This is a genomic window from Paracidovorax cattleyae (genome assembly GCF_900104515.1).
In the GTDB taxonomy this organism is placed as follows: domain Bacteria; phylum Pseudomonadota; class Gammaproteobacteria; order Burkholderiales; family Burkholderiaceae_C; genus Paracidovorax; species Paracidovorax cattleyae.
Genome location: NZ_FNJL01000006.1, coordinates 113,876 through 196,151, shown reverse-complemented (window position 1 = coordinate 196,151; position 82,276 = coordinate 113,876). Strand labels below are relative to the sequence as shown.

Below are 82,276 nucleotides of genomic sequence, written 5' to 3'. Positions count from 1 at the left end.
CTTATCGGCTGTATATTTTTAAGGAACCAGAAGATCAGATTTTCTCTTTTCTTCTCGACTCGCTGCAATCAGCGGAGCCTTGAATTCTAACAGGTTTTTTAAAGTCCTGTCAAACTCTGTGGTTATTTGCCTTTCAGCTTCCAACCACCCACCAACCTCAACCACCGCAATCTCTTGCAGCACCTCAGATCAGCGAAGCCTCGAATTCTACACCAGCTTTTATCACCAGCGCAACTCTCAGCAAAACTTTTCTCTTCCGCCACCCTCGCTACCTACATCCACCGCAAACCCCTCAGGACTCACAGCAATCTTCAGTAGCGAAGCCCGCTAGTATAGCAACAAAAAAACGCTGTCAGCGCAATTTCAATTCTTTTTCCAGCGCGTCGACAAACAGGGCCGGGACGTCGCATCCCGTCTGGTCGAAGATCTCCTGGAAACAGGTGGGGCTCGTCACGTTGATTTCGGTGACGCAGTCGCCGATGACATCCACACCCGCGAGCAGCATACCGCGCTCCAGCAGAACGGGACCGAGCCGGCGGCCGATCTCGACATCGCGGGGCGTGAGCGGGCGGGCCACGCCTTTGCCGCCAGCCGCGAGATTGCCGCGCACTTCCGATCCCTGGGGAATGCGTGCTAGGCAATAGGGCACGGGCTCGCCACCAATGATGAGGACCCGCTTGTCTCCTTCGGATATCTCGGGAAGGAACTTCTGCACCATGATGGTCTGCGCGCCGTCGTGGTTGAGGGTTTCGATGATGCTGCCCAGGTTGAGTCCGTCGGCCTTGACCCGGAAGATGCCCATGCCACCCATCCCGTCCAGCGGCTTGAGGATGATGTCCCCATGTTCCGCATGGAAGCGCCGGATGTCGCTGGCAGCCCGTGTCACGAGCGTAGGGCCGATCAGCTCGGGAAACTCCATGATGGCCAGCTTCTCGGGATGGTCGCGCAGCGCGCGGGGCTTGTTAAAGACCCTCGCCCCCTCCCGCTCTGCCTGTTCGAGGAGATGGGTGGCATAGAAGTACTCGCTGTCAAACGGAGGATCCTTGCGCATGAGCACGGCGCCGAATCCGGACAGCTCGGCCTCGCGCTCACCTGCCACGGTGAACCAGGCCTGCGCGTCACCCGTCAGGTGGAGGTCGCGTACACGCGCCGTCACCTTGCTGCCCTGCTCCCAGCGGATGTGGCCGGGCTCGCACACGCTCACCACATGCCCCCGGCGCTGGGCCTCCCGCATCATCGAGAACGTGGTGTCCTTGTAGATTTTGAAGTGTTCGACAGGATCGGCAACGAAAAGAGTGTTCATGGTCTCGTCTGGCTCGGTAGGAGTCGTCATGCGCCGCGGGTGCGGCGTCCGTACTGTTGCACAAATAGGGTGAGCACGCCGGCGACCACGCCCCAGAAGGCGGAGCCCACACCAGCGATCACGACACCGCTCAAGGTGACCAGGAAGGTGATGAGCGCAGCTTCCCGGTGCGTATCGTCGCGCAAGGCGGTGGACAGACCGGAACCGATGGTTCCGAGCAGTGCCAGGCCGGCAATGGCGACCACCAGCTCGCGCGGAAATGCGGTCAGCAGCCCGGTCACCACCGCACCAAACAGCCCGATGACAACATACAGTGCACCGCAGGCCACGGCGGCCGTATAGCGACGCGATCGGTCCTCATGCGCCTCCGGCCCCATGCACATGGCGGCAGTGATGGCGCTGAAGTTCAGGGCATAGGCACCGAAAGGCGCCAGCGCCAGGGTGGCCAGCCCGGTCATGGCCAGGAGGCGGGACACCGGCAGCGGGTAGCCGGAAGCCCGGATGACGGCCACTCCCGGAAGATTCTGCGATGCCATGGTGACCACGAAAAGCGGCAGCGCCAGCCCAATGGCTGCGGCCACGGTGAATTCCGGGGCCGTAAAGACCGGGACGGCCCGGGCGAGATGAACGGCCGCCAGGGATATCTGGCCCCGCGCGGCCGTGAACGCGATGGCGGCAGCCAGGGTGAGCACGATGGCATAGCGCGGCACCAGCCGGCGAGCGACGAGGTAGCTCAAGAGCATCAGCAGGACCAGCGGCAGTGCGGTCTGGGCAGCCGCGAAGGCCTGCATGCCGAAACGCACCAGCACGCCGGCCAGGAGTGCGGAGGCGATCTCCGCCGGGATGCGGTGCATGGCGCGCTCGAACCAGCCCGTGGCGCCAGCCAGGGTGATGAGCATGGCGCACAGCATGAAGGAGCCGACCGCCTCTCCCATGGAATAACCGCCTGCCAGCCCCGCCGACGCCAGCACCGCGGCGCCAGGGGTGGACCATGCGACCATCACCGGCTGGCGCAACAGCAGCGAAGGCACCAGGGAGCACAGCCCCATGCCCAGCCCCAGGGCCCACATCCAGGAGGTGATCTGGGCCGGCGTGGCGCCGAAGGCCTGGGCAGCCTGGAAGACGAGGGTGACCGAACTGGTGAATCCCACCAGTACCGCGACGAATCCCGCCACGGCAGCGGAGAGGCTGATATCTCTGAGAAAGGAACGCATGAGGGGCAGGATTCTGTCACTCTGCGTGAACGCGCCCCCCTCTCCACGAGGATGGCCCCGTGACGCCCGGGGCTGCCCCTTCTTTTCAGATCTCGATCTTGGAGCCCAGCTCCACCACGGAATTGCTGGGCAGGTTGAGGAAGCCCGCGGCACCGCTCGCGTTGTGGTGCATCTGCGCGAAGAGTTTCTCCCGCCAGGGCGCCATGCCGCTGCCGATCGTCGGGGTGACCACGTCCCGGGAAAGGAAGTAGCTGGTGGTCATCGATTCCAGTTCGCATCCCCGCCCGCGCATGAGCGCCAGCGCGCCCGGAAGGTCGGGGTCGTTCTTGAAGCCGTAGTGCACCATGACCTGCCAGCAGTCGCCCCCGAGGGCTTCCACCTGCAGGCGCTTGTCGAGGCCGATCCAGGGGACTTCGTGGTTGCGGACGGTGACGAACAGGTTCTGCTGGTGCAGGACCTTGTTGTGCTTGAGATTGTGGAGCAGCGCGTTCGGCACCGCCCCCGGCTCCGCCGTCAGGAAGACGGCCGTGCCGTCAACCCGAGTGGGCGGGCTGACGAATACGGCCGTGAGGAAATCCCTCAGGTCGATGGCGTCGGCACGCAGCTTCTCGTTCAGGAGTTCGCGGCCGCGCTTCCAGGTCATCATGAGCATGAAGACGATGGAGCCGATCATCAGCGGGAACCAGCCGCCCTGCAGCAGCTTGAGCAGGTTGGAGCTGAAGAAGGCGAGATCCACGAGGAAGAAGAAGCCCGTGGCCCCGATGCACAGCGCCAGGGGGTACCTCCAGCCATAGCGGATGACGAAGAAGGTGAGCACGGTGGTGATGAGCATGTCCAGCGTGACGGCGATGCCGTAGGCGGCCGCGAGGTTGCTGCTGGAACGGAACATGACCACGGCCAGCACGATGGCGAGGAACAGTGCCCAGTTGACGAACGGTATATAGATCTGTCCGGTATCGCGCACGCTGGTGTGCAGGATGTTCAGCCGCGGCAGGTAGCCCAGCTGGATCACCTGCTTGGTCACGCTGAACGCTCCGGTGATCAGGGCCTGGGAGGCGATGACGGTGGCCATGGTGGCCATGATCACGAGCGGGATGAGCGCCCAGTCGGGGGCCATCATGTAGAAGGGGTTCTTGACGGCTTCCGGCTCGGCGAGCAGGAGCGCTCCCTGCCCGAAATAGTTGATGGTGAGGGCGGGCATGGCTACGCTGAACCATGCCAGGCGGATCGGTTCCTTTCCGAAGTGCCCGAGATCGGCATAGAGGGCTTCGGCGCCCGTCACGCAGAGGACCACGGCGCCGAGGATGATGAAGCTCGTTCCCGGATTGCGCCAGATGAAGCCGAGCGCGTGGTGCGGGCTCAGTGCCCCCAGGATTTCCGGGTGCCCCATGATGTGCGGCACGCCGAGGGCCGCGATGGAGGTGAACCACACGAGCGTCACCGGCCCGAAATAGCGCCCGATGCCACCGGTGCCGCGCTTTTGCACGGCGAACAGGCAGAACAGCACGACGAGCGTGAGAGGGATGACGGCCCGCCCGAAGTGCGGCGAAACGACCTCCAGCCCTTCCACCGCCGAAAGCACGGATATGGCGGGCGTGATGACTCCGTCGCCATAGAACAGGGAGGTTCCGAAGACGCCGATGCCCAGCAGCGCAGAGCGCAGCTTCGGCTTGTCCTTCACGGCCTGGGAAGCCAGGGCCAGCATGGCGATGAGCCCGCCCTCGCCATGGTTGTCCGCCCGCAGGACAAGCACGACGTACTTCAGCGAGACGATGGTGGTAAGCGTCCAGAAAAGGATGGACAGCACGCCATAGACGTTCTGGGGCGTGAAGGCCACGTGGCCGGAGCCGAAGACTTCCTTGACGGCATACAGCACGCTGGTGCCGATGTCGCCATACACGACGCCGATGGCGCCGATGGTGAGCGCCGCAAGCGAGGATTTGGAGCGTTGCACTGCAGGGCCCCTCCGGCACCGTGCCGGATGGGGTTCCGGTATTTGGGGACCGCTATTGTGACAAGGAGCGGGGAAAGCACCCCGGCGGACCGCTCCATGTTGCAGGGCAGCAACTAAGCGGGCCGGCAGCGGCGCCGCGCAGAGGCTTACTCGTAGATCTCGGCCTCGGGGTTGGTCGCCTCAAGTTCGTAGCTGGCCGCCAGCATGGCCAGCCGGGCGATCACGCCATACATGTAGAACCGGTTGGGCGCACTGGCGCCGGGCCGGGCGCCGGGCTGGGGCAGATGGGTGCTTTGCTCGAAGGCGAGCGGCACGAAGCTCGCCCCGGGCGCGTTGAGGTTCTCGTCCACGCCGCGCTCGGCATGCATGCGGTAGAAGCCTCCGACCACGTAGCGGTCCATCATGTACACGACGGGTTCGGCCACGGCTTCGTGCACGCGCTCGCGGGTCAGCACGCCTTCCTGGATGATGACGTCGGTCACCGGCTGGCCGTCCTTGACGATGGCCATCTTGTTGCGTGTCTTGCGGTTGAGCGCGTCGATGTCCTTGGCGTCGCGCACGGTCATGACGCCCATGCCGTAGGTGCCGTTGTCGGCCTTGACGATGACGAACGGCTTCTCATTGATGCCGTATTCCTTGTACTTGCGCCGGACCTTGATCAGCTGGGCATCCACGGCGGAGCGCAGGGCCTCCACGCCCGCACCTTCGCTGAAATCCAGCCCTTCGCAGTGGCTGAAGAGCGGGTGGATGAGCCAGGGGTCGATGCCCAGGAGCTTGCCGAAGCGCTTGGACACCTCCTCGTAGCTCTGGAAGTGGCGGCTCTTGCGGCGCACGGTCCAGCCGGCATGCAGGGGCGGCAGCAGGTACTGCTCGTGCAGCTCCTCCAGGATGCCGGGAGGGCCGGCGGACAGGTCATTGTTGAGCAGGATGGTGCACGGGTCGAAGTTCTTGAGGCCCAGGCGGCCCTTGTCTCGCACGACCGGCTCCAGCGTGACCGATTCGCCGTTGGGCAGCGTGACGGTGGTCGGCTTCTTGATCTCGGGGCTGATGGAGCCCACGCGCACATTGAGCCCGGCCATGTTGAAGATGCGCTGCAGCTGGATCACGTTCGCGAGGTAGAACGTGTTGCGGCTGTGGTTTTCCGGGACGATGAGGAGGTTGCGCGCCTCGGGGCAGATCTTCTCGATCGCGGCCATGGCCGCCTGCACGGCCAGCGGCAGCATCTCGGCCGTGAGGTTGTTCCATCCTCCAGGGAAGAGGTTGGTGTCCACGGGCGCGAGCTTGAAGCCGGCGTTGCGGATGTCCACCGAGGTATAGAAGGGGGGGGTGTGCTCCATCCACTCGAGCCGGAACCAGCGCTCGATCGCGGGCATGGCGTCGAGGATGCGCTGTTCTAGCTCGTTGATCGGCCCCGTGAGGGCGGTGATGAGATGCGGAACCATGGGTACCCTCGGAAAGCGGCGAAGACGGCATTGCGCCGAAAGTGGAGTCGATTGTAGGGATTTGGGGGCGCGCGCCGGGTTCGCAAGCCTTTTCCGCCGCGGAGTTCCGCCGGGTCAGCGCCGCCAGAAAGCGGGCGTGAGCAGCGCCATGAAACTGAGGATTTCCAGCCGGCCGAGCAGCATGGCGAGCGTGCAGACCCAGAGCTGGAAGTCGGTGAGCACGGCGTAGTTGGCAGCAGGGCCGATGAGTCCCAGGCCCGGGCCGGTACAGTGGACGCTGGCGATCACTGCGCTAACGGCGGTGACCACGTCCAGGTCGGTGAGCAGCAGGACCATGCTGAGCACGGTGATGGTGGCACCGTACATCAGCATGTAGGCCAGCACGGCGAAGATCATCCGGTTCTCGACCACCGCGGACCCCAGGCGCACGGGCTGCACCGCGCGCGGATGCACGAGCCGCGTCATCTCTCGGCGCGCCTGCTGCAGCAGGATGAGCACCCGGACCATCTTGATGCCCCCGCCCGTGGAGCCGGCGCTGGTCGCCACGCCGGACAGCATGAGCAGGAAGACGGGGGCGAACACCGGCCATCCGAGGTAATCCGTGGTGGCGAAGCCGGTGGTGGTGGCCACGGACACGGTGTGGAACACTCCGTGCCGCAGCGCATCGAGGGGCCCGTAGATGCCTTTGAACCAGAGCAGCAGGGCCACGAAAAGGCCGCTGCCGAGCAGGGTGCACACGGTGGCGCGCAATTCGGGATCGCGCCAGCAGGTACGCCAGTGACCTTTGCGCAGGGCGACGAAGTACAGCGCGAAGTTGCAGCTGGCCAGCACCATGAAGACGACGGCGATCGCTTCCAGCAGGGGCGAGTGGAATTGGCCGAAGCTCGCATCGTAGGGCGACAGCCCTCCGAGGCTCACCGTGGCGAACATGTGCATCAGTGCATCCGGAACCGCCATGCCGCCGGCCCAGAACGCAAGCGCGCACGCCAGGGAGAACACGACGTACACGCCCCAGAGGCCCTTGGCCGTCTGGGTCATGCGGGGAGTGAGCTTGGTGTCCTTGACGGGCCCGGCGGCTTCGGCCTTGAAGAGCTGGCTGCCGCCCACGCCGAGCAGCGGCAGTACTGCGACAGCCAGGATCAGGATGCCCATGCCGCCGATCCATTGCATGAAGGTGCGCCAGATGTTGACCGACAGGGGCAGGGAGTCGAGTCCGGACAGCACCGTCGCGCCCGTGGTGGTGAGCCCGGAGACGGCTTCGAAGTAGGCATGCGTGAAGCCGATGGGGCGGCCGATGGCATGCAGCGCCGCCATGAGCGGCAGGGATGCGAACAGGGGAAGGACCAGCCAGACCAGCGACACGAGCATGATCCCGTGGCGGGGCTGCAGTTCACGCGCGTGCCGGCGCAGCCCGAACCACAGCGCAGCGCCGCACGCGAGGGTGAAACCCAGGCCGACGGCATAGACAGGCCACAGGCCCTCACCGGCCCACATCGAGGCGCCCAGTGGTACGGCCATTGCCCAGGAGAACATCGCGAGCAGCGCGCCGAACACGCGCAGGACCGGCAGCAGGTCCGGCAGGGCCTCGGAAAGGGTGAAAGGCACGGACATGCGCGGTCAGAAAAACGTCGCGCTCACGCGGAAGGCCTTCTCCACCTCGCGCACCAGCCGCTTGTTCGGAAGGAAGAAGACGACATGGTCGCCGCTCTCGACCACCGTGTGGCTGTGCGGGATGATGACCTCGGGCTCGCCGGCGGGCACCGACGCGCCCTCGCCCGCGTCGGCCGTGGCGTGCTCGGCGAGCCCGCGCACGATGAGGCCCATGTGCACGTCGTGCGGCAGGTGCAGTTCGCTGACGCGTCGGCCGACCACGCGCGAGCTTTTGCGGTCTCCGCGGGCGACGATCTCCAGCGCCTCGGCAACGCCCCGGCGCAGGCTGTGGACCGCCTGGACGTCGCCACGGCGCACGTAGGCGAGCAGTTCTCCCAGCATGGCCTGTGCCGGAGAGAGCGCGATGTCGATCTGCGTGCCGTGCATCAGGTCGGCGTAGGAGCGGCGGTTGATGAGCGCCAGCACCCGGCTCGCACCCATGCGCTTGGCGAGCAGGCAGGCCATGATGTTGTCCTCGTCGTCGTCGGTGAGGGCGAGGAAAAGGTCCACCTCTTCGATGCACTCGTCGCCGAGCAGGTCTTCGTCGGTGGCATCCCCATGCAGCACGAGCACTTCCGCGGGCAGCACCGAGGCCAGTTCCGTGCAGCGATCGGCATTCGCTTCCAGGATCTTGATGTGGAAGCCGCCTTGCTCCGCCAACTGGCGCGCGAGCCGCAGCCCCACCCGGCCGCCGCCTGCGATCATGACGCGGCGCACCGGCCGCGGCGGCACACCGCCGCGCGGGTGCAGCGCAGCGAGCACCCGCGGGACCTGCTCACGGGCAGCGAGCACGAAGACTTCGTCACCGGCCTCGATGCGGGTGGTGCCGTCGCAGGCCACGAACCGGTCGGGCTCTTCCGAAAAACGGCGGTAAATCGCGACCACGCGCATGGCGACATCGGGAGCACTGGCACGCATGTCGGCGATGCGCATGCCCACGACCGGCGCGCCGGCCCGCGCCCGTACGGAAGTCAGGCACGCCCGCCCGCCCGCGAATTCACGCACCTGCAGGGCCTCGGGGTACTGCACGAGCTTGCCGATGTAGCGCGTCAGGGACTCTTCCGGGCAGATGATGCGGTCCACCGCGAAGCCCTCCTTGCCGAGCAGGGTGCGGCCCCGTTCGTCGCCGGTGCCGAAGCCCGAGGAGCGGACGCGGGCGATGCGCGTGGGCACATTGAAGAGCAGCTGGGCGATCTTGCAGCAGACCAGGTTGGTCTCGTCGAGCGCGGCGCAGGCGATGAGCAGGTCGGTATCCGCGGCTCCGGCCTCGGCCAGCACTTCAGGGTCGATGCCGCTGCCGACGACGCCGCGCAGGTCGAAGCGCGACTCCAGGTCTCGCAGACGCCGGGCATCCGTGTCGATGACGGTGATGTCGTTCCTCTCCGACACCAGGCTGTCGGCCACGCTCTCGCCCACGCGGCCCGCGCCCAGGATGATGATCTTCATGCGGCAGGAACGGCTGAAGGGGATGGAAGTCCGCCGGCGGCGGGCCGCTCATGCGCGGATGTCGCCCTCGCCGAGCACCACCCATTTGAGCGAGGTGAGGCCCTCGATGCCCACCGGGCCGCGCGCATGGAATTTGTCGGTGCTGATGCCGATCTCGGCGCCCAGGCCGTATTCGAAGCCGTCGGCGAAACGGGTGCTGGCATTCACCATCACGCTGGCCGAATCCACTTCGCGCAGGAAGCGCTGGGCATGCGTGTGGTCCCGCGTGAGGATGGCGTCGGTGTGGTGGCTGCCGTAGCGGTTGATGTGGCCGATCGCCTCATCCAGGCCGTCCACCACCTTGATGCTGATGATGGGCGCGAGGTATTCCTCGGACCAGTCCTGCTCGGTGGCGGGCACGAGCGTGGCGCCCGGCACGCCGGCCAGCAAGGCCAGGGCTTCCGGGCAGCCGCGCATTTCCACGCCCTTGGCCGCATAGACGGCGCCGATCCGCGGGAGGAACTCAGCGGCCACGCCACGCGCGACGAGCAGCCCTTCGCTGGCATTGCACGGGCTGTACTTCTGCGTCTTGGCGTTGTCGGCCACCTTCACGGCCATGGCGACATCGCAGGGGTCGTCCACGTAGGTGTGGCAGTTGCCGTCCAGGTGCTTGATGACGGGCACCTTGGCATCGCGGCTGATGCGCTCGATCAGGCCCTTGCCGCCGCGGGGGATGATGACGTCCACGTACTGCGGCATGGCGATGAGGTGCCCCACGGCCTCGCGGTCGGTGGTCTGCACGAGCTGCACGGCATCGCCGGGCAGGCCGGCCTCTTCCAGCGCCTCCTGCACGAGGCGCGCGAGGGCGCGATTGGAATCGATGGCCTCGGAACCTCCCCGCAGGATGCAGGCGTTGCCGCTCTTGATGCTCAGCGAGGCGGCCTCGATGGTCACGTTGGGTCGGCTTTCGTAGATCATGCCGAAGACGCCGATCGGCACGCGCATCTGCCCCACGCGGATGCCGCTGGGCTGCTGGCGCATGCCGGAGATCTCGCCGATCACATCGCCCATCGCCGCGAGCTGTTCGCAACCCAGGGCGCAGGTCTCCAGGACCTTGGGGGTGAGCTTGAGCCGGTCCACCATGGGCTCGGCGAGACCGGCAGCCCGGGCACGCTCGAGATCGCGGGCGTTGTCCGCCTGCAGGGCGGCGGTGTTGTCGCGCAGGCGGCGGGCCAGCGCCAGCAGCGCCCGGTTCTTGACGGCCGATGGCGCCCGGGCCATCAGCGCGGAGGCGGCCTTGGCCTGGGATCCGAGGGCGTGGAGGGTTTCGGCGATGTGCTGCGCGTTCATGGACGTGATTTTGACGCATCGCTGCGCTGCCTGCCCGGCACGGGTCTCCCCGCCGGGCGGTACGTCCCGGGTTTGCTACCCTCGCGCGCCATGACGACCACCCCGACCACACCGTTGCCAGCCACCCAGCTCACCGCCCTCGCCACGGCCCTGGAGGACCTTCGCGCTGCCCGCATGGCGCCGCACGCCTTCAGCGAGGTGGCACGCGCACAGACGGCGCTGCTGGAGGCCCTGCCGTCGCGCTATGCCCAGGTGCTGGCGGACCTGCTGGACCGGCTCGAATCCTCGGCGCTGTTCTCGGAGGAAAGCTGCTCGTTCAGCCAGGGCAGCCTGATCGACAGCCTGCAGGCCTGGGTGGACAAGGCGCGGATCCAGGTCAACGCCCAGTAGGCGACTCAGGGGTGTTCACCTGACAGCCTTGCACAGCTGCAGCGCCAGCCGGTGCAGTGCCTGCCAGCCATCGACAGGCCAGTCGGGCACCTTGAGGCCCTTGACGATGCCATCCACGATGTGGGCAGACTGCAGCAGGCGCGAGGCGGCGGCGTCGGAAAAACGGGGAACGATGCGCTCGAAGAGCCGCTCCTTCGTCCCCCAGACGCGGTTTTCGCGCAGGGCCATGGGCAGTGGCTTGCCGGCATTCACCGCATCCTTCACGCGTTTCAGGGAGCGGATGTCCTCGGCGAGGGTCCAGTGGACCAGTACCTCGGCCTCGCCTTCGGCCTGCAGGCCGTCGAGCATGCGCTGCATGCGCGCCACCTGGCCGGACAGCACGGCCTCGGAAAGCTTGAAGACGTCGTAGCGTGCCACGTTGAGTACGGCGGCCTCTACCTGGCTCCAGGAGAGCTCGCCGGGCGGGTGCAGCAGGGCGAGCTTCTGGATCTCCTGGTGGGCGGCCAGCAGGTTGCCCTCCACCCGGTCGGCGAAGAACTGCAGCGTGCGCTGGCCCTCCTCCCCCGGGGCCACGCGCTGGCCCTGCGCCGCCAGCCGCTGCGCGATCCACTGCGGCAGTGCGCCGCGCTCCACCGGGTCGATCTGCACGCTCACGCCCTCGCGGTCCAGGGCCGAGAACCAGGCGCCGGTGCGCGTGGCCTTGTCCAGCCGCGGCAGCATGACGAGCGTCAACGTGCCCTCGTTGCCTGCGGCAGCCGCGGCGATCTGCTGCAGGGCTGCGCCGCCGTCCTTTCCCGGCTTGCCCGAGGGAATGCGGATTTCCACGATCTGCTTGTCCGCGAAAAGCGACAGCGAGCCGCCCGCAGCCAGCACCGAGCTCCAGTCGAAGTGCGCACCGGCCACCGTGTGGCTGCTGCGCTCGGTATAGCCCTGCCCGCGCGCGACGGCACGGATGGCATCCGCGGCCTCCTGCTGCAGCAGCGGCTCATCGCCGTGGATCACATAGAGCGGGCGCACCCCTTTCTGGAGGTGCGCACCCAGCTGGTTCAGCGCAATCTGCATGGCGATGCACCACCGGGCCCGCCCGGGGCCGGCCAGACCATCCTCATTGCGGGCGCGCGGCGGCCAGGCGCCGCAGCAGTTGCTGCACGAGGTCGGTCTGCATGTTGCGATAGAGCAGCGCCTCTTCGGCTTCCTTGGCCAGGGCGATGCTCTCGTTGTAGCTCACGTCGCGTTGCTGCAAGAGCTCCGTCGGAGCGATCAGCTCCGTGCCCTGCTGGTTGCGCAGCCTGAAGCGGATGCGCAGGCGCAGCTGCAGTTCACGCACCTGGCCGGACGCGTTGTAGCCCACCACCACGCGTTCGCGCTGCTCGGACAGCAGTTCGAACACGGCGTCGGCCCTGGGCAGGTCGGCGGGATCGCGCAGCACCGTGAGGTTGCCGCCCGAGCCCTTGAGGGTGCGCTCGAGTTCACGGCCCAGGGCCGAGCCGGCACCGGCCTGGATGTAGAGGGTGCGGAACTGGAACTCCGGCGCGCGGCGCAGGTGGAAGCCACAGGCCGTGAGGCTGGCCCCCAGGGGGGCTGCGGCCAGCAGGGTCAGGAACGAGCGTTTGCTCTTCAGCATGAAGCGGGCTCTCCGATGCAGTGTTTCAGGGGCGGCGGGCGATCGCTCAGACGACCACGTTGACCAGCCGGCCCGGCACGACCACGACCTTCTTGGGTGCGGCGCCGGCGGCGTGCTTCTGGAAATCCTCGCTCGCCAGGGCGATGCGCTCGATCTCGGCCTTGTCCGCACCGGACGGCACGCGGATCGCGCCACGCAGCTTGCCGTTGATCTGCAGCACCAGTTCGATCTCGTCCTGCACCAGCGCGCCGGCATCCACCTGGGGCCACGGTGCGTCCAGGAGGTCTCCCAGGGTGCTCGCATAGCCCAGTCCGCTCCAGAGGCCGTGGGCGACGTGGGGCGTGGCGGGATAGAGCACGCGCAGCAGGATGCCGAAGCCTTCGATGAGCGCGACCAGGCCGCCGGGCGCGTCCGTGGACTTGAAGTCCTCCAGGGCGTTGAGCATCTTCATCGCGCCGGAGACCACGGTGTTGTACTGCATGCGCTGGTAGTCGTAGTCCACCTGCTTGAGCACGGTATGGATCTCCAGCCGCAGCGCCTTGGCCTCCTTGCCGAACTGCACGTCCTGCAGGCTCTGGGCGCCGTGGATGGCTGCCTCGGTGGCAGCGGCATCGATGCCCGTGAGCTTCACGCCGAAATTCCACACGCGGCGCAGGAAGCGGTAGCTGCCCTCGACGGCGGCGTCGTTCCACTCCAGCGTGGCCTCGGGCGGCGCGGTGAACATGGTGTAGAGGCGCGCCGTGTCGGCGCCGTACTTCTCGATCAGTTCCTGCGGATCGACGCCGTTGTTCTTGGACTTGGACATGGTGCCCACGCCCTCGTAGTCGATCGGCGTGCCGGCGGGCAGGTCGCCCACCGGGTTCTTCAGGCGGGCTCCGGTGATCTTGCCGCCCTCGTCCTGGATGTGCTCCACGTCGTGCGGCCAGAAATACTCCTTGCCGCCCTTGTCGGTGCGGCGCGAGTAGATGTGGTTGAGCACCATGCCCTGCGTGAGCAGCTTGGTGAAGGGTTCGTCCACCTTCACCAGGCCCAGGTCCCGCATGACCTTGGTCCAGAAGCGCGCGTAGAGCAGGTGCAGGATGGCATGCTCGATGCCGCCGATGTACTGGTCCATGGGCATCCAGTAGTCGGCGCCGCCGGCCACCATGGCGTCCGCGTTCTTCGGGTCGCAGTAGCGCATGAAGTACCACGAGGAATCCACGAAGGTGTCCATGGTGTCCGTCTCGCGCCGCGCCGCCTTGCCGCAGACCGGACAGGTCACGCCGGCGTGGAAGCCCTCGTGCCTGTGCAGCGGGTTGCCCGAGCCGTCCGGGATGCAGTCCTGCGGCAGAACCACGGGCAGGTCCTTCTCGGGCACCGGCACCGCGCCGTGCTCGTCGCAGTGGATGATCGGAATCGGCGTGCCCCAGTAGCGCTGGCGGGAGACGCCCCAGTCGCGCAGGCGCCAAGTGGTCTTTTTCTCTCCCAGCCCCTTTTCCTGCAGCGCGTGCGCCACGGCGGAGACGGCCTCCTGATACGACAGGCCGCTGAAGTTGTCGGAATTGATGGTGACGCCGTTCTGCTTGTCGCCGTACCAGTCCTGCCAGCGGTGGTAGTCGAAGGTCTCGCCATCGACGAGCACCACCTGCTTGATCTCGATGCCGTACTTGAGCGCGAAGGCGAAATCGCGCTCGTCGTGGGCGGGCACTCCCATGACGGCGCCGTCGCCGTAGCCCATGAGCACGTAGTTGCCCACCCAGACCTCCACCGGCTCGTCCGTGAGCGGATGGATCACGGTCAGGCCCGTGCGCACGCCCTTCTTCTCCTGCGTGGCCAGTTCGGCCTCGGTGGTGCCGCCGGTCTTGCATTCCTCGATGAACGCGGCGACCTCGGGGTTGGAGCGAGCGGCATGGGCCGCCAGCGGATGCTCGGGCGCCACGGCGCAGAAGGTGACGCCCATGATGGTGTCGGCACGCGTGGTGAACACGTACATGCGGCCACCGCCGACGGGCTGGCCGTCCTCCCCGCGGATGTCGTGCGTGAAGGCGAAACGCACGCCCTCGCTCTTGCCGATCCAGTTCTCCTGCATCAGGCGCACCTTGTCGGGCCAGCCGGTGAGCGTGGCATTCGGGTTGCCCACCTGCACGTGGTCCAGCAGTTCCTGGGCGTAGTCGGTGATCTTCAGGTAGTAGCCCGGGATCTCGCGCTTCTCGACCGGGGCGCCGGTGCGCCAGCCGCGGCCGTCGATGACCTGCTCGTTGGCCAGCACGGTCTGGTCCACAGGGTCCCAGTTGACGACCTGGGTCTTGCGGTAGGCGATGCCCTTCTCCAGCATCTTGAGGAAAAGCCACTGGTTCCACCGGTAGTAGTCCGGGTCGCAGGTGGCGACCTCGCGCGACCAGTCGATGGCCAGACCCATCGCCTGCATCTGCTTCTTCATGTAGGCGATGTTGTCGTAGGTCCACTGCGCGGGCGGCACGCCGTTCTTGAGCGCCGCGTTCTCCGCCGGCAGTCCGAAGGCGTCCCAGCCCATGGGCATCAGCACGTTGTGGCCGTTCATGCGCAGGTAGCGCGTGAGCATGTCGTTGATCGTGTAGTTGCGCACGTGCCCCATGTGCAGCTTGCCGCTGGGATAAGGCAGCATGGAGCAGGCATAGAACTTCTTCTCGCCGGCGTCTTCGGTCACGCGGTAGGCATCTCGGGCGTTCCAGTGGCTGTGCGCTGCGCGCTCGACCTCGGCGGGGGTGTATTTGTCTTGCATGGAAAAAAAGGGGACCGGGCCGCGCTGGCGGCCGCCGGCGTTTTCGCGGGGGAGGGGTTCGCGGGATTTTAGGCGCGATGCGGGCATTGCCCGTCCGAAGGCCGCGGCAGGCAGCCGCGGGAGCCTCAGATGGACTCGCTTTGCTTGAACACCAGCCGGCCGATGGGAATGCAGTCCGGCTCTGCCCAGGCCCTGCGTGGATAGCGGGCCTGGTCGGGGTTGTCGCACGAGAGCCACCAGCGCCCGCCATCGCGCTGGACGCGCCGCAGCAGCACTTCGCCGAAACCGTTGATGGCGAAGACATGCCCGTCGCGCAGCGTGGTGTCGGACGTGTTCACGACCACGATGTCGCCTGCCTGGATGGAAGGCTCCATGCCGCAGCCGCGCACGCGGATGGCCAGCAGGCACTGGGGAATGTAGCCGCGCCGCTCCAGCCAGTGGCGGTGGAAGGTGATGGGGGCATCCTCGTCGGTCTCGTCGGGCCAGATCGCGTAGTCCGCGATGCCGGGCCGCAAATGCAGGGAGACCGGGAAGAGCTCGTACATCTCAGGTCCTGCGTCGAAGTCGTAAGCGACGGAGGATTCCCGGGTGCCGGGCGCTGCCGGCGGCTGCGAGAACCAGGCATGCATGCCCCGCAGGGACTCGATGTGGCGCACCGTCTTGTCCGACACGGCACGGTTGCCGCAGAGCATCTGGCGCACGAAGGCGCCACCACGATAGCCCAGCAGGCGCCCGAAAGCCGCCACGTTGCCTTCCGACAGACGGCGCACGGCATCGGCGAGCCGTGCCCGCCGCTGCTCCTGAATCCGACGCTCGTCCATCAATCCAAGTTAGCATGCCGGATGGAACCATTTGCTATGATGATTTCATACCAATTGCTGACAATAGTAGCCGATCCGCACGCACGACGGCACGACTCTCGTGGGAGGCGAGCGCAGCATGGAAGACATCGCAAAAATGGAATCCGCTGCTGCACCGGCGGCTGGCCCTCCCGGAAGCGAGGCCCGGCCCCTGCCGTGTCCTGACGCCCCCTGGCCGGCGCTGCTGCGCGGCGTGGGCCATGGCGGCGGTGCGGTCTTCGCCCTGGATACGCAGGGCCGGTTCACGTGCGCCAGCGGCGGCACCGGCCTGCTGCTGGGAAGGCCGGCCGAATCCCTGCCCGGGCAACGGATGGCGGACCTGCTGGCCCGGCCCCCTTCCGACGCGCACCTGCACCGGTTGCTGCTCGGGGGCACCCTGCCCGCGGCGGCGTCCGGCTACCGCTGCGAAACGCTGCTGCATCCCGCAGACGGCTCGCCGCTCTGGGTGCAGGCGGTGCTTCAGCCGGCGGCCGGGCTGCTGACCGTCATGCTGACCGACATCACGTCCATGAAGGTGCGCGAACGGCTGCAGCACCGGGTTCTCGACGCGATGGCGCACGATCTGCCGCTGCCTGAAATCGCCGCCGGCCTGTGCGAGGACATCGAGGCCATGCTGCCGGGCGTCGCCGTGTCGGTGCTGGAACTGGACGTCCAGAACCGCCTTAGGTGCCTGGCGGCCCCCCGGCTGGAGGACATGCTGGCCGCGCACATCGATGGCCAGCCCGCCGGACGGGACGGGGACACCTACGGCGCGGCCGCCTGGCGGTCCGCCTCGGCGGCCTGTGCGGACGTCGCCGCGGACCCGCGCTGGGCACCCTGGCGGGAGCCGCTGGCGGCGCGGGGCTTCACGGCCTGCTGGTCGGCCCCGGTCCTGGGGCGTGACGGCCGACTCCTGGGCGCCTTCACGCTGCATGGCCGGAGTGCCCTGGGCTGCGACGGTCTGCCCCTGCACGCACTGGAGGCAGGAGCACAGCTGTGCGCCCTGCTGCTGGAGCGCGAGCGCACGCAGCAGAGCTTCCGCCGGCTGGCCTACCAGGATGCCGTCACCGGGCTGCCCAACCGGGCATTCCTGCTGGAGGCCACGGAGCGCCTGATCCGCGAGGCGCGCCGGGAGGGCCACTCGCTGGCGATCGCCTTCATCGATCTGGACCGGTTCAAGCAGGTGAATGACCAGTTGGGCCATCGGGCCGGTGACGACCTGCTGCGCGAGGTGGCGCAGCGGCTCCAGGGAGCCTCGCGCAGGGCCGACATCGTGGCCCGCATCGGGGGCGACGAATTCGCAGCGGTACTGCCCCATTGCGGCAGCCGCGAAGCAGCCGCGGCCGCCCGCAGGCTGCTGGCGGCCGCGGTGCGTCCGGTGATGCTCCATGGCAGGTGCTGGAACCTGGGCGCCAGCATCGGCATCGCCCAGTACCCCCGCGACGGCACTAACGCCGCCACGCTACTGCACCATGCGGACCTGGCCATGTACGCCGCCAAGCGGGCCGGCGGCCGGCGCCTGAGCGTCTTCAGGGGCAAGGCACCGGGCGCTGCCGTGGTGCGCGAGACCCTGGAAGGGTAAGAGCGGTGGCCACCGCCGGCGAGGAGCGCCCGGCAGGCGGCTCAGGGGCGCGCAGCGGCGGCAGCGGCCGGCGGGGAGGCCCCGGGCTCGGCCACGAATCCGATGCGGTGCAGGCCCGCGGCGTGGGCGGCGCCCATCACCTCGACCACCCGGCCATACGGCACGCCGGCATCGGCGCGCAACTGCACCTCGGCCTGCGGATGCGCCTGCGCCACGCCGCGCAGCCGTTCGGCCAGCGCGGCACCATCCACGGGTGCGCCGCCGACGAAAACCTGGCCCCTGGCATCGATCGCGACCTCGACCGAGTCGCCGGCGGCTCCCTGCGTGGCGCCCTCCGCGCGGGGCAGGTCGAGCCGGATGGCGTTGGCCAGCAGCGGCGCGGCCAGGATGAAGATGACCACGAGCACGAGCATGACATCCACCAGCGGCGTCATGTTGATGTCGCTCATCGGCTTCGGGGCGGATGTGCGTTCGAGGCGGCCGAATGCCATGGGTCGCGGGCGGGTGGAGGCGGCGGGCTCAGCCGCCGCGGGACGGCGGTTCGTCCAGGAGCAGTTCGCGCAGGTCGAGGGCGAAGCCTTCGAGGTCGGCTTCCACGCGGCCGATCCAGCGGCCGAACAGGTTGTAGGCCAGCACGGCGGGAATGGCCACGGCCAGGCCGGCCGCCGTCATCACCAGCGCCTCGCCGACCGGACCGGCGACGCGGTCGATCGATACCGCACCGCCACCGGCCAGCGCCGTGAGCGCATGGTAGATGCCCCAGACCGTACCGAGCAGGCCGACGAACGGCGCCGTGGAGCCCACGGTGGCCAGCAGCACCTGTCCGAACTGCAGGCGTGCCAGCACTCGGTGCAATGCATCACGCAGGACGCGCGTGAGCTGCTGGGCGCGCTGTCCGCTCGCGGCGAGCGAGCCGGCCTGGGCGTGGTCCGCCAGGCCGGCGGCAGCGTCCACCAGGGGCCGTACCAGGCCGTCCGGATCGGAGGGCACCAGGCGCTGGCGCGCCGATTCCAGCGTGGGCGAACGCCAGAACTCCGCGGTGCTCCGTTCCACCCCGGCCACGGCGCGCCGCAGCAGGCGCGCCTTCCATAGGATGACCACCCAGCTGGCGATGGACATGGCCAGCAGCAGCAGTGCCGAGATGCGGGTGACCATGTCCCCCTGATGCCACCAGTGCCACGCGTTCATGGATACGCCACCCAGAGGAGCCGATGCCGGGCCGGTGCCGGAAAGGAGACGCTCAGCCGTGCAGGCCGAGCACGTCGAACATGTCGAACAGGCCCGTGCGGTGCGCCGCCAGGAAGCGGGCCGCGCGCAGGCTGCCCTGGGCATACCCGGAGCGGCTGGAGGACTTGTGGGAGATTTCGATGCGCTCGCCCGTGCCCGCGAACAGCACCGTATGGTCGCCCACGATGTCGCCGCCGCGCACCGCGGCGAAGCCGATGGTGGACGGATCGCGCTCGCCGGTCAGGCCTTCGCGGCCGTACACGGCGCAGTCCTTGAGGTCGCGGCCCAGGGCATGGGCGATGACCTCGCCCATCTTGAGCGCCGTGCCGGAGGGGGCATCCACCTTGTGCCGGTGATGTGCCTCGATGATCTCGATGTCGTAGCCCGTGGACAGGGCCCGGGCCGCCATCTCCAGCAGCTTGAAGGTGACGTTCACGCCCACGCTCATGTTGGGCGCCATGACGATGGCGGTGCGCTGCGCGAAGGCGTCGATCTCGGCCTTCTGGGCGTCGGTGAAGCCGGTGGTCCCGATCACCGCCTTGACGCCGCGATCCGCGCATGCGGCCAGATGGGCCAGCGTGCCTTCTGGCCGGGTGAAGTCGATCAGCACGTCGCAGCCGGCCAGGCCTTCGTGCAGGTCGGCCGTGATGGCCACGCCGCTGGCATGGCCCAGGAAGGCCGAGGCGTCAGTCCCCAGGGACGGACTGCCCGGCACGTCCAGAGCACCCGCGAGGACCAGGTCGTTGCCGCTGCCGCGCAGCGCCTCGATCAGCATGCGGCCCATGCGGCCGGACGCGCCCGCGATCGCGACACGGATCGGCGCCGGAGTACCGGAAGAAGACGGGGTCGAAGCAGCGGATACGGTCATTGCGCGCAAGGAAAAGGTTCGAAGGGGCGGCTTCCGCCGGCTGCTCAGCGGGTGGTGGATTCGAGCGGGGGGTAGCTCGACGGCGGAGGCGGCACCGCGGAGTCGGCCGGCTCCGGCAGCGTGGCGGTGGCGGCCTTGGGGTACTTGGCGAGCTGCTCGGGCGTGGCCTCGAGCTGCGGCACCTTGGGCTTGGTCTTGCGCGACGTGCCGAGCGTGGCGACGAATTCGGCCTCGGTGGGCATTTCGTCGCCCTCGACGCGCTCGAAGGCGTCGTTCTTGAAGAACACCGTCAGCTTGCGGGACTGGGCCTCGACCCCGGGGCGCTTGAGGGTGAAGACGTAGTCCCAGCGGTCGGCATGGAACAGGCTGGTCACCAGAGGCGTGCCCAGGATCTCCTTCACCTGCTGGCGCGACATGCCGGGCTGGAGCGCCTCGACCTGCTCGCGGGAGACGAAATTGCCCTGCACCACCTCGACCTTGTAGGGCGTGACCATGCTCGCGATGCGGTTGCTGGCGCTGTCGAAGCTGCCGCAGGCCGAAAGGCCCGTGCCGAGCAACAGGATCAGGCCCATGCGGGCGCTGCGATGGGCGTGGACGGACATGGAAATAGGCATAGACGATATGATCGGACCATTGTAGCGGCTGGTCTTCCAGGCCTTGGCGCGCGCCCCTGGCACCCCGAAGGACCCTGTCATGACGAACATCGACGAACTCAAGAGCACCGGGCTCAAGGCCACGCTGCCCCGCCTGAAGATCCTGGAGATCTTCCAGAAGGGTGCCCAGCGCCACATGACGGCCGAAGACGTGTTCCGCGTGCTGCTGGACGAGCGCTCCGACATCGGCCTGGCCACCGTCTATCGCGTGCTCACCCAGTTCGAGCAGGCGGGCATCCTGATCCGCAGCAATTTCGAGAGCGGCAAGGCGGTGTACGAGCTCAACGAGGGCCAGCACCACGACCACTTCATCTGCATGGTCTGCGGCAAGGTAGAGGAATTCTTCGATCCCGAGATCGAGAAGCGCCAGCAGCTCGTGGCCAAGGCCAAGGGCTGGGTGGTGCAGGACCACTCCATGGCGCTCTACGGCCAGTGCGCCACCTGCGCGGCGAAGACCTCCTCCGGCAACGGCCGCTGACCGATTCAGCCGCCTCCCGCCGCTTCGCGCCGGGACAGGCAGCGTCTCAGGCGCCGTCCCGCTGCTCCATGGCGCGGCGGTGGCGCTCGACGAATTCCTGGTAGGTATCGATGCCGCGCAGGTTGAGGATGGTGTTGCGCACCGCCGCTTCCACCAGCACGGCGATGTTGCGCCCCGCCACGACCTGGATCACCACCTTGAGCACGGGCACGCCCAGCACGTCCTGGGTCAGGGGCTCGTAGGGCAGGCGTTCGTATTCGCGCTCCAGCGTTTCCTTGCGCACGAGGTGCACGATGAGGCGCAGGCGCATCTTCCGGCGCACCGCCGTCTCGCCGAAGATGGCCCGGATGTCGAGCAGGCCGATGCCGCGCACTTCCAGCAGGTTCTGCAGCAGGTCGGGGCATTTGCCCTCGATGGTGGTTTGGTTGATGCGGAAGAAATCCACCGCGTCGTCCGCGACCAGCCCGTTGCCGCGCGAGATGAGCTCCAGCCCGAGTTCGCTCTTGCCCAGGCCCGACTCGCCCGTGATGAGCACGCCCAGCCCCAGGATGTCCATGAACACGCCGTGCATGGTGATCCGGTCGGCGAAGTGCTTGGACAGGTAGGCCCGGAGCACGTCGATGACGAAGGCCGACGATTCGTGCGTGGCGAACATCGGGATCTGCGCGCGCTCGCACATGGACAGCAGCGCATCGGGCGCCATCTGGCTGTCGGCCAGCACGAGCACCGGCGGCTCCAGCGTGACGATGCGCGCGATGCGGCGCTTGCAATCCTCGGGCGTGGCGTTGACGAGGTAGGCGATCTCGCGCTCGCCCAGGATCTGCACCCGGTAGGGATGGATGTAGTTCAGGTAGCCGACCAGATCGGCACCGGAGCGGGCGGACCGCACGGCGACCTCGTCGAACCGGCGCTCGGAGGCCCCCAGGCCGGCCACCCATTCCCACTTCAATGCAGAGCGGAAGGCCTCGAAGAGGACATCGGCACTGACGACGTTGGGTTTCACGTGTTGCGCGCCGTTGCAGCGGTGAGGGATGGGATCACGCGGTGGCCTGTGCGGATTGCCAGCCGGCGATGAGACCGTGGAGCTCGGCCGCGTCGGTGGAGGCCTTGATGCGCTCCCGCAGCGGGCCGTCGCTCAGCAGCTCCGCGATTTCCGAAAGGATTTCCAGATGCTTCTGCGTGGCGGCCTCCGGCACGAGCAGGAAGATGAGCAGGCCCACGGGCTGCTCGTCGGGCGCGTCGAAGCCGATGGGATGCGCCAGCTGAAAAACGGCCGCCATGGGTGCCTTCAGCCCCTTGATGCGTCCGTGGGGAATCGCAACACCGTGGCCCAGCCCGGTCGAACCCAGGCGCTCCCGGGCGAAGAGACTGTCGGTGATGAGTGCGCGAGAGAGACCGTGCTGGCTCTCGAACAACAGCCCCGCCTCCTCGAAAGCACGCTTTTTGCTGGTGGCATCGACGCTCACGAGCACTTGAGCGGCCGGCAATATGGAAGCTAGACGGTTCATGGTGAAGGGTTGCGATTGCGATTATGCACCCCTTAGCATAAACCCTGAGGCCCCGGAAAGGGGCATGAAAAAGCCGCCTTTGTGGCGGCTTTGCGGGTGATACCGGGGGCGAAGGCCGGTCAATCCCGCTGAATGGAATCCTTGACGCTCACTTCGTGTTCGCGGTCACGCCGGCTGGGCCCGCTTGATGGCGCAGTGGTGGTCCTGGAGGCGATCCTTGTGGCGCACGACCTGCCGGTCGAGCTTGTCCACCAGTTCGTCCACCGCCGCATAGAGGTCGGAATGCGAACTCTCAGCAAACAGGTCGTTGCCCTTGACATGCACATTGCATTCAGCGCGCTGGCGCTTCTCCTTCTCCTTCTGCTTTTCGACGGTGAGAAGCACCTTCACGTCAACCACCTGGTCGAAGTGCCGGCTGATCCGGTCCAGCTTGCCCGTCACATAGCTGCGCAGAGCAGGGGTGACCTCGAGATGGTGGCCGCTGATCGTCAGATTCATAAACAAGTCTCCTTGGGACGTTGAAGTAAACGCCGTCGCCTCGGCGACCGAGGTGGCGGCCCGACGGAAGGGAGCTCATGCATGCGCTGTCGAATCCACTATGCGCGCCACTGCCGGGAAATGCAATCCTGACCGCGGCACGGCCGGGGATACTGCTGTTACAGGTGACCGGGCTGCGGTACGGGCGCACAATGCACAGGCTGTACTGCCGGGCGCGCCCTAGAATCCGGGCAGCCCCGGCGCGCTTCTCGGCGCGGGGCCGGATTACCGCTTGCAACCCTTTCACACCATGACCCTGCCCAGCCCTTCCGCCCTGCACACCTCGTCCCTGGCTTCGCTGCCGCTGCTCGCACGCGGCAAGGTCCGCGACAACTACGCCGTGGGCGACGACCGCATCCTGATGGTGGCAAGCGACCGGATCTCGGCCTTCGACGTCATCATGGGCGAGCCGATCCCGGGCAAGGGCGAACTGCTGACGAAGATGGCTCTGTTCTGGTTCGACAAGCTCGGCTGCCTCTGCCCCAACCACCTGACCGGCGAAACGCCGGAAAGCGTGGTGTCGCCCGAGGATGTCCCGCAGGTGCGAGGCCGCTCCATGCTCGTGCAGCGGCTGCGCCCGATTCCCGTGGAGGCCGTGGTGCGCGGCTATCTCGCGGGCAGCGGCTGGAAGGAGTACCAGGCCAGCCGCTCGGTCTGCGGCGTGCAGCTGCCCGACGGACTGACGAACGCTTCGCGACTGCCGCAGCCCATCTACACGCCGGCCGCCAAGGCCGCCGTAGGCGAGCACGACGAGAACATCACTTTCGAACGCACCGTGGAGATGGTCGGCATCGACCTCGCCACGAAAATCCGCGACACGAGCATCGCGCTGTACGAGGCCGCGGCCGCGATCGCCCTGGAAAAGGGCATGATCATTGCCGACACCAAGTTCGAATTCGGCCTCGCCCCCGACGGCACGCTGGTGCTGATGGACGAGGTGCTCACCCCCGACAGCTCCCGCTACTGGCCCGTGGAAGGCTACGAGGCGGCCCTGGCGGCCGGGGAGAACCCGCCGAGCTACGACAAGCAGTTCGTGCGCGACTGGCTGGAGCAGGCCCAGGTGAACGGCGCCCCCTGGAACAAGTCCGCGCCTGCGCCACGCCTGCCCCGCGAGGTGATCGAGAAGACGGCCGCGAAGTACCGCGAGGCCCTGGAACGCCTTACCGGCGGCCAGTGACCCGAGGGTCCGCCTTCGCGCGCCTGCGGCCTCACTTCAAGCGCAGTTCCGGGGCCTCGAAGCGCAGCAGGACTTTCTCCTTGCCCGGCCCGTCGGCCCGGGCGAGCACGAGCTGCCGCCCCTCGATGCGGTAGTGTTCGGCGGTGCGCAGCGCCTCGAGGTACAGCCCTTCGGCCAGCCCGGTATCGAAGCACAGCTGCAGCCCGGCATCGATGGAGCCGATGCGCAGCTCGCCCCCGGACATCTCGTAGGTGCCGATGAAGGGATTGCAGCCGCCGGATCCAGCGATCCGCCCTTCCTGGGGCTGCACGACCAGATGCGCCTGCGGCCGGCCGGCCGGGGCGGGCGGGACCACCATTCCGTCCACTTCCGTGAGCTTCCAGTAGGTCTGCGCGAGCGGTACCGCGGCCTGTTCGGTGGCGGCACTGCGCGGCAGCGGCTGCAGCAACACGTCCACGTGGCGGTAGGCGGGGTCGCGCTGCAGTGGATTCATCCCTTCGCTCGCCATCCAGGCGATGCCGTTCACCGACACCGTGGCCCGGACGACGTACCGCCGTTCGGGCACCACCTGCGCGGAGCGGTAGGGAATGCGGAGCGCCACCGGAAGCCGCTCGAACTCTTCCAGGGTCTGGCGTCCGATGATGACAGGCGGCGCATCCGCATCGGTCACGTCCAGGATGGCCACCTCGAACGCACCGCCCGACGGGATGAAGAAACGCTGCCGGGCATAGGCCATGCCCGTCACCACGGCGTCGGGCGGCGGGGGCAGGATGCCGCAGCCCGTGGCGCATATCGCCAGCATGGCCACCGCAAGCCATGCCAGACAGCGGGGTGCCCGCGGCGTGCCGGCACGGAGATTCCGCGGTGCGCGCATGGTGCGCGCCATGCCCGTCACATCAGCTCAGCACCACGCTCGAGAGGCGGCGCCGGTAAGTGGCCACGACCGGGTCCTCCGGGGGGATCTGCCCTTCGGCGACCTTCATGCGGGGAGGCTCGATGATCTCGAGGACGGCGACGTAGGTCTTGCGCGCGGCCTCGTCGTTCCAGGCCTTGTCGCGCATGAGGATTTCGAGCAGCTCGTCCATGGCGTCCGTCCACCGCTGCCTGGCGATGAGCCGGCGGGCGCGCTCGAAGCGCGCGTCGAAGTCCCGCTTGTCGGTGCCGATCTTCTGCGCGAACGCGGCTTCCGCGGCGGTGTCGTCCCCGGCGCCTCCGGTGGCGTCGATAGCGTCCATCCACACCTTCAGCGCGCCGAGCCGGCGCGAGCCGGGGGCCTTGGCGATGACGGGCGCGAAGGCGACCTTCGCATCGTCCACGTGCCCGAGCTGCAGCAGCAGCTTCACGTAATCGAAGCGCGCCTCGTCGTTCGCAGGGTCGGTGGCGATGGCGTGCTGGAGCTTTTCGAGGGCGGTGTCGGTGTCGCCGTCTTCCAGCGCCTCCTGGGCCGCTTCTTCCTCGGCCTCGGCCAGCAGTTCATCGGCGCTGGGCACATGCTTGTCCAGAAAAGCGCGGACCTGCCCCTCGGGCTGCGCCCCCATGAAGCCGTCCACGGGCTGGCCGTTCATCATCAGCACGCAGGTGGGAATGCTGCGGATGCCGAACATGCCGGCGATCTGCTGCTCCTGATCGGAGTCGATCTTCACGAGCTTGAAGCGGCCCGCATACTCGGTTTCCAGCTTCTCGAGGATGGGGCCGAGCGATTTGCAGGGCCCGCACCAGGGGGCCCAGAAGTCCACCAGGACGGGCACTTCCATCGAGGCGGCGATGACCTCGGCTTCGAAATTCTCTACGGTGACGTCGATCATTGTGTGCAGCAGGCGGAGGCTTGCCCCGCGGGCGGGGCGCACCAAAAGTAAAATCCCGGGTTCCACTCAGGCGGATGCGCGCATCGCGCAGCCCCACTCCACATGAAACCCATCCAGATCGGCGTGGTCATGGGCTCCAGCAGCGACTGGGAGACCATGCAGCACGCAGTGCAGATTCTCCAGCAATTCGATATCGCCCACGAAGCACGCGTGGTCTCGGCGCACCGGATGCCTGACGACATGTTCGCCTATGCCGAGTCGGCGGCGCAGCGTGGCCTGAAGGCGATCATCGCCGGCGCGGGGGGCGCGGCCCATCTGCCGGGCATGCTGGCGGCCAAGACCCCGGTGCCCGTGCTGGGCGTGCCGGTGGCCAGCCGGCACCTGCAGGGCGTCGATTCGCTGCACAGCATCGTGCAGATGCCCAAGGGCATTCCCGTGGCCACGTTCGCGATCGGCACGGCCGGTGCGGCCAACGCGGCGCTTTTCGCCGTCGCCCTGCTGGCCAACGAGAATCCGGCCCTGCGCGAGCGGCTGGAGGCCTTCCGCCAGGAGCAGACCGCGGCGGCCCGCGCGATGGCGCTTCCCACCGAAGCGGCATGACGATGCCCGCCTCCACGCAGCACCCCATCCTTCCCGGCGCCACCCTCGGCGTGCTGGGCGGTGGCCAGCTGGGCCGCATGTTCGCGCATGCTGCCCAGGCCATGGGCTATTTCACGGCGGTCCTCGACCCCGACGCCGAAAGCCCCGCCGGCCGCATCAGCCACCACCACATCCGGACGGCGTATGAGGACCCGGACGGACTGGCGCGCCTGGCCGCCCTGTCGGACGCCGTCACCACGGAGTTCGAGAACGTGCCTGCGCAGGCGCTGCGCATGCTCGGTGCCGAGCGCCCCGTAGCGCCCGCGGCCGACGCGGTGGCGATCGCCCAGGACCGCGCGCGGGAGAAGGCGCACTTCGTGCAGTGCGGCGTGCCGTGCGCGCCCTACGCCGTGATCGAGACACCGGAGCAACTGGAAGATGTGCCGGCAGGGCTGTTGCCGGGCATCCTCAAGACCGCCCGCCTCGGCTATGACGGCAAGGGCCAGGCCCGGGTGGCCACCGCCGGGGAGCTCGCAGTCGCGTGGGAGGCGATGGGCCGCGTGCCCTGCGTGCTGGAACAACGCCTGCCGCTGGCTTTCGAGTGCTCGGTGATCGTGGCGCGCGGCCATGACGGTGCGTGTGTCCACCTGCCGGTGCAGCGCAACCTGCACCGCGACGGCATCCTGGCGGTGACCGAAGTGCATGCGGGCAACGTGCCGGAGCCGGTCGCGCGGCAGGCCGTCGCGGCAGCCCGGTCCGTCGCGGAGGGGCTGGGCTATACCGGTGTGCTGTGCGTGGAGTTCTTCGTCCTCGAAGACGGCTCGCTGGTGGTCAACGAGATCGCCCCGCGGCCCCACAACAGCGGTCACTATAGCCAGAATGCCTGCGACGTGTCGCAGTTCGAACTGCAGGTGCGCGCCATGGCCGGGCTGCCGCTGGTGCCGCCGCGCCAGCACAGCGCCGCCGTGATGCTGAACCTGCTGGGCGATCTCTGGTTCACCCGCGGGGCGTCCGCCACCACGCCCGACTGGGCCGCCGTGCTGGCCCTTCCGGGCACCCACCTGCACCTGTACGGCAAGACCGATGCCAAGCCGGGCCGCAAGATGGGCCACCTGAACGTCACCGCGCCCACCGCGGACGCCGCACGTGCCACGGCACTGCAGGCAGCCGCGCTGCTGGGCATCGCTGCCTTCTGAGGCCCGCCGACATGATCCTCGACGGCCGGCTCCCCTCCTCCATCGACGCGGCGGCCCGGGCACTGCGGACCGGCAGGCTGCTGGGCCTGCCCACGGAAACCGTGTACGGACTGGCGGCGGATGCCGCCAGCGATGCCGCCGTGGCGCAGATTTTCGAGGCCAAGGGCCGCCCTAGCGACCATCCCCTGATCGTGCACGTGGCGGGCCCGGAAGGCATCCCGCACTTCGCCGCATCCGTTCCGCCCTTCGCCGAGGCCCTGGTGCGGGCCTTCTGGCCCGGACCGCTGACATTGATCCTCCCGCGCAGGCCGGACAGGGCCGCCGCGGCTGCCGGCGGCCAGGACAGCGTGGGCCTGCGCAGCCCGGCGCACCCGGTGGCGCAGGCCGTGCTCAAGGCCTGCGCATCGGACGATCCGGCCCTGGGCGGCCAGCCGGTACATGGCGTGGCGGCGCCCAGCGCCAACCGCTTCGGCCGGGTCAGCCCCACCACCGCGCAGCATGTGCAGGGCGAGTTCGGGGACGACCTGCTGGTCCTCGACGGAGGGCCGTGCGAGGTGGGCATCGAATCGACCATCATCGACTGCACGCGCGGCGTGCCGGTGCTGCTGCGCCCGGGCGCCATCACCCGGGCCGAGATCGCCGCGGCCTGCGGTCTCACTCCGCTGTCGAAGGACGAACTGCCGTCGCACACGCCGCGGGCGTCCGGCACACTGGAAGCGCACTATGCACCCAGTGCCAAGGTACGGCTGATGGACGCCAAGGCCCTGCGGGCCGGGCTGGAGCTGCTGGGCGCGGAGGCACGCCACCTGGCGGTGTACGCCCGCGCCCGTCTGCGTTCGCCATCGCCTAGCGTGGTGCTGCGCCGCATGCCGGAAGACGCCGCGGCTGCCGCCCAGGAACTTTTCGCCGCCCTGCGCGACTTCGATGACGCGGGTGTGAAACTCATCTGGGTGGAAACTCCACCGGAGACACCGGACTGGGAAGGCGTGAGAGACCGCCTGCAGCGGGCAGCCGCCGCCTGAACCGCATTCACTGCGACGCCTCGGCGACACGCCCGGTTGCAAAGCCTTACAGCGCCAGTCGTTACACTCTTGCTCAATTTTTCTGGAGAACAACATATGGCAGCAAATTGGATGCGCCGCTCATTCCTGATCGCCGCCTGTGCATCGGCGGCGCTCGTGGCAGCCTGCGGTTCCAGCACCACGGAGTCGGCGCTCTCGCCCGACCGCATCGTCACCTTCGGCGATGCCTTCACCGACGTAGGCCAGAACGGTGCCCTCTACACCGTGAATGACAGCTCCACCAACAACTGGACGCTGCAGATCGCCAACAATTACGGGGGCACGCTCAGGCCCTCCTCGGCGGGCGGCACGGCCTACGCCCAGGGCAACGCCCGGGTGACGGCCTCCACCGATGCCGCAGGCGGCTCTGCGCCTTCCATCACCCAGCAGATCACCACGTTCCTGGCGTCCAACACGCTGGGCGACAGCAACCTCGTGCTCATGAACGGCGGTATCAGCGACCTCATCGCCGGCATGTCGGCCGTCAATGCCGGCACGATGACGAACGACCAGTTCCTCGCGGCGGCGGCCACCGCCGGAAGCGATATGGCCGCCCAGGTGCGCCGCCTGTCGAACGCAGGCGCCAAGCACGTGGTGGTGACCGGCACCTACGACCTCGGCAAGAGCCCCTGGGCCGTGGCGCTGGGCCAGCAGAGCCTGCTGAGCACCGCGAGCACGCGCTTCAACCAGTCCCTGCTCGTGAACATCGAGGACCTGGGCAAGACCGTGCTCTACGTGGACCTGGAGTACTACGGCAACCTGTTCATCGGCTCCCCGAGCGGATACAACTTCGACAACAAGGACAACCCCGTGTGCACGTCGGTTGCCCCGGGCAACGACATCGGCATCGGCACGGGCCAGGTGAGCTCGCTGCGCTGCAATGCATCCACCCTGGTGAGCGGCGCGGACCAGAACCGCTACGTGTTCGCCGACAGCATCTACATGACGCCTTCGGCCCACCGCCAGTTCGGCACCTACGCCTACGACCGCCTGCGCGCCCGCTGGTGATGCGCCCTGCCGCACCGGCGCGCGCCGGTGCGGTCCGGCCCCATCGAGGCGCCAAGGAAAAAGCCGACCCGAGGGTCGGCTTTTTCATGCGCCATCGCTTCGCGGTTCAGAACCGGTAGCCGATGCCCACGGCGAAGACGTTGGGGTTCAGGCGGATGTCGATGGTCTGCCCGCTGGACAGATGCGTCTTGGTCTTCAGGAAGCTCTTGTAGTAGGACGCATCGACGAACCACTTCTCGTCGATGTTCCAGACGAAGCCGATCTGCGGCGTGATGCCCCACTTGTCGTCGATGGAAGCCGTGGTGGGGTTGGCAAGCGTGCCACCCGTCAGGCCGTTCAGCGTGGCGGTGGTGCGCTCCTTGAAGAACTTGGCATAGGTCACGCCCAGCCCCACGTAGGGCCGGAAAGCGGACTTCGCCTCGCCGAAGCGGTATTGCGCGAACACGGTGGCAGGCAGCACCTTGGTCTCGCCGACCTTGCCCACGCCGGCAATGGCGCCGGCGCCCCGGAATTCATGCTTGAACGGCAGGCCGAACGGCACGTCGACCGCCCAGTTGTCGGTCACCATGTAGTTGATGCCGCCGGTGAGAGTGGTGTCCGAGCCCACATCCACCTGCGTGTTGGGGAAGGCAGGAGCAGACAGGTTGCCGCTCTTGACCTGGGGCGAGATGTGCGTGGCGCCCAGGCGCACGCTCCAGGTGCCGGCGACCTGCGCCGACGCGCCGGAGCAGGCGAGCAGCGCCAGTACGCCGGCGGTCAGCGCGGTGGATGAAGGACGGAGAGAGAGGAATCGAGCCATGGCGAATACTCCTGTCCGCATCAGAGCCAGCCGGCCTGGGCGAGCGAACGAGCCACCAGCTGGCCGATCAGCTGATGTCCATAGGGGGTGGGATGGAAGCTGTCGGCAAAGCCGTAGCTCTTCCACCAGTCGGCGCCGCCGGTGGCACCCGCAGGCGGAGTGGAGGCCGAGAGGGCGGCCGCGGTGCAGGTGGGGAAGTTGTAGGTGGGCAGGCCATCGCTGTCCGTGCCCGCGACGGGGCAGGCCGGGGTGGTGACGTTGGTCAGCTGGTACTGGGCGGGATTGACGGCCTGGTCTTTGAAATTGCTGTAGAAGTCCACCACCGTCACGCGGCTGTCGCCGCTCAGCGAGGCGCCGAGCTTGGCGTTGAAGGCCTGCACCCAGCCATCGAACACCGTGGCGGCCTGGGTGGCCGCGGCGGAGCCATTGGCCGCGGCGATGCCGGCCAGCACGAAGCGGAAGCGCGGCGTGAGCGTCACGCCCGGCGCGTTGAGCACGGCGACCCGCTTGGCGCCCTTGTCCAGGACGTTGGCGCGGATGGTGGCTGCGAACTGCGTGGCCACCGCCTGCATGTACAGGCCGCCCGCCTGGGCAAGCCCGGCGGCACCACCCGCGAAGGCGCTGGAAACGGTGGCTGCGTCGAGCTGCGTGAGCAGCAGCGCGCGGTAGGTGGCGCCGCCGTCGCGGGATACGCGCAGGTAGGCGCCGATGATGTCCGCGGCGTCATTGCCGCCGCCATCGATCAGGACGAGATCGCCGTCGGAGAATCCGGCCGCGCCGGCGTCCCTGATCTGCTGGAGAATCGAGGCGGGCGCATTCGGCGCCGTGGGGTTGTTGATGCGGCTGCCAGCCACCGCATAGTTGGTGCAGCTGGAGCTGGTGTTGAAGGCGGTGCCACTGCCATTGGAGAGGTAGTGCGCGCACAGCGTCTGGCCGTAGTTGGCCGCGACGCGTTCGGGCCAGATCTGCGTGGAGCCCGCGCCGGTGGCTGCCGTGCCCTGCACGGTGAACTTGAAGCCGAAGGTGCCGCTGTCGGCCAGGCTGTCGCCCATGACCTTCACGGACGTCACCCGCGCTGCCGGCGTGGTGTCGGAACCGCCTCCGCCGCAGGCCGCGAGCATGCAGGCGGCGGCCACCACGGACCAGGACGCTCTGTTGTAGATGGTTTTAGAGATCACGTTTGCTCCGTATGGAATGAAAAAAGCACGATCGTGCGCTTTACCGGAACCCATCGTAATCCCGCAGACATTCCACGCAGGGCAGGGGAATCACCGATACCCTCCCCGCCGGGTCTGCAAGATAAGTCGTGCGCCCCACTCAACCATTGGGATGCTACCCCGCCTGGTCGTCCTGCGTGTTGCGCCCCGGCCTCAGCGCTCCGACGCGGCCCAGTCCACCAGCGCCTCCATGGCCGGGCGGGCCGCGGCGGCGTTGGGGTGGTTGGCCAGCGCCACGACCACGTAGCGGCGCCCTCCCGCAGCGTGCACGATGCCGGCGAGCGCGGACACGTCGCGCAGCGTACCGGTCTTGAGGTGCGCGGCACGGACAGCTCGGCCCATCGCGGAGCGGCGCAGGGTGCCATCCGTTCCGGCGATGGGCAGGGAGGACAACAGCTCCGGCATGACCGGCGAGGCCCATGCCGCCTGCAGCATGCGCGCGAGCGACGCCGCGCTCACGCGCGCCTCGCGGCTCAGGCCCGCGCCGTTGTCCAGCACGGGCGGCTCCGCCCCCGGCACGCGCTGGCGCCACCACTGGGCCACCGCGTTGCGCGCGCCGTCGAAAGTGGCCGTGCCATTCTTCTGAAGCGCGATGGTCAGGAAGACCTGCTGCGTCATCACGTTGTTGCTGTATTTGTTGATGGCGCGCACCGCGTCGGCCAGGGGCGGGGACGATACGGTGAACGATGGCGCGAGCCCCGCGGGCACCTTTCCTTCCCGCACGCTGCCGGTGAGCTTGCCGCCCAGTTCGCGCCACATGCCTTCCACCGCGCGGGCCGCGAACCCCTGCGGATCGGGCGGCGCCACGAACCAGACGCGCTCGCCGCAGGCTGCGGAGAACACGCCCTGGAAAGAGACGCTGCCCGCGGCATCGCCTGCCGCCGTCTCGGGCCGCAGCGCAGCGCGCCAGTCACCGCACTCCGTGCCCGGGGCCGCGAGCGGCACCGTGGCGGGCCAGGGCGCCCCGGCCATCGGCGGCTCGGCCGCCACGCGCGCCAGGCCGGCCGCCACGTCGGGCACGAAGGTCAGCGTGACGGATTTGAAATTGACCAGCAGCGCATCCGGTGCGGCGTTGTAGGGGCGCAGCGGCTCACCGTCGAACAGCCCGGCGTCATGGGAGGGCAGATCGAAGGCGGAACGGTCGAGCACGATGTCCCCGACGATGACCTGCACGCCCTGTGCCTGCAGGCGCCGCAGCATCAGCCAGAGCCGCTCCATCACCAGTTGCGGGTCGCCCACGCCCTTGATGTACACATTGCCGCGCAGGCTGCCGCCCTGCGGCATGGCGTCCAGATAGACCGGGGTGTCCCAGGTGTAGGCCGGCCCCAGCAGTTCCAGCGCGGCGTAGGTGGTGACGAGCTTCATCACCGATGCCGGGTTCATGGGCTCCTGCGCGCGCCAGGACAGGCGCGGTGCCTGGCGGCCGTCGGCATCGGCCACCACGAAGGCGACGGCATCGGAGGGCACCCTGGCGCGCTGCAGGGCGGCCTCCACCGCGGCCGGCAGGGTGGTCGCCGCGGGACGCCCGGCGGCGGCCGGAACGGCTTTCTGCGGCTGGGCGAGCGCCAGGGGCGGAGAAAGTACCCCGCAGGCCATGCAGGCCGCCAGGACCAGCAGGCGACGCAGGGCTGCGGAGGGGCGGCGGGTCGGAGAATGGGTTTTTGCGGGCATGGCCCGGGAGTCTAGCGATGCCCCTGGAGCGCCCAGCCCGGGACGCAGCGCGGATAATCCACCCTCTTGCACGCCCCACCCGTCCGGCACACCGCGGCCGCGGGTCCGCCGCCCCATCGCACCATGCACCTGCTCGCCTTCGACACCAGCACCGACACCCTGTCCATCGCCGTCCAGCGGCCGGTGGCCGGTGGCGGGCCGGTGCGCCTCTGGCAGCGCAGCGCCCCGGGCGGAGCCCATGCGTCGGCAGGGCTGCTGCCGGCGATCCGGGAACTGCTGTCGGAGGCCGGACTGTCGTTCGATACGCTGGACGCCATCGTCTTCGGCCGCGGGCCCGGCTCCTTCACCGGGTTGCGGACGGCCTGCGCCGTGGCCCAGGGCCTGGCGTTCGGCGCCCGCGGCGGCACGGGTGTGCCCGTGCTGCCGGTGGACACCCTGCTCGCGGTCGCCGAAGAGGCCCGAGCCGTCCACGGCTGCACGCAGGTGGTGGCAGTGCTCGACGCGCGGATGGACGAGGTCTATGCGGCCCGCTACGCATGGCATGCGGAGGGAGGATGGCAGGGAGCGGACGGCGACGCCTTCGGCCTCTGCGCTCCGGAAGCCGTCCAGGTGCCGGAAGGCCATGCCGTGGCCGGCAATGCCCGTGCCGCCTATGGGGAGCGCCTCGCGCCCGCAGCCCCCCCCACGGCGCACGTGGCCGCACTGCCCACGGCGGCAGCCCTGCTGCGCCTCGCGCCCGCGCTGCTGTCCGCCGGCCAGGCGGTGCCGGCTTCGGGCGCGCTGCCGCGCTATGTCCGCGACAAGGTGGCGCAGACCACGGCCGAGCGGGCCGCAGCCCGCGAGGCGGCATCCGCCGCCGGCACCCCATCCAACGCCACGCGCGCTGCTGGCGCATCCCCTCGGCCATGAGCGCCCACCTCCCCGATCCGGACGAAGTCCGCTTCGAGCCGCTCACGCCCGGACGCATGGACGCATTGCTGGAGATCGAGCGGCAGGCCTATTCCCATCCCTGGACGCGCGGCAATTTCACGGACGCACTGGCAGCGGGCTACGAGGCGCCGCTGCTGGTGGCCGGCAACGGGGAACTGATCGGCTATTTCGTGGCGATGCGCGGCGTGGACGAAGTCCACCTGCTCAACCTCACCGTCGCGCCCGTGCACCAGCGCCAGGGCTGGGCACGCGTGCTGCTCGATGCGCTCGTGCTCTGGGCCCGCGGCCAGCGGGCCCAGTGGCTCTGGCTGGAGGTGCGCGTGAGCAACCAGCGCGCCCGCGACATCTACCTGGCCCACGGCTTCCGCACCGTGGGGGAACGCAAGCGCTATTACCCCGCGGCGGACGGGGGCCGCGAAGACGCCATCGTGATGAGCCGACCCCTATGAGCCTCGACCTCGACGCCCGCCAGCGTGCCATGCTGACCGAAATGGGCATCACCGTATGGGCGCCCGCCCCCGTGGCCCCGGCCGCAGTGCAGGCAGCCCCGGCACCGGCGGCGCAGCCGGCCGCACCCGTCCGCGCCGCCGCCGTCCACGCTCCGCCGCCGCCCGGAGCCGCAGGCGTACCGCAGACGACCGCGCCGGCCGCGCCACGACCCGCCGCCCCCGTGCAGCCCACCGCGGCAGCCCCCGCAGGCGGGGCGCGCATGCCGGAGGCCACCGGGCCGGTACTGCGGCTCCATGCACCGCAGCCCCTCTATCCGCAGGCCGACCCGGCCGCCACGCCCGCCGAGCTCGGAAGTGGCTGGCTCGTGATCGGCGAAAGTCCATCACCGGAAGGCCCGCTGTCAGGAGACACGGGCAAGCTGCTGGACAACATGCTGCGCGCGATGCGCCTGCACCGCCATCCGCGCGCGCATTTCTCCGCCGTGGAGCGGGCCGCCCCCGGGGCGGTGGACGGTCCGGAAGATGCCGCGGCGGCGCTGCAGGCCGCCATCGCCACGCTGCGCCCGGCGATGGTGCTGGTGCTGGGCCTGCCAGCCGCCCGCGCCGTGCTGGGCAGCCGCGAACCGCTCGGCAGGCTGCGCGCCACCGCGCACCAGTTGCCGGACGGCACGCCTGCCGTCGTCACCTACGACCCGGCCTATCTTCTGCGCGCGCCCGAAGCCAAGGCCGCCGCCTGGGCCGACCTGTGCCGGGCGCTCGCGCACGTGCGGGCGGCGGCACCGGCGTCCCCGGCCGCCGGGCACTGAGTCCCGCGCAGCGCCCATCCAGGCCGCCCTGCCTGACACGCGGCCGTCATACGGCCACTCTTGCGCAATGCGATAATTCGCAGCTTGCTTTTTTGGAGAAAGCTCCGTGGAAACCTACCCCAGTCGGTAGCTTTCAACTCCCGGCATGCCCAGGGCCTTCGGGGGATTGAAAGCACCTCCCCCTGCACCCCTTCGCCAACGGCGCCGCAGCGCCAACCACCGGGAACGAGCCCATGCTCAACATCTTCACGCTCGCCAACGGCCGCCTCGTCCAGGAAGAGATCGAATCCCTGGAAGAACTCGCACGCTTCCAGCCGATCTGGGTGGACCTGGAATCGCCCACGCTCGAAGAGAAGCGCTGGATCAAGCAGCATTACGGGCTGCAGATCCCCGCGGACGCGATGGACGAGGACATCGAGGAGTCGGCCCGCTTCTACGAGGAAGACAACGGCGAACTGCACATCCGCAGCGACTTCCTGATCGACGACGAGGACAACCCCCGCTCGGTGCGCGTGGCCTTCATCCTCAATCTGGTCAACGACACGCTCAAGAGCAAGGGCGTGCTGTTTTCCATCCACGATGAGGACCTGCCCGTCTTCCGGCTGCTGCGCATGCGTGCGCGCCGGGCGCCGGGCCTCATCGAGGATGCCAAGGAAGTGCTGCTCAAGCTCTTCGACCTGGACGCGGAATACTCCGCCGACACACTCGAAGGCATCTACGACTCGCTCAAGGAAGTCAGCACCCAGGTGCTCTCGGGCGACGTGACCGACGCGCGCGCCGGCGAGGTGCTGGCCGCCATCGCGCGCCAGGAGGACCTGAACGGCCGCATCCGCCGCAACGTGATGGATACGCGCCGCGCCGTGAGCTTCATGATGCGCAGCAAGATGCTGAACGCCGAGCAGTTCGAGGACGCGCGGCAGATCCTGCGCGACATCGAGTCGCTGGACAATCACACGGCGTTCCTGTTCGACAAGATCAACTTCCTGATGGACGCCACGGTCGGCTTCATCAACATCAACCAGAACAAGATCATCAAGATCTTCTCGGTGGCGAGCGTGGCGTTGCTGCCTCCGACGCTCATCGCGAGCGTGTACGGGATGAACTTCCAGTTCATGCCGGAGCTGCAGTGGAGCTACGGCTACGCCTACGGCATCGCGCTGATGGTGGCGAGCGCCGTGGGGCCCATGTGGTACTTCCGCAAGCGCGGCTGGCTGAAGTAACCCCCCCTCCTCACAGCATCCGCAGGAAGCGGCGGATGATGCGGTCCGCGTAGCGTGCGGCCACGGTCTCCACGAAGCGGGCGAAGTCCACATGGGCGGTGTCGTCGGCGCGGTCGGAGATGGTGCGCACGGCGGCGAAGGCAAGCCGATAGTCCGCGCAGACCTGGGCGACCGCGGCGCCTTCCATCTCGATGGCCAGCACATCGTGGCTCGCCGCGCGCAGCGCATCGCACAGGGCCTGGGCGCCCGTGGCGGTGGAAACGAACAGGTCGCCGCTGGCGACGAGGCCGGTGCGGCGCCGGGGCGCACGCGCCGCACTCTCCGTACTGCCGGCCGGCGTTCCCAGGCCCGTGTCCAGGTCCAACTCCTGAAGACAACTGTCCACCGCCGCCGAAAGCAGGCTCGTCAGGTGCGGATCGCACGCCAGCCGGGCGCGCCCGTAGCCGGGCAGCTCCCAACGCGGGAACAGGGGCGAGGCGTCCATGTCGTGCTGCAGGTAGTCGTGCGCGACCACCACGTCGCCCACCTGCACGCCGTCACCCAGGCCGCCCGCCACGCCCGTGAACACGATGCGCGCGGCGCCGAAGCGCTCGACGAGTGCCGCGGCGGTGGTGGCCGCCGCCACCTTGCCGATGCCGGACAGCGCCAGCACCACGTCCTGCCCCTCCAGCGTGCCGCAGAAGAAGGCCCTGCCGGCGTGCACGATGCGTTCGCCCCCCTGGAGCGCGGAGGACAGGCCAGCCTGCTCTTCGGGCAGGGCACTGAGGATGGCGGTTCGGAGCATGGGGCTGGGGAAAGCCGGCGGCACCGAGCCGCCGGGCGAACGGCCGCTCAGGCCTTCTTGCTGTCGCGCAGTTCGCGGCGCAGGATCTTGCCCACGGGCGTCTTGGGCAGCGACTCGCGGAACTCGATCACGCGCGGCTGCTTGTAGCCGGTGAGGTTGGACTTGCAGAACTCACGCACGTGGGCTTCGGTCAGCTCCGGGTCCTTCCGGACGATGACGAGCTTCACGGCCTCGCCGGTCTTCTCGTCGGGCACGCCCACCACGGCGCACTCCATCACGCCCGGCAGCGCGGCCACCACGTCTTCCACTTCGTTCGGGTAGACGTTGAAGCCGCTGACCAGCACCATGTCCTTCTTGCGGTCCACGATCTTGAAGAAGCCGCGCTCGTCCATGGTGCCGATGTCGCCGGTCTTGAAGTAGCCGTCCTCGGTCATGACCTTGGCCGTCTCGTCCGGGCGCTGCCAGTAGCCGGCCATGACCTGCGGGCCGTGGATGACGATCTCGCCGGCGCGGCCGGGTTCGGTCACCGCGCGGCCTTCGTCGTCGATGAGCTTCATGCGCGTGCTGGGCAGGGGGACGCCGATGGTGCCTGTGTATTCCTTCGTGGTGACGGGATTGCAGCTCGCCGAGGGACTGGTCTCCGACAGGCCGTAGCCCTCGCAGATGGGGCAGCCGGTCCTTTCGAGCCACAGGCGCGCCACCGCGCTCTGCACGGCCATGCCGCCGCCGACGGACACCTTGAGGTTCTTCCAGTCCACCGTGTTGAAGTCCGGGTGGTTGGCCAGGCCGTTGAAGAGCGTGTTCACGGCCGGGAAGCTGTGGAAGGTGTGCTTGGAGAGCTCCTTCAGCACCGCGGCGAGGTCGCGCGGGTTGGGGATCAGGATGGTCTTGGCGCCGGTGCGCATGGCCAGCATCATGTTCGCGGTGAACGCGAAGATATGGTAGAGCGGCAGCGCGCAGACGCTCGCGGGCTGCACGCCGGCCGGGATCTTGCGCATCGCCGGCTCGTTCCAGGCCTCCGACTGCAGCACGTTGGCGATCAGGTTGCGGTGCAGCAGCACGGCGCCCTTCGATACCCCGGTGGTGCCGCCCGTGTATTGCAGCAGCGCGACGTCGTCGGGCCGCAGGTCGGGCTTCTGCAGGGTGGCCCGCGCGCCCTTCGCGACCGCGTCGTTGAAGCGCACGGCGCCCGGCAGCGAGAAGGCCGGCACCAGCTTCTTGACCTTGCGTACCACGTAGTTCACGACCAGGCCCTTGAGCAGGCCCAGCTGGTCGCCCATGGCGCAGAGCACCACGTGCTGCACCTGCGTCGCGCCGATGCAGGCCTGCAGCGTGGCGGCGAAGTTCTCGACGATGATGATCGCCTTCGCACCCGAGTCCTTGAGCTGGTGCTCGAGTTCGCGCGGCGTGTAGAGCGGATTCACGTTCACGGCCACGAAGCCCGCACGCAGGATGGCCGCGATGGCGACCGGGTACTGCGGCACGTTGGGCATCATGACCGCCACGCGGTCGCCACGGACGAGGCCCAGGCCCTGCAGGTACGCCGCCAGGTGGCGGCTCTGCACTTCGGTGTCGGCGAAGCTGATGTCCTTGCCCATGAAACTGTAGGCCGTGCGGTCCGCATGCTTCTGGAAGGCCTCCTCCATCAGGGCGACGAGCGACGGATACTGCGCCGGATCGATGTCGGCCGGCACCCCTTCGGGGTACGCGGCAAGCCACGGACGGTCGTTCATGCTGTATGTCTCCAGAACCTGCTGTTACAAAGAAATCCGCATTCTCGCGGTACCGGCCCCGGGTGCGTGTCTGGGCTTACCCTAGCGCCCGCCCCGCAGGAACGAAAGCCCGGAACCGCCGGGCCGTCACTGCGCGGGGGCAATTGCGGGGGGAACTGCGGGGGAAATCGCGGGCGGGATGGGGAACGGCGGGAAGACCATCCGCCCGTCCATCATCGAGACGCTCAGGCGCGCCGCGTCGGCGAGCTTCTCGCTCCAGCGGAAGGCGGGCCGCCCCGCCACGAGGAATTCGTCGTTGGTGTGGGTGACGGGCCGCAGCAGGCTCTGGGCCGCGACCACGTCCACCGAGATGAAGCCGCCGCCATTGTTCGCGTAGCGGTACATCACGTGCGAGTAGGGCACGCCGGGCGCCAGGCGCTGTTCCGCCATCCACCGGGACACCCCGGGACGGCTGAGCGCGAGGTAGTTGCCCGTATCGGCGCGGCGACGATAGCGCAGGCAGTCGGCGCGTGCCGGGCTGCCGCGGGTGCGGTCCTCCACGAACACGCCGTCCTGCTGCGGGCAGGGCAGCGTCCACAGCGTGGTGTCGCGCGGATAGTTGGTGGCGTTGGTCTGGACGAAGACCAGGGCCAGGAGCGGACGGTCCTTGCCCGGGCCGCGCAGGCCCATGACGGTGGTCTCCATCGGCAGGTCGTCGGCCGTGTCGTCGGGCAGCACGTCCACGACCGTCTGCTTGCCGCGCTGCAGCACCTCCCAGTCGCCCGGGGGCAGCTCGACCTGGGCCCGGCCGACGTGCGGCAGCGACGGCTGCACCGGAGCGCAGGCCGCGAGGGACAGCAGGACGGCCCCGGCAAGGGACAAGTACAGGCCCGCGCGCGCGGGCAGGAACGACAGGGGCGGCTTTTTCACGGAACTGGGCGCCTCGAAAGGAATGCGGAAGAATCCCGCGGACATCCGGACGGGCAGCGGGCGATGGACGCGGCCGGGCCGGAAGGCGGGGTCCGAGCTTAACCCGAACCCGCCAGCCCGCCCCGGCGCGTCAGTTCACCACCTGGGCCAGCGCGCCCGAGGCGTACAGGCCGGCCATCTCCTGCAGGGTGCGGCCCTTGATCTTCGCGCCCTGGCCTTCGCAGCCGAACTCGATGTAGCGCTGCTTGCAGATCTGCTTGGCGGCTTCGCGGGCGGGCTTGAGCCACTCGCGGGCATCGAACTTGTCGGGGTTCTCGGCCAGGAATTTGCGCACGGCCCCGGTCATCGCCAGGCGGATGTCGGTGTCGATGTTGATCTTGCGCACACCGTACTTGATGGCTTCCTGGATTTCCTTCACGGGCACGCCGTAGGTTTCCTTCATCTTGCCGCCGTACTGGTTGATGACGGCCAGCAGTTCCTGCGGCACGGAGGACGAGCCGTGCATCACCAGGTGGGTGTTGGGGATGCGGGCGTGGATTTCCTTGACGCGGCTGATGGCCAGGATGTCTCCCGTGGGGGGACGGCTGAACTTGTAGGCGCCATGGCTGGTGCCGATGGCAATGGCCAGCGCGTCGAGCTGGGTGGCCTGGACGAACTGCGCGGCCTCTTCGGGGTCGGTCAGCATCTGGCTGTGGTCCAGCTTGCCCTCGGCGCCGATGCCGTCTTCCTCGCCGGCATCGCCGGTTTCCAGGTTGCCCAGGCAGCCCAGTTCGCCCTCCACCGTCGCGCCGACCTTGTGGGCCATGGCCACGACCTTCTGGGTGACATCGACGTTGTAGTCGAACGAGGACGGCGTCTTGCCGTCGGACATGAGGGAGCCGTCCATCATCACCGAGCCGAAGCCCAGGTCCAGCGCGCCCTGGCACACCTCGGGGCTGGTGCCGTGGTCCTGGTGCATCACCAGCGGGATGTGGGGGTACATCTCGGCGGCGGCCTGGATCAGGTGCTTGATGAAGGGCTCGCCCGCGTACTTGCGGGCGCCGGCGCTGGCCTGGAGGATCACCGGGGCGCCGACCTCGTCGGCCGCCGACATCACCGCCTGCACCTGCTCCAGGTTGTTGACGTTGAAGGCGGGGATGCCGTAGAGGTTTTCGGCGGCATGGTCGAGCATTTCGCGCATCGAGACGAGTGGCATGGGGTGGTTCCATTCAAGTGTGGGGATGGAGCGCCCGGACCGTGCGCAGGCACGTGCGGGGTCGGTGCATTGTCGGCGGCGCCCAGCGGTGGTAACCGCTTCGTAACCGGAACATTTTAGCCGGGGGCTCCCGCTCCGGGGGCCGTCCGCAGTTCCACCCGGTAACACGTGGTGAAAGGCGCGGGCGCGGGCTCCTCCGCGAAACGCCCTCCGTGCGCCTCGGCCACCCGGGCGATGATTTCGTGCCCGAGGTGCAGGCTGTCCACCGGGGCGCGCCCGGCAGGCGCCTCCGGTCCGCCCGACGGTGCGCGGCGGCCGTCGTCGCACACCTGCAGCCACGCTCCGCCTCCGCCCGCCGGGCCGGCCTGGATTTCCACCCGCGTCCCGGCAGGCGTGTGGCGCAGCGCGTTCTCCACGAGGTTGCGCAGCGCCATCTCCAGCAGCACGGCATTGCCGCGCACCGCCACCGGCCCCTCCACCGCCACGCCCAGTGCGGACCCGTGCTGCCACGCCGCCTGGGCATGATCCGCGGCCACGCTGCGCGCCAGCGCCGCCAGATCGACCTCGGCTTCCAGCTCATGCAACCGGGTGCGGCTGGCCCGCGCCAGGGCCAGCAGCTGGTTGAGCACATGGCCGGCGCGCAGCGCGTCCTGGCCGATGCGGGCCAGCGCTTCGGCCTGGGCCGGGCCTTCCAGGCCGCCGTCCAGCGCACGCGCCTGCAGCACGATGGACGACAGGGGCGTGCGCAGTTCGTGCGCCACCTCGTTGGCAAGGCGACGCTCCCGCACGAGCGCGGCCTGCTGCCGGTCCAGCAGCGTATTGATGGAAGCCACGACGGATTCGAACTCGCGCAGCGTCCCGCCGGTGGACAGGCGCCCGGCGCCGGCCACGTCCAGCGCCGCCACGTCCTCCGAGAGGGAATAGAGCGGCCGCAGGCCGCGCCGCACCGCGAAGCCCAGGACGAGCATCACGACGGGCAGCAGCCACAGGCCGGGCTGCACCATCTGCGCGGCGATGTCCTCGGCGAGATCGTCGCGCTCCTGGAGATCGAGCAGCACGGCCACCTTGCGCGAGTGCGTGCCGTCCCACTGGGAAAAACTGCGCCACGGCGTGGACTGCTTGCCCAGATGCAGGGTGGCGAACCCCTCCGGGACGTCGAAAGGCGGCAGCGGGGCATCGCCGCTGTGCGAGAGCAGGCGGCCGGAGGTGTCCCACTGCACCACATTGAGCGATTGCTGATAGTCGTGCGCCCGCAGCCATGGCGTCGGCGCGCGCCGCGTGGCCTCCTCGGGGGTGACCGTCTCGCCGGGCCGCAGGTTGAGCAGCAGGGCGGCCACGCTGGCCAGGTGGCCATCGGTCAGTTCGTCGGCTTCCTCGATGCCCGTGAGGTAGGCCATGCCGACGAAGGTGGCCCACACCACCAGGAGCACGCCCAACGTCCAGAGCAGCAGGCGCCGGGTGAGGGACGGGATATGGGCGAAAGCCAGGGTCACGGCAGCCATGGATGTCGTCACTCCCAGGGGACGAAGTAGCCGACGCCGCGCATGGTCTGGATGCGCTCGCTGCCCAGCTTCTTGCGCAGGTGGTGGATATGCACTTCGATGGCATTGCTTTCCACGCCGCTCTGCCAGTTGTAGAGGCGCTCCTCGATCTGCTGGCGCGACAGCACCCGCCCGCGGGCGTCGAGCAGCACGAGCAGCACGGAGAATTCGCGCGGAGACATCTCCACGGGCTGGCCGGCCCGACGTACGGTCCGCGCCGCCGGATCCAGCTCGATGTCGTGCACGCGGATCACCGGGGAGGCCCGGCCGGCGGCGCGGCGCAGCAGGGCCCGCAGGCGGGCTTCCAGTTCATCCACGTCGAAGGGCTTGGCCAGGTAGTCGTCCGCTCCCTGGTCCAGGCCCGCGATGCGCTGGTGGACCTGGTCGCGCGCCGTGAGGATCAGCACCGGAGTGGCCGGGTCCGGCAGCCGCAGCGGCTGGGTGCCCGGCGGCGCCTCGGGTGCGCCGCGCAGCCGGGTGAGCAGTTCGCCGCCGTCGCCGTCGGGCAGGCCCAGATCCAGCAGCACGGCATCGAACCGCTCGGACCGCAGCGCGCTCCAGGCCGCGGCCACGCTGCCGCAGATGTCCACGGCATAGCCCCGCTGCTGCAGATTGTTCCGCAGGCCGGCGGCGATGCCGGCATCGTCTTCGACTACGAGGATTCTCATGCCGCCATTGTGGCGCGACCGGAACGCCGCGACCGAACGGGGCGCGGGGTTATTAAGACGGCGTTAATGGGCGCCCCCTAACGTCGCGGCCCATGCATCCAACGACTTCCGCCGATTCCCTGCCGGCCCTGGCCCCGCGGACCGGCTTCGCCCCGGGCCGGTTCGCGGCCAGGCCCTTCTTCTGGACATTGGCCAGCCTGTGCCTGCTGGCCGCATGGGACAGCACGTCCTTCGACATGGTGCTGGCGCACGTCTTCGGCAATGCCGAAGGATTTCCCCTGCGCGACGACTGGGTCTTCGTCTCGGTGATGCATGAGGGCGCGCGGCGCGCAGGCTGGGTGATCATGGTGCTGCTGGCCGCGACGGTGTGGTGGCCCGCGGGTTGGCTTCGCCGGGTGCCCACCGCCGGCCGGCTGCAGATGGCGGTCAGCGCGCTGCTCGCCCTGGCCGTGATCGCCGTGTTCAAGCGGGCGAGCGCCACCAGCTGCCCCTGGGACCTGGCCGATTTCGGCGGCGTTGCAAGGTATGTCTCGCACTGGTCGCACGGACTCTTCGACGGCGGCAGCGGCCACTGCTTTCCCGCGGGCCATGCTGCGGCCGGCTTTGCCTTCCTGGGCGGCTATTTCGTGCTGCGCCGCCACCTGCCGCGCGCCGCGCGGTGGTGGCTGGCCGCATCGCTCGCCGCGGGCTTCGTGCTGGGCTTCGCGCAACAGGCGCGCGGTGCGCATTTCATGAGCCACACGCTGTGGACCGGCTGGCTCTGCTGGACCACGGGATGGGTCTGCGATCTGGCCGTGGCGGCGCTGCGCCGCTTCCATCCGCAGCCCGACAGCCTCCTGCCCACGGAAAGCAATGCGTCCCATGCCCATCTTTGACGTGCCCCTCTTCTTCGCGCTGAACGCGAACGCCGCGACGCCCGAGGCCGTCATCGCCACGTCCCGCTGGCTGTCGCAGGATCTGCCGGTGTTCGCCGGCCTGATGCTGCTGCTAGAACTCGCCCGGGGGCTGCCTTCCACGCGGCGCGCCGTCGTCCTGGCGTTGCTCTCGATGCTGATCGCCTGGTGCACCGTGCGCGGCTTCCGGTCCCTGGTGCCGATTCCGCGCCCGGCCGAACTGGGGCTGGGAACGCAGTGGATCGAGCAGGGCGCGCGCGCGGGATTTCCCAGCATGCATGCGGCGGCGGCGTTCGCCCTGGTGCGCGGGCTGATGGCCGGCCTGGGACGCGGAACGCATCCGGCCTGGCGGTGGCTCGCCTACGGCGTGGCCGCCGCTGTGGCCTGGAGCCGAGTCTGCCTGGGCGTGCACATGCCCTCGGACGTGGTCGCCGGCGCCCTGGTGGGCCTGGCCAGCGCATGGCTGGCCCGCCAGGTGCTGCGGACCTGGGTCAGCCGGCGCGGCAGATCTTCAGCATATTGGTTCCGCCGGGTGCGCCCATCGGCTCTCCGCAGGTGATCACGTAAAGGTCGCCCTGCTGCACGATGTTGCGGCTCTTGAGGTGGCCCTCGGCCTGTTCCAGCGCCGTGTCGCGGTCCACGCTGGTATCCATGAGCAGGGGCCGCACGTTGCGGTACATGGCCATCTTGCGCTGGGTGGCCACCTTGGGGGTGAGTGCGTAGATCGGGATGTGGATGCGGTGGCGGCTCATCCAGAGCGCCGTGGAGCCGCTGTCCGTCAGGGCCACGAGGGCCTTGGCGCCGAGGTGGTGGGCGGTGAAGAGCGCGCCCATGGCGATGGACTGGTCGATGCGGCCCAGCGTCTGGCCCGTGAAATCCGAATCGCGCTCGGGGTCCTCGGCGGCCTCGGCGGCCGCGCAGATCTTGGCCATCTCTTCCACCGTCTCCAGCGGATAGCGGCCGGCGGCCGTCTCGGCGCTGAGCATCACCGCATCGGTGCCATCGAGCACCGCGTTGGCCACGTCGCTCACTTCGGCACGCGTGGGCACCGGGTTGGTGATCATGCTCTCCATCATCTGCGTGGCGGTGATGACGACCTTGTCCATGTCGCGCGCCATGCGGATCATCTTCTTCTGCAGCGCGGGCACGGCGGCATTGCCCACCTCCACGGCCAGGTCGCCGCGCGCGACCATGATGCCGTCGGACACGCGCAGTATCTCCTCCAGCCGCGGCACCGCCTCGGCACGCTCGATCTTCGCGATCAGGCCCGGCTTGTGGCGGAATTCGGCAGCGGCCACGTTGCAGAGCTGGCGCGCCATTTCCATGTCGGTGGCGTTCTTGGGGAAGCTGACGGCCACGTAGTCGGCCTGGAAGCTCATGGCGGTCTTGATGTCCTCCATGTCCTTGCCCGTGAGTGCCGGCGCCGTGAGGCCCCCGCCCTGCTTGTTGATGCCCTTGTTGTTCGACAGCTCTCCGCCCACGCGCACGGTGGTGTGGACCTGTTCGCCGCGCACCGCGTTCACGTTGAGCACGATGAGCCCGTCGTTGAGCAGCAGGATGTCGCCGGGCTTCACGTCGCGGGGCAGCTCCTTGTAGTCCAGGCCCACGCCGGCCCCGTCGCCCAGCTCGATGCGCGATGCATCGAGCACGAAGGCCGCGCCGGGCTCCAGCCACACCTTGCCCTCGGCGAACCTGCCCACGCGGATCTTGGGGCCCTGCAGGTCCGCCATGATCGCCACTTCGCGGCCGGCGCGCTGGGCCGCCGCCCGCACTTTCTCCGCCCGGTCGATGTGGTCCTGCGCCGTGCCGTGGCTGAAGTTGAGCCGCACCACGTTCACGCCCATGGCGATCATGCGCTCCAGCAGGACCGGATCGCTCGACGCGGGCCCCAGGGTGGCGACGATCTTGGTGGCTCGGCGGATGCGCATGGGGGTTGTCTCCTATAGGGATGGGCGAACGGAATGTAATCGGGTTTCAATTTTGCATGAAAACCGGTTACCGCGAGGAGGGCCCCGTGCCAGGGCCTTGTCCGCTGCAACCGGCCAGGCGTTGAAGGCCATCCACTCCCACCGGGCGGGACCGGAGCGGGCGGGCATGGGTGCCACCGGCCTGAACCATGACCCGGATTTTTGCAAAGGTATTATTGAGAATTGTTCTCATTCTCATCACAATCGGCAGGTGAGCCAGAGAACCAACCCGGCATGGCGCTGCCGACCGGGGCCGCCGCGCCGTCGCAGTGCAGGGGTATCCAGCAGACAACCCTTTCGACACGCCCATGGTCCACCGTCTGCACCCTCTGCCCGCCGCACTTCCGGCAGCCGCTCCTTTCCCCCGTCCACAGCCCCTGCGGCCCGCTGCGTGGGCCGCCTGCCTTGCCGTGCTGGGCTCGCCCTCATGGGCCCAGGCACCCGCCGCCGAAAAAGCTGCGGTGGCACAGGTCGCACAGTTGCCGCAGGTGGACGTCGTGGGAGAGGCCGAGCGCCAGCCCGGCACCGTCACCACGGTCGAGGGCGATGCGCTGGAGCGGGCGAATGGCATCAAGGATGTCGTGCGCAACCAGCCGCTGGTCGCCGCGCCCGGCACGGTGGCCGGCACCAGCCGCAACCGCAGCAGCTTCGACCGGTCCGGCACCACGGGCTACAACATCCGCGGCATCGAGGGCAACCGCGTCGGTCTGGACGTGGACGGCGTGGAGCTGCCCGACGCCACCACGCGCCCCTATGTGAGTCGCACGGGTGTCAACACTTTCGGCGCCGGGCGCGACTTCATCGACCCCGAGATGTTCTCGTCCGCACAGATCCTGTCGGGCACCACACCGGCACGGCGCACGGCCGGCGGCATCGGCGGTGCGGTGAGCTTCCGCACCAAGGCGGCCAGCGATTACCTGCGCGACGACAAGCCCTCGTACCTGGGCGCCAGGATCGGCTACGACTCCGCCGACCGGTCGTGGAACGAGAGTTTCACCGGTGCGCTGCGCCGCGGCGATGCCGACGGGCTCATCGCCTACTCCCGCCGCGACGGCCACGCCAGCCGCAACCACAGCCCCATCGTGGACAGCTATCCCAACGACTGGCACTCCGACGCGATGCTGCTCAAGGGCGGCCTGCGGGTGGACGGCAGCCACCGTCTGGAGCTGTCCGCCGACCTGTACCGCCGCAAGAACGACACCTTCTTCCATGGCTGGAACAACGCCGGCACGGCCCTCTCCGAGGCGTCCCGCCAGGCCAGCGACACAGAGCGCAACACGCTGCAGCTCACGCACCAGTGGGCACCGCGAGACGCCTGGATCGACCAGGCGGAGACGCGCCTGTTCCACCAGGACACGGCCACCCGGGATGTGACCGACACCACCACGCTGGCCACTGGCGCCACCGGGAGCAACCTGTCCGAGAACCAGACGCGCACCTGGGGTTTGTCCACCACGGCCGGCAAGCGCATCGGGCGCCACGAGCTGAGCTTCGGCGCCAACGTCTCCACGCAGGACGTGGACCGCCCATGGAGCGTCACCTATCCGCAGGATTACATGAAGCCCCAACCCGACACCACCACCCGCCGCGTGGGCGCTTTCGTGCAGGACGAGATCGTTGCCGACGCTGGCGGCAGGCGGCTGGCCGTGATCCCCGCCCTGCGCGTGGACCGCGTGAAGATCAGGACGCGCGACCTGTCCAACTTCGTCGGCGGCGTGCTCACCGAGCAGGACGTGCAGCGGCTCTACGGCAGCCCGCCGGCCACCACCATCGTCAGCCCGAGCCTGGCCGTCACCTACGACCTCACGCCGCGCCTGCGCAGCTATGCGCAGTACAAGCGCGGCGGACGGGCCCCCTCGCCCGGCGAGATCTTCGGCTCCTGGAACATGGCGAGCAACTACGCCACGGGCAACCAGTACGCCCTCGTGGGCAACCGCGACCTGAAGGAAGAGTCGAGCAACGCCTTCGAAGTCGGCTTGACCGGTCACCCCGCCCCGGGCGTGGCGCTCCACAGCGCGCTGTTCTACACCCGCTACAGCGACTTCATCGCCTACACACGCTACACGCGTGCCAGCGCACCGGGCCTGTTCACCAACGTGCCGGCCCACATCGGCACCATCTACCAGGCCGAGAACCGCGATGAGGCCACGATCTACGGGTTCGAGCTCAGCGCACGGCTGGAGCACGGCCAGTGGAGCCCCTCCGCCCAGGGGCTGTACACGACCTGGGCGCTGGGCTTGAGCCGGGGCACGTCCCGGTCGAACTACGCGGGCGACCGCAAGGTCGGCCTCGACTCCGTGCTGCCGCGCAAGGCCATCATCGGCGTGGGCTACGACGCACCCATGCGCCGCTGGGGCATGAACCTCACCGGCACCTTCGTCGCCGGCAAGCAGGCCGAGGCCACCAACCGCGACAGTTTCACCAACAACCCCGGCGCAACACTGGCGGACGCCACCACCTCACTCTTCCGAGTGCCCGGCTACGCCACGTTCGACCTGAGCGGCTACTGGCAGGTTCAGCCGGGCGTGCGCCTGCAGGCCGGCATCTACAACCTGGGCGACAAGCGCTACTGGGACTATGCCAGCGCCCGCAGCCTGCAGCCCGCGCTGGTCCGCGACCGGCGCGACATCGAGTTGCTGACCAGTGCCGGACGCACCGTGGCGGTGTCGATGTCCATCGCTTTTTGACGGCCCGCACCGCTTCGGTCCTTTTTCTCCACCGTACCTCGACCGCAAGGACACCTTCCATGACGCACCCCCACCTCCTGCCTGCCCGTCCGGGCCGACTGGCTGCCGCCGCGGCCGCCGCCGCCCTGCTCTGCGCCTGCGCCGCCGCCCCCTCCGCGCCCGAGCGCATGGCCCCTCCGCGCCCCGCGGGCGGCCACGGAAACGCCGCCTTCATCGGCGGGTACGACGCCGACAACGACGGCAGGGTGACCCGCGCCGAATACGACGCGGTGCGCAAGCAGCGCTACACGGCGGCCGACACCAATGGCAACGGCTGGCTGAGCGAGGCAGAGTACGTGGCCGAATTCCAGGGCCGCCTCCAGCAGCAGTACGCCGGCAAGCAGCGCCCGCCTGACGACGCCTACGCGAATGCCATCAGGCAGGCGCACGTGCGCTTCGGCATCCTGGACAGGAACAAGGACGGCCGCCTGACCGCGGACGAAGAGCAGGCCATTGCCGACCGCACCTTTCAGAACGCGGATACCAACGGCGACGGTGTGGTGGACGCAGCCGACGCGAAGAAGCCATGAGCCCGCCCCGGCCCCCCGCGCCTGGCGCGGGCGCAGGTCCGGGCGCTTCCGGATCCATGGCAATCAGCCGCGCATCAACGCCTCGATCTCGCCCGCCTCCACCGGCACATCGCGCGTGATCAGCTCGCAGCCTTGCTCGGTCACGATCGCATCGTCTTCGATGCGTATGCCGATGTGGTGGAACGCCTCGGGCACTCCGGGCGCCGGCCGGATGTAGAGCCCTGGCTCGATGGTCAGCACCATGCCCGGGCGCAGGATGCGGCTGGGGCGGTTGGTGATGGTCTCGCCCGACAGCGGGTCGCGGCGCTCGCTGCTGTCGCCCACTTCCGACGGCTCCACGTAGCTGCCGCAATCGTGCACGTCCATGCCCAGCCAGTGGCCCGTGCGGTGCATGTAGAACGGGAAATACGCGCGCTGCTCGATCACGTCCTGCGCCGAGCCGAACTTGCCCTTGTCGAGCAACCCCAGGTCCAGCAGGCCCTGCGCCAGCACCGCCACGGTGGCATCGTGCGGGTCGTTGAAGCGCGCGCCCGCCTTGGTGGCGGCCACGGCCGCATGCTGGCTCGCGAGCACGAGGTCGTACACGTCGCGCTGCGGCCCCGTGAAGCGGCCATCGGCCGGGAAGGTGCGCGTGATGTCGCTGGCGTAGCCGTCGAGCTCGCAGCCCGCATCGATCAGCACCAGTTCTCCCGCCCGCACGGGTGCCGCATCGGCACGGTAGTGCAGCACGCAGGCGTTGGCGCCGGCCGCGACGATGGAGTTGTACGCCACCGCCTGCGAACCGTGGCGGCGGAATTCGTGCAGCAGCTCGGCGTCGAGGTGGTACTCGCGCACGTCCTCGCCGGCACGCAGCATGCGTGCGCTGCACTGCATGGCGCGGACGTGGGCGCCTGCGCTGATGAGGGCGGCCCGGCGCATCACGTCCTGCTCGTGCGCATCCTTCACGAGCCGCATCTCGTCGAGCAGCGTGCAGAGATCGCCCTGCTGCGCCGGGCACAGCGCGCCGAAACGCACGCGGGCCCGCACCTTCTGCAGCCAGCCCTCCACGCGCGCGGCCAGGCCCTCGTGCGTGGCGAACGGGAACCACACCCGGTCGCGGTTCTCCAGCAGCCGCGGCAGCAGCACCTCCAGCTGCGTGGCCGGATGGGCGGCATCCACGCCCAGAGCCTCCACGGCCGCGTCGGGGCCCAGGCGGTAGCCGTCCCAGATTTCGCGCTCCAGGTCCTTGGGCTGGCAGAAGAGCGTGGAGCGCCCTTCCGCGGTGAGCACCAGCCACGCCTGGGGTTCCGTGAATCCGGTCAGGTAGTAGAAGTAGCTGTCGTGCCGGTAGAGGTAATCGGTATCGCGGTTGCGCAGGTGCTCGGGCGCCGTGGGGATGATGGCGATGCCGCCCTCACCCAGCAGGGAGGCGAGGTGGGCGCGGCGGCGTGCATGGGGGGAGGAAAGGGCGGTCATCGGTCGGTATGCCTGGTTCTGGATGCGGATCGGAAAATGCCAGCGGATGCGGGGCAGCGTTCCACATGGCTTCGCACAGACCAGGGTTCTACCACCGACACGGCCGCGGCGCCGCGCCAAGGGCGCTCAGCGGTTGAGTTCCGCGAGCCGCTCCGGCGTCCCCACGTCGGTCCACCGCCCGGTGTAGAGCGACGCCGTGACGCGCCCCTGTGCCATCGCCCGGCGCAGCAGCGGCGCGAGCGGCGCGGCCACGCCGCCGGGGTTGCCAGCGGGGATGTCGCACCAGGGCTCGGCAAAGAGTTCCGCCCGTAGCAACGCGAGCGTGCTGTAGGTGTAGCGCGGCCCGGGATCGTGCGCCGGCAGGTCGAGCGCTCGGCCATCGGGCGCAAGGCCGAAATCCCCGCGCGGATGGTGCGGTGGATTGGGCACCAGCCACAGGTGGGCCAGCGCGTCGCCGGCCGTGAAGGCCGCCGCATCCTCTGCCGCGAACCGGAAATCGGGTGCGAACACATCGCCCGCCGCCAGCCAGAAGACCTGACCGAGCTGCGGCAGGGCCCGTGCGATGCCGCCCGCCGTCTCGAGCGCGCCGCCGAAGTCGCGGCCCTCATGGGAATAGGTGATCGCCACCGCCCCGGTGCCCGCGGAGCCCCCCGTGCCCGCCCCTGCGGTGAACCGGTCTCCAAGCCGCTCGCCGATCTGCTCGCCCAGCCAGGCCGTATTGACCACGGCCGAGCGCACGCCGGCCGCAGCCAGGGCCTCCAGGTGCCACTGCAGCAGCGGGCGACCGCGCACGGCAAGCAGCGGCTTCGGGGTGGCGTCGGTCAGCGGGCGCATGCGCTCGCCCCGGCCGGCAGCCAGCAGCATGGCCGGGGGCTGCACATGGGAAGTGGAGGCAAAGGAGCCTGTGGAGGTCGAGAAAGGCATCATGCAGGAATCATGGAGCGGAAGCCCGCGCGCCATCACCATCATCATCGGTGGCCGCTCCGCGGTGCAGCGCGTGCCGATGCACCGCGGCGGGCTCGAACAGGGCGAGCAACGCGTCCAGCAGCGTCCGGGCCTGGGCGGAATGGTCGGCACCGAAATTGCACACGTACACGTCGAGCGTGACGGCGGCTTGCTCGGGCCAGGTGTGGATACACAGGTGCGACTCGGCCAGCAGCACGGTGGCGGTGACGCCGCCCGGCCCGTGCGCGGTGGCAGGGAAGGAATGGAACAGCCGGCCCACCGCCTGCAGGCCGGCGGCGCGCACGGCCTGCAGGCAGGCTTCGCCCAGCGCATCGGCATCGAGCAGCCAGCGCCGTGCGCAGCGGCAGCCATGGAGATCGGCGGTGAGGTGCAGGCCTTGCATGGCCCGCACTGTAGTGCAGGGCTCGGACTTCCCGTGGGCAAGGCCGGGGGTGGCCCGGTAAAATGCGCGGTTTTCCCCTCCCCAGCCCCTTCCGGAGCCGCCCCTGATGGCCAATTCTCAACAGATGGCGAATGCGATCCGCGCACTCGCAATGGATGCAGTTCAACAGGCCAATTCCGGCCATCCCGGCGCCCCGATGGGCATGGCCGACATGGCCGTCGCGCTGTGGTCCCGCCACCTCCGCCACAACCCCGCCAACCCGCAGTGGGCCGACCGCGACCGCTTCGTGCTCTCCAACGGCCACGGCTCCATGCTGCTGTACGCGCTGCTGCACCTCACGGGCTACGACCTGCCGATCGAAGAGCTGAAGAACTTCCGCCAGCTGCACAGCAAGACGGCCGGCCACCCCGAATACGGCATCACCCCCGGCGTCGAGACGACCACCGGCCCGCTGGGCCAGGGCATCACCAACGCCGTGGGCTTCGCGCTGGCCGAGAAGCTGCTGGCCCGCGAGTTCAACCGCAAGAACGGCGACGTGGACCACACCATCGTGGACCACCACACCTACGTGTTCCTCGGCGACGGCTGCCTCATGGAAGGCATCAGCCAGGAGGCGATCTCGCTGGCCGGCGCCTGGAAGCTGGGCAAGCTGATCGCGCTCTACGACGACAACGGCATCTCGATCGACGGCCAGGTCGCGCCCTGGTTCCTGGACGACACGCCGGGCCGCTTCCGCGCGAGCGGCTGGAACGTGATCGGCCCGGTCGACGGCCATGACGTGGAGGCCGTGGCCGCCGCCGTGCAGAGCGCCAAGACCAGCATCGACAAGCCCACCCTGATCGTCTGCAAGACCGCCATCGGCAAGGGCTCGCCCAACCGCGCGGGCACCTCCAAGGCCCACGGCGAACCGCTGGGCGCCGACGAGATCACGCTGACGCGCAACGCCATCGGCTGGAGCCACGTGCCGTTCGAGATCCCGGCCGAGGTGTATGCCGACTGGAACGCCAAGGACGCCGGCGCACAGGCCGAGTCCGACTGGCAGCAGCGCTTCGACGCCTACGCCGCCGCGTACCCCGAGCTGGCCGCCGAATTCCTGCGCCGCATGGCGGGCGACCTGCCCAAGCATTTCGCCCAGACCGCGGTGGACACCGTGGTGAACGCCCACACCAAGGCCGAGACCGTGGCGAGCCGCAAGGCCAGCCAGCTCGCGCTGGAAGCGTTCACGGCCGCACTGCCCGAGCTGCTCGGCGGCAGCGCCGACCTGACGGGCTCCAACCTCACCAACACCAAGAGCACGCCCGCGCTGCGCTTCGACGAGCAGGGCGACGTGGTGCAGGTGGAAGTCAACACCGGCGGCGCGGAAACCGCCAAGCTGGGCGGCCGCCACATCAACTACGGCGTGCGCGAGTTCGGCATGGCCGCGATCATGAACGGCATCGCGCTACACGGCGGCTTCATCCCCTACGGCGGCACCTTCCTCACGTTCAGCGACTACAGCCGCAACGCCATCCGCATGGCCGCGCTCATGAAGCTGCGCGTGGTGCACGTGTTCACGCACGATTCCATCGGCCTGGGCGAGGACGGCCCCACCCACCAGTCGATCGAGCATGCCGCCAGCCTGCGCCTGATCCCGGGCCTGGACGTCTGGCGCCCCGCCGACACGGCCGAGACCGCCGTGGCCTGGAGCGTGGCCCTGTCCAACCGCAACAGTCCCACCGCCCTGCTGCTGTCGCGCCAGAACCTCGCCTATGCGGCCAAGCGCGACCTGGGCGACATCTCGCGCGGCGCCTACGTGCTAAGCGAGCCGGCCGACGCAGGCATCAAGAAAAAGGCCCAGGCGGTCATCATCGCCACCGGCTCCGAAGTGCAGCTGGCCCTGGCCGCGCAGAAGCTGCTGGCCGAGAAGAAGATCGCCGTGCGCGTGGTCTCCATGCCCAGCACCACCACCTTCGACCGCGAAGACGCAAAATACAAGACCAGCGTGCTGCCGGCCGGCGTGCCGCGCATCGCCGTGGAAATGGGCGTGACCGACGGCTGGTGGAAGTACGGCTGCGCCGCCGTGGTCGGCATCGACACCTTCGGCGAGTCGGCCCCGGCCCCGGTGCTGTTCAGGCACTTCGGCTTCACGCCGGAGAACGTGGCCAATTCCGTGATGGTGGCGATCGGCGCAGCGCGACTGAAGAAGTCGGCCCGTTGACGCTACAGCACAGCGTCAAAGAATCCCCCGATGAAAATGGAATCCAGCCAAGTGATCAAGTCGCTGTTTTTCATCGCGGCGGGGGGAGGCTGTATCGCTGTGCTGTTCTTTATTTTTGCATGGTCAACCTTCGAAGTTAACGACATCGACCGCGCATCCATCACTTATCGACTCGCCGCTCCTCAATCTCTGCAGTCGGTGGAGTTGGTCGGCGAGTGCAGACAACCAAAGGTCCACTGGAAGGGCCGGGATGGCGAAAGCAGTCCGTTCAGCTCCCTGACATACGGAAGCTCGTTATCTGCCGACGAGATATTGCATTTTTACCGCACAGCCTTTGAGAAAAATTTATGCGAACCTGACTATTCAGCCACTGCTCCGGCATCGAAGAATCTTCTTAGCATGAGTTGCAAGAACTCAGAATTCCTCTCGGTTAAGGTCTTTGTGGACAAAGTGGCTGCTTGCAGAGAAGTCTCCATTGACTTCATCGAGAACTACTGAATCTATTGAATGCAATGAGTGAACGCAGGCATGTAATTGATGGCGAAGAAGCCATAGCCAAAGATTATGGACTCGTTTATACGTGCAGATCTGGGCCATATGAATCCGACGTCTAGTCGACCTCATACCGGCGCATCTTCGCTTTGGAAAGAAATCAATGCAGGCGGACCCGATGTAAGGCAATGTTTAGGCACTCACCGACAGATATGCACCCAGCCTTCCAATACCCATCGTTTTCCTGCAGTGACGTTTGCAGACGGTAAAGCGACGGGATTCAAGTTGGCATATCAGCAGGACATGCAAAAAAGAAAATTTGGCATGACTGCATCATCTCGGATCAAGAGAGAATATATCATTCGACATGGTTTGTCCATCTCAGAAATAAAATCGATTGCCTTGACGATTTTCATGGAAGTCAGCCTGGAATTTGAAGCATATCAAGAATTTTTTCCCAAATTCATTACCGATAGCGGTTTTAGCCAAGAAGACCTGGTCTCGAATCTGATCGGTTTCCATATCGCCGTCGGAACGGTGACCAAAAGCCAGGTCCTTGCTATGGCCAAACCCGTCTCCAAAACCACGGCGCTGTCCATCTGGGACCGGAACGGCTCTGTCGGTAGCAACAAAAACAGGGGGTTCAAACCCCTCTTCAGCCCCGATACCTGGGCGATCACCGAGAAGGCCTGTGTCGATGAATGTGCTGGAATCGTGCCTCGCGTGCCGGACTTTCTGAACAGCATCAGCCCCGCCAAAAAGGGCGAACTCTTCATGAACAACGTGTTGGGCAGCTCCTGATCCCCCTTTCTCGTCAGATTTCGTCAACTTCCATTTCACAAAGGGTAAGACCATGACCATCAAGATCGGTATCAACGGCTTCGGCCGCATCGGCCGCAACGTGCTGCGCTCGGCCGTGCAGAACTTCAGCGACATCGAAGTCGTGGGCATCAACGACCTGCTGGAGCCCGACTACCTGGCCTACATGCTGCAGTACGACTCGGTGCACGGCCGCTTCGAGGGCACCGTGTCGGTCGAGGGCAACACGCTGGTGGTGAACGGCAAGAAGATCCGCCTCACGCAGGAACGCGACCCGGCCAACCTGAAGTGGGGCGAGATCGGCGCCGACGTGGTGATCGAGTCCACCGGCCTGTTCCTCGACAAGACGACGGCCCAGAAGCACCTGGACGCGGGCGCGAAGAAGGTCGTGCTGTCGGCGCCGTCGAAGGACGACACGCCGATGTTCGTCTATGGCGTGAACCACGACACGTACGCCGGCCAGGCGATCGTCTCCAACGCCTCGTGCACCACGAACTGCCTGGCCCCCGTGGCCAAGGTGCTCAACGACAAGTGGGGCATCAAGCGCGGCCTGATGACCACGGTGCACGCCGCCACGGCCACGCAGAAGACGGTGGACGGCCCCTCCAACAAGGACTGGCGCGGCGGCCGCGGCATCCTGGAGAACATCATTCCCTCCTCCACCGGCGCCGCCAAGGCCGTGGGCGTGGTGATTCCCGCGCTGAACAAGAAGCTGACCGGCATGTCCTTCCGCGTGCCCACCTCCGACGTGTCGGTGGTGGACCTGACGGTGGAACTGGAGAAGGCCGCCACGTACGAAGAGATCAAGGCCGAGATGAAGGCCCAGTCCGAAGGCGCCCTGAAGGGCGTGCTGGGCTACACGGAAGACAAGGTGGTGGCCACCGACTTCCGCGGTGACGCCCGCACCTCGATCTTCGACGCCGACGCCGGCATCGCGCTGGACGGTACCTTCGTGAAGGTCGTCTCCTGGTACGACAACGAGTGGGGCTACTCCAACAAGTGCCTGGAAATGGTGCGCGTGGTCGCGGCCAAGTAATTCGCCTCCCGCACGGGACGACGACAAAGCCAGAGCCGCTGCCGGTTCTGGCTTTTTTTGCGCCTGCGGCAGCGGGTGGCCGCAGCACAGGCGTTGCGCGACATTTCCCGCGCACCCGGCAGGGCACCATGCCGGCATGACCGATTTCGACGACGCCCCCGACACCCCCCTGCCTCCGATCGCCTGGGACGACTTTGCCCGGGTGGAACTGCGCGCCGGCCGCATCGTGGCTGCCGAGCCGTTCCCCCAGGCCCGCAAGCCGGCCTACATCCTGCACGTCGATTTCGGCCCCGCGCTGGGCGTGCGCAAATCGAGCGCCCAGATCACGGCGCTCTACACGCCCGAGACGCTGGTCGGCCGGCAGGTCGTGGCGGTGCTGAACTTCCCGCCCAGGCAGATCGGTCCGATCCGCTCGGAATGCCTGGTCACCGGCTTTCCCGATGCCGATGGCCACGTGGTGCTGTGCACGCCCGCGCAGGAGGTGCCCCTGGGGGCACGGCTGTTCTGACCGGGCCGCGGCGGCAGCGCGGGCCCTGCGCGACTACTCGATGCGCACGCCCGCCGCCTGCACGATGCGCCCGGCGGCCGCAGCGTCGTCCCGGAGCAGTTGCTGGAAGTCGGCGGCGGGCAGGGTGCCGGCCTCCACGCCCACGCGCGCCAGGCGCTCCTGCACGACCGGATCGGCCAGCACCTTGCGCACGGCGGCATTGATGCGCTCCACTTCGGCCGTCGGCGTGCCGGCCGGCGCCAGCAGGCCGAGCCAGGAGTCGAACGCATACCCCGGCAGGCCGGACTCGGCCACGGTGGGCAGGTCGGGCAAGAAGCGCGAGCGGGCCGTGCCGGAATAGGCCAGCAGCTTCACGCGCGGATCGCTGCGCAGGGGCAGCATGCCGATGGTCGCGCCCGTCACCACCTGCACGCGGCCGGCCAGCAGTTCGGTGGTGGCGTCGCCCGTGGACTTGAACGGAATGTGCTGCAGTTGCACGCCCGCCTGCGCCGCCAGCGATGCGGTGGCGAGGTGCGATGCGCTGCCGTTGCCGGCCGATGCGTAGTTCAGTACGCCGGGCTGCGCCCGGGCCTTCGCGATCAGATCCGCGATGGAGGTGATGCCCGAGGATGCCGGCACTCCCACCACGTAGCCGGTGCGGCCCAGGAACGACACGCCCACGAAGTCCTTCACCGGATCGTAGGGCAGCCGGGCATAGAGATGGCTGGCCAGGTGGTGGCTCGCGGCTGCGAGCACCAGGGTGTTGCCGTCCGGCGCTGCCCGGGCGACCTGGGCCGTGCCCACGGTGCCGCCCGCGCCCGCGCGGTTGTCCACGATCACGGTGGCGCCGAGCGCCTGGCCGAGTTCGTTGCTGAAGGTGCGGGCCACCGTGTCCTGCGTGGCGCCGGCGCCGAAGGGCACGACGATGCGGATCACGCGCTCGGCATGTGCGGTGCCGGACAGGGCCGCCAGCGCGGTGGCGGCGGCCGCCGCGGCCAGCAGGCGGCGGCGTTGCGAAGGAAAGCAGAAGAGAAAGGCCATGGCGTTCAGGTCCGGTCGGGATGGAGCCACCGTTCGGCCAGCCGCACGAAGTAGCGGGCGCCGGTGGCGAGGATGCCGTCGTTGAAATCGAACGAGCGGTTGTGGATCAGGCACGGCCCGTCGCCATGCCCCGGCAGGCGGTGGTCGCCGGGGCCGTTGCCGATGAACGCGTAGCAGCCGGGGCGCACGCGCAGCATGTGGGCGAAGTCCTCGGCGGCCAGCACGGGCGGGAACGCGTCGTCCACCGCATCCGGTCCCGCGATCTCGCGCATCACCTCCGCAGCGAAGGCGGCCTCTGCCGGGTGGTTGACGAGCGGAGGCGACGCACGCGTGAACCGCACCTCGGCCGTGCAGCCGTGCGCCAGCGCCGTGTGCTCCGCCTGGCGGCGCAGCGCCGCCTCGATGCGGTCGAGCGCTTCGACCGAGAAGGTACGCACCGTGCCGCCGACCCAGGCCGTGTCGGGAATGACGTTGGGGGCATCGGAGCCCTGGATCTGCGTGACCGCGAGCAGCGCCCGGTCGCGCCCGTCCACGTGCCGCGCCACCAGGGTCTGCAGTTGCTGGGCGAGATCGATGGTGGCGGCCACCGGGTCGATGCCGGTGTGCGGCTGCGAGGCATGGGCCCCGCGCCCCGCGACGGTGACGCGCCAGGTGTTGCTCGACGCCATGAGCGCGCCGCCGTTGAGGGCGAACGCGCCCACGCGCTCGAGCGCGAAGTTGTGCAGCGCGAAGACGGCGTCGCACGGAAAGCGCTCGAAGAGGCCTTCCTCGATCATGCGGCGCGCGCCGGCCTTGCCCATCTCCTCGGCGGGCTGGAAGACCAGGTGGACGGTGCCCGCGAAATCGCGCGTGCGGGCCAGGTGCCAGGCGGCCGCCAGCAGCATGGTGGTGTGGCCGTCGTGCCCGCAGGCGTGCATGCGACCGGCATGGACCGAGCGGTGGGCGAAGCGGTTCTCCTCGTCCAGCGGCAGCGCATCCATGTCGGCGCGCAGCCCGATGGTGCGCGAGTTCGCGTGGCGGCCGCGCAGCACCCCCACCACGCCGGTGCCGGCGATGCCCTCGTGCACCTCGTCGGCGCCCCATTCGCGCAGCCGCGCAGCCACGACCGCCGCGGTGCGGTGTTCTTCGAAGCCCAGTTCGGGATGGGCGTGCAGGTCGCGCCGCAAGGCCACGAACGCGGCCATGTCGGCAAAACTTTCATCGAGGGGGATCGGCAAGGCGGGCGTCTCCGGTCCGGGACACGCCGCCATGCGCGAAGGACCGGCTGCGCGCATGCTCGGCGACCGCGCAGCGCAGGGTCGGCGTGTCGTCGGGGAAAAACCCCTGATTCTCGAAAGACACGGACGTCCGGCCAACTGCGGAAAACGCATAAACAAAAGCGTTTTCCGATCTCCAGGGGCGCAGGCGACCGTAAGAAACGGCCCACGGTGCCTGCTGCGCTACACCTACGCAGCCGGCCGGGGTAGCTGCCAACAATTGGAAACTTTCCTTACCGTCGCGCTCACCGCCTCCGGTATTCGCCCCCATTCAAAGGAGTTCCGCCATGCAGACTGCCACCCTTCTTCGCACCGCCACGGCCGTTCTGGCTCTGGGAGCGCTTGCGGCATGCTCGTCCACGCCACCCCCGACCGACCAGATGGCCGTGACCCGCACCACGGTCAACCGCGTGGCCGGCGAGCCGCAGGTCGCGGCCAATGCACCCGTGGAGCTCCAGCGGGCCCGTGACAAGCTGGTGGCGGCCGAGAAGGCCATGACCGACAAACAGTACGACATGGCCCGCCGCTACGCCGCCGAGGCGGAAGCGGATGCCCGCGTCGCGGAGACCAAGGCCGACGCCGCCAACAACGCCGCCACGCTGCAGCAGGTGCGCACCAGCATCCAGTCGCTCCAGTCGGAAATCACGCGGCGCGATCCCGCACCCGCAGTCGCCCCCGGCGCCATGACAGCCCCGATGCCTGCGCCCATGCCGGCGCCTGCGATCGCGCCCCGGCCGGCCGCCAACCCCACCGCCGTGCCCGGCATGCCGGTGCCCCCTGCCCCGGCTCCCGCCCGTTGAGCCCAGACCCGAATTGACACCCGACAGGGAGAACCAAACCATGCGCAATACCCTCCGCCGCTCCACCGCCCTCGCCGCTGTGCTCGTCTCCGCAGGACTCCTGGCTGCCTGCGCGACGCGTGCCCCGCTCGATTCGGTCGAAACCGCCCGCATCGCCGTCAACCGTGCCGCCAATGACCCGGCCGTCGTGCAGAACGCCCCGCTGGAACTGAAGGCCGCGACCGACACGCTGGCCCGTGCGGACCGCGTCTGGAGCGACAAGAACGATGCAGCCGAAGCCAACCACCTCGCCTATCTCGCCACCCAGCGCGCCGACATCGCCTCCAACGTGGCCCGTTCGCGGGTGCTGGATGCCGACATCAAGAAGGCAGGTACCGATGCCGAGCGCCTGCGCCTGACCAGCGAAGCCGACCGGGCCCGCATGCAGGCCGAGGCCAACGCCCGCAGCGCCCAGCAGGCGCAGCTGCAGGCCGCGAGCGCCGAACAGCGCGCCGCGGACAATGCCGCCCGCGTCCGCGCGCTGGAAGCGCAACTTCGCGACATCGAGGCGCAGCAGACCGAGCGCGGCCTGCTGGTGACGCTGGGCGATGTGCTGTTCGCCTTCAACAAGGCCGAGCTGTCCGCACAGGCCGGACCGCGGCTGGACAAGCTGGCGAACTTCCTGCGCCAGTTCCCGGACCGCAAGCTCATCATCGAAGGCCATACCGACAGCGTGGGCGGCGACGCCTACAACCAGAGCCTGTCGGAGCGCCGTGCGCAGGCCGTGCAGAGTGCGCTGGTGCAGCGCGGCGTCGCACCGGACCGCATCGCCGCCCGCGGGTACGGCAAGACCTATCCCGTGGCCGACAACAGCTCGCCCGAAGGCCGCGCCATGAACCGGCGCGTGGAAATCGTCATCGCCGACGACAAGGGCAACCTGCGGGGCCGTTGATCCCCGATCGGTCCCGGCCCTGCCGGCGCTTGCGCGCCGGCAGGGCTTTTTTTGCGGCGCGGCGCTGCGCGGCGCCGCGCTGCCCGATACTGTCTCCATGACTGCCCAGGACGTACTGCATTTCTGGTTTGAGGAAACCACTCCCGATCTCTGGTTCCGCAAGGATGACGCCTTCGATGCGGCCATCCGGGCGCGCTTCGGCGCCCTGCATGCCCGCGCGGCGCTGGGCGAGCTATGGGAATGGCGCGCGGATGCCTCAGGGCGCCTGTCCGAGGTGATCGTGCTCGACCAGTTCTCGCGCAACCTGCTGCGCGGGAGGGCAGAGTCGTTCGCGCAGGACGGCATGGCCCTGGCGCTCGCCCAGGAGGCCGTTGCACGGGGCCTGGACGCCGACCTGCCGCCGCCCCGGCGCGCATTCCTGTACATGCCGTTCATGCACAGCGAGTCGGCGCGCATCCAGGCGGAATCCGTGCGGCTCTTCACCGTGCTGGGGCAGCCGAACAACCTGGACTTCGCGCTGCAGCACCAGGCGATCGTGGATCGCTTCGGCCGGTTTCCGCACCGCAACACGGTGCTGGGCCGCGAGACCACGGCGGAAGAAGCGCTGTTCCTGCAGCAGCCCGGCAGCTCCTTCTGACGCACCGGCCCTGTATGCCGCCGCGGTAAAAGGCGCGCACCCGAAATGGGCTTTGGGCATTTCTGCAGCAGATACTGTAAATTAATACAGTGTCCACCCTGTCCAAGCTCGCCATCCTCGCGGACGCCGCCAAATACGACGCATCGTGCGCCTCCAGCGGCACGTCGGCGCGCAACTCCGTGGGCGGCAAGGGCATCGGGTCGACCGAGGGCATGGGCATCTGCCACAGCTACGCGCCCGACGGGCGGTGCATTTCGCTGCTCAAGATCCTGCTCACCAATTACTGCCAGTACGACTGCCTCTATTGCGTGAACCGCGTGAGCAGCAACGTGGCCCGCGCCCGCTTCTCGGTGCAGGAGGTGGTGGATCTCACGCTGGACTTCTATCGCCGCAACTGCATCGAGGGGCTGTTCCTCTCCAGCGGCATCATCCAGAACCCCGACTACACCATGGAGCGCGTGGTGGAAGTGGCCCGGGCGCTGCGCGAAGACCACGATTTCCGTGGATACATCCACCTCAAGACCATTCCGGACGCCGCCCCCGAACTGCTGGAGCGCGCAGGCCGCTACGCCGACCGGCTGAGCATCAACATCGAACTGCCCACGTCCGAGGGCCTGGCCACGCTGGCGCCCGAGAAGGACGGTGCCGCCATCCAGCGCTCCATGGGCCGCCTGGCGGTGCACATCGACGAAGCACGGCAGGCACGGGCGCAGCAGCAGGGGCCGCGCGCCGGCACGGAGCGCATCGTCTCCCTGCCCGGACGCGCCCGGCGGGCCGAGGCGCCTCGCTTCGCGCCGGGCGGGCAAAGCACGCAGATGATCGTGGGCGCGGACGGCGCGGACGACCGCACCATCCTGGCCACGAGCGCACGGCTCTACGGAGGTTTCGGCCTGCGCCGCGTGTACTACTCCGCCTTCAGCCCCATTCCCGATGCCTCGCGCGCCCTGCCCCTGTCCGCTCCGCCGCTGGTGCGCGAACACCGGCTCTACCAGGCCGACTGGCTCATGCGCTTCTACGGGTTCACGCACGACGAGATCGTTCCGCCGGTGCCGCAAGGCGACGGCACGGGCGGCATGCTGTCGCTGGACATGGACCCCAAGCTCGCCTGGGCCGTGGCGCACCCGGAGCACTTCCCCGTGGACCTCAACACCGCCGCGCGCGAACGGCTGCTGCGCGTGCCCGGCCTGGGCGTGCGCACGGTGGAGCGCCTGCTGGCTGCCCGCCGCGTGCGCCGGCTGGGCCATGCCGATCTGGGACGGCTGCACGTGCCGCTGTCCCGCGTGCTGCCCTTCGTCTGCGTGGCCGATCACCGCCCTGCCGACCGGCTGCGCGACCCGGCGCGCCTGCGTTCATGGCTGGCGCCGCAACCCACGCAGGCGCGCCTGTTCGCATGAGCTCCGGCAGCGCAGTGCATTCCGTGATCTGCATGCAGCATCCTGCCGACTGGCAGGGTTTCCGGGCAGGCGCGCGCGCCTGCCTGCAAGCCGGGATGGCGCCGGACCAGGTGGCCTGGCAGGTCGCCGGCGCAGCGGAAGGCGATCTTTTCAGTGCGGCGGATGGCCCGCCCGCAGCCGGCGGCACGCATGGCGCCGCGCCATGCCCCGGGCCGGACGGTGCAGGGGGTGCGGTTGGCACGCCGGTGCACATACCGCGGGCCTTCGTTGCGCTGTGCGAGAGCGCGTGCCTGCACCAGGACCCGGCCCGCTTCGCCCTGCTCTATCGCGCGCTCTGGCGCATGGCGCACGAGCCAGCGCTGCGCCATGACCCGCTGGATGCGGACATCGCGCGCGTGCAGCGCATGGCCGCCGCCGTGCGGCGGGACATGCACAAGATGCGCGCCTTCGTGCGCTTCCGCCCGGTGGACGATGGCGGCGCCGCCCCGCTGCACGTGGCCTGGTTCGAGCCGGACCATTTCATCGTGCGGGCCAATGCCGCCTTCTTCGTGCAACGCTTCACGCAGATGCGGTGGGCGCTGCTCACGCCCGAGTGCAGTCTGCACTGGGACGGCACCACGCTGCAGACCGGACCGGCCGCCACGCGCGCGGATGCGCCCCCGGCCGATGCCGGCGAAGCACTCTGGCTGACCTATTACCGGCACACTTTCAATCCCGCGCGCCTCAAGCTGGACATGATGCGGCGCGAGATGCCGGTGCGCTACTGGAAGAATCTGCCGGAGGCTGCGCTGATCGGCGAACTGGCGCAGGACGCGGCCGAACGCAGCGGGCGAATGGTCGAGGCGCCGGCCACGGTACCCCGCCGGCGCATCGCGCACGGCCGTTCCGGGCACGGCACCTGACGCAGCCAGCCGCCGCCCCGCACACTGCTGCGGCGGGGGAAGGGGCCGCGCCGGCCCTTACTCCGTGGCGGTGCGGATGGTCTCGCGCCCGTTCTTGTCCTTCAGCCGGCCCAGGTCGGTATCGATGGCGCGGGCCAGCTTTTCCACGGCCGCCATGAAGGCATCGGCGACCTTGTCGGCATCGGCGTTCACGGCGATCGGCTGGCGGCCGGCGAGCCGCGCCTCGGCCACGCAGCGCTTGTCGCCTCCGCCGGACTTGCCGGCATCGAGGTCCGAAAGATGCACTTCCACCCGGGTCAGATGGTCCCGGAAGCGCGCCAGCCGGCTGGCGGTTTCGGACTGGACCCACTGGACGAGCGACTCGCCGCCCTGGATGTATTCGTCGTGCTGGACCTGTACTTGCATGGATGCCTCCTCGATGGGAACGAAAAAAAGTGCTGTCGTACCGAGAGTCGCGGCGCCTGCCGGAAATGCAAGAGCCGCCCTCCACGTCTGTGCTTCCAAAGGTGACGGAACACGCCATCGCTCCCGAGGTGAACCCGTGGAACACGGCGCAAAGCTCAGGAGCGCGGGCGGCGGGTTCCTACAGCAGAGTCGCGCGGGATGGGCTAAAAATCTTCCATGCTCGATGTTCCACCCTTCCGCGGCTCGACACCCGCGCGGCGCTCCGCGGCCCTTCCCGCCGCCCAGCGCCTCAAGATCGGGCTGTCCGCCTGTTTCTCGCACGCCGATCCGGCCCGGTCGCTGTTCACCAACAAGACGCTGCAATACGTCGAGCAGTCCATCGCGCACTGGATCATGTCGGCCGGCGCCATGGTCGTCATGGTGCCCTGCCCCACCGGCGAAACGGCCCGGGGCGACGTGACCCTGGCCCACTACGCCGAATGGCTGGACGGCGTCGTAATGCACGGGGGTGCCGACGTGTGGCCCGGCAGCTATGGAGAGGAGCCGTTGAAGGATGCCTGGCTCGGCGACCGCATCCGCGACCTGTACGATCTGGCCGTGGTGGAGGCCTTCGAGCAGGCCGGAAAGCCGATCTTCGGCGTGTGCAGGGGGTTGCAGCTCATCAACGTCGCCTTCGGCGGCACGCTCTACCAGGACATCGAGACACAACATCCGGGAGCCCAGCAGCACCGCAACGCCGTCACCTACGACCAGCACTTCCACGAGGTGGAGATCGTGCCCGGCACGCGGCTGTCGCAGCTGTATCCGCAGCAGCCGCGCGTGGTGGTCAACAGCATCCACCACCAGGGCATCAAGAACCTGGCACCCGGCTTCGAGATCGAGGCCTGGAGCCATCCCGACGGCGTGCCCGAGGCGATCCGCCGCAACGCCCACTCCGGGCGCGGCTACATCGCCGCCACGCAGTGGCACCCGGAGTTCTTCAAGCCGGGCGCTTCGCAGACCATGGACGACGCGCCCATCCTGCATGACTTCCTGGCAGCCTGCATCCGCGCAAAATCGCGGCCTGCGCCCGGACACAGCCCGTTCCGCATCCGCGACCGGGCGGCCCGGCTGCTGCGCCAGGCCCTCCTGCGGCGCTAGCTGGCGCCGCGCCCCGCAGCTCGGCCGTGGCGCCGCCTGTCGGCGGCGGCCGCCGCTTGCTATGGAATTCCCCCTATACACAGGCATTCCCATCGCGTCCAACATGCTGTACAACAGCACATCAGTGGTGGCTTGATCCATCCGGCGCTCCCTGCAGGGAGCGGTATTTCGGGGGGCAGGGACAAAACGCGACGGACGGCGGCTCGGCGATACGCACCGCAGCTTCCGCACCGGTTTTTTTCTGTGGAGGAGAAAACAATGGAAGCGACTTCCACCCATCCGGCGCCACCGTGGCGCCGGGCTGCGGGGCGCAAGGCCCGCAATCTGGCCGCAGCCTGCCTGCTGGCACTGGCCGCAGGCGCCGCGCCGCTCGGTGCCGCCACCCTGTCCGGCGTGCTCGGCGCGCGCATGATGCTCACATCCGGCTGCGTCATCAACGGCGGTCCGGGGACGGTGACGGGCGCGGATTTCGGCACGCTGGATTTCGGCTCGCGGCCGGCCACCTTCGTCGGCACGGCCACCGCCACGGCCAGCGGCGGCGAAGGGGGCGCCGGAGCGACGCAGATCGTGTGCTCCCCGGAAATCACCGCATTCAGCATCACCATCGATGGCGGCACGCATGCCGGACAGGGCGCGGGCATCGGCACGGGCACGCGGGCGATGTCGAACGGCAGCGCGTTTCTGCCGTACGACGTGTACCGCGATCCGGGCCACACGGTGCCCTACACCGCATCCACGGCCGTGACGGGCATCGCCGTGCCTTCCGCGGGCAATCCGTTCACCCTGCCCATCTATGGCCTGGTGAACAAGACCAACGCGGTGGCGCTCCCCGCCGGCCTCTACACCGACCAGTTGCAGGTCACGCTGACCTTCTGACACAGGGGCCGCCGGTGCCGCCGGCGGCGAGGGAGGATCCTTTCATGCGACACGCCATACGCTCCGCGGCGCGGCGCGGGCAGGCCGCCGCCTGGCCGGCGGCACTGCCCACGGCCGCTCCACTGCTGTGCTTCGCCGCGCTGCTGCCGCTGCCAGCGGCACCCGCCACGATCCCGACCACGGCGACCTTGACGGTGAACGCCGCCATCGTGCGCGGCTGCCTGGTGTCCGGCGCGCCGGGGCAGGTCACGGGCGTGAACTTCGGCACGATCGACTTCGGCACGCACTCTGCCGTCCGCACGGGCAGCGAGACGCGGCTCGCCGGCTCGGGCGCCGGGGGGCAGGCCCTGATCCAGTGCACTCCGGGCACGGCCGTGCAGGTGCAGGTGGATGCCGGGCAGAACGCGCAGGGCAGCCAGCGCAGGCTCTCCAACAGCGCAGGCGGCTACGTGCCCTACACGCTGGCGCTGGCCACGGCCCCCGCCACGGCGCTCGTCCCGAACGTACCTGCCGGACTCACGCTCGGTGCCAGCGCCGCTGCCCTGCCGTTCCAGGGCACGGCCACGTTTCCCGGTTTCGGCCTGCCGGCGGGCACCTATACCGATACGGTGCAGGTGACGCTGTCATGGTAGGTGCCGGTCCACCCTCCCCCCTGCGCAGTCCTGCCCGGAGAGCCTGCCTGCGGATGACGGCCTCGGCGGCGGCATGGCTGCCGGCGCTGCTACCGGGGCTGCAGGGAACGTCGCATGCGGCCGCCCCGCTGATGATCTGGCCCGTAGATCCCGTCATCGCGGGCGAGCAACGCGCCGTCGCCCTGTGGGTCGAGAACCGGGGCACCGAGCCGGTGGCCATGCAGGCCCGGGTGTTCGCCTGGCGCCAGGAAGAGGGCGACGACCGCTTCACGCCCCAGCAGGCCGTGGTGGCGAGCCCGCCCATCAGCCAGATCCCACCGGGGGCGCGGCAGATGGTGCGGCTGATCGCGACCCAGCCCGTTCCGCCCGGGCAGGAACAGGCCTTCCGCGTGTTGCTCGACGAATTGCCGGCGCCCCCCGCCGCCCCCGGGACTGCGCAGGGCGCATCCCCGGCAGCGCCGCCCGGGCAGTTCGGCGTGCGGCTGCAGATCCGGTATGCGATCCCGCTGTTCGTCTATGCGCCCGGCACCCTGGGCCCGCGCATGCCCGCCACCCATGCGGACCTGCTGTCCGCCCTGTCGCCGGGCAAAACGCTGGAGCCGGCCCTGCGCTGGAGCGTGGACCGCGACCCGGACGGCACGCAGCACCTCGTGGTCCACAACACGGGGGCCGGCCATGCGCGGCTCACGGCAGTGCGCTGGCAGGCCCCGGGCCGCGACGGGCCGGTCGTCACCCCGGGGCTGCTCGGCTACGTGCTGCCGCACAGCCAGCGGCGCTGGTTGCTGGACCAGCCTCCCCCCGCGAAGCCGGAACTGCTTGCCACCATCAACGGGCGCGAGGCGCCCCTGCCCCGTGCCGAGCCATGACACCGCGGGCCACCGCCCCGCCCCGACGCGAGCCCGCGGGCTGGCGGCGCTGCTGGCCTGCCTGCCCCAATGGCTGTCCGCAGGCGACCTTCCGCCGCCGCCGCCATCCGCCGCGGGCGCGTCCACGGAGACCACCGCCCTCTACCTGGAGGTGGAAGTGAACGGCAGGCCTGGGGAAGGGCTCGTTGCGGTCCGCCAGCGTGGATCGCATTTCGAGATCGATGCGGCCACGCTGCGGCGCCTGCACGTGCAGACCGACCAGCCCGACGGCACGCCCGTGGCCGTGGACATGCTGCCGGGCGTTTCCGTGGCCTACGACAGCCTCGCGCAGCGCCTGCGCATCGACGTGCCGGCGCAGTGGCTGCCGATGCAGCGGCTGGCCGGGGAATTGCAGGAGGACGTGGCCCTCTCCCGCGGAACGGGGCTGCTGATGAACTACGAGTTCTACGCCACGCGCACGCAGGGCCGCACGGCCGCGTCGCTGTGGTCGGAGCAGCGCTTTTTCGGCCTGCACGGAGTGGTTTCCCACACCGGCGTGCTGCGCCGCGTGGACGGCGGCACCGGCAACGGCTACCTGCGCTACGACACCGCCTGGACGGATATCGACGCCGGCAGTGCCACGGCCTGGACGGCGGGGGACCTGATCACCGGCGCGCTGCCCTGGACCACGCCCGTGCGCCTGGGCGGAGTGCAGTGGGCGCGCAATTTCGCCGCGCGGCCCGATCTGGTGACGTACCCGATGCCCGAGTTCGCAGGGCAGGCCACCGTGCCGTCGGCGGTGGAAGTCTTCGTCAACGGTTTCCGTGCGGGCCGGCACACCGTGCAGCCCGGACCGTTCACGCTGGGCGAGCTGCCGGCCGTGAATGGCGCCGGCATGGCGTCTGCGGTCACCACCGATGCACTGGGCCGCCAGGTGGTGACGTCCGTGCCGTTCTACGTCAGCAGCCAGTTGCTGCGGCCGGGGTGGACCGACTATTCGGTTTCGGTCGGGGCGCTGCGGCGCGGCTACGGCCTGCGCAGCTTCGCCTACGGCCGGCCGCTGGCCGCAGGCGTGCTGCGGCGCGGCTTGACCGATGCGGTCACGGTCGAGGCCCAGGCCCAGGCCGCCCGCGGCCTGGGCGTGCTGGGCGCGGGCGGGCTCGTGCGCTGGGGCACCCTGGGCGTGTTCAATGCATCGCTCACCTACGGCCGCGCGGTGCCTGGCGACACCCCCCTGTCCGACCGGCGCGGCGGCTGGCAGTGGAGCGCGGGCTACCAGTACAACACGCCACACGGCGGGGTCTCGCTGCTGGAAACGCGGCGCCTGCACGGCTTCGGAGATGCCGCGGACTATGGCGGCAGCCTGCAGCCATCGCGCCTCAGCCGACAGGTGAATGCGAGCCTGGTCGTCGGCTCCGCGTCGCTGGGCGCGGGATGGGTCGATCTGCGTGGCGCGGGCACGGAGCGCAGCCGGCTCGCCTATGCCAGCTACAGCACACCCCTCGGGCGCGACGCCTTCTTCTCCCTGACGGCGGGCCGCACCGTCGAGACCGGGGAAACCCAGGTCCGCGCCCAGCTGACGTACCTGCTCGACCCCGTGCTGACCGCGCAGGCCGCCGTGGCGCACACCGGCGGCCGGACGCAGGGGGAACTGGGACTGCAGCGCAGCCTGCCGAGCGACGGCGGCTTCGGCTGGCGCATCGCCCAGACGCGCGCCGGCGGCCCCGCCGGCGGCACGGGCGGCAACTACCGCCTTGCGAGCGCGCAATACCAGGGCCGGCACGGCATGGTGCAGGGCGGCCTCTTCGGCGCGGCCGCGGACACCACGCACTGGGCGGGCGTTTCCGGGTCACTGGGGGCCATGGATGGCTACGTGTTCGCCGCCAACCGCGTCACGGACGGCTTCGCGCTCGTATCGACGGACGGCGCGCCCGGCGTGCCGATCACGGTCAACCACCAGCCCGCGGGACGCACCGACGGCCAGGGCTACCTGCTGGTGCCCAACGTGCCGGCCTATTACCCTGCGCGCTACGCGATCGATCCGCTGTCGCTTCCGCCGGACGTGCACACGCCCGCGCTGGAACGCCGCGTGGCCGTGGCGCGGGGCACGGGCACGCTGGTGCGCATGCCGGTGCTGCGCATGCGCACGGCCACCCTGACGCTGGTGGACGCGGATGGCATGCCGCTGCCGCCGGGCAGCGCCGTCGTGCACGAGCAGGGGCAGGTGCCCACGGTCGTGGGGTGGGACGGCGTGGTCTACCTGACCGCGCTGCACACGCGCAACACGCTCGCAGTCCGCACGCCCGACGGGCGGGAATGCCGGGCCACCTTCGATGCCGCGGAGCACGCGGCGCAGCGCGACCTGCGCGTGGTCTGCCGCGAGGGCGGGGCGCCGCCCTCCACCGCCAAGGCCGCGGAGGAGACGCTGTGACCGGCGTACCACGCCCGGCACGGCCGCCGCGGGGCACCGCCCTGCCGCTGGCGGCCGTGGGCCTGCTGGCCGCCCTCTGCCGCACGGCGTCGGCCGATTGCGTGAGCAGCGAGACAGGCGGCAACCTCGGCACGGTGCCGTCGCAGCGCGTGCTCTCCGGCCCCGCCGTCACCACCACAGCGCAGTTCACACTGGGGTGCGGCGGCATCGTGCTGTCCACGCTGGGCACGCCGACGGTGCAGGCGAAATTCGTGAGCCCCACGACCGGGCTCACGCTCAAGGACGCAGCGAAGCCGGCGATTCCCTACCAGATCACCAACCTCGCGGGCGCCAGCTATACGCAGGGCGTGCTGGTGATCAATGCGAGCGGCGCGAACGTGATCGCATTGCTGAGCAACAACACCGCGTCGCTGCCCCTGCGCATCGCCATCGCGGTCGGCGCGAACGTGCCCTCCGGCACCTATACGGACACCATCACCGTGAACTGGGCCTACGCCAACATCTGCGAAGGCCTGCTCGGGGTGGGCGGCCTGTGCGTGGGCACGCCGCGCAACGGCAACGTGAACCGCCTGCTCACCGTGCAGCTGGTGGTCACGAACGACTGCACGCTGTCCGCGCCGAACGTGCAGTTCGGCTCCGCCCCGCTGCCCGCGGCCTTCGCGACGGTATCGGGCAATGTCTCGGTGGTCTGCACGCGCGGATTGTCCGTGACCGTGGGATTCGGCCCGGGAACCTATCCATCGGCCGGCCGCAGGCAGATGGCCAGCGGCGCCAACCGGCTGGCCTACGACCTGTTCCGCGCCGACGGCAGCCTCTGGGGCACGGCCGCGGGTACGCGCACGGCCGGAACCGCCCTCACGGACGGCACCACGCCCATCGTGCTGCCCTATACGGCGCGCATCTATGGCGACCAGACACCACCGCCGCCCGGGGTGTACCAGGACAACGTGGTGGTGGACGTAGAGTACTGAGCCGTATCAGTGGTGGTGGCCGTGTCCTCCATGCACATGGCGGTGGGCGACCTCGTCGGCCGTGGCGGGCCGCACTTCGGTCACCTTGCAGGAAAAGCGCAGGGCCTGGCCCGCCAGGGGGTGGTTGCCGTCCAGGTGCACCACGGGGCCCTTGATTTTCACCACATTGAAAAGCTGCGGCTGGCCATCGTCGCCGACACCGCGCAGCTGGCCGCCCACTTTCACGCCGGGCGGGAATTCGGCCTTGGGGATGGTGCGCACCAGGCTCTCGTCGCGCTCGCCGAAGGCATCCGCCACCGCCAGCTCGACCGTGGTCGCGAAGCCGGGGGCCTGGCCGTCCAGCGCTGCCTCGACCTTCGGGAACAGGTTCTCATAGCCGCCGTGCAGGTAGGCCACGTGGCCCGAATCCAGCGGCTTGCCCTCGGGACTGGTGATCTTGTAGCTCAGGGTGACGGCGGTGTCCTTGGAGATATTCATGGCGGCAGGGGCTGGCGGTACGGTGGAGTCGGAGGGAAAAGAACGTGCGCCGATTGTCACGCATCGCCGGCCGGCAGCGCCCGCCGCCGGCCCCGTGCCCGGTGCCCGCTGCGGGATCAGGACGCGATCGCCTCGGGAACTTCGTCGGCAGGCTCGCCGGGCCGCCGCGCGAAACGGCGCGCCTGCGGGCCGTGCACGGGCGCGCCGTCGCCCCAGGGCCAGCCGCCGAACTGCGTGCGGCGATAGTCCGCCAGCGCCTGGTGGATCTGCGCCTCGGTGTTCATCACGAAGGGGCCGTACTGCACCACGGGCTCGCCCAGGGGGCGGCCCTGCAGCAGCAGGAACTCTGCCGCCTGTTCAGTGCTGCCGTTGACCAGTTCCACCGCAGCGCCTGCGCGCAGCTCCAGCGCGGCATGGCCCACGGTCTCGCCGGCCACGCGCACGCCCTCGCCCGCGAAGTGGTAGAGCATGCGCCGCGTGCCCTTGCCCGCCGCGGCAGGCAGGGTGTAGCGTGCGCCGGGTTCGAGCCGCAGCGTCCAGATCGCCACGTCCGAGGCATCGCGCGCAGCCCAGGAATGCGGGGGCGGCGCGAGCGGCTCTGCATTCGCTCCGGGCACCCGCCCGGCGACCACGGTGATTTCGGTGCGGTGCCCGGCATCGTCGGTGGACACCAGGCGCGGGATGTCACCAGCCCAGAACATGGTGAAGTGCGGCGGCACCATCTTGTCCGCCGCCGGCAGGTTCAGCCAGATCTGGAACAGCTCGAGCGGGTTGGGCTGCTGCGCATCCAGCAGCGGGAACATTTCGGAATGCACGATGCCCTGGCCCGCGGTGAGCCACTGCACATCGCCCTGCCCGAAACGCGCGGACGCGCCCAGCGAGTCGGCATGGTCGATGAGGCCGGTGCGCACGATGGTCACGGTCTCGAAACCCCGGTGCGGGTGCGGAGGGAAGCCGGGCACCTCGTCGCCGTGGTACATGCTCCAGCCGTCCCTGCGCGAGAAATCCTGCCCGATCTGCCGGCCCGCGAGCGGCGCATCGGGCCCCAGGCGGCCATTGCCGCGCGGATAGGCATCGTCGTGGTGGGCGCAGAAAAGGAACGGGTCCAGCGTGGGCCAGAGCGGGCCCAGGGGTTGGCTGCCGAGCAGGGGCGATGGGGTGGACATGCGTGGATTCTCCAGAAAAAGCGGCGGCACCGGGCACCGATGCCCGGAACGCGCCTTTTCTCAGGAACACGTGGGGATGCCTGCGGCTGTCCCAAGGCCCGGAGTCTGCAACGCACCGGCGCACGGATGGAACGATCGCCCCCGCCCACGGGGGGTGCGCCGCAGGCTGTCAATGCAGGCTCCAGCGCTTTGCGGCGAAGGGGTCCTGCAGCGGAAGTTCCAGCCCGCCCGACACGCCATCGATACCGCGATGGAGGAAAACCGCCACCGCGATGCCCTCCGGCGTATCGAACGCCGCACACACCTCCGGATGCGCCAGGGCCTGCGGGTACCGCTGCACGTCGAAGGCCACGGCCTGCAGGCTGAACAGGCCCTGCATGCCGCTGCGGGCATCCGATTCGCTGTACAGCAGATGGCGGCCGTATCCCTGCTCGACCATGGCGGAGGCCGCATAGACCGCGGGGTCGAAGCCCTGACCCTTCAGCAACGCCGGCAGCTCATGGGCCAGGGCCGTGCGCAGGTCGCCGCCTTCCGAGCGGACCGCGCCGGCACCATCGCCCGACAGCCAGGCCGACAGGGCCGTATCCAGCGCCCGCTGGTGCTGCTGGTGCGCAGCGAGGGCGGCAGGGCTGCGCGGCCGGGCGTACACCGCCGGCAGCCGCGCTTCTGCCCGGCCGAGCCAGCCCTGGTGCCCGTGCCACGTGCCCCGCGGCACGGCGGCCCCCACCATGGCGTCCAGCGACAGGCTGCCGTCCGCGGAGCGGCTGGACGTGGCGATGCGATAGGCCTCGGCCAGCAACGGATCGGGCGCATCGCCCGACGCTTCGAGCCGCTGCATGCCGGCCCTCCAGTAGTCGGCGCTCGGCCCGCCGTAGCGCTTGCCGTCGCGCACGAACCCGCCTTCGCCCGCGATGAAGAAGGCCAGCCGCCCGGCGGTCAGCTCCGCCTCGTCGCCGAACGTGCGCCGCAGCGATTTGGCACCGTCGGGGTTGGTCTCGAACAACAGTGCATGCACCGTGCTGCCGTCCTGCAGGGTGACGGGCCGCACCGCCGGCTGGTACATCAGACTGGAGCGGGGCCGGCCCTGCGCATCCGGCGGCGCGCGCAGATCGGCCTCCGCGCCGATCTCGCGCATCAGCAGCACGGTGAGCAATTCCTCCGCCCGATCGAAGGGCAGCTTCAGGAGCGTGCCGGGCACCTGCGAACCGGGAGACGGCGCGATGGACGCCACGGCACCAGGGTGCTGCGGCCGGCCCCGGTATTCCGTGCTCGCCACGAAATCCATGCCGTAGTCGCCGATGCGCGCAGGGACGGTGTCACGGCCTTCCTGCACCTCGTCCTGGCTGGCCTTGCCCAGCTCCCGGTAGTTGTCGGTGCGCAGCGACCAGTGGCCGAACACGGGGATGAAATCGAGCCCTTCGGCCTCGATGTGGCGGCGCAGCGCATGCACCGCGGCCGCCAGCGTCTCCCGCTCCCGGGCATTCAGCCGCTGGCGCTGCGCAGGAGGCAGCATGGCGATGCGCTCCCAGGCCGCATCGGACAGGACCGGGCGCGCCCCGGTGGCTGCCGCACCGGCCGCACCCGTCACCGACGGCAGCACGGCGGCACGTGGCCGCAGCGCGCCGGATGCCCACAACGCGGTCGCCGGAGCAGACCACCGTGGCGCGCCGGACTCGGGCAGCTTGCCGGAGCGGCCGGAGGTTGCGGATGGGACGGACGACGACGGGCTCCCGGCGCCGGCCGGGACGGCCGTGGCACGGAGGGAAGGCGGCGGCGTGATGGATGGAGAAGAAACCATGATCGAGAAAGACATGAGGATGGAGGAAACTGTGCGATTCCCTTCCATGGACTCCCGATCACCGGCCGAAGCCGGGGCATGCAGTCCGAAGCCACGCACGTACCATGCGCTCCGGGATGTGGCTGAAAACTCGAAAAACGGATATGCGCACAGCCATCCGCCCACACCTCGCATAAGGATTCCGTCCTGCCCCCCAGCCGGTCTCAGTCCGCGAGCGGCTGGACCAGCTCCGTGCGCCAACCGCCCGGGTCGCCCCCGGTTTCCGGACCGGTGAGATAGCACTCCCACACATCCTCCATGGGACGTGCTCCCTGGGCCCCGATCCATCGGTGGAACGTCTCCCAGGCCTGCGGAAGGTCTTCATAGCGTCCCCGGTACTCGGTGCGCGCCGCGCGCATGGCGGGCCACTCCCCCGGCTGCAGGCCGCCATCCGGCCCGGGGCCGACGGGCTTGTCCACGGGCACGCCGAGGTGGAACTCGAAGGTGTCCGTGGGGCGCCGCAGGTGGTGGGTGAAAAGCGGCCCGGCGGGAGAGACGCCCTGCGCGGCGAGCGCGTCCATCAGCGCGCGCACGCTCCGGCCCATGACCTGCTGGATTTCCTCGCGCGCGCACGACACGGGCCAGAGCGCGGCCGGCCGGGCCTCCATCTGGACGATGCGGGGGGTTTCGATCATGGGGATACCTCCTGGGAAGAACCGCCGGCCTCCGGGACGTCGGCGCGCGCGGGGGGAACCATGTGCACCTGGCGCACGGGCACGCCGAACTGCACGCCCATCGTCTGCAGTTCGCGCAGGATCGCCAGATTGATGACCTGCTGCAGGTCCATGTAGGCGTTGTAGCCCGCGTCCAGCACGATGTACACCACCTCGTACTCGAGCGCATTGGCCCCGAAGCCCTTCAGGTGCGCGCGGTCGAAGCGCACCTTGTCCTGCGCCTCGACGATGCGCCGCACCGCCTGCGCGACAGCCTCGGCCTGCGGCGCGGTGGTCGCGTAGCTCACGGAGAAGGTGAAGACGATGCGCCGCTCCTGCAGGTAGCGGTAGTTGTTGATGGTCTGCTTGAGCAGGTCGGTGTTGGACATCACGATCTGCTCGCCGCCCAGGCTGCGGATGCGCGTGGTCTTCACGCCGATTTGCTGCACCGTGCCCGCCACGCTGCCCACCACGATGAAATCGCCCACCTCGAAGGGCTTGTCCACCGCGATGGCCAGCGAGGCGAAGAGATCGCCCAGCACGTTCTGCACGGCCAGTGCGATGGCGATGCCGCCGACGCCCAGGCTTGCCACGAAGGCCGTGATGTTGACCCCGAGATTGGCGAGCATCGCCAGCACGATGGTGGCCCACAGCAGGGTGCGCAGCCCCCAGGACATCAGCGTCCCCGAGGCGCTCACCTGGGTCGAGGGTGCTCCCAGGTGCCGCGCCTCGTAGCGCCGGATGGCGATGCCGATCGCGCGCGTTCCCCACAGCGCCATCTGCAGCGCCAGCGCGATGAACCAGAGCTGCCCCACGCGCGCCTGCCAGCGCGGCGCCAGGTCCAGCATGCCCACGCCGACCAGCAGCGCCACCAGCAGGATCAGCAGGTGGCTGGTGCCGCCCAGCACTTCGGCGGCCACGGCCGCCACGCTGCCCGCCCCCTCGCGCCCCTGCGCCGCACGCGCCTCGGCGAGCCGCCGACTGCGCCGCTGCGCCACGCCCAGCAGCAGTGTGATGCCCAGGTACACGCCCAGTGCCGATGCGACGGCCAGCGCGATGCTCGACAGCGAAAGGCCCCAGACGGTCTCGTCGCGAAGCCAGGACAGGAGAGAGGCGGTGGAGGGGGCGTCGTTCAGCATGCAGCTCCTTGCTCGATGGCCGCCCCGCCTCCCGCGATGGGGAGATGCCGGAGCGGCGTCGGTGGAAAAAACGAACGGAAAGAAAAGGAAAAGGAATGCAGCAGCAGCCAGGGCCGCCCCGCTCAGAAGGGCGCCGGCACCCGGAGGTCCGGCCATGCCGGCGCTGCCGCCAAGGGCTCAGACATCGGCCGCGATGGCCGGCTCGCCCTTGCCCAGGGCATCCAGGGTGACGTGGATCTGGGGAGCGTCGATGAGATCGGGCCGCTCCCCGCCCACGTCGGCGAGCGCGGTGAACTGGCCGTCGAGGAACAGAAAGGTGATCGCGCCCACGATGGCGGCCAGCGCATGCTCGGGCGATTCGAAACCGCCCGCGGCGATCTTCTCGTCGGCATCAAGCTGGTAGGCATAGCCGGCGCCGTCGCGGTCCAGGCGACCCAGGTCGATGAGCTTGTCCTTCACGTTGCTCGCATAAACGCGGCCGTTGGCCGCATAGAACTTGAAAGGCACGGCGGTGGGCGCGGCAGCGCGGACGCCGGCGGCAGGGGCGGAAGACTTCATGGCGTGTGTCCTGTGCTGGTGGTGCCGCGGCGCCGTGGGCGTTCGGGGAGGCAGCCGGAACCGGCATGCGGCGAGGCGGGCCGCGCAGCAGCGGCTGGGGCTATCCTAGGCACGCATCGCGCCGGCGGCTGTAGGAGGAGGCCCCACACGGCCACCCGACCCTTCCGGGCGATCGTCAATGCGCGGCCGGCCCGGGCCTTGCCTGCGCGCCACGTGCTTCCGCCAGGGCCGCCACTTCCGGCGGATACCACCGGTAGCCTCCGCTGAGCACGTCGCGGTCGGCCCGATAGCCCTTCCAGTCGATGCGCAGCAACTGCACCAGCGTATGGCCCGCCCAGTCCGCGCGCAGCGGGCGACGGTCCAGCCCCCTGCGCAGCCAGCGGCGCACGGGCCGTTGTGCCACACGATGGCGGGGATGCGGTAGCCCGCGGGCGTGGAGGGGCTGTGCCCGGCCCAGTTGGCGCCATGGCCCACCTCCTGCCCATGGTCGGAGAGGTACATGAAGGCCCGGTAGCCGCCCGGCGTGCCGCCTTCGCGGGTGCGCCGCAGGATGGTGGAGACGATGCCTTCGTGGTAGAGCACCGCGGCGTCGTATTTCTCGCGCCGGTCCCGCAGCCAGGCCGGCCGTCCCGCGCGTTCCAGCATCGCATCCACCGCATCCGGCCGGTCGTCGAAGGGGTTGGCGCCCTCCGGAAAGCACAGGTCGTAATGCGGGTGCGCGCCCATGAGGTGCAGCACGAGCAGCTTGCGCGGCGCGGGGTCGGCCAGCGCCTCCTCCAGGCAGTCGAGCACCTCGCTGTCGAGCGAGGCACCGGAGCGGCCGGGCGTGCGGTACCAGACTATGTAGCCGGCCGCGCGCGCGATGCCCAGCGCATGGTGGGGGTGTGCCGCATCGGGCTCGCCGAAGCGGAAGAAATTGCGTAGCGCGGGCAGCGTGGTCGCATCGGCCGACCAGGCCTGGCGGAAGGCCGTGAATGCCTCGCCCAGCACCGCCTGCTGCGCCTGCAGCCCCGGCGTGGTGGGCCGGCCATAGCCGTAGAGCGACATGTTGTCGCCCCACTGCGTCCAGAAAAGCACCGGATGCAGCCTCCGCCAGGGCTTGCTGGCATAGGCTGCGGCCCCCGACAGCATCACCGCGCCGCCCAGCCCCCACAGGCCGCACGGCGTGCACGCGACGGCGGCCGGGGCCGTTCCCGGGCCGATGGCTCGGGGCTGCGCAGCCCGCGCGACAGGCAGGCCGCCAGGACCGCCGCCACCGCCATCACGCCGGATGCCGCGAGCAGCGCGGCGCGCCAGTGCATGCGCAAGTATTCCGCACCCTCGCGGGCATTCGTGTTGGCTACCGCCCCCAGCACCATCGCGCTGTCCGGCGCGGCCTGGTAGGCGTCCAGCAGATAGGCGCGCGCCACGCCGTCAAGCGCGAACGCCATCGCCCAGGCCCACAGCAGCGCCGCCCGCAGGCGGTGCACCCAGGCGCGGCGCACTGGCCGGAACAGCCAGGCGAAAGGGGGCGCGGCCAGGGCCACGAACTGCGCCAAGCGCTTGCCATCGTGGTCCAGCACGATCAGGCCCAGGGCCGGCAGGCAAACCAATACCAGGGGGAGCCATGCGCTGCGCGGCAGCGCACGCCCACGGAGTACGAACCAGGAGAGCGAAAACACCATGGAAGGGAGGCCTGTCGCGGGCCCCGGCACTGCCGGGATCCACAAAAACGCGGCATTGTGCCGCGCCCGCAATGGCCCCTCGCCACGTTCGAGGTATTGATGAGCTGCCGCCGCACGGGAGCAGCCGGCGTGGTCATCGGGTCAGCGCCGCTGGCGCCCGGCCCACCAGCCGTAGGCGATGCCCGCCACGCCCAGGGCCGCCACCAGCCCCAGCGCGCCGGCGCGGCGCTTGCGGTGTCCACCTGCCACCGCCGTGCCCTGCGAGGGAGCGAAGAGGTTGCCGTCGCTTTCGGGCTCCGGCTGTGCGCGGGCGAGGCCCCAGTCGGACAGGCAGCGCATCCAGCGCGCCACGGTGTCCGGTGCCACCGCATGCGCCACCCGGCCGGGCAGCGCCCCGAGGCCCATCCAGGTCACGGAGCGGGGGCGCAGGGCCCTCGACAATCCCACCACGGTGTCGGCCACCCTGTGCGGATCGACCATCGGCAGCGGCGGCCGTATGCGCCGTCCCGTGTAGTTGGCGCCATGCGAGAGGCCGGGCGAATCGACGAAGGTCGGCGCCACATCGCAGATGTGCACGTGCGGCAGGTCGGACACCTCGGCGCGCAGGCTTTCGGACAGGCCGCGCAGACCGAACTTGCTGGCGGTGTAGGCCGCCGCGTAGGGCGCAGGCACCCAGCCGCCCAGGGAGATGAGGTTGATGAGCCGGCCCGCGCCGCGCTCCCGGAAATGCGGCAGCACCGCGTGCGCGCCGTGCAGGTGTCCCAGCAGGTTGGCCTCCAGCACCCGGCGGTGGGCCTCCACGGGCACCTCATCGAAGCGGCCGATCGCCCCCACGCCCACGCCGTTCACCCAGACGTCGATGCGCCCGAAATGCCGCAGGGCCTTCTGCGCGAGCACGCGCACCGCGGAGGCATCGGTGACGTCGGTGGGCACGCCGATGGCATGGCCGCCGGCCTTGCGGCAGGCCAGCGCCACGGGGGCCAGCGTATCGGGATTGCGCGATGCCAGCACCAGGCAGGCCCCGCGCCGCGCGAAGGCCAGTGCGGTGGCATGGCCGATGCCGCTGGAGGCGCCGGTGATGACCACCACCGGATGCTCTGGCACGTGGGCGGCGTCGGCCTCCCGGGCCTGCGTGTCCGCGTCGGCCGTCTCGGGATCGGAGGAAGAGGGATCTTCGCGCAGGGCGCGGTCGGGATCGTCGGAAAGGGGCATGGAGATATCCTGCAAAAGCGATGCCCGGCCCTTGTGGCCGGGCTCTTGCCCCGGTTGTAGGCCATGCGGCGGCACGGCCGCGTAGGACGATGCCGGACGCGCCTTCTGCGTTTCGTGTCAGTAGCCGTTGTCCAGCGCTTCCTGGGCGGCCCTGCGCGCGGCATCGTCGGCGGCCCTGCGCTCGGCGGCGGTGGTCGGGATGCCTTCCATCAGGCCCATGCCACCCATGCGGCGGATGGAGCGATCGGCATCGCGCACCGTGGCATCGAGCGCAGCGTAGTTCTCGAAACCGCGCAGCACGGCTTCCAGCTCCTGGCGCGCCGCGGGCGGCAACTGGTGCTGCTTGAGCGCTGTCCTGAGGGTCTCGGACTTTCCAGCCAGGTCCCTGACAGGGCCGAACTGCGCCTGCGCGCTGCGCAGGGCGGCGGCATTGCTTTGCAGGGCCTGGGCCTGGAGGCGCAGCTCGCCCGCATGGCGCAGGGAGCGCGGGTCCACCCGAGCGGGCGCACCGGGGAACCCCCGCAGCGCCTGCATCTGCCGGGCGCCGCCGCGGTCGGCTCCGCTCAGTATGTTGTTCATCAGGATGATGGGCTCGCGTTCATGCCTGAGCGCCTTGATGGCGTCATCGGCAGCATCGGCGGCGTCATAGTCGCCGTCATCTTCGGCCGTATCGCGCGCCATGGTCAGATCATTGATTTTTCTGGCCGAGACACTGAGCTGCTGCTGCAGCGCCTTCGCCGCGTCGGCCAGCTGGGCCGCATGCGACTGCTGCGCCCGGCCCGGACCGGCTGCGGGGACCGCATGCCGGTGCAAGGCCGCCTCGCCGTGTCGTTCAGGCCGCGCTCCGGACGCAGAGGGCCTGGCACGGGCCGACAGGGGCGTCGCTGCCGGCTCCGTCGCCATGGCCGCGACATGCTGCAGGCCGACCGGCGGCCGGGCGGCCGCCTCGTGCGGTACCTGCCCTGGCATGCGCTGCATGCGGGCCGGGGAAGTGCCGGCAGCCGATGGTTTCTGCGGCGGTGGCTGGAAATGCTGCGCCGCCATCGGATGGAGCGGCGTGCCGAAAGCGTGCGGAGCCGGCCGCATCGGAGGAGGCGTTGCGGCCTGCGGCCGGGGAGCCGCGCCGTATCGCATGGGCTGCGCATGGGCCTGCCCCTGGGGCGCGGCGTATCCCGCGCCGCCGGGGCGCGAGTTGTTGCGCGGCGCCATTGGCGCGGATTGCGGGCTGCCGTGGCGGGCACTGAGGCCTTCGGGCTGTGCATGCTGCTTGCCCGAGGAGGGAAGCTTGGCATAGCCGCGGGCCATTGCAGACAGCTGGCTGAACCCGCCCTGGACTTTCTGGGCACCCTGGTTGAACAGGCGTGTGACTGATTTCATTGTTGCGCTCCGGATGCGCGAGACACGGCGTGGCTGGCAATGCGCCAGCGCTCAGCGGTGGATCGCGGTGACATGCCTTCCAGCATGCGCCCGCCGCATCCCCGGGGCGTGGCACGCTCCGAAGCCATGCACTGCGGCGCGAAAGGCCGGATGCGGCACGGCGCCGTCAGGCCATCCAGACCAGCAGCCCCGCGGCCAGCGCCGCCATCTGGTCAAGGATGTCCACCAGGCTTCGGCGATGTGGCGGTGTCACACGACGCGAGCCGCCGGCGTATCAGGGCTGCGGAGCCACCACCATCCAGGGCACGCCGAAGCGGTCGGCCACCACGCCGAAGGCCGGCGAGAAAAATGCCGGCCCGAGCGGCATCTGCACCTGCCCTCCCTCGGCCAGGGCGGCAAAGACGCGCCGGGTATCGGCCGCATCGGCCGGCGTGAGCGCCAGCGAAATGC

General features: G+C 69.3%; 79 protein-coding genes (1 of these 79 only partly in view). 32 read left to right on the top strand and 47 right to left on the bottom strand.

From position 1 onward, the window contains the following. Positions 1–352 precede the first annotated feature (352 nt). The 7 genes from gshB to BLR05_RS07005 all read right to left on the bottom strand — a co-directional run bounded on the left by gshB (position 353) and on the right by BLR05_RS07005 (position 10,338). Positions 353–1,303, bottom strand: coding sequence for a glutathione synthase (gshB, locus tag BLR05_RS07035; protein WP_092833091.1), 951 nt, complete (start codon positions 1,301–1,303; stop codon positions 353–355). A 26-nt stretch (positions 1,304–1,329) separates the two neighbouring features. Beyond that, positions 1,330–2,517, bottom strand: a complete 1,188-nt coding sequence (locus BLR05_RS07030) for a benzoate/H(+) symporter BenE family transporter (protein ID WP_092833088.1) — start codon at positions 2,515–2,517, stop codon at positions 1,330–1,332. Positions 2,518–2,602: 85 nt separating this feature from the next. Beyond that, positions 2,603–4,471, bottom strand: coding sequence for a potassium transporter Kup (locus BLR05_RS07025; protein WP_092833086.1), 1,869 nt, complete (start codon positions 4,469–4,471; stop codon positions 2,603–2,605). A 146-nt stretch (positions 4,472–4,617) separates the two neighbouring features. Beyond that, positions 4,618–5,913 carry a glutamate--cysteine ligase gene (gshA, locus tag BLR05_RS07020; protein ID WP_092833083.1) on the bottom strand — a complete coding sequence of 432 codons (1,296 nt, stop codon included), beginning with the start codon at positions 5,911–5,913 and terminating at the stop codon, positions 4,618–4,620. Between the two features lie 114 nt (positions 5,914–6,027). Continuing rightward, complete coding sequence (locus BLR05_RS07015; RefSeq protein ID WP_092833172.1) at positions 6,028–7,494, bottom strand: TrkH family potassium uptake protein; 1,467 nt, start codon at positions 7,492–7,494, stop codon at positions 6,028–6,030. 36 nt (positions 7,495–7,530) lie between these two features. Beyond that, positions 7,531–9,009: a Trk system potassium transporter TrkA gene (gene trkA / locus BLR05_RS07010; RefSeq protein ID WP_092833081.1), complete on the bottom strand. Its 1,479-nt coding sequence runs from the start codon at positions 9,007–9,009 to the stop codon at positions 7,531–7,533. 48 nt (positions 9,010–9,057) lie between these two features. Beyond that, positions 9,058–10,338 carry a glutamate-5-semialdehyde dehydrogenase gene (locus BLR05_RS07005; protein WP_092833079.1) on the bottom strand — a complete coding sequence of 427 codons (1,281 nt, stop codon included), beginning with the start codon at positions 10,336–10,338 and terminating at the stop codon, positions 9,058–9,060. A gap of 90 nt (positions 10,339–10,428) precedes the next feature. Between BLR05_RS07005 and BLR05_RS07000 the strand changes: the two genes are divergently transcribed. After that, entirely contained in the window at positions 10,429–10,728 is a 300-nt protein-coding gene (locus tag BLR05_RS07000; protein ID WP_192883816.1) for a hypothetical protein, read from the top strand. A gap of 15 nt (positions 10,729–10,743) precedes the next feature. On the opposite strand, the gene holA is transcribed toward BLR05_RS07000, so the two are convergent. From holA to BLR05_RS06980, 4 genes are all read right to left on the bottom strand, one after another. Further along, entirely contained in the window at positions 10,744–11,790 is a 1,047-nt protein-coding gene (gene holA / locus BLR05_RS06995; RefSeq protein WP_092833078.1) for a DNA polymerase III subunit delta, read from the bottom strand. Between the two features lie 43 nt (positions 11,791–11,833). Continuing rightward, a complete protein-coding gene (locus tag BLR05_RS06990; RefSeq protein WP_092833077.1) occupies positions 11,834–12,352 on the bottom strand; it encodes an LPS-assembly lipoprotein LptE in 519 nt (172 codons plus the stop codon). Positions 12,353–12,398: 46 nt separating this feature from the next. After that, positions 12,399–15,092 carry a leucine--tRNA ligase gene (leuS, locus tag BLR05_RS06985; protein ID WP_092833076.1) on the bottom strand — a complete coding sequence of 898 codons (2,694 nt, stop codon included), beginning with the start codon at positions 15,090–15,092 and terminating at the stop codon, positions 12,399–12,401. A 125-nt stretch (positions 15,093–15,217) separates the two neighbouring features. Beyond that, a complete protein-coding gene (locus BLR05_RS06980; RefSeq protein ID WP_092833075.1) occupies positions 15,218–15,913 on the bottom strand; it encodes a S24 family peptidase in 696 nt (231 codons plus the stop codon). Positions 15,914–16,031: 118 nt separating this feature from the next. On the opposite strand from BLR05_RS06980, the gene BLR05_RS06975 reads away from it, so the two are divergent. Then, complete coding sequence (locus BLR05_RS06975) at positions 16,032–17,513, top strand: diguanylate cyclase domain-containing protein (protein ID WP_092833168.1); 1,482 nt, start codon at positions 16,032–16,034, stop codon at positions 17,511–17,513. A gap of 41 nt (positions 17,514–17,554) precedes the next feature. Here the strand turns inward: BLR05_RS06975 and BLR05_RS06970 are convergent, their stop codons facing one another. The 4 genes from BLR05_RS06970 to BLR05_RS06955 are packed head-to-tail and all read right to left on the bottom strand — an operon-like array spanning position 17,555 to position 20,210. Continuing rightward, the gene (locus BLR05_RS06970) at positions 17,555–18,004 is read right to left on the bottom strand and encodes an ExbD/TolR family protein (RefSeq protein WP_092833074.1); all 450 of its coding nucleotides are present in this window, start codon (positions 18,002–18,004) and stop codon (positions 17,555–17,557) included. A gap of 28 nt (positions 18,005–18,032) precedes the next feature. Then, complete coding sequence (locus BLR05_RS06965) at positions 18,033–18,701, bottom strand: MotA/TolQ/ExbB proton channel family protein (protein ID WP_092833073.1); 669 nt, start codon at positions 18,699–18,701, stop codon at positions 18,033–18,035. Positions 18,702–18,753: 52 nt separating this feature from the next. Further along, positions 18,754–19,608, bottom strand: a complete 855-nt coding sequence (gene dapB / locus BLR05_RS06960; RefSeq protein ID WP_092833072.1) for a 4-hydroxy-tetrahydrodipicolinate reductase — start codon at positions 19,606–19,608, stop codon at positions 18,754–18,756. A gap of 44 nt (positions 19,609–19,652) precedes the next feature. Beyond that, positions 19,653–20,210, bottom strand: coding sequence for an outer membrane protein assembly factor BamE (locus tag BLR05_RS06955; RefSeq protein WP_092833071.1), 558 nt, complete (start codon positions 20,208–20,210; stop codon positions 19,653–19,655). A 91-nt stretch (positions 20,211–20,301) separates the two neighbouring features. Here BLR05_RS06955 and fur point away from each other — a divergent pair, with 91 nt between their 5' ends. Next, positions 20,302–20,739 carry a ferric iron uptake transcriptional regulator gene (fur, locus tag BLR05_RS06950; protein ID WP_092833070.1) on the top strand — a complete coding sequence of 146 codons (438 nt, stop codon included), beginning with the start codon at positions 20,302–20,304 and terminating at the stop codon, positions 20,737–20,739. 46 nt (positions 20,740–20,785) lie between these two features. On the opposite strand, the gene hprK is transcribed toward fur, so the two are convergent. From hprK to hpf, 3 genes are all read right to left on the bottom strand, one after another. After that, positions 20,786–21,742 carry an HPr(Ser) kinase/phosphatase gene (gene hprK, locus BLR05_RS06945; protein ID WP_092833069.1) on the bottom strand — a complete coding sequence of 319 codons (957 nt, stop codon included), beginning with the start codon at positions 21,740–21,742 and terminating at the stop codon, positions 20,786–20,788. Positions 21,743–21,776: 34 nt separating this feature from the next. Then, on the bottom strand, positions 21,777–22,247 hold the full coding sequence (locus BLR05_RS06940) for a PTS sugar transporter subunit IIA (protein ID WP_013596825.1): 471 nt from the start codon (positions 22,245–22,247) through the stop codon (positions 21,777–21,779). 165 nt (positions 22,248–22,412) lie between these two features. After that, positions 22,413–22,745: a ribosome hibernation-promoting factor, HPF/YfiA family gene (gene hpf / locus BLR05_RS06935; protein WP_013596826.1), complete on the bottom strand. Its 333-nt coding sequence runs from the start codon at positions 22,743–22,745 to the stop codon at positions 22,413–22,415. Positions 22,746–23,034: 289 nt separating this feature from the next. Here hpf and BLR05_RS06930 point away from each other — a divergent pair, with 289 nt between their 5' ends. Next, positions 23,035–23,961, top strand: a complete 927-nt coding sequence (locus tag BLR05_RS06930) for a phosphoribosylaminoimidazolesuccinocarboxamide synthase (RefSeq protein WP_092833068.1) — start codon at positions 23,035–23,037, stop codon at positions 23,959–23,961. Positions 23,962–23,992: 31 nt separating this feature from the next. On the opposite strand, the gene BLR05_RS06925 is transcribed toward BLR05_RS06930, so the two are convergent. Further along, the gene (locus BLR05_RS06925; protein WP_225979014.1) at positions 23,993–24,763 is read right to left on the bottom strand and encodes an META domain-containing protein; all 771 of its coding nucleotides are present in this window, start codon (positions 24,761–24,763) and stop codon (positions 23,993–23,995) included. 94 nt (positions 24,764–24,857) lie between these two features. Further along, positions 24,858–25,766 carry a thioredoxin gene (gene trxA, locus BLR05_RS06920; RefSeq protein WP_092833067.1) on the bottom strand — a complete coding sequence of 303 codons (909 nt, stop codon included), beginning with the start codon at positions 25,764–25,766 and terminating at the stop codon, positions 24,858–24,860. 102 nt (positions 25,767–25,868) lie between these two features. Between trxA and purE the strand changes: the two genes are divergently transcribed. From purE to BLR05_RS06900, 4 genes are all read left to right on the top strand, one after another. Continuing rightward, positions 25,869–26,366 (top strand): 5-(carboxyamino)imidazole ribonucleotide mutase, encoded by a 498-nt coding sequence (gene purE, locus BLR05_RS06915; protein WP_092833066.1) that lies wholly within the window; start codon positions 25,869–25,871, stop codon positions 26,364–26,366. Beyond that, complete coding sequence (locus BLR05_RS06910; protein ID WP_092833065.1) at positions 26,363–27,541, top strand: 5-(carboxyamino)imidazole ribonucleotide synthase; 1,179 nt, start codon at positions 26,363–26,365, stop codon at positions 27,539–27,541. Before purE ends, BLR05_RS06910 begins: the two co-directional genes overlap by 4 nt. A gap of 11 nt (positions 27,542–27,552) precedes the next feature. Next, complete coding sequence (locus tag BLR05_RS06905; RefSeq protein ID WP_092833064.1) at positions 27,553–28,563, top strand: L-threonylcarbamoyladenylate synthase; 1,011 nt, start codon at positions 27,553–27,555, stop codon at positions 28,561–28,563. A 96-nt stretch (positions 28,564–28,659) separates the two neighbouring features. Next, the gene (locus BLR05_RS06900) at positions 28,660–29,610 is read left to right on the top strand and encodes an SGNH/GDSL hydrolase family protein (RefSeq protein WP_092833063.1); all 951 of its coding nucleotides are present in this window, start codon (positions 28,660–28,662) and stop codon (positions 29,608–29,610) included. A gap of 106 nt (positions 29,611–29,716) precedes the next feature. Here BLR05_RS06900 and BLR05_RS06895 read toward each other — a convergent pair whose 3' ends face one another. The 3 genes from BLR05_RS06895 to dacB form a co-directional block, all read right to left on the bottom strand. Continuing rightward, positions 29,717–30,409 carry an OmpW/AlkL family protein gene (locus BLR05_RS06895; protein WP_092833062.1) on the bottom strand — a complete coding sequence of 231 codons (693 nt, stop codon included), beginning with the start codon at positions 30,407–30,409 and terminating at the stop codon, positions 29,717–29,719. Between the two features lie 20 nt (positions 30,410–30,429). Then, entirely contained in the window at positions 30,430–31,530 is a 1,101-nt protein-coding gene (locus BLR05_RS06890; protein ID WP_192883955.1) for an SGNH/GDSL hydrolase family protein, read from the bottom strand. Between the two features lie 249 nt (positions 31,531–31,779). Beyond that, positions 31,780–33,222, bottom strand: a complete 1,443-nt coding sequence (dacB, locus tag BLR05_RS06885) for a D-alanyl-D-alanine carboxypeptidase/D-alanyl-D-alanine endopeptidase (RefSeq protein WP_092833060.1) — start codon at positions 33,220–33,222, stop codon at positions 31,780–31,782. A 198-nt stretch (positions 33,223–33,420) separates the two neighbouring features. Here dacB and tsaB point away from each other — a divergent pair, with 198 nt between their 5' ends. The 4 genes from tsaB to corA all read left to right on the top strand — a co-directional run bounded on the left by tsaB (position 33,421) and on the right by corA (position 36,702). Further along, a complete protein-coding gene (gene tsaB, locus BLR05_RS06880) occupies positions 33,421–34,206 on the top strand; it encodes a tRNA (adenosine(37)-N6)-threonylcarbamoyltransferase complex dimerization subunit type 1 TsaB (RefSeq protein ID WP_092833059.1) in 786 nt (261 codons plus the stop codon). Next, positions 34,203–34,676: a ribosomal protein S18-alanine N-acetyltransferase gene (gene rimI, locus BLR05_RS06875; protein ID WP_092833058.1), complete on the top strand. Its 474-nt coding sequence runs from the start codon at positions 34,203–34,205 to the stop codon at positions 34,674–34,676. The genes tsaB and rimI overlap by 4 nt, the downstream gene beginning before the upstream one ends. Beyond that, a complete protein-coding gene (locus tag BLR05_RS06870) occupies positions 34,673–35,482 on the top strand; it encodes a uracil-DNA glycosylase family protein (RefSeq protein WP_092833057.1) in 810 nt (269 codons plus the stop codon). The genes rimI and BLR05_RS06870 overlap by 4 nt, the downstream gene beginning before the upstream one ends. A gap of 233 nt (positions 35,483–35,715) precedes the next feature. Beyond that, the gene (gene corA / locus BLR05_RS06865; protein ID WP_092833056.1) at positions 35,716–36,702 is read left to right on the top strand and encodes a magnesium/cobalt transporter CorA; all 987 of its coding nucleotides are present in this window, start codon (positions 35,716–35,718) and stop codon (positions 36,700–36,702) included. Between the two features lie 10 nt (positions 36,703–36,712). On the opposite strand, the gene BLR05_RS06860 is transcribed toward corA, so the two are convergent. The 6 genes from BLR05_RS06860 to BLR05_RS06835 all read right to left on the bottom strand — a co-directional run bounded on the left by BLR05_RS06860 (position 36,713) and on the right by BLR05_RS06835 (position 43,532). Next, positions 36,713–37,486, bottom strand: coding sequence for a 5'-methylthioadenosine/adenosylhomocysteine nucleosidase (locus tag BLR05_RS06860; RefSeq protein WP_092833055.1), 774 nt, complete (start codon positions 37,484–37,486; stop codon positions 36,713–36,715). 47 nt (positions 37,487–37,533) lie between these two features. Continuing rightward, the gene (locus BLR05_RS06855) at positions 37,534–39,219 is read right to left on the bottom strand and encodes a long-chain-fatty-acid--CoA ligase (protein WP_092833054.1); all 1,686 of its coding nucleotides are present in this window, start codon (positions 39,217–39,219) and stop codon (positions 37,534–37,536) included. A 126-nt stretch (positions 39,220–39,345) separates the two neighbouring features. Continuing rightward, the gene (locus tag BLR05_RS06850; RefSeq protein ID WP_225979016.1) at positions 39,346–40,128 is read right to left on the bottom strand and encodes a hypothetical protein; all 783 of its coding nucleotides are present in this window, start codon (positions 40,126–40,128) and stop codon (positions 39,346–39,348) included. Positions 40,129–40,258: 130 nt separating this feature from the next. Next, complete coding sequence (gene fba, locus BLR05_RS06845; RefSeq protein ID WP_092833052.1) at positions 40,259–41,323, bottom strand: class II fructose-bisphosphate aldolase; 1,065 nt, start codon at positions 41,321–41,323, stop codon at positions 40,259–40,261. A gap of 116 nt (positions 41,324–41,439) precedes the next feature. Next, complete coding sequence (locus tag BLR05_RS06840; protein ID WP_092833051.1) at positions 41,440–42,825, bottom strand: histidine kinase dimerization/phospho-acceptor domain-containing protein; 1,386 nt, start codon at positions 42,823–42,825, stop codon at positions 41,440–41,442. An 8-nt stretch (positions 42,826–42,833) separates the two neighbouring features. Continuing rightward, entirely contained in the window at positions 42,834–43,532 is a 699-nt protein-coding gene (locus BLR05_RS06835) for a response regulator (protein WP_092833050.1), read from the bottom strand. Positions 43,533–43,624: 92 nt separating this feature from the next. Between BLR05_RS06835 and BLR05_RS06830 the strand changes: the two genes are divergently transcribed. Continuing rightward, a complete protein-coding gene (locus BLR05_RS06830) occupies positions 43,625–44,407 on the top strand; it encodes a phosphatase PAP2 family protein (RefSeq protein ID WP_092833049.1) in 783 nt (260 codons plus the stop codon). Further along, entirely contained in the window at positions 44,394–44,984 is a 591-nt protein-coding gene (locus BLR05_RS06825; RefSeq protein ID WP_092833164.1) for a phosphatase PAP2 family protein, read from the top strand. Before BLR05_RS06830 ends, BLR05_RS06825 begins: the two co-directional genes overlap by 14 nt. Here the strand turns inward: BLR05_RS06825 and pyk are convergent. Next, positions 44,917–46,353 (bottom strand): pyruvate kinase, encoded by a 1,437-nt coding sequence (gene pyk / locus BLR05_RS06820; RefSeq protein ID WP_092833048.1) that lies wholly within the window; start codon positions 46,351–46,353, stop codon positions 44,917–44,919. The two genes, BLR05_RS06825 and pyk, sit on opposite strands and share 68 nt — an antisense overlap. Positions 46,354–46,853: 500 nt before the next feature. On the opposite strand from pyk, the gene BLR05_RS06815 reads away from it, so the two are divergent. Together BLR05_RS06815 and BLR05_RS06810 are read left to right on the top strand one after the other, a co-directional pair. Continuing rightward, positions 46,854–49,079, top strand: a complete 2,226-nt coding sequence (locus BLR05_RS06815; protein WP_225979017.1) for a TonB-dependent hemoglobin/transferrin/lactoferrin family receptor — start codon at positions 46,854–46,856, stop codon at positions 49,077–49,079. A gap of 59 nt (positions 49,080–49,138) precedes the next feature. After that, on the top strand, positions 49,139–49,648 hold the full coding sequence (locus tag BLR05_RS06810; protein ID WP_092833046.1) for an EF-hand domain-containing protein: 510 nt from the start codon (positions 49,139–49,141) through the stop codon (positions 49,646–49,648). A 63-nt stretch (positions 49,649–49,711) separates the two neighbouring features. On the opposite strand, the gene BLR05_RS06805 is transcribed toward BLR05_RS06810, so the two are convergent. From BLR05_RS06805 to speD, 3 genes are all read right to left on the bottom strand, one after another. Next, positions 49,712–51,103 (bottom strand): aminopeptidase P N-terminal domain-containing protein, encoded by a 1,392-nt coding sequence (locus tag BLR05_RS06805; protein ID WP_092833045.1) that lies wholly within the window; start codon positions 51,101–51,103, stop codon positions 49,712–49,714. Positions 51,104–51,229: 126 nt separating this feature from the next. Then, a complete protein-coding gene (locus BLR05_RS06800) occupies positions 51,230–52,030 on the bottom strand; it encodes a nucleotidyltransferase family protein (protein ID WP_092833162.1) in 801 nt (266 codons plus the stop codon). A 7-nt stretch (positions 52,031–52,037) separates the two neighbouring features. Beyond that, positions 52,038–52,451, bottom strand: coding sequence for an adenosylmethionine decarboxylase (gene speD, locus BLR05_RS06795; protein ID WP_092833044.1), 414 nt, complete (start codon positions 52,449–52,451; stop codon positions 52,038–52,040). A 106-nt stretch (positions 52,452–52,557) separates the two neighbouring features. Here speD and tkt point away from each other — a divergent pair, with 106 nt between their 5' ends. From tkt to BLR05_RS06775, 5 genes are all read left to right on the top strand, one after another. After that, complete coding sequence (gene tkt, locus BLR05_RS06790; protein ID WP_092833043.1) at positions 52,558–54,648, top strand: transketolase; 2,091 nt, start codon at positions 52,558–52,560, stop codon at positions 54,646–54,648. Positions 54,649–54,678: 30 nt separating this feature from the next. After that, on the top strand, positions 54,679–55,146 hold the full coding sequence (locus BLR05_RS25765) for a hypothetical protein (protein WP_143015870.1): 468 nt from the start codon (positions 54,679–54,681) through the stop codon (positions 55,144–55,146). Between the two features lie 99 nt (positions 55,147–55,245). Continuing rightward, positions 55,246–55,941 carry a hypothetical protein gene (locus BLR05_RS25760; RefSeq protein ID WP_143015869.1) on the top strand — a complete coding sequence of 232 codons (696 nt, stop codon included), beginning with the start codon at positions 55,246–55,248 and terminating at the stop codon, positions 55,939–55,941. Positions 55,942–55,993: 52 nt separating this feature from the next. Next, the gene (gap, locus tag BLR05_RS06780) at positions 55,994–56,995 is read left to right on the top strand and encodes a type I glyceraldehyde-3-phosphate dehydrogenase (RefSeq protein ID WP_092833041.1); all 1,002 of its coding nucleotides are present in this window, start codon (positions 55,994–55,996) and stop codon (positions 56,993–56,995) included. 136 nt (positions 56,996–57,131) lie between these two features. Next, the gene (locus BLR05_RS06775) at positions 57,132–57,503 is read left to right on the top strand and encodes a tRNA-binding protein (protein ID WP_092833040.1); all 372 of its coding nucleotides are present in this window, start codon (positions 57,132–57,134) and stop codon (positions 57,501–57,503) included. Between the two features lie 33 nt (positions 57,504–57,536). On the opposite strand, the gene BLR05_RS06770 is transcribed toward BLR05_RS06775, so the two are convergent. Both BLR05_RS06770 and BLR05_RS06765 read right to left on the bottom strand, forming a co-directional pair. Further along, complete coding sequence (locus tag BLR05_RS06770) at positions 57,537–58,523, bottom strand: tripartite tricarboxylate transporter substrate binding protein (protein ID WP_092833039.1); 987 nt, start codon at positions 58,521–58,523, stop codon at positions 57,537–57,539. 5 nt (positions 58,524–58,528) lie between these two features. Further along, entirely contained in the window at positions 58,529–59,707 is a 1,179-nt protein-coding gene (locus BLR05_RS06765; protein WP_192883956.1) for a M20 aminoacylase family protein, read from the bottom strand. 359 nt (positions 59,708–60,066) lie between these two features. Here BLR05_RS06765 and BLR05_RS06760 point away from each other — a divergent pair, with 359 nt between their 5' ends. From BLR05_RS06760 to BLR05_RS06740, 5 genes are all read left to right on the top strand, one after another. Further along, positions 60,067–60,579 carry a DUF4398 domain-containing protein gene (locus tag BLR05_RS06760; protein WP_092833037.1) on the top strand — a complete coding sequence of 171 codons (513 nt, stop codon included), beginning with the start codon at positions 60,067–60,069 and terminating at the stop codon, positions 60,577–60,579. A gap of 40 nt (positions 60,580–60,619) precedes the next feature. Beyond that, positions 60,620–61,510 carry an OmpA family protein gene (locus tag BLR05_RS06755; RefSeq protein ID WP_092833036.1) on the top strand — a complete coding sequence of 297 codons (891 nt, stop codon included), beginning with the start codon at positions 60,620–60,622 and terminating at the stop codon, positions 61,508–61,510. A gap of 97 nt (positions 61,511–61,607) precedes the next feature. After that, positions 61,608–62,147 (top strand): DUF924 family protein, encoded by a 540-nt coding sequence (locus BLR05_RS06750; protein WP_092833035.1) that lies wholly within the window; start codon positions 61,608–61,610, stop codon positions 62,145–62,147. Between the two features lie 89 nt (positions 62,148–62,236). Then, the gene (locus BLR05_RS06745) at positions 62,237–63,541 is read left to right on the top strand and encodes a putative DNA modification/repair radical SAM protein (RefSeq protein WP_092833034.1); all 1,305 of its coding nucleotides are present in this window, start codon (positions 62,237–62,239) and stop codon (positions 63,539–63,541) included. Next, a complete protein-coding gene (locus BLR05_RS06740) occupies positions 63,538–64,443 on the top strand; it encodes a TIGR03915 family putative DNA repair protein (protein ID WP_092833033.1) in 906 nt (301 codons plus the stop codon). Before BLR05_RS06745 ends, BLR05_RS06740 begins: the two co-directional genes overlap by 4 nt. Positions 64,444–64,500: 57 nt before the next feature. Here BLR05_RS06740 and BLR05_RS06735 read toward each other — a convergent pair whose 3' ends face one another. Further along, positions 64,501–64,848: an HPF/RaiA family ribosome-associated protein gene (locus BLR05_RS06735; protein WP_092833032.1), complete on the bottom strand. Its 348-nt coding sequence runs from the start codon at positions 64,846–64,848 to the stop codon at positions 64,501–64,503. A 216-nt stretch (positions 64,849–65,064) separates the two neighbouring features. Between BLR05_RS06735 and BLR05_RS06730 the strand changes: the two genes are divergently transcribed. The 6 genes from BLR05_RS06730 (at position 65,065) to BLR05_RS06705 (ending at position 71,743) form a co-directional block, all read left to right on the top strand. Beyond that, positions 65,065–65,988, top strand: a complete 924-nt coding sequence (locus BLR05_RS06730) for a gamma-glutamyl-gamma-aminobutyrate hydrolase family protein (protein WP_092833031.1) — start codon at positions 65,065–65,067, stop codon at positions 65,986–65,988. A gap of 258 nt (positions 65,989–66,246) precedes the next feature. Then, positions 66,247–66,864 carry a Csu type fimbrial protein gene (locus tag BLR05_RS06725; protein WP_092833030.1) on the top strand — a complete coding sequence of 206 codons (618 nt, stop codon included), beginning with the start codon at positions 66,247–66,249 and terminating at the stop codon, positions 66,862–66,864. A gap of 44 nt (positions 66,865–66,908) precedes the next feature. Then, positions 66,909–67,496 carry a spore coat protein U domain-containing protein gene (locus BLR05_RS06720; RefSeq protein WP_092833029.1) on the top strand — a complete coding sequence of 196 codons (588 nt, stop codon included), beginning with the start codon at positions 66,909–66,911 and terminating at the stop codon, positions 67,494–67,496. Between the two features lie 53 nt (positions 67,497–67,549). Next, the gene (locus BLR05_RS06715; RefSeq protein ID WP_225979018.1) at positions 67,550–68,362 is read left to right on the top strand and encodes a fimbrial biogenesis chaperone; all 813 of its coding nucleotides are present in this window, start codon (positions 67,550–67,552) and stop codon (positions 68,360–68,362) included. Next, entirely contained in the window at positions 68,349–70,772 is a 2,424-nt protein-coding gene (locus BLR05_RS06710) for a fimbria/pilus outer membrane usher protein (protein ID WP_092833027.1), read from the top strand. Before BLR05_RS06715 ends, BLR05_RS06710 begins: the two co-directional genes overlap by 14 nt. After that, on the top strand, positions 70,769–71,743 hold the full coding sequence (locus tag BLR05_RS06705; protein ID WP_092833026.1) for a Csu type fimbrial protein: 975 nt from the start codon (positions 70,769–70,771) through the stop codon (positions 71,741–71,743). The genes BLR05_RS06710 and BLR05_RS06705 overlap by 4 nt, the downstream gene beginning before the upstream one ends. 6 nt (positions 71,744–71,749) lie before the next feature. Here BLR05_RS06705 and BLR05_RS06700 read toward each other — a convergent pair whose 3' ends face one another. The 11 genes from BLR05_RS06700 to BLR05_RS06655 all read right to left on the bottom strand — a co-directional run. Beyond that, on the bottom strand, positions 71,750–72,220 hold the full coding sequence (locus BLR05_RS06700) for an FKBP-type peptidyl-prolyl cis-trans isomerase (RefSeq protein WP_013596881.1): 471 nt from the start codon (positions 72,218–72,220) through the stop codon (positions 71,750–71,752). 116 nt (positions 72,221–72,336) lie between these two features. Further along, positions 72,337–73,386 carry a pirin family protein gene (locus BLR05_RS06695; RefSeq protein WP_092833025.1) on the bottom strand — a complete coding sequence of 350 codons (1,050 nt, stop codon included), beginning with the start codon at positions 73,384–73,386 and terminating at the stop codon, positions 72,337–72,339. A gap of 169 nt (positions 73,387–73,555) precedes the next feature. After that, the gene (locus tag BLR05_RS06690) at positions 73,556–75,184 is read right to left on the bottom strand and encodes a calcium transporter ChaC (RefSeq protein ID WP_244160057.1); all 1,629 of its coding nucleotides are present in this window, start codon (positions 75,182–75,184) and stop codon (positions 73,556–73,558) included. Between the two features lie 203 nt (positions 75,185–75,387). Then, positions 75,388–75,858 (bottom strand): GyrI-like domain-containing protein, encoded by a 471-nt coding sequence (locus tag BLR05_RS06685; RefSeq protein WP_092833024.1) that lies wholly within the window; start codon positions 75,856–75,858, stop codon positions 75,388–75,390. Next, positions 75,855–77,015 (bottom strand): mechanosensitive ion channel family protein, encoded by a 1,161-nt coding sequence (locus BLR05_RS06680; protein ID WP_092833023.1) that lies wholly within the window; start codon positions 77,013–77,015, stop codon positions 75,855–75,857. Before BLR05_RS06680 ends, BLR05_RS06685 begins: the two co-directional genes overlap by 4 nt. Positions 77,016–77,192: 177 nt before the next feature. Then, positions 77,193–77,573: a hypothetical protein gene (locus tag BLR05_RS06675; RefSeq protein WP_092833022.1), complete on the bottom strand. Its 381-nt coding sequence runs from the start codon at positions 77,571–77,573 to the stop codon at positions 77,193–77,195. Positions 77,574–77,678: 105 nt separating this feature from the next. After that, complete coding sequence (locus tag BLR05_RS27055; RefSeq protein ID WP_244160056.1) at positions 77,679–78,650, bottom strand: sulfatase-like hydrolase/transferase; 972 nt, start codon at positions 78,648–78,650, stop codon at positions 77,679–77,681. Positions 78,651–78,703: 53 nt separating this feature from the next. Further along, positions 78,704–79,237: a hypothetical protein gene (locus BLR05_RS27050; protein WP_225979020.1), complete on the bottom strand. Its 534-nt coding sequence runs from the start codon at positions 79,235–79,237 to the stop codon at positions 78,704–78,706. A gap of 141 nt (positions 79,238–79,378) precedes the next feature. After that, positions 79,379–80,449 (bottom strand): SDR family oxidoreductase, encoded by a 1,071-nt coding sequence (locus BLR05_RS06665; RefSeq protein ID WP_092833021.1) that lies wholly within the window; start codon positions 80,447–80,449, stop codon positions 79,379–79,381. Between the two features lie 117 nt (positions 80,450–80,566). Then, positions 80,567–81,826, bottom strand: coding sequence for a hypothetical protein (locus tag BLR05_RS06660; protein WP_092833020.1), 1,260 nt, complete (start codon positions 81,824–81,826; stop codon positions 80,567–80,569). Positions 81,827–82,100: 274 nt separating this feature from the next. Further along, positions 82,101–82,276: the 3' portion of a VOC family protein gene (locus BLR05_RS06655; RefSeq protein ID WP_092833019.1), read on the bottom strand. Its footprint extends 259 nt past the window's final position; only the last 176 of its 435 coding nucleotides appear in the window; its start codon lies off the right edge, out of view; the stop codon is at positions 82,101–82,103.

Excerpts from the sequence above, each read along its gene's own strand:
- BLR05_RS06910 (WP_092833065.1), top strand. The coding sequence starts at position 26,363 with ATGACGATGCCCGCCTCCACGCAGCACCCCATCCTTCCCGGCGCCACC.
- BLR05_RS06860 (WP_092833055.1), bottom strand. The coding sequence starts at position 37,486 with ATGCTCCGAACCGCCATCCTCAGTGCCCTGCCCGAAGAGCAGGCTGGC.
- BLR05_RS06680 (WP_092833023.1), bottom strand. The coding sequence starts at position 77,015 with ATGCTGAACGACGCCCCCTCCACCGCCTCTCTCCTGTCCTGGCTTCGC.
- BLR05_RS06925 (WP_225979014.1), bottom strand. The coding sequence starts at position 24,763 with ATGCTGGCGATATGCGCCACGGGCTGCGGCATCCTGCCCCCGCCGCCC.
- BLR05_RS07000 (WP_192883816.1), top strand. The coding sequence starts at position 10,429 with ATGACGACCACCCCGACCACACCGTTGCCAGCCACCCAGCTCACCGCC.
- trkA (WP_092833081.1), bottom strand. The coding sequence starts at position 9,009 with ATGAAGATCATCATCCTGGGCGCGGGCCGCGTGGGCGAGAGCGTGGCC.
- BLR05_RS06725 (WP_092833030.1), top strand. The coding sequence starts at position 66,247 with ATGGAAGCGACTTCCACCCATCCGGCGCCACCGTGGCGCCGGGCTGCG.
- BLR05_RS06890 (WP_192883955.1), bottom strand. The coding sequence starts at position 31,530 with ATGCTCGCGGCCTGCGGCGGAGGCGGTTCCGACACCACGCCGGCAGCG.
- BLR05_RS06830 (WP_092833049.1), top strand. The coding sequence starts at position 43,625 with ATGCATCCAACGACTTCCGCCGATTCCCTGCCGGCCCTGGCCCCGCGG.
- BLR05_RS06730 (WP_092833031.1), top strand. The coding sequence starts at position 65,065 with ATGCTCGATGTTCCACCCTTCCGCGGCTCGACACCCGCGCGGCGCTCC.
- BLR05_RS06810 (WP_092833046.1), top strand. The coding sequence starts at position 49,139 with ATGACGCACCCCCACCTCCTGCCTGCCCGTCCGGGCCGACTGGCTGCC.
- BLR05_RS06895 (WP_092833062.1), bottom strand. The coding sequence starts at position 30,409 with ATGGCTCGATTCCTCTCTCTCCGTCCTTCATCCACCGCGCTGACCGCC.
- BLR05_RS07030 (WP_092833088.1), bottom strand. The coding sequence starts at position 2,517 with ATGCGTTCCTTTCTCAGAGATATCAGCCTCTCCGCTGCCGTGGCGGGA.
- BLR05_RS06735 (WP_092833032.1), bottom strand. The coding sequence starts at position 64,848 with ATGCAAGTACAGGTCCAGCACGACGAATACATCCAGGGCGGCGAGTCG.
- gap (WP_092833041.1), top strand. The coding sequence starts at position 55,994 with ATGACCATCAAGATCGGTATCAACGGCTTCGGCCGCATCGGCCGCAAC.
- BLR05_RS06770 (WP_092833039.1), bottom strand. The coding sequence starts at position 58,523 with ATGGCCTTTCTCTTCTGCTTTCCTTCGCAACGCCGCCGCCTGCTGGCC.
- BLR05_RS06740 (WP_092833033.1), top strand. The coding sequence starts at position 63,538 with ATGAGCTCCGGCAGCGCAGTGCATTCCGTGATCTGCATGCAGCATCCT.
- BLR05_RS06835 (WP_092833050.1), bottom strand. The coding sequence starts at position 43,532 with ATGAGAATCCTCGTAGTCGAAGACGATGCCGGCATCGCCGCCGGCCTG.
- BLR05_RS06870 (WP_092833057.1), top strand. The coding sequence starts at position 34,673 with ATGAGCCTCGACCTCGACGCCCGCCAGCGTGCCATGCTGACCGAAATG.
- BLR05_RS06990 (WP_092833077.1), bottom strand. The coding sequence starts at position 12,352 with ATGCTGAAGAGCAAACGCTCGTTCCTGACCCTGCTGGCCGCAGCCCCC.
- BLR05_RS06940 (WP_013596825.1), bottom strand. The coding sequence starts at position 22,247 with ATGAACCGTCTAGCTTCCATATTGCCGGCCGCTCAAGTGCTCGTGAGC.
- BLR05_RS27050 (WP_225979020.1), bottom strand. The coding sequence starts at position 79,237 with ATGGTGTTTTCGCTCTCCTGGTTCGTACTCCGTGGGCGTGCGCTGCCG.
- BLR05_RS25765 (WP_143015870.1), top strand. The coding sequence starts at position 54,679 with ATGAAAATGGAATCCAGCCAAGTGATCAAGTCGCTGTTTTTCATCGCG.
- BLR05_RS06805 (WP_092833045.1), bottom strand. The coding sequence starts at position 51,103 with ATGACCGCCCTTTCCTCCCCCCATGCACGCCGCCGCGCCCACCTCGCC.
- BLR05_RS06970 (WP_092833074.1), bottom strand. The coding sequence starts at position 18,004 with ATGGCATTCGGCCGCCTCGAACGCACATCCGCCCCGAAGCCGATGAGC.
- BLR05_RS06715 (WP_225979018.1), top strand. The coding sequence starts at position 67,550 with ATGACGGCCTCGGCGGCGGCATGGCTGCCGGCGCTGCTACCGGGGCTG.
- BLR05_RS06905 (WP_092833064.1), top strand. The coding sequence starts at position 27,553 with ATGATCCTCGACGGCCGGCTCCCCTCCTCCATCGACGCGGCGGCCCGG.
- trxA (WP_092833067.1), bottom strand. The coding sequence starts at position 25,766 with ATGATCGACGTCACCGTAGAGAATTTCGAAGCCGAGGTCATCGCCGCC.
- BLR05_RS06855 (WP_092833054.1), bottom strand. The coding sequence starts at position 39,219 with ATGAACGACCGTCCGTGGCTTGCCGCGTACCCCGAAGGGGTGCCGGCC.
- BLR05_RS06975 (WP_092833168.1), top strand. The coding sequence starts at position 16,032 with ATGGAAGACATCGCAAAAATGGAATCCGCTGCTGCACCGGCGGCTGGC.
- BLR05_RS07005 (WP_092833079.1), bottom strand. The coding sequence starts at position 10,338 with ATGAACGCGCAGCACATCGCCGAAACCCTCCACGCCCTCGGATCCCAG.
- BLR05_RS06700 (WP_013596881.1), bottom strand. The coding sequence starts at position 72,220 with ATGAATATCTCCAAGGACACCGCCGTCACCCTGAGCTACAAGATCACC.
- BLR05_RS06840 (WP_092833051.1), bottom strand. The coding sequence starts at position 42,825 with ATGGCTGCCGTGACCCTGGCTTTCGCCCATATCCCGTCCCTCACCCGG.
- leuS (WP_092833076.1), bottom strand. The coding sequence starts at position 15,092 with ATGCAAGACAAATACACCCCCGCCGAGGTCGAGCGCGCAGCGCACAGC.
- pyk (WP_092833048.1), bottom strand. The coding sequence starts at position 46,353 with ATGCGCATCCGCCGAGCCACCAAGATCGTCGCCACCCTGGGGCCCGCG.
- BLR05_RS06965 (WP_092833073.1), bottom strand. The coding sequence starts at position 18,701 with ATGAACGCGTGGCACTGGTGGCATCAGGGGGACATGGTCACCCGCATC.
- BLR05_RS06660 (WP_092833020.1), bottom strand. The coding sequence starts at position 81,826 with ATGAAATCAGTCACACGCCTGTTCAACCAGGGTGCCCAGAAAGTCCAG.
- tkt (WP_092833043.1), top strand. The coding sequence starts at position 52,558 with ATGGCCAATTCTCAACAGATGGCGAATGCGATCCGCGCACTCGCAATG.
- BLR05_RS06665 (WP_092833021.1), bottom strand. The coding sequence starts at position 80,449 with ATGCCCCTTTCCGACGATCCCGACCGCGCCCTGCGCGAAGATCCCTCT.
- speD (WP_092833044.1), bottom strand. The coding sequence starts at position 52,451 with ATGCAAGGCCTGCACCTCACCGCCGATCTCCATGGCTGCCGCTGCGCA.
- BLR05_RS06825 (WP_092833164.1), top strand. The coding sequence starts at position 44,394 with ATGCCCATCTTTGACGTGCCCCTCTTCTTCGCGCTGAACGCGAACGCC.
- BLR05_RS06690 (WP_244160057.1), bottom strand. The coding sequence starts at position 75,184 with ATGGTTTCTTCTCCATCCATCACGCCGCCGCCTTCCCTCCGTGCCACG.
- BLR05_RS06675 (WP_092833022.1), bottom strand. The coding sequence starts at position 77,573 with ATGAAGTCTTCCGCCCCTGCCGCCGGCGTCCGCGCTGCCGCGCCCACC.
- BLR05_RS06750 (WP_092833035.1), top strand. The coding sequence starts at position 61,608 with ATGACTGCCCAGGACGTACTGCATTTCTGGTTTGAGGAAACCACTCCC.
- BLR05_RS06775 (WP_092833040.1), top strand. The coding sequence starts at position 57,132 with ATGACCGATTTCGACGACGCCCCCGACACCCCCCTGCCTCCGATCGCC.
- BLR05_RS06765 (WP_192883956.1), bottom strand. The coding sequence starts at position 59,707 with ATGGCCGCGTTCGTGGCCTTGCGGCGCGACCTGCACGCCCATCCCGAA.
- gshA (WP_092833083.1), bottom strand. The coding sequence starts at position 5,913 with ATGGTTCCGCATCTCATCACCGCCCTCACGGGGCCGATCAACGAGCTA.
- gshB (WP_092833091.1), bottom strand. The coding sequence starts at position 1,303 with ATGAACACTCTTTTCGTTGCCGATCCTGTCGAACACTTCAAAATCTAC.
- dapB (WP_092833072.1), bottom strand. The coding sequence starts at position 19,608 with ATGACCGTATCCGCTGCTTCGACCCCGTCTTCTTCCGGTACTCCGGCG.
- rimI (WP_092833058.1), top strand. The coding sequence starts at position 34,203 with ATGAGCGCCCACCTCCCCGATCCGGACGAAGTCCGCTTCGAGCCGCTC.
- BLR05_RS06980 (WP_092833075.1), bottom strand. The coding sequence starts at position 15,913 with ATGGACGAGCGTCGGATTCAGGAGCAGCGGCGGGCACGGCTCGCCGAT.
- tsaB (WP_092833059.1), top strand. The coding sequence starts at position 33,421 with ATGCACCTGCTCGCCTTCGACACCAGCACCGACACCCTGTCCATCGCC.
- BLR05_RS25760 (WP_143015869.1), top strand. The coding sequence starts at position 55,246 with ATGAATCCGACGTCTAGTCGACCTCATACCGGCGCATCTTCGCTTTGG.
- fba (WP_092833052.1), bottom strand. The coding sequence starts at position 41,323 with ATGCCACTCGTCTCGATGCGCGAAATGCTCGACCATGCCGCCGAAAAC.
- BLR05_RS06800 (WP_092833162.1), bottom strand. The coding sequence starts at position 52,030 with ATGATGCCTTTCTCGACCTCCACAGGCTCCTTTGCCTCCACTTCCCAT.
- BLR05_RS06760 (WP_092833037.1), top strand. The coding sequence starts at position 60,067 with ATGCAGACTGCCACCCTTCTTCGCACCGCCACGGCCGTTCTGGCTCTG.
- BLR05_RS06755 (WP_092833036.1), top strand. The coding sequence starts at position 60,620 with ATGCGCAATACCCTCCGCCGCTCCACCGCCCTCGCCGCTGTGCTCGTC.
- holA (WP_092833078.1), bottom strand. The coding sequence starts at position 11,790 with ATGCAGATTGCGCTGAACCAGCTGGGTGCGCACCTCCAGAAAGGGGTG.
- corA (WP_092833056.1), top strand. The coding sequence starts at position 35,716 with ATGCTCAACATCTTCACGCTCGCCAACGGCCGCCTCGTCCAGGAAGAG.
- BLR05_RS06685 (WP_092833024.1), bottom strand. The coding sequence starts at position 75,858 with ATGATCGAAACCCCCCGCATCGTCCAGATGGAGGCCCGGCCGGCCGCG.
- BLR05_RS06720 (WP_092833029.1), top strand. The coding sequence starts at position 66,909 with ATGCGACACGCCATACGCTCCGCGGCGCGGCGCGGGCAGGCCGCCGCC.
- BLR05_RS06695 (WP_092833025.1), bottom strand. The coding sequence starts at position 73,386 with ATGTCCACCCCATCGCCCCTGCTCGGCAGCCAACCCCTGGGCCCGCTC.
- hpf (WP_013596826.1), bottom strand. The coding sequence starts at position 22,745 with ATGAATCTGACGATCAGCGGCCACCATCTCGAGGTCACCCCTGCTCTG.
- dacB (WP_092833060.1), bottom strand. The coding sequence starts at position 33,222 with ATGGCCTGCGGGGTACTTTCTCCGCCCCTGGCGCTCGCCCAGCCGCAG.
- fur (WP_092833070.1), top strand. The coding sequence starts at position 20,302 with ATGACGAACATCGACGAACTCAAGAGCACCGGGCTCAAGGCCACGCTG.
- BLR05_RS06930 (WP_092833068.1), top strand. The coding sequence starts at position 23,035 with ATGACCCTGCCCAGCCCTTCCGCCCTGCACACCTCGTCCCTGGCTTCG.
- purE (WP_092833066.1), top strand. The coding sequence starts at position 25,869 with ATGAAACCCATCCAGATCGGCGTGGTCATGGGCTCCAGCAGCGACTGG.
- BLR05_RS06955 (WP_092833071.1), bottom strand. The coding sequence starts at position 20,210 with ATGTCCGTCCACGCCCATCGCAGCGCCCGCATGGGCCTGATCCTGTTG.
- BLR05_RS06900 (WP_092833063.1), top strand. The coding sequence starts at position 28,660 with ATGGCAGCAAATTGGATGCGCCGCTCATTCCTGATCGCCGCCTGTGCA.